This is a genomic window from Kitasatospora cystarginea (genome assembly GCF_039533515.1).
GTDB classification, from domain to species: Bacteria; Actinomycetota; Actinomycetes; order Streptomycetales; family Streptomycetaceae; genus Kitasatospora; species Kitasatospora cystarginea.
Genome location: NZ_BAAATR010000028.1, coordinates 1 through 115343, shown reverse-complemented (window position 1 = coordinate 115343; position 115343 = coordinate 1). Strand labels below are relative to the sequence as shown.

Here is a 115343-nt window from a genome sequence, read left to right as displayed (position 1 = left end):
GCGAAGTGACCGTGCAGGCCCTGGACCTGACCTCGCTCGACTCCGTCCGGGCCGCAGCCCAGGCCCTGCGATCCCGGTACGACCGGATCGACATGCTGATCAACAACGCCGGCGTCATGTACACCCCGAAGCAGACGACCACCGACGGTTTCGAGATGCAGTTCGGGACCAACCATCTGGGCCACCTCGCACTCACCGGCCTCCTTCTGGACCTGATGCTGCCGGTGCCCGGCTCGCGCGTCGTGACGGTCAGCAGCACCGGCCACCGCATCCGGGCCGCGATCCACTTCGACGACCTGCAATGGGAGCGGTCCTACAGCCGGGCCGGCGCCTACGGCCAGTCCAAGCTGGCCAACCTGATGTTCACCTACGAGCTGCAGCGCCGGCTCGCCTCGCACGGCACCACCGTTGCGGTGGCCGCACATCCCGGCCTGTCCAGCACCGAGCTGGTCCGTAACAGCCCTGCGGCCATCCGGCTTCCGCTCACTTGGCTCGCGCCGCTGGTCACCCAAACCCCGGCGATGGGCGCGCTGCCGACCCTACGCGCTGCCGCCGACCCCGCCGTGCTGGGCGGCCAGTACTACGGCCCCGGCGGACGCCTTGAGTTCAAGGGTCACCCTCAGCTGGCCACCTCCAGCGCGCAGTCGTACGAGACAGCCGTCCAGCAACGGCTGTGGGCCGTCTCCGAAGACCTCACCGGCGTGATGTTCCCCGTCGCCCAATCCCAGCAGAATTAGATCCAGCCCGGACCGGCCATCACCAGTTAGCCCGCGCGCCCTACACCTGGTCGTCCTCATCCAGGCCGAGCCCGGCCGCGTCCGGGTCACGCAGCGGGCGCAAGGCCGCAGCGGCCGGGGGGGGGGAGGCGGTGGCGCTGTAGCGGCCGAGCACGTTGCTCTGCGTGCACAGGCGTGAGGGTGCATGTGCAACCGGCGATGTCACGGCGGTGACGGGAACTCGGCCTGTAAACGGCTGCCCACCGGCTCGGGAGTGCGGCACGGCGCCCCGGAACCGAGGGCCGCGAGCATCCGGTCAGGGCAGTGGCACGGCGTGAAGGCAGGCATGGCGGCCGGGTCCCGGCAACGCGGTGAGCGGGCGGGCCACCTCTCCTTCGATCGCCACCCGGAATGCGCCCGTGTCATCCGCGTACACCGGTTCCCCGGCAGCGGTGTACGCACCGGTGAGGTGGACGACGACGATCTCGGGCGGCCCGTGCCGGCCGGGCGGGCCGGGCAGGGTGACCGCGTAGCGCTGGGGTCTGTCCATGGGTCGCCTCGCCTCATCCGGTGTGCGGTTGGGTGCTTGCCAGGGCGGCGCGGAGCGCTTCCGCGCTGGCGGGTCGGGGCCGCTGCTTCAGGCGACGGCGGCCAGGTCCGCGCGGCCGAACAGCAGGGCGTAGCCGCGGGGTAGGTGGGTGAGGAGGCGGTCGGTGAGGCTGTCGTCGGTGAGGGTGGTGAGGGCTGCCAGGACGGAGGAGGCGTCCCAGCGGGCTGCGGTGAGGCTGGTGCCCAGGGTGTGGGCGAGGCTTTCGACGAAGGCTGGGGCGGTGACGGGGCGGGGCAGGGGGATCTGGGCGGCGAAGACGGCGCGGGCCCGCTCGGGCAGGGCAGCGGCGAGGTCGCAGCGTTCGTCGCCGGTGAGCTGGGAGCCGAGGAGAGCCAGGACGGCGTCAAGGACGCGTTCGGCTTCCTCGTCGGTGGGGTAGCGGCCGAGGTGGCGGACCTGCTGGAGGAGGTGGCGGTAGCGGGTCATGACCGTGGGGCCTTCCAGGGCTGGCCGCTGGGCGGGCCGGCGGCGTGTGAGGGGGTGGTCAGGGCCGTGTCCCTGCGGTCGGGCGGCCGAACAGCAGGGCGTAGCCGGGCGGCAGCTGGAGCAAGACCTGGTCCATGAGGTCGTCGCCGGCAGCGTCGGCCACCGTGGACAGGACGGCGCCGATGTCCCACAGGGCCGTGGCCTCGGTGGCGCCCTCGATCCAGGCCGCGGTCGCGCGCACGAACCGCTCGGCGTTGAGGGGCTCGGCGGCCTGCAGCGGGTTGAGCAGGATCAGGGCCATGGTCTCGGGCAGTCGGGCGGCCAGTTCGGCCCGCACCTCGCCGACCAGATGGGCGCCGAGCAGGGCCAGGACCACCCGGGCGGCCCGCTCGGCCTCCTGCGGGCTGTCGTACTCACCGCGCTCCCGAACCTCCTCCAGGAACGCCTCCCATCGAAGCGTCATCGCGGTTCTCCCTCCGTTCCAAGGCCCGGCGCGCCCGGGCGACCTCAAGGCTCAACGGCCAGGCGCCGATGCAGACCGGTCAGCTTGAGCAGCCGCACCACGCAGCGGCCGGCCCCGCGCAGGACCAGGCGGGCACCGCACCGGTCGGCCTGGTTGCGGGCCCGCACCAGGGCGCCCAGGCCCGCGCAGTCCATGAACGTCACCTCTGACAGATCCAGCACCACCTCCCGGTGTGACTCGAGCGCGGTGGCCAGAGCACGGCGCAGCGAGGGGCGGTGCCGAGGTCGATCTCGCCGTGCGCTCGCACGAGGAAGGGCTGGTTGCTCTGGCCGTTCATGGCGTTTGTGCGTCGCTGCGGGTAGGCCGGTCCGGGCGAGGCCAGCCCGGCGGTCGGGGGGTGTTCCGGCCGCCCCTGTCGATCGAGGGGGGAGAGATCGGGGGCGGCCGGAACGGCATCGGGGAACGGGTCAGGCCTGGATCTGCTTGCGGCTTCCGCTGTGGCTGATCGCGACCTTGCGGGGCTTGGCCTTCTCGGCGACCGGGATCTTCAGGGTCAGCACGCCGGCGTCGTAGTCGGCGGTGATCCCGGCGGGGTCGAGGGTGTCGGAGAGCATGACCTGGCGGGAGAACACGCCGAGGGGGCGCTCGGACAGCTCCCACTTGATGCCCTCGCCTTCCTGGCGCGGGCGGCGTTCGGCCTTGACGGTGACCATGTTCCGCTCGACGTCGATGTCGATCGCCTCCGGGTCAACCCCCGGCAGGTCGAAGCAGATCACGTACTCGTCGCCGGCCCGGTAGGCGTCCAGCGGCATCGGCGTCGGACGCGACCAGGTGCCGGTCGTGTTGAGGAACTGCTGGGTCAGCCGGTCCAGCTCGCGGAACGGGTCAGTGCGCAGCAGCATTGCGAAACACCTCCACTGATCGAATGGGTGCCAGTGCGCTTCACCTGACTCCTTTCTAGCGCGTCATCCATCCGATGACAAGTTGCTATGTCGCCTATAGAGTGACTGCATGAGTGAGAAGTCCCGCAGAGCCGCCCCCGACGCCTCCCCGCCAGCCGGGCCCGCCTCGTTCCTGGCGGCCGCGGCGGCGCTGGCCGCCATCGACGACGCCGTCCGCACCGCCCAGAGCCCCGCGTCCCAGCCCCCGACCGCCCCTGACGAGCATGAAGGCCCCGAGCAGGCCCTGGCCGCACTCGTCCTGCTGCGCGAACTGCGCGGCCAGCTCGCCGGCTGGGAAGCCGGCCTGGTGGAGAGCGCCCGGGAGGCCGGCGCCACCTGGGCCGACCTCGCCCACCCGATGGGCGTCGCCAGCCGCCAGGCCGCCGAGAACCGCTACCTGCGCCTCAAGCCCGCCGCCGGCGACGCTTCGCGGTCCGGTACCGGCGCCGAACGGGTCAAGGCCGCCCGCGACCGGCGGGCCGCCGACCGATCGGTCACCGCCTGGGCCCGCGACAACGCCGCCGAGCTGCGGGTCCTCGCCGCCCAGATCACCACGGCCGCACTCGCTCCCGGCGCCCGTCCTGCCCAGGCCGCCCTGACCGCCGCCCTCGGCGCCACCGACCCCGCCGACCTCATAGAGCCCCTCGCCGCCATCCGCCCCCACCTCGGCACCGGCCAGAGCGACCTCGCCACCCGCCTCGACGCCCTCACCCACCACACCACCCAGCTCCGCGATGACAGCGACCGACGCCGCGCCTGACCCCGTCTCCGCCGCCGAAAGGCGCTGGCAGGACCTCCTGGACCGGATCCACGACCTCGAAGCCCGAGTGGCCGCCACCACGAGCAGCGTCAACGCCGCCCTCGACCACCACCTCGCCCGGCTCGACGCCCTGCGCCACCACCTCACCCACCCCAACTGGCCACTGCCCGACCCTGATCCGGGCAGTCCGCAAACCACTCCGGCGAACAACCGGCCTGCCTGACAGGGTCGGGAGCCACCGCAAAGGGAGTGTCATGAATCAGGTGGACACCCTGTTCAAGGGAGACACTGATGAGCTCGCTGACGGATCAGCAGATCGGGTCGGTTCCTGACGGGTCGGTTTCGTCGGAGCCGGAAACTGCCGATGCCTTGGGCATGGGTCCGAGGACGAGTACGGGTGCGTCGGATGTGGTGGCCTCGGTCGCCGGGCTGGCGACCGAGCAGGCCAGGGCCGGCGGGAGCAGCTGCTCGGTGATGGCGGGCTGCTGCAGCAGCTGACTCGGCACTTGCTCCAGGAAGCCCTGGAGGCCGAGATGGACGAACACCTGGCCTCGACCGCGGAGCCGGGCCGCTCGGTGCGCAACGGCGGCAACGCGCGCAACGGCCACCGGATGAAGACCGTGATGACCGAAGCCGGACCGGTCACACTCGAGGCGCCCAGGGACCGGGCCGGCACGTTCGACCCCAAGGTCGTGCCCCGGCACGCACGCCGCACCGAGGGCCTGGACAACCTTGTGGTCTCGCTGACCGCGAAAGGCCTGACCAGCGGCGAGATCGTCGCCCACGTGGCCGAGGTCTACGACATGACGACCAGCAGCGGCCCGGGGACCGCTTCGCCGACTTCACGGCCGCCTGGCAGGCGAACTACCCAGCCGTCGTGCGACTGTGGGAGAAGGCTTAGCCGCAGATGGTCCCTTCCTCGCCTTCGACGACGAGATCCGCAAGATCATATGCACCACCAACGCCATCGAGAGCCTGAACTCCCGCTACCGCAGGGCCGCCGGCGCCTGCGGCCACTTCCCCAACGGCCAGGCCGCCCTCAAACGGCTCTACCTGGCCACCCTCGCCCTCGACCCCACCGGACGCGGCCGCCAGCGCTCGCTGGAGCAGCCGCTGGATGGCCGCCCTCAACGCCTTCGACATCGCCTTCGACGGGCGCCTGTCAGCCGGACGGACGTAGGCCACCCGGCCCACACCCACCACGAAGATCAACACCTAGGCCAACCAGGTGCCGTACACCTAGATCGTGATAGTCCCGCCTGTGGCGGTCGCTGCGCCTGGAGCGGGACGCGCAGCGGGGTAGTAGATGTCGGGCATGGACTGGTCGCTGCCGGACCCGATGTTGACCGTAGCGGTGAACAGTCCCGAGCTGCGCGCGGGGCAGGCAGCTGAACCGAAGTGGGACGGCTATCGCTGGGGGCTGGAGGTGCACGCGCACCAGGTGGTGGTGCGTGCGTTCCCGCCTTGGCACCGGCCTGTCCGGTGCGTTCCCTGAGATCCGGGACACCGCGCTCGCCCAGCTGCCGGAGGGCATCGGGCTGGACGGGGAACTCGTGGTCTGGGAGGACTGGCGGCTCGCCTTCGATGCGCTCCAAGCCCGTGCCGGTGCGCGGGGCGCCCGGGCGGTGGCGGCGTCCTGGGAGCGGCCAGCGCACTTCGGGGCGTTCGACCTGTTGCACTGATGGGGATCTTTGAATCTCCTCACCCTGTGCTGAGGATGGCCCCGGAGTTGCTCGCCTTGATTCCTCAGGCGTGCACGTGCTGGTCTGCGGGTGGATGCCGAACTCGACGGCTGGCTCTTGATCGGATGGCTGGGTGGGCACATGGGAGCGGTCTCAGGGTTCGATGGAGAGGTGTTCGATGAGGTCGTCGCGCAGCGTGAACCGATAGCGGAGATCGATGGTGCCGCCGGGGAAGTTGCCTTCGAGGTGGTGTGTGGCGATGTAGTGGGCCGTGTCGGCCTCCTGAGCGTTCGTGAGGTGGATGGTGTAGGTGAATTCGGTGGCGGATCGGTCCAGCCACTGCTCAATCGCGGCGCTGCCCCGGTAGGTGTTGCCGTCGTCGATCACTGTGGCGTCGTCGGTGAACGTCGTGATCGCGGTGCCGGTGTCATGGGCGCGGTGCGCTGTGAGGTAGCGGGTGATCACCTCGGGCAGGTCGTCCGGGGTGATGGTCCGGGGCTGGTTGCCGTGCATGACGCTCCTGATGGTGGTGGCGGGTTCAGACGGTGGGGGTGGTGCCGCCGTCGATGACGTGTTCGGCGCCGACGATGGCCGAGGCGCGGTCGGAAACGAGGAAGGCGACGAGCTCGGCGACTTCCTCGGGCCGGTTGGGACGGCCGAGCGGGGTGCCGCCCAGGGAGTCCATGGGCCGGCCCAGCGCCGCTTCCTGACTGATGCCGGCGTCGTGGGCGATCCGGGCGACGAGGTTGTCGGCGGCCGAGGTCTGGACGAAGCCGGGTGAGACGGTGTTGACGCGGACGCCGTGCGGGGCGACCTGGTTGGCCAGGCCCTTGCTGTACGTGGTCAGGGCGGCCTTGGCAGCGGCGTAGGCCAGGGTGCCGTTCCACAGCGGCATGCGGCGCTGGATCGAGGTGACGTGCACGACCGCGCCCTTGCCCGTGGCGATCATGTGCGGCAGGAGGGCGCGGTCCAGTCGGACGGCGGCCAGCAGGTTCGTGTTCGGTTCCCTGGCCCAGTCGTCCTCGCCGAGCGCGGCGAATCCTCCTGCCGGTGCCTCGGAGCCGCCGAGGGTGTTGACCAGGATGTCGACGGCTCCCACGCGGGCTTCCACCTCGGAGGCGACCTGGGCGGCGCCCTGGGCGGTGGACAGGTGGGCGGTGATGAAGGTCTTCTCCTCGACGTCGTCGGGGCGGCTGCGGGCGGTGACCAGTACGGTCGCGCCGGCCTCGGCGAGCCGTCGGGCGATGGCGGCTCCGGTGCCCTTGGTGCCGCCGGTGACCAGAGCGCGTTGGCCTTCGAGGGATTCGCTGATGGATGTGGTCACGGTGTGCTCCGTTCCCGGGTGCGGGTAGTCATGGCGCCACCCCCCCCGCCCCTACTGCTAAAATAGAAGCTACTAACTTCGACTTTAGCAGTAACTGAGGGGATGGTCGCCTTGGCAAGCCGGATCAGGCTGGAGGACCGGGAGTGCCCACTGTCCACGACGGTGGAACACGTCGGCGAGTGGTGGACACTGCTGATCCTCCACGACGCCTTCGACGGCTACACCCGCTTCGACCAGTTCCAGGAGAGCCTGGGCATCTCCTCCAGCATGCTCACCACCCGGCTGAAGACCCTGGTCGCGGACGGTCTGCTGGAGCGCCGGCCATACCAGACCAGCCCCGTCCGGCACGAGTACGTACTCACCGAACTCGGGCGCTCGCTGCGCCCGGTGATCGTCGCCCTGGCCGCGTGGGGCAATGCCCGCCTCAGGCCGACGGAGCGCAGCATGATCCTCGTCGACGCGCGCAGCGGTGAGGAAGTCGAGCCCGTCGTCGTCGACGCCAAAACCGGCCGCCGACTCGACGACAGCACCGCCTACGTCTTCGCCGCGGGCCCCGCAGCCAGCGACGCGATGCGCAGCCGCTACGCGGCACGGCCGGCCGTTCCCGCGGAAGAGGCGTAAGCCCGCCCGGAAGAGCCTCGTACAGCCTTGAGCAGGGCCGCGAGCACGGGCTGCACCTGACCGCCTCGCAGCACCGGTTGTCGCTGGCGTGGTACCTGCCAACCCTCCCAAGTCGTTGAGAACTGAATCAAGTGAGGCGAGGAGCAACACCGGTCGTTTCCAAGAATCCCCAGCAGCACTCGGGCGAGGCCGACCGGCGGTATCGGTAAGTCAGGGCTATTGGTACTTGCGGGGGATGTCTTGCTGATCGTCTCCGGTACGCGCGGGGGACCGGCAGGGCCAGCGGAACCGCCGGTCTGGTGGATGCCCCGCTCAGATCAGCAGGTCGAAGAGTTCGAAGGCCTCATCCCACTGGTCCGTGGAGGGGCGGCGGGTGTCGCGGGCGATGGTTTTGAGGGCGCGGGCGAGGGTGACGCTGAGGCCGCCGGCCAGGACGGGCAGCCGCTGCTGGGTGTCCTCGGCGGCCTCCATGCCGAGGGCTGGGCGGGCGGCTAGCTGGTCGAGCAATGGGCGGAGTTCGATGCCCTCCTCCAGCTTGTTGAAGGCGTGGATGCTCTCCTGCAGGCCTTTGGTGACGGGGAGGTCCTGCGGCTCGATGATGTCCCGGTTGTTGGCCTTGGCATTGGCCGCGCCGATGAGAAAGAGGTCGTAGAGCTTGGCGTCCACAAAGTCGTTGTAGCGCTTGAGGTCGTTCTTGTGGACATCGAGGCCGGCGGCTGCGCGGAAGAAGCGTTCGAACTTGGGAACACCCATGACGGGCATGGCATTTTTCCTTTCTCGCTCGATGGATGAGCTGAGGTCATCGGGTGGCGGGTGGTCTCACCTCCTCGAGGTGCTCGTGGGCCAGGCGGACGGCCATGGCGCCCTCGCCTACTGCGGAGGCCACCCGCTTGACCGAGCCGCTGCGGACGTCGCCGACGGCGAAGACCCCGGGCAGGCCGGTCTCCAGGGCGAGTGGGGCGCGGCCCAGGGGATTCCAGAGGTCCGCTGCCACATGGGCCACGTCCTGCCCGGTCGGAATGAAGCCACGCGGGTCCAGAGTGACGGCGCCGACGAGCCAGGAGGTGGCAGGGCGCGCGCCGATGAAGACGAAGAGGGCACGGGCCTCCAGCACCTGCTGCTCGCGGGTGCGGTTGTCCCGGACGACGACGGCTTCGACCCGGTCCTCGCCGGTGACCTCTTGGACCTCGGTATGCAGCCGGACATGGATCCGCGGGTTCTGCTCGATCCGGTCGATCAGATAGCGGGACATGTTGTGGCCCAGGTCTTCGCCGCGGACCAGCAGATGCACGGCGGGCGACTCGCGTGCCAGGAACAGGGCTGCTTGGCCGGCAGAGTTGCCGCCGCCGACGACGGCCACCGTGTCAAGACGGCAGGTCCGTGCCTCCCAGAGGGTGGCGGCGTAGTGGACCCCAAGTCCCTCGAACCGCTCGATGCCGCGGGCGGTCAGCCGTCGGTAGCGAGCGCCGGTGGCCACCACCACGGTGTTGGCGGCGACTGGCAACCCGCAGGAGGGCGATGCTGCCCCACGTACTCCCGCCTGTTCGGCGATCCCTCCACCGGTCACGCCTGCGGCAGCGATCCTCGAGCGGCGCTGAAGCAGGCGCTTCACGTTGGCCTTCGCCCCCACGTCCTTTTGCGGGATCCGGGCCGGCGCCTGAGGCTGGCTCATCCGACTTCTACAAATCGAGTCGTTTCCTTGACCTGCGTCCGGCCTCTCCACACCACACGGTGAGACCTTCCACCGCGTGGTGTGCGGATGCTCTGACGGGCAGGCAAACGCTTTGTTTCGGCCCCGACCGGATGCGGTTTGACTGAGGGGGTCTCACCTGGCCGCTCTATCTTCCGCCAGTGCTAGTGGAGTTGGCCGAAGTCGAAAACTGCTGTGACGGGTGCGTGGTCGGACCAGCGCTCGGCGTGCGAGGCGGGCCGCTCGACGTAGGCCTCGATGCAGGTGGCCGCGAGTATCTGACTGACCATCAGATAATCAATCCTCCAGCCGCTGTCGTTGTCGAAGGCCCGGCCCCGGTAGGACCACCAGCTGTACGGGCCGTCCTGGTCGGGGTGCAGGCGGCGGACCACGTCGACGTAGCCGGCCTCGTCCAGGACCCGGGTCAGCCAGGCGCGTTCCTCCGGGAGGAAGCCGGCGTTCTTCTGGTTGGCCTTCCAGTTCTTCAGGTCGGCGGGCTGGTGGGCGATGTTCCAGTCGCCGCAGACCACGACCTCGCGGCCGTCCTCCGCGGCCCGCTCGCGCAGCTGGACCAGGTGGACGAGGAACTCCGCCATGAAGCGTTCCTTCTCCTCCTGGCGCTCGGTGCCGACCTCGCCGGACGGGAGGTAGAGGCTGGCCACCGTCAGCCCCGGCAGGTCGATCTCGGCGTAGCGGCCCGAGCTGTCGAACTCCGCCGAGCTGAAGCCGATCACCGTACGCTCCGGAGCCCGCCGGGAGAGCACGGCCACCCCGGCCCGGCCCTTGGCGGCGGCCGGTGCCCAGAGGGCGTGCCAGCCGGACAGGTCACGCAGTTCGGCGGGCAGCTGCTCCGGCTCGGAGCGCACCTCCTGCAGGCAGACCACATCCGCCTCGGTGGCCGCCAGCCACTCCAGGAAGCCCTTCTTGGCAGCAGCCCGGATGCCGTTCACATTCACACTCGTCACCACGATCACCGGGGAAGGGTATCCGTCCGGCCTCCGTCGCAGCGAGCGACCGCGCCCGGCCGCACCGGCCCGGATGGGGGTCCGATGAGAAGGACGTGTGCGGTTGCATTGGTCTTGACCATCTCTCCGGGCGCCCCTAGGGTCGCTTACTGCAAAGACCTTTAATAAAGAAGGACTGATAAAGCCTGCCCCTCCCACCTGCCACAACACCGGGCACGGGGTCGCTGTGAGGTCCTTCAGGGCGGAGGACACGGTGGGGCAAGGACAGCCGGCGGCAGCACCGGAGCCCAAGTACTGGCACCTGCGCACGGTGCTGCTCCGTACCATCGAGGCGGAGTTCTCCACCGGTCAGGTCATCCCGAACGAGCGTGAGCTGTCCGCCCGGTTCGGCGTGGCCCGCGCCACCCTCCGGCAGGCGCTTGACCAGCTGGAGCTGGAGGGCCGACTGGTCCGCCGGCGCGGCATCGGCACCCTGATCGCCGCGCCCCGTGTCGGCATCCCGGTCGGCAGTCCGGTCGGCGGCCCGGCCGAGAACGGTCCCGGATCCGCCGGTGGCTCGACCTGGCGCACCGTGGACTGTGTGAGCGCCCCCGCCTCCGCCCAGCTGGCCCTGGCGCTCGGCATCCCGGCGGGTGAGACGGTGCACACCGTGCGCCGGCTGCGGGTGGTGCAGGGGCGGACGATGGCCGCCGAGTCGCTGCACGTGCCGGAGTCGGCCGTTCCGCACCTGCCCGCCGTTCCGCGCGTGGTCGGCGGTACCGCCGAGCAGGACCGGGCGAAGTCGGTGCTCCGGCAGCTGGAGCGGCTCGGTGTGGACGGTGAGTCCCGCTCGGTCGAACTCGGCGTCGCCGAGGCCGAGGAGGCCGCCCTGCTGGAGCGCCCGCCCGGCACCCCGGTCCTGGTGGTCACCATCCAGTACGCGGTGGCGGGCCGGCTGGTCGCCCTCGCGCTCTCCACCTACCGGGCGGACACCTGCAAGCTCACCTTCGGCGAGATGGGCAAGGTCGAGGTCACCCCGGTCCAGGCGGGCGCGATCCGCACCGCCTCCTGAGCAGTGCCGAAGCACACGCGTCCCGGAGGCAGCCGGTGAACCCCCGGGGGTGCGGTGAACTACGCGAAGCGGCAGGGGACTTCGGCCGACCGGGCCTGACGGGTTCCCGGCCACGCGTGGCCCTGGCATGTCCGGCCCGGCGGCCGGGCAACGCCCCTACCGCGCACCGGCCCCCGGCGGGTCGACCGCGAAGAGCTGTTCCTCGACGTGGTCGAGCGCGACCCGCAGGGCCCCCATCGCGACCACCTCCTCGCCGAGTGCCGCCAGCGCCACCTCCGGCGCGCGCAGGCAGTAGAGCGCCAACTGCTCGCGCAGCGGCTCCAGTACGCCGTCCAGGCCGGCCGCCCAGCCGCCGACCACCACCAACTCCGGGTCCAGGGCCAGCACCAGGGCCGCGACGTCGTGCACCAGCCGCCGCAGGAACCGGTCCATCGCCACCCGGGCGACCTCGTCGCCCTCCCGTGCCAGTCGCAGCACCCGGGCCACCGCCGCCTCGTCCAGCGGGTCCAGCGGTTTGCCGGTGGTGGACAGCAGCCGCTCGGGCGCGGCCTCCTGGCCGAGCAGGTGCAGCGCGCCGATCTCGCCGGCCGCACCGCCGAAGCCCCGGTGCAGCTTGCCGTTGATCAGCGAACCCGCGCCCGGGCTGAGCCCGGCCATCACGAAGACCACGTCGCCCTTGCCGACGGCGGCGCCCTGCCAGTGTTCGGCGATGGCGGCCAGGTTGGCGTCGTTCTCGATGATCACCGGGCAGCGGAAGGAGCGGCGCAGCCGGGCGCCGAGGTCCAGGCCGGTCCATCCCGGCATCGCGGTGCCGAGTCGGATGGTGCCCTCGCGGTCCACGATGCCGGGGCTGCCGACGGCGACCGCCCAGAGGCTGTCGCGGGCGACGCCGGTGCCGCGCAGGATCTCGGCGACGATCGCGCGCACCGCGCCGAGCCGCTCGTCGGCGTCCAGGGCCTCGTCGACCCTTCTGGCCGCGGTGCCGAGCAGCTGGCCGGTCAGGTCGGCGACCACCACCCGGATGCCGTGCACGCCGATCTCGATGCCCAGCACATGTCCGGCTTCGGCGCGGAAGCGGAACCAGCGGGCCGGGCGGCCGCGTTGCCGGGTGCCCGGCGGCGCCTTGGCGGGGGTGTGGTCGACCTCGGCGACCAGGCCGGACTCGATCAGGCCCTCGACCACCCCCTCGACGGTCGGCCGGGACAGGCCGGTGTCGCCGACGAGTTGGGTGAGCGTGACCGGCCGGCCGCCTCGCAGCGTGCGCAGCGTGACCGCCGCGTTGATCCGTCGCAGCAGGGAGGAGTCCCCCACGGTGAGCCGACCTGCCAAGTCCCTGCCCTTCCGCGTACGCGCGACAGCTCTGGCGCGCGGTGCCGTGCGCGCAGACCCCCGACCGTCCCGCGAGCATCCGCCGACCGGACGGCGCGACACGGGGTTACGGCGCCGGAGGGCGTGAGCCGGATGCTACTCGCCGGTCACCGCTCTGGCGAGCATTTCCCCAGCTCATAGTGGCTTCGGTATCGAAACGGTACATACCGGGTGAGGGTCGGGTGTGCATCTTGGGCGAGCGGGTCGGGCCCGGCCGGGCCACCTGCCGCAGCGGTAAGGTCTGTTCACTTGCCGCTGTGAGCAGAGGGGAGCGCCATGTCCGGTGCCACCGCAACCACCGGGGCCGGTGAGGCCTTCGTGTTGGAGCAGACCAGCCTCGGCCCCGTCCCGTTCGTGCCGGAGATCCGGTTGCACCAGGCTGAGGAGGCCATCGAACTCTGGGAGCGGACCGAGGCGGCGAAGGGCGAGGCCGGACTGCCGCCCCCGTTCTGGGCGTTCGCGTGGGCCGGGGGAGTCGCGGTCGCCCGCTATGTGCTTGACCACCCGGAGGCGGTGGCGGGCACGCGGGTGCTGGATGTTGCCGCCGGTTCGGGCGTGGTCGCCATCGCGGCGGCCCTGAGCGGGGCAACCTCGGTGCGGGCCGCGGAGATCGACGACTACGCGGTGGCCGCCGTCGCGCTGAACGCCGAGGCGAACGGCGTCACGGTCACCGCCGAGTGTGCCGACCTGCTGGACGGTGACGGTGCGGGCGCCGACGTGGTGCTGGCCGGGGACGTGTTCTACGAGCGTGCGATGGCCGCCCGCTTCCTGCCGTTCCTGGAGCGCGCGCACGCCCGGGGAGCGCTGGTGCTGGTCGGCGACCCGGGCCGGGCGTATCTGCCCAGGGAACGGTTCCGGGCCCTCGCCGCCTACGAGGTGCCGGTGATGGCGGACCTGGAGGACCGGGCGGTGAAGAGGACCACGGTGTGGCGGCTCGACGGGGCGCCCGCGGTGCCCGCGCAGGACCACTGAACCCACCTGCCGGCAAAGGACGCACCTGATGTCGAAGAACTCATTCGACGGCAAAGGGAGTTCGGCTTTCCAGGAGGGTCGCGTCCGCTGGGTCGGCGGTATGGCCCGACGGCATCACGAGCTGCCGCGCCGCCCCGGGCGGGGGAGTGGCGACGGGGCCGGTTCCGCGCTGCGCCCGGGGCGGGCGGGTGTCCGGGGGCCTGCCGCCGGCGGCGCGGGAACCGTCCGCCTTCACAGCTGGTCGTAGATGGCGACGAGTCGGCGCAGTACGTCGGTGGTGGTGCCCAGGGCTTCGTCGTCGTGGTGGGCGAGTGCGGTGTGCAGGGCCTGGAGCAGGCCGTCCTGGCGTTCCCGGTGGCGGGCGCGGCCGGCGTCGGTGAGGGCGACCAGGGTTGACCGCTTGTCGTCCGGCCGGCGTTCGCGGGTGACGTAGCCGGCCGCGACGAGTCCGTTGACCAGTTGGGTGGTGGCGGCTCCGGTGGTCTCGGTGCCGGCGGCCAGTTGGTTGATCGAGAGCGGGCCGGTTTCGGCGAGCACCCGTAGTGCGCGGGCGTGGGTGAGTGAGAGCGCGCCGGGGGTGCGGGTGGCGCGTCCGCGCAGACGCGCATCGGCGGCGCTGAGGCTGTAGGCGGCGCGGGCGAGTTGGTCCAGGGCCTGCTCGCGGGCTGTGGCGGCCGAGGGTTGGGTCATCTGCGGCTCTCCCGTCGGATGGATCAGTGGTGGTGGGTCCGGTATCGGCGCGGGTTCGTGCGGGTTGACAACGAGCTTAGCCTAAGTACTTATTGATTAAGTACTTAGCGAACTGCTGAGTGCCGGAGTGCGTCGGACGTACTCCGCACACCCCATGAGAGGACGGCTGCCGTGACCGTTCGTTCGACCGGCCAGAGCTGGGCCCTGGACATCGCGCTCGCCCAGGGCGGCTTCGACGCGCTGCACCCCGAAGCCAAGGGCACCCTTGAGCAGCTCGGCCACGACCACACGGACTTCGACAAGGTCTTCGCCCTGGTCAAGAGCGGTGCCATGCTTCCCAAGGCGTGGGCCACCGTGGCCGGGCAGGCCGAGGAACGCGCCGCGCACCATGAGCGGGGAGGCTTCGCGCAGACGGCCGCCGACCTGTACGTCCGGGCCGCGGTGATGTGGGGCCGGGCCCAGTACTCGGTCTTCGACGCGTCCGACCCGCGCAAGGCCGCGATGCGCGAGCACGCCAACCACTGCGTCGAGCGGCTCGGCGCCCTGCGTGGCGGACGGGTCCGCCGAGTGGTCCTCGACTTCGAGGGCGGCCGCATCCACGGACTGCTGCACCTCCCGGCGGGGGAGGTCAAGGGCGCGCCGGCGGTCATTCTCGGCCCCGGGATGGACATGATCAAGGAGGACTACATCTACGCCGCGGAGCGCTACTACACCTCGCGCGGCATGGTCGCGCTCTCGATCGAGGGTCCGGGGCAGGGCGAGAGCCGAGCGAACGGCCTTGCTGTCGACCTGGCCAACTACGAGCGCGCGATCGGCCGTTACCTCGACCACCTGGTCGCCCTGCCTGAGGTCGATCCGGCCCGGATCGGCATGTTCGGCATCAGCATGAGCGGATACTGGGGTTCGCGGGCGGCCGCCACCGACCGGCGCCTGGCGGCACTGGCCGCCTTCGAGGCGGTGACCGGCGACTTTCGGACCATCTTCGAGGGGGCGCAGCCGACCTTCAAGAACAACTACATGTACATGGCCGGCTACACCGACGAGCAGGCCTTCGACCGCGACCTCGCTGAGCGGATGCCGCTCGGCGACCTGGTCGGGAGCATCGAGTGCCCGGTCCTGTACGGCATCGGTGAGTTCGATGAGCTCACCCCGCTGGAGCAGGCGATCGAGAGCTTCGAGCGGATCGCCGCCCCGAAGGAACTGCGGGTCTACGAGAACGAGTTCCACCCGCTGGGCGGGGTGGCCGCCGAGGTCTTCCGCTTCGGCGCGGAGTGGCTGGAGCGGGCGCTGAACGGCGAGTTCGCCGAGACGGGCCGGGACGTGCGTCACTACGTCCACCGCGACGGACGCACCACCGACCACACCGCCGACCCTGCCTGGTGGCTCGGCACGGTCCCCGCCCGGATCGCCGATGCCCGGAACGGACACGGCGGCGCCCGAGGGTGAGGCGCCGGGCCCGTGCGGGGCGTCCGGCCGGAGCGTTCCTGTGTGGCCGGCCGGCCGGGCGTGGCGGCAAGGGCGGGTCCGTCCTGCCGGGACCGGGCACCGTCCTGCCGGGACCGGGCATCGGGCTGCCGGCGGCGCCCTGTCAGGGGGCGAAGGGACCCTCCTCGACGAAGCGCTGGAGGAGGCGGGCGAACGTCCGTGCCTCCTCGGCCGGCCAGGCGTCGAGGGAGGCCTCGATCCGGGTGGCCAGCCGCTGCCGGGTGGTCCGTACGATGCGGTGGCCCTGCTCGGTCAGGACGAGCAGGGTGGCGCGACGGTCGGCGGGGTCGGGTTCGCGCCGCAGCAGACCGGCCTGTTCGAGGCGGTCGGCGCGCCGGGTCACGTTGGAGCGGTCGAGACCGGCTTCACGGGCGAGGTCGGCGGCACTGATGGGTCCGGTGCGGGCCAGGCCGCTGAGGACCGGGTAAGTGAGCTCGTCGACCGCCTCGCCCAGGCCCTCGGTCAGCTGGTGGTAGAGGCGGGCGCGCGTGGTCCGCCTCAGGAGTAGCCCCAGCGCGTCGGCGATCTCGTGTCCCGTGTCGTTCAGTCCTGCGTCATTGGTAGCCACGTCTCCAGAATAGCGTGCAACGCGCACGCACCCGAGTGATACGCTCCTCCAGAAGCGTGCATGAGGCACGCATCTCGCCGCATGAACGGAGAAACACCATGTCCCGTACCGACATCGCGACCGCGCTGACCGACCTGCTCTTCAACCCCGCGCTGGATCTGCACCAGGCCGCGGACCGGCACTTCGCCCCGGACTACCGTCAGCGCACCGATGGCCGCTGGGACGACCGCGCCGGGTTCCTCACCCACATCGACCACCTGCGCCAGGTGGTGGCCGGCGGCTCCATCACCGTGCACGAGGAGCTCGTCGACGGTGACCGGTACGCGGACCGGCACACCGTCGACGTGACGAAGACCGACGGGTCCACCGTGCGCATGGAGGTCTACCTCTTCGGGGAGTTCGCGCCCGACGGACGCTTCCGCCGGATCGAGGAGACCACGCTCATGCTCGCCGGTGCCGAGGCCGACCGGAACCTCGGCAGCGCCCGCTGACCCGTCCCCGCCGTCCGCCGTCCGCTCGGAACTCCGCTCGGAACTCCGGGCGGACGGCGGACGCGGAACTGCCGATGGCCCCGATGGCGTGAGTGCAAGGAGAAGTCCCTGTGACGTCACGGAGGAAGGTCTGATGCAGAAATCCTCACAAGTCCGACCCGTCCGGCGGAAGTTCCTCGCCGTTGGGGCCGCGGCGGCTCTCACCGCGGTCGTCTCCACGGGCGGCGGAGCGGAGGCGGCGCCGCGGGACGCGGACGGGATCGCGGGGCGCCTGCGCGAGCTCGAACTCGAACACGCCGCCCGGCTCGGGGTGTTCGCCCGCAACGAGGCCACCGGCGAGACCGTCGAGTACCGCGCGGACGAGCGCTTCCCGATCTGCTCGGTGTGGAAGCCGCTCGCCGCCGCGGCGCTGCTGCGGGACTTCGCCCAGAGCGGGGACCACCTCGCCAGGCGCATCCGGTACACCGAGAAGGACGTCACCGACTCGGGCTACGCGCCGGTCACCGGTCGGCCGGAGCACCTCGCTGACGGCATGACCGTCGCCGACCTGTGCGCCGCCGCGATCAGCTACAGCGACAACGCCGTGGGAAACCTGCTGCTGCGCGAACTCGGCGGTCCCACCGCGATCACCAGGTTCTGTCGGACCGTCGGCGACACGACGACCAGGCTCGACCGCTGGGAACCCGAGCTGGACTCGGCCGAGCCGTGGCGGGTCGAGGACACCACCAGCCCGCGCGCCATCGGTCGGACCTACGCGAGCCTGACGCTCGGCGACGCCCTCGCGGCCCGCTCCAGGGACCGACTGACCGGATGGCTGCTGGCCAACACGACCGGCGGGCAGCGCTTGCGGGCCGGTCTGCCCGCCGACTGGGCGCTGGCGGACAAGACCGGTGCCGGGAAGTACGGCACCAACAACGACGTGGGCATCGCCTGGCCGCAGGACCGGGCCCCGATCCTGCTCTGCGTACTGACGACCAGGCACGTGGCCGACGCACCGGCTGACGACCTGCTGGTCGCCAAGGCGGCGGAGCTGCTGGCGGGAGCACTGGTCTGACGCAGGCCGAGCCGGAAGCCGTTCGCCCTCCCGCGGTAAGAACGGCGGGAGGGCGAACGGCGCAGATCGGCGGGCCGTCAGAAATCGATCCGGTGCCCGGCGGTGAACGCCGCCGCGTCCCAGGTGCCGCCGAGGGCGGGCGCGAGCGAGATCCGGGCGGAGTGCTGGAAGGGGGTTTCGGGGCTGCCGGTGATGCCCTCGGGGAGTACGCCGAGCAGCGGCGCGCCGGCCGAGGCCGGCAGGTCGGCGAGGTTGCAGCAGGAGGCCAGGTCCGGCTCGGCGGGCCAGCACCCGACCACCACACCGGCCAGGTCCAGGCGGCGGGCGCGCAGTGCCTCGGCGCTGAGCGCGGTGACGTTCAGGGTGCCGAGTCCGGCCGCCGCGACCAGCAACACCGCGGGCCGCAGGCCGAGTTCGGCCGTGGCGAGGGCCATGTCGGCGAGTGTGTGGCCCTCCTCGTCGTAGCGGACGAGCAGGCCGCCCGCGCCCTCGACGAGCACCAGGTCGTACTGTTCGGCGAGTTCGACCACGGTCTCGGCCACCCGCTTGGGGCCGACCGTGGGCAGCCCGGACCGCCGGGCGGCGGTGTCGGGTGCCAACGGCTCGGGGTAACGGGCGAGTTCGACCCGGTGGACGGGGCCCGCCAGGCGGCAGACCTCGTCCACGTCGCCGGCCTCGTCCGGGCCGACCCCGGTCTGGCCCGGCTTGAGCACCGCCACGGTGCATCCGGCGGCCAGCGCCAGCGCCGCGACGGCCGCGGTGGCGACGGTCTTCCCGACCTCGGTGCCGGTGCCGGTGACGAACAGGACGCCGTCGATGCCGCTCATGCCGCTGCTCTCCGTGCTCTCCGTGCCGTTGGCCGCCTCGTCGCCGTTCATCCCGCCACCGCCGCGGCGGTCACTGCGGCGCCGATCCGCGCCAGGTCCTCGTCCCCGGTGATGTACGGGGGCATGGTGTAGATCAGGTCGCGGAACGGCCGCAGCCAGACGCCCTCGCGGACGGCGGCCTCGGTGGCCGCGGCCATGTCGACCGGGTGGTCCAGCTGCACCACGCCGATCGCGCCGAGCACCCGCACGTCGCGTACGCCGGGTACCCCGGCCGCGCCCGCGAGCGAGTCCCGCAGGCCGGTCTCGATCCGCTTGACCTCCTGCTGCCAGTCCTGACGCAGCAGCAGGTCGATCGAGGCGTTCGCGACGGCGGCGGCCAGCGGATTGCCCATGAAGGTAGGTCCGTGGGCCAGCACCGGCACCTCGCCCCTGCTGATGCCGTTCGCGACCTCGCCGGTGCACAGGGTGGCGGCCAGGGTCAGGTAGCCGCCGGTGATGGCCTTGCCCAGGCACATCACATCGGGGGAGATCCCGGCGTGCTCGGCGGCGAACAGCGCGCCGGTGCGGCCGAAGCCGGTGGCGATCTCGTCGAAGACCAGCAGAACGCCGTGCCGGTCGCACAGTTCGCGCAGCAGCCGCAAGTACTCGGGGGAGTGGAAGCGCATCCCGCCCGCGCCCTGGACCACCGGTTCCACGATCACCGCGGCCAGCTCGTCGGCCTCACGCTCGATCAGCTCGTCCAGCTCGGCCGCGTAGCCGGCGTCCAGCGGGGCGTCGAAGCCGGCCGGGGGCTCGCCGACGAACAGCTGGCGCGGCAGCACCCCGCCCCACAGCTGGTGCATCCCGCCCTCGGGGTCGCAGACCGACATGGGGTGGAAGGTGTCGCCGTGGTAGCCGCCGCGCCAGGTGAGCAGCCGCCGCTTCTCCGGACGGCCGATCGACTGCCAGTACTGCAGGCACATCTTCATCGCGACCTCGACGGACACCGAGCCCGAGTCGGCCAGGAAGACGTGCTGCAGCGGTTCGGGAGTGATCTCGACCAGCCTGGCGGCCAGCCGGACGGCGGGCTCGTGGGTGAGCCCGCCGAACATCACATGGCTCATCCGGCCGAGCTGGTCGCGGACGGCCTGGTCCAGCTCGGGGTGGCCGTAGCCGTGGATCGCGGCCCACCAGGAGGACATGCCGTCGACCAACTCGCGGTGCCCGCCCGCCGGTTCGGCGAGCCGCAGCCGTACCCCGGAGGCGGACTCGACGACGTACGGGGTGGCCTTGCCGGGCATCGGCGAGTACGGGTGCCAGACGTGCGCCCGATCCAGCGCGACGAGCCGGTCGACCGGGAGAGGGGTGCCGGGGGAGAAGGGTGCCATGGTCGTGCGGCCTCAGGCGTTCGGCGCCAGCTCGGTACCGGCACCGCGGCGCCGCACCCGGACCAGGTCGGTGCGGGCCTCGTCCGCCGCGCCGGCGGGGGCCTCGTCCGCGCTGCCGGCCACCGTGTCGGCCGCGGTGTCGGTGGCGACGTCGGCGGTGGCGTCGCCGCACGGGTGGCAACCGCCGCCCGAACCGCAGGAGCCCGCACCCGCCACGTCGGCCCGGTGCCGGGGCATGGTCGCCTCGTCGGCGCCCTCGACCACGAAGCCGGCGTCCTTGATCATGTCCAGGTCGGCCTGTCCGGCCTGCCCCTCGCTGGTCAGGTAGTCACCAAGGAAGATCGAGTTGGCGATGTGCAGACCGAGCGGCTGCAGCGTGCGCAGGTGCACCTCGCGGCCGCCGGCGATCCGGACCTCGACGTCCGGGCAGACGAAGCGGACCATGGCGAGGATCCGCAGGCAGCGCTGCGGGGTGAGGTTCCACGTCTTGGCCAGCGGGGTGCCCTCGAACGGGATCAGGAAGTTGACCGGCACCGAGTCCGAACCCAGCTCGCGCAGCGCGAAGACCACGTCCACCAGGTCCTCGTCGCTCTCGCCCATGCCCGCGATCAGACCGGAGCAGGCCGAGAGACCGGCGCCGTGCGCCTTCTGGACGGTGTCCACCCGGTCGGCATAGGTGTGGGTGGTGGCGATGTCGCCGTAGGTGCCCTCGGAGGTGTTCAGGTTGTGGTTGTACGCGTCCGCACCGGCCGCGCGCAGCCGTTCGGCCTGGTTGTCGGAGAGCAGCCCGAGGCAGACGCAGACCTCGACGTTCTCGTTGGCCTCCTTGACCGCGGAGATGGTGTCGGCGACCCGCTCGATGTCACGGTCCGTCGGACCGCGCCCGCTGGCCACCAGGCAGACCCGCTTCGCACCACCGGCCAGCCCGGCGGCGGCGGCCTCGGCGGCCTGCTCCGGCTTCAGCCAGGTGTACTTGAGGATCTCGGACTTGGAGCCGAGCCGCTGTGAACAGTAGCTGCAGTCCTCCGGGCAGAGCCCGCTCTTCATGTTCACCAGGTAGTTGAGCTTGACCCGGCGCCCGAACCACTGCCGGCGTACCCGGCCGGCTGCCGCGACCACGTCCAGCAGCTCGTCGTCGGTGGTGGAGAGAACTGCGAGCGCCTCGTCCCTGGTGGGGAGTTCCCGGCGCAGGCCCTTGGCGGTGAGGGTGTCGAGCAGATCCATGGTCTTGATCCTGCCCAAACAACCCGTGCTCGCGCTAGGGAGAACCCACCAAGATGGCCCATTGGGCGTGTGCGAGTTGTCACAATGCCGTGGTTCTTCGATCCCTGACGAAGAGGGCAGGTCGGTGGGGTCGGGGACGGTTGGTGTAGGTTGACGGGTGAAGTCAGCCGATTGAGGGTCCGTCTGCTTAGAATCTCCGCCATGACCACGCAGGGGGAGCGCGATCCGCATCCGGTAGGCCAGCAGGAGGGCAAGTCCGCCCACACCCATCGGGGCGCAGGGCGCCGTCCCGTACTGGTGTGGTGCGCGCTGGTGGTGGTGGCCGCCACGGGGGCGGGCTGGATCGCCACCAGTTCCAGCAAGGGCGACCTGATACCCGGCCTCGGCCGGACGAGTTCCGACGTCGGCAAGACGCTTCCGGTCGGCGGCGTGGCGTCCGGCGAGCCGTTGACGGAGGCCGAGGCCTTCACCGCGGACCACTACTTCCCGCCCCAGCGGCCGGTCGAGCAGGACGGCTACAAGGCCCGCCGGATCGCCGACCGGGAGGGCGACGACTGCGCCGAGACGCTCCAGGACCGCACCCACGACGTGCTCCGCGACACGGGCTGCCAGAGCTTCCTCGCGGTCGGCCTCAACGAGGCGGACCCGTCGGTGGTCACCAGCCTGACGGTGCTGCGGTTCGCCGACGAGGCGTCCGCCCGCAAGGCGCTGAACGCGTTGAAGGACACCCCGGACGCGATCACCTTCCTCACCCCGGAGACTGCGGACGGGCCCCCGCCCACGCCGTCCCTTTCGCCCTCGCCCAGTTCCTCGGCGGCCGGCCAGTCGCCGGGCCCGGGCGGGCAGCCGTCGCCGGCGCCGTCACAGAGCCAGCAGCCCACCGGGAGCCCGTCGAGCAATCCCGCCACCCCCAAGCCGCTGACGGACAGCCAGGTCGAGGTGGTCGGCCACTACCTGACCATCACCAGCTCCCGCTACGCCGACCTCCGCACCACCGGCAGCGCCACCCCGGACCCGGCCCTCGACCGGGCCACCCGGGCCGTCTCCTTCACGGCCGGCTCGACCTTCCTGTGGATGTGAGCCCCGCGCGGACGGGAGGACGCCGCCAGCCGGGCCGGTGCAACTGACGCGGGCCCCGCACGGTACCGCCGGTCGCGCGGCGTCCCGCGCGACCGGCCGCGCGGGTTCAGCCGCCCAGGCGGTCCACCGCGGTGACCCGCAGCACCGCCCGGCCCTCCTCGTCCGAGCCGTACAGGTCGACCTCGGCGCTGATGCCCCAGTCGTGGTCCCCGTTCGGGTCGTCGAAGATCTGCCGGACCCGCCAGGCGCCCTCGTCCTCGTCCTCCTCGATCAGGAGCATCTTGGGCCCGCGGGCGTTCGGCCCGGTACCGAGGTCGTCGTACTCCTCCCAGTACCCGTCCATCGCGTCCGCCCAGCGGTCCGCGTTCCAGCCGTACTCGCCGTCCAGCTCGCCGAGCCCCTCGTAGTGCTCCAGCGCGCAGAGCTCCACCCGGCGGAACATCTCGTTGCGCACCAGCACCCGGAAGGCGCGGGCGTTGGCGGTGACCGGGGCCGGCTTCTCGTCCAGCCTGACCTCGGCGGCCTCCGGCGTGGTCGGGTTGGCCAGCTGCTCCCACTCGTCCAGCAGGCTGGAGTCGACCTGGCGGACCAGCTCGCCGAGCCAGGCGATGACGTCCTTGAGGTCGTCGGTCTTGAGGTCGTCGGGGACGGTCTGCTCCAGCGCCTTGTAGGCCCCGGCCAGGTAGCGCAGCACGATGCCCTCGGTACGGGCGAGTTCGTAGAAGCCGACGTAGTCGGAGAAGGTCATCGCGCGCTCGTACAGGTCGCGGATCACCGACTTGGGCTGCAGCGGGTGGTCGCCGATCCACGGGTGCGCCCGGCGGTACACGTCGTAGGCGTGGCCGAGCAGCTCCTCCAGCGGCTTGGGGTAGGTGATCTCCTGCAGCCGCTCCATCCGCTCCTCGTACTCGATGCCGTCGCGCTTCATCTCGGCGACGGCCTCGCCGCGCGCCTTGTTCTCCTGCGAGGCGAGGATCTGGCGCGGGTCGTCGAGGGTCGCCTCCACCACCGAGACCACGTCCATCGCGTACGAGGGCGAGGCGGGGTCGAGGAGTTCGAAGGCGGCCAGGGCGAAGGTGGAGAGCGGCTGGTTGAGCGCGAAGTTCTCCTGCAGGTCCAGGGTGAGGCGGACGACCCGGCCCTCCGGGTCCGGCTCCGCCAGCCGCTCGACCACGCCGCCCTCCAGCAGGGAGCGGTAGATGGCGACGGCGCTGCGGATGTGCCGGCGCTGCGCCGCGCGGTCCTCGTGGTTGTCGGTGAGCAGCTTGCGCATCGCCTCGAAGGCGTTGCCCGGGCGGCCGATCACCGAGAGCAGCATGGCGTGGCTGACCTTGAACCGGGAGACCAGCGGCTCCGGATCGGCGGCGATCAGGCGCTCGAAGGTCTGCTCACTCCAGCCGACGAAACCTTCCGGCGCCTTCTTGCGCACCACCTTGCGGCGCTTCTTGGGGTCGTCGCCGGCCTTGGCGAGCAGCTTCTCGTTCTCCACCTCGTGCTCGGGCGCCTGGGCGACGACCTGGCCGACGGTGTCGAAGCCGGCCCGGCCGGCCCGGCCGGCGATCTGGTGGAACTCCCGGGCGCGCAGCACCCGGACCCGCTGGCCGTCGTACTTGGACAGCGCGGTGAACAGTACGGTGCGGATCGGCACGTTGACGCCGACGCCGAGGGTGTCGGTACCGCAGATGACCTTCAACAGGCCTGCCTGGGCGAGCCGTTCGACCAGGCGGCGGTACTTGGGCAGCATGCCCGCGTGGTGCACGCCGATACCGTGCCGGACGTAACGGGACAGATTGCGGCCGAACTTGGTGGTGAAGCGGAAGTTGCCGATCAGCGCGGCAATGGCGTCCTTCTCCGCCTTGGAGCACATGTTGATGCTCATCAGCGACTGCGCCCGCTCGACCGCCTCCTTCTGCGTGAAGTGCACCACGTAGACCGGCGCCTGACCGGTCTTCAGCAGTTCTTCCAGGGTGTCGTGCAGGGTGGTGCGGCGGTACTCGTAGAACAGCGGCACCGGGCGGGTGGCGGAGCGCACCACCGTGGTCGCGCGGCCGGTACGGCGGGCCAGGTCCTCCTCGAAGCGGCGCACGTCGCCGAGGGTCGCGGAGATCAGCAGGAACTGCGCCTGCGGGAGCTCCAGGATCGGGATCTGCCAGGCCCAGCCGCGGTCCGGCTCGGCGTAGAAGTGGAACTCGTCCATCACGACCTGGCCGATGTCGGCCCGCTCGCCGTCGCGCAACGCGATCTGCGCCAGCACCTCGGCGGTGCAGCAGATGATCGGCGCGGTCGGGTTGACGCTGGCGTCGCCGGTCATCATGCCGACCTGCTCGGTGCCGAACATCTTCACCAGGTCGAAGAACTTCTCCGACACCAGCGCCTTGATCGGCGCGGTGTAGAAGGTGCGCTTGCCCTCGGCCAGCGCGGCGAAGTGCGCGCCCGCCGCGACCAGGCTCTTGCCCGAGCCGGTCGGGGTCGCCAGGATCACGTTGTTCCCGGAGACCAGCTCGATCAGGGCCTCCTCCTGGGCCGGGTAGAGGGTGATGCCCCGCTCCTGCGCCCACTCGACGAAGGTCTCGTACAGGGCATCGGGGGTGGCAGGGCTCGGCATCAGGTCCAGGAGGGTCACGTCGCTATCTTGCCTGCTGGTGATCCTCCCGGGCAAAGCGCTGGGTGCAGCCGGCCAGCAGGAGCAGGGCGGCCCGGCTCGGGCTGTCCGGCTCCACGGTGTAGGCGATCAGTGCCTGGTCGGGGTCGTCGGGCAGTCGCAGCGTATCGTACGCCAGTTCGAGACGGCCGACCGCGGGGTGCCGGAACACGTATCCGCCACGGGTCTTGTCCCTGACCTCCTGCCCCGCCCAGAGCCGGGCGAAGTCCCGGCTGCCGATGCTCAGCTCGCCGATCAGCGCCGACAGGCCCGCATCGCCGGGGTGGCGGCCGGCGTCCAGGCGCAGGTAGGCGACCACGTCGCGGGCCTTGCCCTCCCAGTCCTCGTACAGCTCGCGGGCGGCCTCGTCCAGGAAGACCAGCCGGGCCAGCTCGCGGCGGTCCGGCTGCAGCGCGCCGAAGTCGGTGATCAGCGCCGCCGCCAGCCGGTTCCAGGCCAGCACCCGGGTGCCGAGCCCGACCACGTACGCCGGGACGTCGGCCATCGAGTCCAGCAGCCGCTGCAGCCCGGGCAGCACCCGCTGCGGCGGGCGCGGCACCCCGTCCGGCCGGTGCGGTCGGGCCAGGTTGCCCAGGTGCAGGCGCTCGTCCGGGTCCAACCGCAGCGCCCGGGCCACGGCGTCCAGCACCGCCTGCGAGACATGCTCGGTCCGGCCCTGCTCCAGGCGTACGTAGTAGTCCACGCTGACGCCCGCCACCTGTGCCAGCTCCTCTCGGCGCAGCCCCGGCACCCGGCGCCGCCCGCCGTACGGCGGCAGCCCGATCTCCTCGGGACGCAGCCTGGCCCGGCGCGACCGGAGGAACTCGCCCAGCTCTGCTCGTCGGTCCATGCGGACCATCATCGCGGACGGCGCCCCGCCCAGCCTGGTCCTGCCGGACCCAGGTAAAGCGCGGACCTGGAACGGCCGATCCGGCAGGAGCAGGCTCGTCGTCGTCAGCACAACGAACGTGAGAGAGCGACATGACCACAACCTCCCCCGTGCCTTTCGGCAGCACCGATATGACGATCAGTCGGATCGGCTTCGGTGCCTGGGCGCTCGGCGGCGCCGACTGGCGCTACAGCTGGGGCGCGCAGGATGACGGCGACTCGATCGCCGCCGTCCACCGCGCCGTCGACCTCGGGATCAACTGGATCGACACCGCCGCCGTCTACGGTCTCGGCCACTCCGAGGAGGTCGTCGGCCGGGCGCTGGCGAAGCTGCCGGAGAGCCGCCGCCCGTACGTGTTCACCAAGTGCGGCCTGGTCTGGGACGAGAGTGACCGGCTCGCCCCGCCGCGCAAGATCATGACCCCCGCGAGCGTCCGCCGCGAACTGGAGGACTCGCTGCGCCGGCTCGGCGTCGAACGGATCGACCTGTACCAGGTGCACTGGCCCGGTGACGGCCAAGTGCTGGAGTGGGGCAACGAGGGCGGCGCCGACCAGGGCGGCGGCACCCGGTTGGAGGAGTACTGGCAGCTGATGGCCGACCTGAAGGCCGAGGGCAAGGTCCGCGCCATCGGGCTGTCCAACCACGGCCCCGAGCAGCTCGCCGTCGCCGAGAAGATCGCCCACGTCGACTCGATCCAGCCGCAGTTCTCCCTGCTCAGCCGGGACGCGGCGGCCGAACTGCACTGGGCGGCCGACCACCGCACGGCCGGCATCGTCTACCAGCCGCTCGGCTCCGGACTGCTCACCGGCGCCTTCTCCGCCGAGCGCGTCGCCGCCCTGGACGCGGCCGACTGGCGGCGCACCCACCCCGACTTCACCACCCACCTGGACCGCAACCTCGCCCTGGTCGAGGCGCTGCGCCCGATCGCGCGGCGGCACGGCAGCACCGTCCCGGCCGTCGCCATCGCCTGGACACTGGCCTGGCCCGGCGTCACCGGCGCCATCGTCGGCGCCCGCCGCCCCGGACAGCTGGACGACTGGGTCTCGGCGGCCGCCCTGCACCTGACCGCTGACGACCTGTCGGAGATCGCGACTAGCCTTGATCACACCGGGGCCGGCACCGGCCCCGCCCACCCGAAGGAGAGCACCGAATGATCCTGATCGCCGAGCTGACCGCCGCACCCGGCCGGGAGGACCGCCTGCGCACCATGCTGGAAGGCATGATCGAGCCCTCCCTGGACGAGCCCGGCTGCCTCGGCTACCAGCTGCTGGTCGACCCGAACCGCCCCGAGCGGATGGTGGTCCTGGAGGAGTGGCGGGACGAGGAGGCGCTCCAGGAGCACTTCGCCACCCCGCACTTCCAGCACGCCAGCGAGGTGATGGACGAGGTCCTCGTCGAGCCGGCCGTGCTGCGCCGGGCGACCTGGCTGGAGAACTGAGGGCACCGGGTTCCGCGACGGAATGAAAGAGGCTTCCCGGCGTTACAGCGTGGCACTACACCTGGCGCCGGGAAGCTCCTAGTCTCAACGGTCTAGAGCACCTTCGTCGAAGGAGTGGACTGATGAGCCGAGTCGTTCGAGCAGCCCTCTTCCAGGCCGCCTGGACGGGTGACTCGGAGACGATGATCGCGGCCGCCGAGCGGGCCGCCCGGGACGCGGCCGCACAGGGCGCCCAGATCATCGGCTTCCAGGAGGTCTTCAACGCCCCGTACTTCTGCCAGGTGCAGGAGCCGGAGCACTACCGCTGGGCCGAGCCCGTCCCCGACGGCCCGACCGTACGGCGGATGCGGGAGATCGCCCGCGAGCTGGGGATGGTGATCGTCGTCCCGGTGTACGAGGTCGAGCAGGCCGGCTTCTACTACAACACCGCCGCCGTGATCGACGCCGACGGCTCCTACCTCGGCAAGTACCGCAAGCACCACATCCCGCAGGTCAAGGGCTTCTGGGAGAAGTACTACTTCAAGCCCGGCAACCTCGGCTGGCCGGTCTTCGAGACCGCCGTCGGCAAGGTCGGCGTCTACATCTGCTACGACCGGCACTTCCCCGAGGGCTGGCGGGCGCTCGGCCTCGGCGGCGCCGAGATCGTCTACAACCCCTCCGCGACCAGTCGGAGCCTGTCCGCCTACCTCTGGCAGCTGGAACAGCCCGCCGCCGCCGTCGCCAACGAGTACTACGTCGCGGCGATCAACCGGGTCGGCGTGGAGGAGTACGGGGACAACGACTTCTACGGCACCTCCTACTTCGTCGACCCGCGCGGCCAGTTCGTCGGCGAGATCGCCTCCGACAAGGACGAGGAACTCGTGGTCCGCGACCTCGACCTGGGCCTGATCGATCAAGTCCGCCAGCAGTGGGCGTTCTACCGTGACCGGCGCCCGGACGCCTACGGCCCGCTCACCCAGGCCTGAGAGGACGGACGTGAACCGCACCGTGATCCGCGGCGGCCTGGTGGTCACCGCCGCCGAGGAGATGCACGCCGACGTGCTGATCGAGGGCGAGAAGGTGGTCGCGCTGGCCGCCTACGGCAGCGCGGCCGCCGAGAGCTGGACGGCCGAGAAGGTGCTCGACGCCCGAGGGCTGTACGTCATCCCCGGCGGCGTGGACGCCCACACCCACATGGAGCTGCCGTTCGGCGGCACCTTCGCCTCCGACACCTTCGAGACCGGCACCCGGGCCGCCGCCTGGGGCGGCACCACCACCATCGTGGACTTCGCCGTCCAGTCGGTCGGCTCCTCGCTGCGCGAGGGCCTGGACGCCTGGCACGAGAAGGCCCAGGGCAACTGCGCGATCGACTACGGCTTCCACATGATCCTCGCCGATGTCACCGAGCACAGCCTCAAGGAGATGGACCTGCTGGTCGCCGAGGGCGTGACCTCGTTCAAGCTCTTCATGGCCTATCCCGGAGTGTTCTACAGCGACGACGGCAAGATCCTGCGCGCCATGCAGCGCGGCGCAGGCAACGGCGGCCTGATCATGATGCACGCCGAGAACGGCATCGCCATCGACGTACTGGTGGAACAGGCCCTCGCGGCGGGCAGGACCGACCCGCGCCACCACGGTGAGGTCCGGCGCGAGATCCTGGAGGCCGAGGCCACCCACCGCGCCGTCAAGCTGGCCCAGGTGGCAGGCGCCCCGCTCTACGTGGTGCACGTCTCCGCCGCCTCGGCCGTCGACGAACTCGCCGCCGCCCGCCGCCAGGGCCTCGACGTGTTCGGCGAGACCTGCCCGCAGTACCTCTTCCTGTCCACCGACAACCTGGCCGAACCCGGCTTCGAGGGCGCCAAGTACGTCTGCTCCACCCCGCTGCGCCCGCGCGAGCACCAGGACGCGCTGTGGCGGGCGCTGCGGACCGGTGACCTCCAGGTGGTCTCCACCGACCACTGCCCGTTCTGCTTCGCCGGCCAGAAGGAGCTCGGCCGCGGCGACTTCTCCAAGATCCCCAACGGTCTGCCGGGAGTGGAGAACCGGATGGACCTGCTGCACCAGGCCGTGGTGGAGGGCCGGATCTCCCGCCGCCGCTGGATCGAGATCGCCTGTGCCGCTCCCGCCCGGATGTTCGGGCTCTACCCGCGCAAGGGCACCATCGCCCCCGGCGCCGACGCCGACGTCGTCCTCTACGACCCCACGGTCCGGCAGACCCTCTCCGCCGCCACCCACCACATGAACGTCGACTACTCCGCGTACGAGGGGAAAGAGATCACCGGCAAGGTCCGCACCGTGCTCTCCCGGGGCACCGTCGTGATCGAGGCCGACGCCTACCTCGGCCGGGCCGGGCACGGACGGTTCCAGCCGCGCGCCACCTGTCAGTACCTCGCCTAAGGAGACCAGTGGACATCGGACTCGTGCTCCAGACCGACCCGCCCGCGCAACTGCTCATCGAGCGGATGAAGCGGGCCGAGGCGGCGGGCTTCACCCACGGCTGGACCTTCGACTCGGCGGTGCTCTGGCAGGAGCCCTTCGTCATCTACAGCCGGATCCTCGCCGAGACCAGCCGACTGATCGTCGGTCCGATGGTCACCAACCCCGCGACCCGCACCTGGGAGGTCACCGCCTCCCTGTTCGCCACCCTCAACGACATGTACGGCAACCGCACCGTCTGCGGCATCGGCCGCGGCGACTCCGCACAGCGGGTGGCAGGCCGCCGGCCCGCCACCCTGGAGCGGCTCTCGCAGGCCATGCACGCGATCAAGGAGCTCGCCGAGGGCCGCGAGGCCGAGGTGGACGGCACCGCGATCCAACTGCCGTGGGTCAGGCCCGGGGCCGAACTCCCCGTCTGGATGGGCGCATACGGCCCCAGGGCACTGGACCTGACCGGCCGTCAGGCGGACGGCTTCATCCTCCAGCTCGCCGACCCCTTCCTCACCGAGTGGATGGTCAAGGCCGTCCGGGACGCCGCCGCCGGGGTCGGCCGCGACCCCGCCTCGATCACCATCTGCGTCGCCGCCCCCGCCTACGTCACCGAGGACGACTCGCCCGCCGCGCTCGCCCACGCCCGTGAGCAGTGCCGCTGGTTCGGCGGCATGGTCGGCAACCACGTCGCCGACCTGGTCGCCCGCTACGGCGAGCACTCCGGCCTGGTCCCCGACGCCCTCACCGACTACATCAAGAACCGCCACGGCTACGACTACGCCCACCACGGCCGCGCCGGGAACCCCGACACCGCCTTCGTCCCCGACGAGATCGTCGACCGCTTCTGCCTGATCGGCCCGCCCGCCGCCCAAATCGACCGCCTCACCGAACTGCGCGCCCTCGGCGTCGACCAGTTCGCCGTCTACGCGATGCACGACGCGGTGGAGTCCACCATCGACGCGTACGGCACGAGCGTCATCCCCGAACTCGGCTGACACCCCTTCGTCGGGCGGCCCATCCGGTGCCGGGTGGGCCGCCCGACCGTCTGGACCCTCCCCTCCGCACGCGGTCGGCGCGACCCGGACGGCGTCCGCCCGAGCAGCCCGTTCCCGACGGCTCCCCACCGCCCGGACGGTGCCGCCGCAGTACCGCACTCCTTCGCAATCTCTCCGAGAGCCCGGTGTTCCGGCTCCCGGACGCCCCCGTACGAGACTCCGCGAACCGAGGTGGTCCCGATGTCCTCCGGCACCCCCGAAACCCCCGACTCCTCGACGGTCCAGCGCACTCATCCCGACGGCCGGGTCTCCCTCGCCGACCACGTCGTCCTGGACGACGCCCGCTTCGCCAACCACGACCTGCTGCCCGTGCCGATGGAGCGGCGCAGGTGGGGTGTCTACAACTACCTCAGCCTGTGGGTGGGAATGGCGCACAACATCCCGTCGTGGACCCTGGCCTCGGGCCTGGTCGCGCTCGGCATGGACTGGAAGCAGGCCGTCCTCACCATCGCGCTGGGCAACCTGATCGTGCTGGCGCCGATGCTGCTCACCGGCCACGCGGGGACGAAGTACGGCATCCCGTTCCCGGTGTTCGCCCGCGCGTCGTTCGGGTTGCGCGGCGCGAACCTGCCCGCGATGCTGCGGGCCGCGGTGGCCTGCGCCTGGTTCGGTATCCAGACATGGCTCGGTGGGGAGGCCATCTTCCTGTTGGCCGGGAAGCTCCTCGGCCACGGCTGGCAGACCGCGACCCCGGTAGGCGGCTACCCCTGGACGCAGTGGCTCTCCTTCCTGCTCTTCTGGGCGCTGCAACTGCTGATCATCGCCCGCGGCATGGACACCCTGCGCCGCTTCGAGAACTGGGCCGCACCCGTCGTCCTGCTCGGCGCGTTCGGCCTGCTCGGGTGGATCACCAACAAGGCCGGCGGCCTCGGCCCGCTCCTCCACCAACCCTCCAAGCTCGGGTGGGGACACGAGTTCTGGAAGGTCTTCTTCCCCGCGCTGATGGGCATGATCGGCTTCTGGTCGACCCTGTCGCTGAACATCCCCGACTTCACCCGCTTCGGCGGCAGCCAACGCGCCCAGATCCGCGGCCAGGCCCTCGGCCTGCCCACCACCATGACCCTCTTCGCCCTCCTCTCCGTCCTGGTCACCTCCGGCTCCCAAGCCGTCTACGGCACCCCCATCTGGGACCCCATCCAACTCGCCGCCAAACTCGACAACACCGCCGGCATCCTCATCGCCCTGCTCACCGTCCTGATCGCCACCATCTCGGTCAACATCGCCGCCAACGTCGTCTCCCCCGCCTACGACCTCGCCAACCTCTGGCCATGTCGCATCAACTTCCGCCGCGGCGCCCTCATCACCGGCCTGGTCGGCGTCCTCATCTTCCCGTGGAAGCTGATCTCCGACCCGCACGTCTACATCTACACCTGGCTCGGCGTGGTCGGCGGCCTGCTCGGCACCGTCGCCGGCATCCTCATCGCCGACTACTGGCTCCTGCGCCGCACCCACCTCGACCTCGCCGCCCTCTACCGGCAGGAAGGCCGCTACTGGTACCACGGCGGCTGGAACTGGCGCGCCGTCACCGCCCTCGTCACCGGCGGCATCCTCGCCATCGGCGGCTCCCACGGCGGCCCCTTCCCGGCCAACGGCCTCATCCCCGCCCTCAGACGCCTCGCCGACTACGGCTGGGCCGTCGGCCTGACCTCAGCACTCGTCCTCCACCTCCTGCTCGGCACCAGGATCCGCACCAACCACTGACACCACAACGTCGCGCGTCGCCGCTCGTCGTCCGGTTCATGGCGCCACCCCAGCATGGCGCGCCGGCCGCGCCGACGGGGCGGGTAGAGGCGAGGGGGAGCGGCGATGTTCAGCGGCGATGGTGATCTCCGCACCTCTGAGCGCCTTCGTCGTGCGGAGTTGTTCCTCGGCAGCGACCGTTTCGGGGTACTCCTCCACTGGCCCGTCCTTTGACAGCAGGGGGAGGGCCGCAGTGCGAAAGCTTCCAATAACGTCTGACGTAACGTCAAAGTTCCTGTTTTGCTGCGAACTTGTGTGAAGGCCCCTTAAGCTCCCATTAACAATGGCGGCTTTCCGCCAGTCGCGAACTCCCTTACGAGGTCGGGCGGCAGGCCCAACTGGACGATGAGAGCAGGGATGACAACGAGAAGTGAACGAACGTCCGGTGCCGCACGCGGCCCGGATCGGCGCCGACCGGGGGTGCTTGGTCGCCGCACCGTGGGCGGCGCCGTGGCACTGGTCGTCGGGATCGGTGCTTGCTCGCTGGCGGCGGCCCCGTCGGCGTTTCCGCAGACAGGCGATGGGACGGTGACGGTCCGCGTGGTACGGGCCGTGGACGCGTCCGGGGTGTGGACACCCGCGCTGGAGCCGGGCATCGCGGGCGTGAAGGTGACGCTCACGGACGATGCCGGGGCCGGCGTCGAGGGTGTCACCGCGGCGGACGGCACGGTGACACTGGCACCCGCCGCGAGCAGGGCGACCGGCGGCAAGTACCGGGTGCAGGTGATCAATCCGAAGCCGGGTGTGCTCTTCCCGGCCTTCGCCTCGCGCCAGGGGCTGGACGGCGCGCCGAGCCAGCTGAGCAGCAACGAGGAGTTCGTCGACCTCTCCGGTGGCAAGAACGTGGCGTACACCACGGGACTGTGGAACCCGGGGGACTACTGCCAGAAGAACGCGCCGCTGGTGGCGGCCTGTCAGCCCGCCAACACCGAGGGCGGGGCCAAGCGCACGCTGGTCTCCTTCCCGTACGGCGCGCGTGGCCAGGAGGGCCCCGACGGCAACATCACCGCGACGAACCTCGCCACCAACGCCGACACCGGCACGCTGTTCGGCGTCGCCTGGAACAAGGCCGACAAGCGGCTCTTCTCTTCGGCGGTGGCCAAGCGCGGCACCGACTACGGCCCGGGCGGCGCGGGCGCGGTCTACGTCACCGACCTCGCGCAGAAGAAGACGACGCTCTTCACCACCGTGCCGAACGCGGGCAGCACCGTGCACGGGCCGGGGACGGACGACGCCTTCCTCGACGTGCCCGGCAAGGAGAGCCTGGGCGGCATCAAGATCACCGATGACGGCAAGGACCTCTTCGTCGTCAACCTCAACGACCGCAAGCTGTACCGCTACGACGCCACCGCGGCGACGGCCTCGGCGCCGAAGGCCGTCTACGCGATCCCGGACCCGGGCTGCCCGGCGGAGGGGGATTGGCGGCCGTTCGGTCTCGGTCTCCAGGACGGGACCGGGTTCCTCGGCGGTGTCTGTTCCGGCCAGTCCACGGGCAAGCTCACCGACGTGCGCGCCGTGGTCCTGCCGTTCGACCTCGCCACCGGGGCGTTCCAGAAGGCGGTGCTGGACCAGCCGCTGGACTACCCGCGTCAGTCGACGGTCGGCTCGGGTCCGTGCGACGGCGCGGGCTGGTTCCCGTGGACCAGCACGTACCCGACCACGCAGAACGGCAAGGCGTGCGGCCACGCCACCATGGCCAACCCCGAGCCGGAGTTGGGCGAGATCCTCTTCGAGACCGACGGCTCGATGCTGCTCGCCTTCCGCGACCGCTTCGCCGACCGAGAGCCGGGCGCCCCCGCGCCGGGCTCCGTCTTCAACGTCATGTCCGGCGGTGACCTCAACAAGGCCTGCCCGGCGAACGGCATGTACGTGATGGACACCAACAACGGCTGTGGGATGTCCGCCCGGGGCGCCCGGTTCTTCAACACCGCTTGGGCTGCGGTGGGTCACAACAACACGGCGTTCGCCGGAATGGCGCTCTCCAAGGTCGAGAGCACCATCGCGGTCTCCGCCTTCGACCCCGACCACACCCCCGTCGGCTACGGCACGTCGTTCCTCGAGCGCAAGGACGGCAGGCAGGACCCGCAGTTCGGCCTGCGGCTGACCCCGAAGGGGACCACCGCCCCCTTCGGCAAGGGCGCCTCGATGGGTGACCTCGAGGTGCTCTGCGACCAGGCGCCGCTGCAGATCGGCAACCGGGTCTGGTACGACCCCGAGCGCAAGGGCATCCAGGGCCCCGGGCAGCGGCCGGTCCCGGGGGCGACCGTCCACCTGTACGACGAGTCGGGGAATATCGTCGGCACGACGAAGACGACGGAGCGCGGCGAGTACTACTTCGACGACTCCGACGTCAACGGCGGCCTGAAGCCCAGGACGAAGTACACCATCCGGATCGACAACCCGGCGGACTACGCCAAGGGCGGCCCGCTGTACCAGTGGGTTCCCACCGACCACGATGTCGGCGACAACCACTTCATCGACTCCAAGGGCGTCGTCCCGTCCGGCGCCGAGTTCCCCGAGCGGGCGCTGACCACCGGCGGACCCGGCGAGAACAACCACACCTACGACTTCGGCTTCCGCCAGCAGGAAGGCGCGCTGCGGGTCGTCAAACACGACCAGGACGGCAAGCCGCTGGCCGGCGCGAAGTTCCAGCTCTGGAAGGAGACGAACGGCACCGACGGGCTGCAGAGCACCGGTGCGAAGCCGGACACGCCCGTCGGCGAGCCCTGCACGACCGGCGCCGACGGCATCTGTCAGGGCAACGGCGCACCAGGGACGTACTACTGGCAGGAGACCAGCCCGCCCGCAGGCTACGAAGCCCCGGACGTCGCGGTGTTCGGCCCGCTGGTGTTGACCTCCGACAACCTCGACGCCGGAGTCTCGGTGACTGCAGTCAACCGGCTCATCCCGACACCGACACCGACACCGACACCGACACCGACGCCGGAACCGACCACACCGGCCACGCCGGGCACCCCGGCCGCACCGGGCACCACGCCCGGCTCGCACCTGGCCTACACCGGTGGGGGCCAAGAGCTTCCGGTGGTTCTGGCCGGCGGCGCGGTGCTCACCGCGCTCGGCACGGCGCTGCTCGTGCTGTTCCGCAGGCGCAGGGCCCAGCAGCGGTAACCCTCCCCCTCTCCGACGGTCGGCACACGGGCCGTCGGAGAGGGCCGGATCGGGCGGGTTCGCGGACCATCGGTCCGGGAACCCGCCCGTGTGTTGTGACCGACCGAGGAGAGAAGGCACCTGCATGGCCCGGAAGACGAAGACCGATGTCCGTACGCCGCGTCCGACGTTCTGGCTCAGGGCACTTGTCGCGATCGCGGTGTGCGGCACGGCGGCGGGCGGCCTGGCCGTCTACCGGACCGTATCCGAAGAGGCCGTGGAGAGGCCCGTGACAGGTGACGAAGCGTCACGACTGGCCGTGTCGCGGCTGAACCTGTACCAGGCCAGCCCGGTGACGGTGACCCTCACCGCCACCGAGGGAGGAGGTGTGGTGGTGCGGGTCAAGGGGATCGTGGACTACCGCACCCACCGGGCCGTGGGGAGCTACGAGGTCACCGGGGCGGCTGGGGACGCTCGGGCCGGCGCCGGACAACTCGACCACGGTCTGATCGTTTGGGACACCGGCGGACTCGGTCTGGCCCCCGCACCGAAGGGCGACACCGACCCGCCCTGGCAGCAGGCCGAGCACGTCCCCCGGGCGGGCTGGTCGCCGCGCTCGTACACGGCGGATCCGCTGGACGCCGGGCTCCAGTTGCTGATCCAGCTCGGCGCGGACCGGCCGGACAACCCGCTGCTGCTCGCCCAGTCCGGGGCGCGCTGGCTCGGCCGGGACCGCATCGACGACCAGAGCTACGACCGGTTCGCCGGACCGCGCGCCCAGGGCGCCGCGCCCGACGGCGGGCGGTCGCCGCTGACGTACTGGGTCGACGGCGACGGCACGCTACGGAGGGTCGCGATGCGGATGGCCGGCCTGGGCACGCCGACCACGGTGGACTTCTCCGGGCGGAACGGCGAAGCGAAGCTCCCCGAAGCACCGTGGGTCGCTGGCTGACGCCGGATCACCGACCCGGCCTCCCAATGGGAGAGTTGTCTCGTACTACTCAACTGTCCCGGTGGATCGGCACGTTGGCCGAAGCCGGTGAGCTCCGCAGTGTTGCCGCACTCAACTCCGCGGCTGCGGTACGGCGGCGGGGTCGGTCGGAAGCTGATAGGTGTTCGGGTCGACGGCCCCCGGCAGGTTGGTGGCCGGGCGGGCGGGGGCCGTCGGGTCCGGCAGTGACGGCTGGGTGGGCGGGGCCGGTACCTGGCTGAAGGGGATCCCGGGCGGCGCCTGGACCGGGGCCGGCCGGCCACCGGGCAGCGGGCCGCGGCCCTGGCCGCCGCACCCTGCCGGGTTCTCCAGGCCGTCCGGGCTCTGGACGGCGGGCTGGTTGCCGGTGAAGCAGTTGCCGGTGTCGGCCGAGGCCAGGACCAGGTCGGCGCCGTTGCCCTCCGTGCGGTTGTCCTCGACGCGGTTGCCGCTCGCCGGATGCCCCGGCGGATCGGTGATGATCACCCCGGCGGCGCTGTTGCCCCGGACGAGGTTGCGCAGCACCTGGTTCGCCGTACCGCCGCCGATCCCGATGCCGATGCCGAAGCCCCCGTCCGCCTGCTCCGGGGTCTGGGTGGCGTTGTTGTCGGCGACGACGTTGCCCGCGATCACCGCGCCGTGCTGCGGGGCGAGCGCCTCCAGGTCGTTGGAGTTCACCGTGACGCCGACCCGGTTGCCGACGACGCGGTTGCCCAGCACCGACAGCCCGTCCGAGGCATTGGTCAGCTCGATGCCGACCGCGTTGTGCTCCACCGTGTTGCCGCGCACCACCGTGTCGCAGGGCTTGCACTGGCCGACGTAGATGCCGGAGTCCGCCTGTCCGGAGGTGTAGGAGTCCTCGATCGCGCCGCCGCGCGCATCGAAGGCGTAGATGCCGTACAGGCCGTTGTCGTAGGCCGTCACCCGGGTCGCCCGGAATCCCTGAATGACCGGGAAGCGGGCCGTGTCCAGCGGGTTGTACGCCGAGCCGCCGGCGCCGTGCTGCTGCAGCCGCTCGTCGGTGACGCCGGTGAACAGGACGCCGTTGGCAAGGTAGCGGTGCACGGTGAGGTTCTCCACAACCGAGCCGGGCCCGGTGACGGTGACGCCGTTGACGAGCCGCAGCCCGCCGTCGAGGACCACGGTGTTGCGGTCCGTCCCGCGCAACACGACGCGGGGCTTGGTGACGTGCACACTCTCGCGGTACACACCTGGTCCGACCAGCACCGTCTCGCCTTCACGAGCGACGTCCACGGCCTTCTGGATGGTGGAGAAGTCCTCCGGCACCCGCAGCACGCTCCCGGCGGGGTGCTTGGCGTCGTTGGAGTTCGAACCCGTCGAGGAACACCCGGTGGCCGCCATCGCGACCGAGGCGACCAGCACCGGCAGGCACCGCAGCGCCGCCGCCCGGAACAGCGCCGGTCGGGGCTGCGTACGGGTCAACAGGCGATCAGGAGACAGGATTTGCATGACAGGTGTTCTATCGTCTCCAATAGCGCGCATGCCTACCGAACCGGGAAATGCGCACGAGTCGGCCCGATCTGCCGCGACCGGTTTAGGGAGGCGAAGGGCGCTGCTCGCGGCCGGGGCGGTGCTCGCCGCCGGGATCGGCGCGACGGCCGACGAGCTGGCAGGTGGCGATCGCACGTCCAGCCGCGGTGCCGCTTCCGACGCGCCGCCTCCCGCAGCCGCGATTCCCTTCCACGGCGCCCAACAGGCCGGTGTGACGTTTCCTCAGCAGCCTGCGACGCGGCTGCTCGCCTTCGACCTCCCGCAGACCTCCGCCGCAGCGGACCGGGAGACCCTGCGCAACGTCCTCGCCGCGCTGACCCGAACCCTCTTCGCCGCGACCTCCGACACTCCGCCCGACCCGCGTCTGGAGAGCGGTGGTACGACCCGGCTCACCTCGCTGGTCGGCGTGGGTCCCGCGCTCGCCGCCCGGCTTGGCCTCAACGTCCCCACCGCGCTGGCCGAGTTGCCGCCGTTCCCCGGCGACCGCCTCGACCCGGCGCGCGGCGGCGGCGACCTGCTGCTGCAGCTGTGCGCCGCGGACCAATGGACGTTGGCCGTCGTCGCCGAGATCGTCGGGACGGCCGTCCACGCCGGTGGCGCCGAGCCCCGCTGGTCGCAGTCCGGCTTCCTGCCCCGGACGGCCCCGGGCGTCACACCGCGGAACCTGTTCGGCTTCAAGGACGGCACGGCGAACCCGGATGACGCGGCCGCGCGGCAGTGGGTCTGGGGCCCGCCGGGACCGCACGAGAACGGCACCGTCCTGGTCTACCGGCGCATCCGCATGGACACCGCCGCCTTCGCCGCCCTCCCCGAAGGCCGGCGCGGTCTGGCGATGGGCCGCCGTGCTGGCGACGGCTCCCCCCTCACCGGCACCGTCGAACATGACGACCCGGACATCTACGCCAAGAACCCGGACGGCTCCTACGTGATCCCGGCCACCGCCCACGTCCGCCTCACCAGTCCCCGCCTCGACGGCGGCGCCCGGATGCTCCGGCGCGGCTACAGCTACGACGACGGCCCGGCCGACCGCGGGCTCCTCTTCTGCGCCTTCATGCGTGACCCCGCCCAGTTCACCCGCGTCCAGACCCGCCTCGCCGCCCGCGACGCCCTGAACCCCTTCCTGGAGCACACCGCCTCGGCCGTTTCCTACGTCCTCCCCGGCGTCCCGGAGGGTGCCGCTCTTGGTGAGCGCCTCTGGCGGTGAGTAGTAGCTGCGGCCGACGTGCAGCGGCCCGTCCCGGAGGCCCGGTGACCGCCACCGCGCAGCCGAGCTGCGCCCACGCCCGGGTGGTCGCAACCTGGAGTTGTGGCAGGCGCCACACCGGCGGCTGCCCAGCCAACGGAGGTTCCGCCATGCTCCCTAGGAAGAGAAGAGCAGCACTGACCGTCACCGCACTCATCGCCGCCGCCACCGCCGCGGTCGGCACGGTACCCGCAGCCCAGGCCGCACCCGCCACCCCCACCTGCCAGGCCGCCGGCTTAAGCCTCTCGGTCGGCCAGGAACAAGGCGCCGCAGGATCCATCCTCGTCCCCGTGAACTTCACCAACACCTCCACGCGCACCTGCGCCCTGCGTGGATTCCCCGGAGTGAGCGTGCTGGACGTCAACCACCACCAGATCGGCAGCCCGGCATCCCGCGACGGCAGCCCGGTGACCACGGTTGCCGTACGACCAGGCCGGACGGTGAGCGCGACGATACGCACCAATGACGCGGGTACCGGCCTGGCCTGTCAGCGGACCTCGGACTACCTCGGCATCTATCCGCCGGCCGGTTTCCAGCAGATGCTCATCCCCTACCGGCTGCAGGTATGCGGAGTGTTCGAGACGGGTCCTGTCCAGGCCGCCGGATGACCGAAGGCGACCGCAGGCGAGGCGGCGAACCGAAGCCGTCATCGCCGCCGCCGTGATCACTCATCGGTTTCGTCTCCGCCCTCGCCCGGTACGCCGTCCTCAGCCGCACCGCCCGCACCCGGCGCTGTGGCCCGCGGCGGGCAGGGGCGGAGCCGGGGCCTCGCGGGGTGCCCGGGGTGCTGCGGCCGGACGGGATGCGTGTCCGTAGCCGGAGCCGGGGTGTCCGGCTACGGAGGTCCGACCGGACGGCCCGGTCGGTGCGCCGGGGGTCAGCCGCTCGGGGTGTTCTCGCCTTCGGTGCACACGACGCGGATGGTGAGGTTCGCCGGCCTGGGCCGGCCCTCGACGCCCTCCGGAGGGCAGTCGTACTTGCGCACTGCGACGATCCAGCCGCTGCCGTTGTCGTTGGGGTGGTCCTCCAGAACGTCGGTCGGCTGCCGGTCAAGTCGGCGGCCAGCGCCTGGAGTTACGCTGAATCCGCCGCCGAACGCGTTCTCCTCGGGCGGGCAGAGCAGCAGGTGGGGCTTGCCGTCGGCGCCGCCCTCGATGACGTCCCCGGTCACGGTGTGCGGCTGGACTGTCGCTCGCGTGGTCGCCGCAGCGCCGCCGCTGGTGGCCGCGAGGAGCGCGGCTGTGGCCGCGGCGGCCATCGCGATCCCGGACTTGCTGAACACGTGTCACTCCTGTCGTGGGGAGGGGGGATTTCCGGCCATTTCAGCACGGCCGTGATGACCCGTCGGGGCGACACGCAAAGTGATGGCGTGTCGATGATCGATCATGAAACACCTGGGGTGTCTGCGTACGAACAACTGCGTGGAGTGCTGTACTGACCGCGCATTGCTGTCTCCCGGGTGGCTGCTTCGCGGCCCCGACCGACACCTCGTGAGGAGTTCCATGTCCCGCAGCAGACTGAGAGCGGTACTCGCGGCCAGTGCCGCCACGCTCGCCCTGTCGACCACCACCGTCCTGACCACACCCGTGTCGGCCTCCTCCGCCGCACTGGACGGCCTCGCGGGCACCAGCGCGCTGCGCATCACCGACGAGCAGGTGAAGGCGGAGGTGCGGCCCGCAGAGGTGGCCGCGCTCGGCCGGCCCGCCGCCGAGGCCGAGGCCCGCGATCGGATCGGCCTGCGGGCCGTCCAGACCGGCTACCCGCAGACCACCCGCACCCTGCGCCTGAAGGCACTGACCGACTCGCAGGCGAAGACCAACGCGGCCTTCGATCCTGCCCAGTTCGGGAGGTTCACCGATTACTTCTCCTCCCCGGAGTACGGCGACCACATCGCCCTGCTGCCGACCGGGAAGGTCCTGATCTTCTCCTTCGAAGCAGTCGAGGACAATCCGCAGAAGGAACCCGCCCCCACCGATGTGATCGGCAAGCAGAACGCCGGCCGCGCCTACCTCTGGGACCCGGCCAAGGGCACCGGTCTGGACTCCTTCACGGCCGTCCCGCCGCCCGTCGTCAACATGCCCGACGGTCTGGACGAACCGCGCCCCGCACCCTTCTTCTGCGCCGGCCACTCCTACCTGCCCAACGGCATGGTCGGCGTCTTCGGCGGCAACCTCGGCGGCAACGGCGGCACCGGCGCCAAGCTCGCCCTGGTCTTCGACCCCTGGACCGAGACCTGGCACCAGGAGCAGGACATGGCCGTGGGCCGCTGGTACCCCACTGCCGTCACCGGCGCCGACGGCCGCCAGCTCATCATGTCCGGCCAGTCCGAACTCGGCTGGGGCACCCCGACCCCGGTCATCGAACGCTTCCCGGCCAAGGGCACCGGCGTGTTCTTCGACAAGTCGAAGGCCCCCGACGGCGTCGCGCTGGACCAGTGGAAGGCGGACGCCCCGTACCGGATGGACTACCCGCACCTGTTCTCCCTCAACGACGGGAAGGTGTACGGCTTCGGGCGCGACGCCGACCAGCAGTTCGTCTTCGACCCCGCCAACGAGACCCGCGCCTCACTGCCCGACCGCCCAGACGGGGGCATGCGCAACTACGGCTCCGCAGTCGCCCTGCCCAACGGCACCAGCGGCCCCGACTCCGTGCTGGTGCTCGGCGGCAACCGCAACGACCCCAACACCTACCGGTTCTCCGGCGGCCAGTGGACCAAGGACACCCCGCGGGCTTTCGGCCGCACCCAGGACGACACCCTCGTCCTGCCCAACGGCAACCTGTTCACCGTCAATGGCGCCTACGACATCCGCGACTACGGCAACGGCCCGTACAACCCCAATGCCGACCCGAAGTACCGCCAGACCGAACTGCGGGACGCCGGCGGCAGGTGGACCCTCGGCCCGGTCCAGCGCCTGCCGCGCGGCTACCACTCCAACGCCGTCATCCTGCCGGACGGCCGGATCATGATCACCGGTGACGAACTCCAGCAGATCGCCAACAACCCGGACATCAAGTCGGGCCTGAACGGCACCATCGAGATCTACGAACCCCCGTACCTGCACCAGGGCGACCGGCCCAGCCTGCGGACCGCGCCGACCGACCCGCTGAACTACAACGCGACCTTCCGGGTCAACACCAACACCCCGACCCAGGCCACCCGTGCCGTCCTGGTCGCGCCGATCACCTCCACGCACTCGGTGGACACCAGCCAGCGCCGCCTGGAGCTGAGGATCACCGGCCGTGCGGGCAGCCAGCTCGTCCTGCAGACCCCGGCCTCGGCCAAGGACGCCCCTCCCGGCTTCTACATGCTCTTCCTGCTCAACGACGCCGGCGTGCCCAGCGAGGCCAAGTGGGTCCAGCTCAACCCCAACGCCTGAGCCCCTACCCGACTCCCCGGGTGGCCGGTTCGCGGCCGGCGGCCGCGAAGCGCCACCCGGGGTCTGCCCAACCCGGCGGAGTCAACGAACGGACCAATCGATGAACGATCTGAGCCTGCGTCAGGATACCGAGATCCAGGGCGACATCATCGCCGGCTTCAAGAAGGACTACGTCAGACTGCTGCTCCTCCAGTTCGGCAACGCCATGGCGGCCCGGAGCTGGCTGGAGCGGATCACCCCCAAGATCGCCACCACTCAGCAGGTCGCCGCCTTCAACCAGGAGTTCAGCAAGGCGCGCAAGTCCTCCGGCGGCGACGACCCCGCAACCCTGAAGGCCACCTGGCTGGGCCTCAGCTTCACCTACCAGGGCCTGCGGTTCCTCACCGGGCAGGCAGACCTGCTGCATGCCGAGGCCAAGACCGGCGACACCCTGGAGGCGTTCATCCAGGGGCCCGCCGACCCCGGCCGGGTGGAGGCCCTCGGCGACACCGACGACAGCGCCCCCGGGTTCTGGGTGTTCGGCGACACCAACCACCCCGCCGTGCACGCGGTGCTCACCGTCGCCTCCGACACCCAGAACGGGCTCAAGGCCGCCCTGGACGAGCAGCGCCTGGCCGCCGGCCAGGCCGGCGCGATGATCGTCTTCGAACAGGAGGGCGTGGCCCTGCCGGGTGCCAAGCGGGGCAAGGAGCACTTCGGCTTCAAGGACGGGGTCAGCGAGCCCGCCGTGGCGGGCTTCGACGAGGAGGATCCCAACCGCAGGGGCTTCGCCAAGGAGCACCCCGGCACCCGGCTCATCCCGGCCGGCGAGTTCGTCGTCGGCAAGCCGCTCGCCCCGGAGCACGACAAGGGCACCGCCGCCACGGCCACCATCCCGTCCTGGATGCACAACGGCTCCTTCCAGGTGGTGCGCCGGCTGGAGCAGGACGTCGCGGGCTGGTGGGCGCAGGTGGACGCCCAGCTCAGGCGGCTGAAGGACCTCAAGGCCGTACCGGAGGACACCAAGCGGGACTGGTTCGCCGCCCGCCTGGTGGGCCGCTGGCGCAACGGCGCGCCGGTCTGCAAGCACCCCGACAGGCAGCCCGACGACCCGGGCGCCGCCGCGGACAACGACTTCGACTTCCTGCACGGGACGGACGACCCGGACGGCCTCACCACCCCGCTCTTCTCCCACCTGCGCAAGACCAACCCGCGTGCAGGGCTGGCGGCCGGGGGGACGCCGGTGGACGAGAGGTTCATCGACGCCCGCCGGATCATGCGCCGCGGTGCCCCGTACGGACAGCCCTTCGACCCGACGAGCGACCTTCCGGACAACGGTCCCGACGCCCCCCGCGGTCTGATGTTCGTCTGCTACCAGGCCGACCTGGTGGGCCAGTTCGAGTTCATCCAGGTCGACTGGATCAACGACGCGGACTTCCCGCCCGGCCGCGAGAACAAGCCCGGTCCCGACCCGATGGTCAGCGGCCAGCTGGCCACCGTCAACGACGGCCGGGTCAGCTACGAGGGCACGGCCCCCTCGGGCGAACGGCAGACCACCACACTGGACTTCAAGCCGTTCGTCCGCACCCGTGGCGCGCTCTACGCCTTCACCCCGTCCATCAGCACCCTGCGCCTGCTCGCCCAGGGCCGGCTCACCGGCGCGGTCACCGAGACCGGGCCGGGCGTCACGACGCAGCCGCCCCAGTCGCAGAACCTGCCGATGGACGCCGTCATCCCGCTGCCGGACGTCGAGGGCGGCGCCTGGACCTTCCAGCAGGGCGCCATCCGGGTGATCGGTACCGGCGGCACCGAGATCAGACAGCTCACCACCGGCGACGTCGGCGACCGCACCGCACTGGTCGTCAAGAACGTCGGCCCGTACCCGACCTGGCCCGCCCTCAAGGGCGTCACCCAGCTCGACACCATCCTGCCCGTGCCCGACGAGCAGCGGGTGAACGGGAAGAGCAGCTACTGGGTCTTCCACACGGTGGGCGGACAGCAGGTCTACCGGTACGTCACGATCGCGGACACCGACCCGTACACCCCTCAAACGGCAGGCGAGGACCTGCCGTTGAGCAGGTGGGCGTCGTTCGGGGGCAGCAGCCCGGTCACCCACGTGGACGCCTTCCTGCCGTTCCCCGACGGGCAGCCCGGCAGCGACGGCACGTACTGGTACTGGATGTTCCACACCACGCCGGTGGGCCAGCGGCACCGGGTGATCTCCATCGGCCGCTCCGGGCAGGCCCACCCCGACAGGCTGCGGCGGGACGACCGCAAGCTCACCGCCTGGCAGTCGCTGGAGGGCGTCACCCGGGTCGACGCCTTCCACCCCGTCCCAGGCCGGCAGAACGCCGGCGGCCTGCACTGGTACTGGGTCTTCCACCAGGACCAGTACCGGGTCATCGCCATCACCCACGGCGGTGACCACACCGACGACGTGCTCCGGGACGACCGCCCGACCGCCGTCTGGTCCCGCCAGGCGTAGGCCTCGGCCCCGGCCCCGGCCCTGCGCAGCCCCGGCCGCGCGGGGCCGGGGCCTTGTGACGGGCGCCACCTGCGGCGGAGGTGACGGCGGTGTCGGAGCGGTGCCGACACCTGGTCGCGACCTCCGCTGGACGAACGTGTGACCGGGCTCGTCTATAGTCTGACCGGCTCCGCCTCGGGACGCCGCCAGGTTCTGGCCTGGCCGTGCCGGCGCGGGGTGCCGTTTTCACCGGAGCGGGGCCGGTGGGGTGCGGTCGACGCGACCTGTGTCCACCATGTCCCGAACCTGCGGCACATGCGTCGACCACCCGGGAGTTTTCGAAGATGACCGCCTTCACCAACCGCTGCTGCGGTGCCATCGCCGCTGTCGTCACCGGCGCCCTCCTGCTGAGCGCCTGCAGCTCGGGCAGCGGCGGCAGTGGCAGTGCCTCACTGCACGACCAGCTGCCCGAGGCGATCCGGAAGGCCGGGGTGATCGAGGTGGGTGCGTCGCTCACCGCCGCCCCGGTGATCTTCAAGAGCCCGGACGGACAGCCGAGCGGCCTCGACCCCGATCTCGCAGGCGCCCTGGAGAAGGTGCTCGGCGTCAAGCTCGAGTTCCAGGACGTCGGCCCCTTCGCGAACGTGCTCCCCGGGCTGCTGAGCAAGAAGTACGACGTCGCGATGTCCGGCATCACCGACACCCGGGAGCGCGAGCAGGGCGTCGACAAGGACAACAAGCCGGTCAACGACGGCGTCGACTTCGTCGACTACTTCATGGCCGGCTTCGGGATGGTGGTCCACAAGGGGAACCCCAAGAAGATCACCAAGCTGGACGACCTGTGCGGCCGGACGCTGGTGGTGAAGAAGGGCACCATCCACGACGACTTCGCGCTCAGCCAGCAGGGTGCGTGCGCGCGCCTCGACAAGCCGCTGAAGCTCACGGAGACGGACTCCGACGAGAAGGCGCTGAGCGCCCTGACCAGCGACGACGCAGACGTGTACCTCACCGACTACCCGAAGGCGCAGTACAGCGCCCAGAGTGTCGACGGCGGGCAGAGCCTGGAGGTCGCCGGTGCCCAGTTCCAGCCCCGGCCCTACGGGATAGCCCTCCGCAAGAGCGACAGCAAGCTGCGGGACGTCCTGACGAAGGCGATGAACACGCTTGTCCGGAACGGCACCTACGACAGCGTCCTCGCCAAGCGCCAGCTCTCCGTCGGCGCGGTCCAGAACGCCGTGGTCAACGGCAGCAGCTGAGCGGACCGACGCGTCCCGGATCCCCGGGTGGCCCCGGCCGCGGCACCCACCGGCCTGGGCCGCCCGGGCTCCCACGGGGCACCGAGCGGGCGGAGCCGCCCGACGGATGCGTCAAATTCCCCGCCGCATGGCCTGACCCGCCGCCTCAACCGCCTTGGCACACAACTGGATTGACAGTTCCAGATGCTCCGGGTGAGAGCAGGGCCCGGTCAGAACAGGGCGAGCGGATTGACCGGTGAGCCGGTGCCGTGGGGGATGTTCAGGGGCGCGGCCAGGAAGAGGAACTCCCAGCGGCCGGTGCGGGCGCAGGTCTCGGCCAGCGCCTCCAGGTCCATGTTGTCGATCAGCGGCAGCCCCATGGCGGTGACGGCCAGCACATGGATCGGTGAGTGCACACCCGGCACGGGACTCGGACGCACGTCACTGTCGCCGTCGCCGCCCAGCGCCGAGGCCCGCGACTCGTGCAGGACGTGCATCGCACCGGGGTGGAGCCCCGCACTGAGGCCGTCCGCATCCCACGCTCCCAGGCTGCGCCGCCGGGCGAGATGGCCCGTGCGGAGCAGCAGGATGTCGCCGGGCAGCAGCGGGCTGCCCTGCCGCTCGGCGCAGGCGAGCAGCTCCGGGCCCTCGACCGCCTCGCCCGGCTCCAGCCAGGCCCGGCCGCGCAGCCGGGCCACGTCCAGCAGTACCCCTCGTCCCACCAGCCCCGGCAGCAGGTCGGTCACCGCGCCGTAGCAGGCGCCCCGGGATGAGACGACCTCGCGCGCCGGTACGCCCGCGAAGAGCAGCCCCCGGTACGCGATGTGGCAGAGCGCGTCCAGGTGCGTCTGCGACTTGCCGTGGAAGTCGGACGCGAGGAAGTCCTTGTGCACGGTCGGTTCCGGGGGAGTGACGTCCGCCAGCTCGGTCATCAGGTGCAGCGCGGGCCTGCGGTTGTCGGGCCCCGGCACGCTGTCCCACGGCCGGCCCATGGCGACGACCTCGCCGGTGCGTACCAGACCGGCCGCCACCACGCGCTGCGTCCGTCCGGGGAGGCCGGGGAGGCGGTCGCGGCGCAGCCGCTCGAAGAGCGCGTCGAACTCGTCACGGGTCATCGCGACACCGCCTGCGGGAGGCGTGCGATCCCCGGCCGGCGGCCTCGGTGGGACGGCAGAACCGTTCATGGCGCTCCTCCGTCCCGTCTCCCCCGTACAGCCGATGATGCGGTGGCTGCCGGGCCGCTGCCACCGCGGCGTCCCGGCCCGGCCGGGCGCGGGGAATCCGCTGAGGAATCCGCTTCGTGGTCAAAGTCCTAATATTGCTTCGAAGGGGGCAGCTCCCGGAGTGTGAGTGCCGTGGCGATCGTGACAGGTGCCGGCGAGGCGGGCATAGGCCCCGCACGGGTCCGTGAGCGCTTCCTGCACGACGGGACGGTCGAGGGCCACGTGCGGAGCCTCATCCTCGACTCGTGGCAGCGCTCCCAGCTGCTGGGGCTCTCACCGGACCGGATCGAGCTGCCGTACCGGCCGGACTTCGAACCGGACGGCCGGCTCGTCCGTGCGGCCGTACCGGTGCTGGACCGGCTGGCGGCCAGGTTCGCGGGCAGCCGGATGAACGTGGCCCTCACCGACGAGACCGGTACGGTGCTGCAGCGCCGCTTCGGTGAGATCTCCATGGCCAAGACCCTGCCCGAGTTCCAGAGCCTTCCCGGCTTCGTGTTCGCCGAGCAGTACGGGGGGACCAACGGCATCGGTCTCGCCCTCGCCGAACGGCGACTCATCCACGTCTACGGTGCCGAACACTTCGCCGAGCGATCGCAGGTCAACGGCTGTTCGGCGATCCCCGTCCGCAACCCGCTCAGCGGACGCATCGAGGGGGTCCTCTGCCTCGGCTTCCCCCGCAGCTACGCCGACCCGGCGCTGGACACCGTGGTCCGAAAGGCGGCCGCCGTGATCGAACAGAGGCTCCTGACGCAGAGCTCGGCGCGGGAGCGCGCGCTGCTGCGGGCCTACCTCGACTCCGGCCGCCCGGTGCAAGCGGGTGAGACGGCCGGGGACGGGCGGCGTCTGCTCGGGGTGGACGAGCTGGCCCAGAGCGGACTGGACCGCAACGACCAGGTGCTCCTCGCGGAGCAGGCCACCGAGCTCATCTCCCGGGCCCAGCGGGCCGCCGTCGAGGTGACCCTGTCCCGCGGCCGGCGGGTCACCCTGATGAGCCACCCGGTGACCAGCAGCTCCGGGGTGGAGGGCGTCGTCATCGAGGTGGTCCTGCACAGCGGCTCGATCCGGCCGCAGCTCACCGTTCCGGGCCGCCTCGGCGACCAGCTCAGCCTCCCGATGACCATCGCCCCGCCCGCCCGCCCCGCCCCGCCGCCCGGCCCCGCCGAAGCCGCCCCGTCGTGCCCCATCGACGCCCGCCCGTCCGGCGGCACTTCGGACACCCGCGCCACCGGCGGTGCCACCGGGCGCCGCGTCTCCGCCGGACTGCTGCTCGTGGGCGAGCCCGGCGTCGGCAAGTACGCCGTCGCGGCCCGCCGCCGCCTGGAGCTGCTCTCCGAGGCCAGCACCCGGATCGGCACCACCCTGGACGTCACCCGCACCGCCTGGGAGCTCGCCGAGATGGCGGTCCCGCGGCTGGCCGACTACGTCACCATCGACCTGCCCGAGGCCGTCCTGCGCGGCGAGGAGTCCGCCGATCCGCGCAGCGACCTGCACCGCACCGTGGTCCACGGCGTCACCGATGACTGCCCCTTCTACCCGGTCGGCACACGGGTCGACCTGCGTCCCACCACACCGCACGTCCGCTGCCTGACCAGCGGCCAGGCGGTGCTGGAACCCGATCTGAGCACGGCCGCCGGCTGGCAGGCCCAGACCCCCAAGGGCGCCGAGTGCATCCTCGCCCTGGGCGTCCACTCCCTGATCACCGTCCCGCTGCTCGCCCGCGGCGTCGTCCTGGGCATCGCCAGCTTCTACCGTGCGCGGGACCTCGCCCCCTACGGCGACGACGACCGCTCGCTGGCCCAGGAGCTCGCCACCCGCGCCGCCATCTGCATCGACAACGCCCGCCGGTACACCCGCGAGCACAGCATGGTGCTGGCCCTGCAACGCAGCCTGCTCCCGCGCGGCCTGCCCGAGCAGAGCGCCGTCGAGGTCGCCCACCGCTACCTGCCCGCCGAGTCCGGTGTCGGCGGCGACTGGTTCGACGTCATCCCGCTCTCCGGCGCCCGGGTCGCCCTGGTCGTCGGCGACGTGGTCGGACACGGCCTGCACGCCGCGGCCACCATGGGTCGGCTGCGCACCGCCGTGCACAACTTCTCCGAGCTGGACCTCGCCCCCGACGAACTCCTCACCCACCTGGACAACCTCGTCGGCCGCCTCGACCGTGAGGAGGACGACGCGGAACCCGCCGCCGACCGCACCGGCATCATCGGCGCCACCTGCCTGTACGTCGTCTACGACCCGACCAACCAGCGCTGCACCCTGGCCCGCGCCGGCCACCCCCCGCCCGCGGTGGTCCGGCCCGACGGCACGGTGACGCTCCCCGAGCTGCCCGCCGGGCCACCGCTGGGCCTCGGTGGCCTGCCCTTCGAGACCGCCGAGTTCCACCTCCCCGAGGGCAGCCGACTGGTGCTCTACTCCGACGGGCTCATCGAGGACCGCCGGTGCGACGTCGACACCGTGCTCGACCGGCTGCGCGGCGCGCTGGCCCGCCCGGACAGCTCTCCGGAGGAAACCTGCCGCGCGATCGTGGACACCGTGGTCCCCCAACGGCTCGTCGACGACGTCACACTGCTCGTCGCCCGCACCCGGGCGCTGCCCTGCGACCGGATCGCCACCTGGGACGTGCCCGCCGATCCCGCCCGGGTCGCCGACATCCGCGCCGCCGTCACCCGCAGGCTGGGAGACTGGGGCCTGGACGAGGTCGCCTTCGTCACCGAACTGCTGCTCAGCGAGCTGGTCACCAATGCCATCCGCTACGGCAGCGAGCCCATCCAGGTACGACTGATCCACGACCGCACGCTGATCTTCGAGGTCTCCGACGCCAGCAGCACCGCGCCGCACCTGCGCCACGCCGCCACCACCGACGAAGGCGGCCGCGGCCTGTTCCTGGTCGCCCAGCTCGCCCAGGCCTGGGGCACCCGCTACACCGACCGGGGCAAGGTCATCTGGGCCGAGTGCGCCGTGGAGCCATCCGGAGACCTTCCGGACCTGTCCGCGAGCTACCTGGCTGACATACCCGCCATCTAGCGACGCGGCTCGGCGAAACCGTGTGTCGGCGGTGCGGCGGCCGGGCCTCAGCTGGTAGGAACGGTGCACCGCGAGAGAGACGGCGCGATCCGGTGGGGCAGCGGCAACGGCCCTTGGCGGCCGAGCCCTGGAGAGGTCCATGCATGACGCTCCCGACACCACGGTGGGCGACGCCTCGGCGGGCCCGCTCGTCCGCATCCGCGGTCTCGGCAAGCGGTTCGGCGGCACCCGCGCACTGGCCGGAGTCGACCTCGACATCCACCGCGGCAGCGTCCTGGCCCTGCTCGGTCCGAACGGTGCCGGGAAGACCACCCTTATCAAGATCCTCGCCGGGGTCGAGCGCGCCGACGAGGGGGAGGTGACGGTGGCCGGCCACCCGATCGGGAGCGAGGCCGCCACCCGGAGCATGTCCTTCATCCACCAGGACCTCGGGCTGGTCGAGTGGATGACGGTCGCCGAGAACATCGCGCTGGGCACCGGCTACCCGCGCTGCCACGGCCTGGTCTCCTGGCGGCAGACCCGGGAGCGCTGCGCCGAGGCCCTCGGGACCGTCGCCGGACACCTGGACCCCGACGTGCGGATCGCCGACCTGGCCCCGGCCGAGCGCTCGCTGGTCGCCGTCGCCCGCGCCCTGGCGAGGCGGGCGGAGCTGATCGTCCTGGACGAGCCGACCGCCAGCCTCCCCGCCGCCGACAGCGCCCGGCTCTTCCACGTGCTGCACGTCCTGCGTGAGAGGGGGCACGGCATCGTCTACGTCACCCACCGCCTCGACGAGGTGTACCGGGTCGCCGACACCTTCGCCGTGCTGCGCGACGGCCGCCTGATCAGCTCCGGCCCGCTCGCCGGCCACAGCCCCCGGCGCCTGGTGCACGACATCGTGGGCCGCGAGCCGACCGGCTACCGCCGCGCCACGACCCCCAGCGGCCCGGTCGTGCTGAGCCTGCACGGCGTACGGACCGAGCACGCCGGACCGGTGAGCCTCGAACTCCACGCCGGCGAGATCCTCGCGATGGTGGGGCTCACCGGCGCCGGCCACCTCGACCTGGGCCGCGCCCTCGCCGGCGCCCGGCCGATCCGCGCCGGGTACGCCCTGCTCGACGGCAGGCCCTACGCCCCGCGCACGGTCGCCGCGGCCGCCGCCGCCGGCGTCGGCTTCGTCACCGGCAACCGCCAGGAGGAAGGATGCGCACCGGAACTGACGGTCCGTGAGAACCTGCTGGCCAACCCCGGGGTGGGCGAGCGGCCGGCGCCGCACTGGATCAGCCCCAGGCGCGAGCGCACCGAGGCCGCCACCCTGATCGAACGCTTCTCGGTACGCCCCAGGGACGGCGAGGCCCCGATCGCCACGCTGTCCGGCGGGAACCAGCAGAAGGTGATGCTCGGCCGCTGGCTCCGGGTGCGCCGCCGCCTGCTGGTCCTCGAGGAGCCGACCGCCAGCGTGGACGTGGGCGCCAAGGCCGAGCTCTACCGCCTGCTGGACCAGGCACTGGCCGCCGGCCTCGCGGTGCTGCTCAGCTCCACCGACTTCGAGGAGGTCACCACCGTGTGCCACCGCGCCCTGGTGTTCGTCCGCGGGAGGGTGACCCGCGAACTGACCGGCGCGGCCCTCACCGTCGCCGGGCTGACCCGCGCCGCCTCGGCCATGCCCGCCGTCAGCGGCGGCGACGTCGACTGAAGCACCAGGACCGATGACCGCAAACCGCTCCCGCCGGTGGCCGCGCGGCCACCACCTCATCGGCACCTACGGTCTGCCGGCCCTCGCCGCCCTGTTGTTCCTGGTCTTCTCCGTGGTGCTGCCGGACACCTTCCCCACCCTGGACAACATCTCCTCCATCCTCTCCAACCAGTCGATCCCGGCGCTCCTGGCGCTCGGCGCCACGATCCCGGTGGTCACCGGCAAGTTCGACCTCTCCATCGGCTACGGCCTCGGGCTCGCCCACGTCCTGACACTGCAGCTCATCGTCGGCGGCTGGCCCTGGCCCCTCGCCTGCCTGGCGGTGATCACCGGCGGGGCGGCCTTCGGCGTCCTCAACGGCCTGGTCGTCGAGTACGGCCGCATCGACTCCTTCATCGCCACGCTCGGCACCGGCAGCATCCTGTACGCCTTCACCGGCTGGATCACCGGCGGCGCCCGGATCGTGCCCGGCCCGGGCGGCCTGCCCGCAGGCTTCACCGACCTCTATGACTCCAAGTTCCTCGGCCTGCCGGTGTCCGCCTCCTACGTGGTCGTGCTCACCGCCGCGCTGTGGCTGTTGCTGGAACGGCTGCCGCTGGGCCGGTACATGTACGTCATCGGCTCCAACACCCGTGCCGCCGAACTCGTCGGCATCCCGATCCGTCGGTACGGCGTGTACGCCTTCGCCGGATCGGGACTGGTCGTCGGCTGCGCGGGCGTCCTGCTCGCCGCCCAGCAGCAGATCGGCAACCCGAGCGTCGGCATCGACTACCTGCTGCCCGCCTTCGTCGGCGCGCTGCTCGGCTCGACCGCGATCAGGCCCGGCCGGGCCAACGCGCTGGGAACCGTGGTCGCCGTCGCCGTCCTCGCCATCGGGCTCGCCGGGATCGGCCAACTGGGCGCCGACTTCTGGACCGTCCCGCTGTTCAACGGCGCGGCCCTGCTGGTCGCGGTCGGCCTGGCGGGCTACTCCGCACGCCGCCGGCTGCGCGCCGACGCCGCCGGGAACGGGCACGCCCCGGCGGACGCCGCCGCGCCCCGGGACGCCCGGTGAACCGTAGGGCCGTCAGGGGTGCCGCCCTGCTGGCTGCGGCCGGTCTGCTGGCCTGCTGCCAGCGCGGCGTGTCGACCGGCACCGGCTCCGCCACCGCGGGGCCGACGAGAGCCGGCTGCCCGGCCGTCCTCGACCGGGCCAAGTCCGACGTCCAGCAGGCGGAGCGGATCGACCTCGCCTGGAGGGGCCCCACCAGCGGTCCTGCGGCGGTACCCGGCAAGACGATCGTCTTCGTGGCCCAGACCATGACCAACCCGGGCGTCGCCGGCGTGGCAAGGGGCGTGGCCGAGGCCGCGGCGGTCATCGGATGGAGTGTCCGGGTGATCGACGGGCAGGGCACGCCGGTCGGCATCCAGGCGGCGTTCAGCCAGGCGATCGACCTCAGACCCTCGGGCATCGTCATCGGCGGTTTCGATCCCGCCCTGACCGCGCAGCAGTTGGCACAGGCCGAAGCGGCGCACCTCCCGCTGGTCGGCTGGCACGCGGAGGCCACCCCCGGCCCGAGCCAGAACCCCAAACTCTTCAGCAACGTCACCACCAGCGTCACGGAGGTCGCCCGGATCACCGCGGACTGGGTCATCGCGGAGTCCAACGGCAACGCCGGGGTGGTGGTCTTCACCGATGACTCGATCCCGTTCGCCAGGAACAAGTCCGACCTGATCAAGAGCGGTCTCGCCGACTGTCCCAACGTCAGGCTGCTGGCCTCCGCGAACATTCCGATCGCCGACGCCAGCGGCCGTACGCCCCAGGAGGTCTCCTCGCTGCTCGCCCGCTTCCAGGGCCAGTGGACCTTCTCCGCCGCGATCAACGACCTCTACTTCGCCGATGCCGCACCCGCCCTGCGCGCGGCCGGCAAGCCGGGTGACGGCGCCCCGTTCAACATCGGCGCGGGCGACGGCGACCCCTCGGCCTTCCAGCGCATCCGGAGCAGGCAGTTCCAGGCCGCCACCGTCCCCGAGCCGCTCACCGAACAGGGCTGGCAGGTCGTCGACGAGTTCAACCGCGCCTTCGCCGGCGACCCAGCCAGCGGATACGTCGCACCGGTCCACGTCGCCACCGCCGCCAACAGCACCGGGGTCACCGCCTGGGACCCGCCGGGCTACCGCGAGGCCTACCGCAGGATCTGGGAACGGCCGGAAGTGGGCGGGGTGCGGTCGGGTGAATGACCGGGCCGGGACGCACTCCGCGGCGGCGGGGCGGGCACGGATGGGGCCCGAGTCCCAGCGAGGAAGGGTTGCAGCGTGCACCGTGCACTGATCGTCGTCGATGTGCAGAAGGACTTCTGCGAGGGTGGCAGCGTACCCGTCAAGGGCGGCGCGGAGCGGGCCGGCGCCATCGCCGGCCTGGTCCAGAACTCCACCGCGAGTGACTACGCGCACGTGGTCGCCACCCGGGACCACCACATCGATCCGGGCCGCCACTTCTCCGACCACCCCGACTACCGCGACTCCTTCCCGGTGCACTGCGTGGCCGGCAGCGAGGGAAGCGCCTTCCACCCCGACTTCGCGCCCGCCGTGGACTCCGGGGCCGTCGACGAAGTCTTCTACAAGGGGGCGCACTCCGCCTCGAAGAGCGGCTTCGAGGGCTCGGCCGAGGACGGTACACCGCTGGCCGACTGGCTCCGAGCGCGGAACGTCAGCGACGTCGACGTCGTGGGCATCGCCACCGACCACTGTGTGAGGGCCACCGCGCTGGACGGTGTCCGCGCGGGCTTCGCCGTCCGCGTCCTGCTGGACTACACCGCCGGTGTCGCCGCCGACAGCACCGACAGCGCCATCGGGGAGATGCGCCGGGCGGGCGTCGCACTGACCGGCGAACCCGTCGTCCTCGACTGAGCTCCCTCTGCTCGACCGGGTGCGTTCCGGGGGAGCCCGCAGCGCGCGGGGCACGGTGCACTCGGCGCGCCCTGTTGACTCACCGTCACCGCGGACGGTTACGTATGCGCGCGGCTACACACCGTGGCCGAATCGTCGACGGTGTGTCAGGTCCGCATGTGATCGGGGCGCACCGGCCCGTTCGAGGGAGCAGTGTGAAGGTTCCTCGCATCCTTACGACCCTGGCCGCCGCCGCGGTCCTGTTCGCCGGTTCACTGCCGGCCGCCGCCGAGGCGCAGACGTTCCGCGCCGATCACGGCGGGGGGCATGGCCCCGGCCAAGCCGCATTCGACAAGTCGCTGACCGAGTGCTCGACCGAGCTCCTCGACGGGGACCCGCGGCTCGGCCCGCTGCGCCTGCCCGTCCTCGGCCTGGTGGGCAAGGAGGTCACCGGCTACCGTCCCACCGATGACCTGGGCTCCGAGCGGTTCCTGGACCTCTACTGGCGCGACGGCGGCTTCATCTTCCCGAAGCAGGACGGATACGTCCTCAATCCGGACGGCACGCCGCAGAAGAGCGAGGTGACCCTGCAGGAGGACCAGGACATCGACCGCTTCGGCAGTGAGCGCGGCCAATTCCTCGCCCCCGAGGGGACGCCGTACGCGCAGCGGGCCATTCCGCCGCAGAACCTGGTCGGCGACCCGGCGGCCGGCTGCAACTACCACGACTACCGGGTGCTCAAGCCGTTCAAGGTCTTCACCGGACCCGTCGCGCCCTGGTTCGCCCAGCCGGGACTCGGCACCCAGTACCAGCTGGACTCGAGCCTCGTCCCCGGGGCCCCGCCCGGACGGGACTTCAACGTGGGCTGGCTGGTCGCCAATCACTTCCTGGAGCGCATCATCTGACGGTCGCTCGAAAGAGCGCGAGCGCAACGGCCCGGCCCGGACCGCCGGTCCGGGTCGTCGGGCTCGGTCCCCCGCGGCACCCCGGGTCGCCGTCGGGATTCAGGCGCGGGCGTCGGAGCGCGGCCGTTCCAGGGTGAAGGCGTCCACCGGGGTCAGGTCGCCGTGCGGGCCGTCGAAGGTGTAGTAGGTGACCCGCATCCGGGTGCGGCCGCTCCGGCGGTCGCCGGGGTCGACGTCGAACGCGGCGAAGCCGTGGGTGTGCCGGCGGTCCTGGACCGAGGCCCAGGGGGCGTCCTCGGTGACCCAGACCGGATCCCGGTGGCCCGCCAGGTAGTTGCCCACCTGGTCGCCGAGCGAGACGATGACCCGGCCGTACGGCTTGTCGAAGAGGTCGTTCTGGGAGGTGGCGAAGTTGCCGCCGGCACCGATGACCATGTGGACGGTGCCTCGGCCGGTGTCGATCACGTCGGTCCGGGTCGACACCGGGATCGGGGTCCGCGTCTCGTTGGGGAGGGCGCCGCGCACGGGGTGCGAGCGCTCGTAGTGGTGTTCGTGGCCGCTGACGACGAGGTCGACGCCGTAGCGGTCGAAGAGCGGGCCCCAGGAGCTGCGCACGCCCAGGTCGCTCCCGCTGCCGGACTTGGTGCTCGAGATCATCGGCTGGTGCATGCAGACCACGATCCAGTCGATCGACCGGTCCGCCCGCGTTGACCCCAACTCGGCTTCGAGCCAGTCCCGTTGGGCTCCGCCGGAGTAGCCGTGCACATAGCTGTCACCGGCGTCCTGGATGGCGACGTCGTCGTTGGCGAGCGAGATGAAGCGGACCGCGCCGACCGTGAAGGCGTACCACATGCCCCGGGTCTCCTGGTCGAAGGAGGCGGCGGAGTGGGGGAGTTCGAAGTAGGTCTGGTAGCCCGAGGCGCCGATCGGGCCGTTGCCCTGCTCGTTCTCGTGGTTGCCGGCGCAGGGCATCCAGGGGCGCAGCCGGGCGGAGCGGCTGTTGCTGATGAACCAGTCGGCCCAGGTCGCGGTGCGGCTCTGGCCGAAGCGGGGGCTGGCGGCCGCGTAGCAGAGGTCGCCGTTGACCAGGTTGAAGAGCGGGCCGACCCGTTCCACCGCCGCCACGATGTCCGCGGAGGCGGCCGAGCCCACCTGGCTGCTGGTGTAGAGGGGATAGCCCCCGGTGGGCGAGGGGACGCCGGGTGGGAGGTCGACCGTCCTGCGGAGGTTGGCGGTGGCCTGGTCGCCGAAGCTGGTGAAGGTGAAGGCGGCGCGGCCGCGCGGGGCGGTGGTGAACGATCCGGTCTCCGGAGCGGTGCCGTCGTGCCCGGCGGTGTACAGGTAGGTGGTCGCCGGGCGGAGCCCGGTGAGGCGGGCGTGGTGGACGTACACCTCTTCCCTGGTGGCGGCGTCGCGGTACGTCCTGGTCTCGGCGGCGACGGTCCGGCCGAAGCCGCCGTCGGGCGAGCCGAGCCGGACCTGCGGCTGGCGGACCGACTGCGGGGTGATCCAGGAGACGGTCATCTGGGTGGCGGGGTCGGTGCCGAACTGCAGGTGGAGTCCGTTCACGCTCGGCGCCCCGAGCCGGTGCGGGCGGGATTGGAGTAACGGGCCCGGCGGGGCGGCCGGTTCGGCGGCGGAGGCCTCCGTGGACCCGCCCACCACCAGGGCGGCGCCCGCCGCCGACGAGCCCTTGAGCACCGATCTGCGTGCGATCGCCATGGACGACCCCTCCCCGACGGGATGTTGGTGGCGAGCACAGTACCGGCAGGAGCACGCTCGGAGTAGATCTGTGACGACCTTTGTGGCACTGGACATGACATGCAGCTGGATGACGGCCGTGGGGTGCACCGGGCTCCGGGCTGGAGATCGTGCAGGAATCAACATTCCGGAAATCTTCGATTGTCCGGCCGGCCGAGTGCCTACTTGTTGTGACCTTTGCCACAGCTTGACCCGCCGGTGCAGTTTCATTGGGCGGGATCTTTATGGCCGAATCAATCCATAGTGACCGGATGTCATGTGACCATTCGTCAGAAGTCCAGATGTGATGGCAATATGTGTGTAGCCGTACCACCCTTCTGACCTGGTGCACACTGATCGTGTACACGATGACGAATGGCTGAACTGTGCGCATTCCCCGTTCGGATCGCAACGAAGCGACCACGCGGCCTCGCCTCCCAGGCAAAAAGCTCACCATCCAGGAGTTTTCCCAGCTCGCCGGCAACGTCGGGGGCTATCCCTATGTGAAAATCGTGCTCGACCGCGCCGAGTCGGTGCTCCACTTCATCGACAGTGCGGACGGCACCCTCCACGTCCGCTACATCGCGTGCGAGATACTCGGCATGTCGATCGACGAGTTGGCCGGCAGGCTCGATTCGTTCAACGACGACGTCTACCGGAATCCCGACCGCCGCTTCTATCTCGGTACCCTCGCCCTGCACACCCGGCAGGGCCCGGAGAGCGGCCAGGCGGCGGACGCCTTCCTGTCGTTGGAGACCGTCGACGTCGACACCATGTCCCAGGACATGCTGCGGCTCTTCTACCACCGGGTGCGCGACCACGTCGACCCGTCGCTGCCGCTGGTCCTCAAGCCGGCCAACCACCGGCAGGAGGGCTACGTCGCTCGGATCCCGGAGACCGAGATACCGCGCGTCCTGTCCCACGAGCTCTACTCCACGGCCTCCTTCGTGCCGCTGAACCCCGGGACGGCCCACGGGCGGCTGCGGGTGTTCCGCTCCGAGGAGGAGTACCGGGCCGACCCCGAGCCGCTGGAGTGGCACGACATCGTGGTGATGCCCAAGGTTCCCGAGGACATCCCCCGGGTGTCCGGCATCATCCACACCGAGCACACCACCCCGCTCTCCCACATCAACGTGATGGCCGCCGGGTGGCGGATCCCCAACGCCGTCGGCATCGGAGCCGTCGACCGGATCGACCGCGCCGTGCTGGCCGGCCGATGGGTCCACTACCGGGTCGACGCCGACGGCGCCGACCTCCTCCTCGAAGCCGCGCAGCCGCGCCGCGACGGCGTTCGGCCGACGCCGCCGACCGAACGCATCACCGTGGACCGGCCCGACCTCGCGCCCACCCCGATCACCCCGCTGTCCGAACTGCGCGCGGGTGACCGCGTCCGGTTCGGCACCAAGGCGGCCAACCTCGGTGAGCTCACCCATCTGCTGCAGCACGGCTCACCGCGCTGGCTCGGGTTCTACCGCGTCCCCCGGCCGCCCCGGGACAACCTGCTGCGCTACCTGGCCCGGCAGCTCGGCGTCCCGGAGACCGCGGGCGACGCCGAGCTGACCGCGGCCACACAGCGCTTGGTGAAGGAGCACGCCCAGGTGCCGCGCGGGATCGTGCTGCCGTTCTCGCTCCAGCAGCGCTTCCTCGACTCCTCGGCGGAGCTCCAGGTCGCCGTCGACCGGATCAACTCCGCACTTGCGAAGGGGGCTTCGCGGATCGAGGAACTCTGCCTCGAAGCGCAGCGGCTGATCCGCACCACCCCGCTGCCCGACCCGATCCGGACCGAGATCGACCGGGCGATCGACCGGCACCTGTACGGCGTGACCGTCCAGGTCGTCCGTAGCTCGTCCAACGCCGAGGACCTGCCCGGCTTCTCCGCCGCCGGACTCTACGAGTCGGTGGCAGACCGCACCGGCACGGACGCGGTCCTCGACGCGGTGCGGGAGGTCTGGGCCTCGCTGCTCTCGCCACGCGCCGTGCTGCTGCGGCACCAGGCGGGCATCCACCTGGACCACTGCCGCATGGGCGTGATCGTCCAGGAGCAGGTCGGTGCCACCACCGGCGGCGTCCTGGTCACCTGCAACCCACTGAGCCCGCAGGACTTCCGCAACGTCTACCTCAACATCTCGCCGCACTCGGTGACCGAGGTGGTCTCCGGTCAGGGCGCGCCGCTCCAGTACCTGTGCAACACCATGGAGGGCGGCAGCCGCACGGTCTCGCTGGGCTCCGCCACCGCCGACCTGGACGCCGCGACCAAGGATCTCCTGTGCCGACTGGCCCTGATCAGCCGGCTGCTGCAGTCGCACTTCTCGCCCGACGAGAGCTACGCCGCCCCGGTCGACATCGAGTGGGCGATCGAGGACGACCGGGTCAGCCTGCTGCAGCTGCGCCCCTTCCGCACCGGCGGATGACCCGGGCCGAGTGAACTTCCGTCAGGAGGAAGTACGTTGAACAGGATTCTGTACGTCTACGTCAAGGGCGGAGCACCGCTTGAGTACGCCTTCCCTCGCATCGCCGCCTGCGGGGAGCTGCACGTACTCGCGCTGGCGCCGCTGCCCACGACCGCGGAGGAGGTGTGGCGGCCCAGCTGTACCAGCATCGAGCTGCTGTCCGAGGCGCCGCGCGGCGACGAACTGGTCGAGCTGATCGTCGAGTACGCGAAGGCGATCGGAGCCGACGCGGTGCTGACGCTCTCGGAGTTCGCGGTGCTGGCCGTCGCGCACGCCGCGAGCCGCCTCGGCCTGGCCGGTGCCGGCGAGGGGATCATCCGTGCCAGGGACAAGCGGCTGATGCGGGAGGCGTGGGCCGCCGCCGGGGTGCCGATACCCCGGTTCCGCCGGGTCGACGGCCTCGCGGACCTGGACGCCGCGCTGGCCGAGCTCACACCGCCGCTGCTGCTCAAGCCGGCCTGGGGCGCCGGGTCGGTCGCCCAGATCGTGCTGGCCTCGGCCGCGGACGCCGCCCCGGCGTGGACCGAGATCGAGCGTGGACTCCAGGCCGGCAGCCGGGTCGGCATGAACGAGCTCTACGCCGCGGACACCGACCGGGACCGGCTGGTCGAGGAGATCGCCGAGGGCTCCACCGAGGGCTGGTACCGGGAGCCCGGCTACGGCGACTACGTGAGCGTGGAGGGAATCGTCGCGGACGGCGTCTACCGGCCGCTGGCCATCACCGCCAAACTGCCGACCGTGCCGTCCTTCGTCGAGGTGGCCAGCACCTCGCCCTCCGTCATGCCGGTGCCGCTGCAGCGCCGGATCGAGGAGGTCTCGCGGCAGGCCGTCGACGCGCTCGGGCTGGAGAACTGCGGTACCCACACCGAGCTCAAGCTGATGAAGAACGGCGAGCTGGTGGTCATCGAGACCGCGGCCCGGTTCGGCGGCCTGCTGACGACCAGGCAGGTCCACGAGGTGTTCGGGCTCGACCCGATCGGCATGCTGGTCCGGCAGCTGCTGGGCGAGCGGGTCGAGTTCCCCGGGGCCATGCTGACCGACGGGGTCCGGGCCGCCGCGTCGGTGGCCGTCGTCCCCGCCGACGCGGCCGGAGTGCCCTGGCGGACCAGGCCGGTCTGGAACCCGCAGGCGGTGGACTGGCAGAGCCTGCTCTCACCGGGCAGCACCATCGAGGCCGTACCCGCCCTCGCCATGCCGGCGGGACAGCGGGTACCCGCGTTCGACCCCTCCGCGGGGTCGCGCAACTGGCTCGGGGTCTACCTGCTGAGCGCGGTCGACGCCGCCACCCTGCACCGCGACTGCAACGCCGTGCTGAACGGTCTGGAAGCTGCCCTGCAGCGGGCCGCCGGCTGATCCCGCCCGTCGATTACCGAGGTTCTTTCATGCGTGTACTGTTCGCCGGCGCACCCGGCGTCGGCCATCTCTTCCCGCTGGTCCCGTTGGCCAGAGCGATGCGCGAGCTGGGCCACGAGGTCGCGGTGGCCTCGATGGACGGCGGCGAGCCGGTCGCCGCGTCCGGGCTGCCGTACCTGCCCCTCGCTCGGGGGGTGGACTGGCGCAAGGAGATCCGGGAGGCCGGCCGCACCCGGCGGCCCGACCTGATGCGGCAGGTGGTCGAGACCAATGCGGCCGACCGCGAGGCGTTCGTCCCGCTGGCCGCCCACGTCAACAGCGCGGTGGCCGACGCCACCGTCGAACTCGCCGCGCGGTGGCGCCCGGACCTGGTGGTGTACGAGTACCTGTTCCCGGTGGCCCTGCTCGCGGCGACCAGCCTGGGCGTGCCCGCGGTCCAGCACGACCTGGGGTTCGTCCGCACGCCCAGGCTACGCGCTTTGATGCTCGCGGAGATGGCGGAGACCTTCGCCCGGCACGGAGTCGACCGGCTGCCCGAGCCGGTGGACACCATCGACCTGGCACCGCCGAGCATGGCCGGGGGAGAGCGGTACGGCTGCTCGATGCGGCCCGTCGCCTACAACGGGGAAGGGGTGCTGCCCGAGCGCCTGGCCGCGCCCGCCCACCGCCCGCGCGTGGCGGTGACACTGGGCACCGTACCGCCCAAGACCGACGGCCTGACCAGGATCGAGCGGGTGATCGCTGCGGCCGCCGAGGTCGACGCGGACTTCGTGCTGGCGACCGGCGAGCTCGACCTCAGCACACTCGGCACGCTGCCCGACAACGTCCGCTCGTACGGGTGGGTGCCGTGGCGGGCGCTGCTGGACACCTGCGCGGCCGCGATCCACCACGGCGGCAGCGGTACCGCGCTCGCCGCGCTGGACGCGGGCATCCCGCAGCTCGCGCTGCCCGACGGGTCCGACCGCTTCATCAACGCGGACGCGGTGCGCGAGCGGGGAGCCGGGCTGAGCGCCGGCGCCGAGGAGATCGGGCCGGCGCTGCTGGACCGGCTGCTCACCGACGACGCTCTGGCCCGGACCGCGCGCGAGGTCAGCTCCGAGATCTCGGCGATGCCGAGCCCGGCGGCGGTGGCGGCGCGGCTCTCCGGCACGGTCGGCAGCGCCGGTGTCGCCGCTGGCCTTGGTGCCGTCGGCTGAGGTCGGGCGTCGGCCGCTCGCGGTCACGGCAGTCGCGCGCGCAGGGCCCGGGTCGCCCAGTCGAACTCCGGCGCCGGGCTCTGCGGGGCGGGCCAGCCGTTGACCACCGCGAGCAGCCGCAGGTACTTCTCCCGGCGGGGGTCGTTCGCGTTCTCCAGCCACTCCAACAGCCGCGGGTGGGGCGCCGAGCCGTCGAGGCGGCCGAAGGCCCGCGTGTAGTGGGTCGTGAGTGCTTCGACGATCGGGTCGGCCCGGGGCGACTCCGGCGCGACTTCGGCGGCCAGGGCCGGGGCGACCAGATCCCGGACGGTCGCGGCGAGGTCCCGGCGCACGGGCACGCCGTCCGGCCGGGTGGCCTGCTCGGCCGCCAGGTCCTCGGCCGCGCGCCGCACACCGGCGCGGAACCGGGGATCTTGGGACAGCTCGGCCAACTCCACCCAGGCCTGCACCTGTTCCGCCTCGGCGTTGTCGGGCAGCTCCGCGGTCAACGAGCGGGTGACTGCCGCGAAGCGCGGGTCGTCGGCCAGCGCACCGAACGCGGCGTCGAGGAACTCGCCGACCAGACGCCGGCGTCCGCCCTCGGAGAGTCTGGCCAGCTTGTGCATGAGTTCCATCTCCTCGGGGTCGGACCCGCGCCGGGCCACCGTCATCAGCACCGCGCGCCGCAGGTGCAGGGCGCGGATCTGCACCGCCAGCGCCTCGGCATGCGCCGCGGCGACCTCGGGGAGCGAGAGCTCACGGTCCACGACCCTCCGAACCGTGGCGAGGTCCATCCCCAGGTCGCGCAGGGTCCGTACGAGGTCCAGGCGTTCGACGGCGTCGATGCCGTAGAGGCGGTAGCCGGCCGGGCTGCGGTCCGTCGGTGCCACCAGCCCGCGATCGGAGTAGAACCTGATGGTCTTGACCGTCAGCCCGGTCCGCCGGGCCAGGTCACCGATCGAGTAGAGCGTGTCGCCGTCCATGCCCCCACCTTCGCGTCTCCCCTTACGGGAGACTCAAACCCGTTCGCCGTACGGTGGCAGAGCATTCCGCACTCCGGTGGACTCCGGCCTGGCGGACCGGGTTTCGGCACCATACGGCAGATTGTCCGGTCGGGGTGCGGCCTGCTACGGCAGCTGGGACCGGATCCCGTCGGCGAGCAGTCGCGCCGTGGTGTTCGCCGCGCCGCCGACCAGGCGGGTGCGGGTGCGGGTGAGGGCGAAGGCGGGGCCGCGCTCGCGGTCGGCGAAGGCGATGCTGCCGCCGCTGCCGTGGTGGCCGAACGCCGCGAGCTCACCGGCCATTTCGGGCAGCCCGAGGAAGTAGCCGAGCCCCTTGGCGCACCTGCCGAGGAGCATCCGGTCCGTTCCGTTCACGGCCGCGTCCGCGCAGGCGTCGACGATCAGCTCGCCGTCCAGATGGGCCGCTACCTGGAGACCGCTTTCCGCGCCCGACTCCACGAGTCCTTCGAGGAGCGCGCCGACCCGCGCCTGCACACCCGCACCCGTCTTGCGACTCATCCGTGCATCATGGCACCGCGTCACCCGCCTGTCGTGAGAACGACACCGGCCCCGACCTTGACAGCCCGACCCCGGGTCGGAATGTACGTGCAGCGGGCTGATGTCGATTCACATCGCTCTGAACCGCAGCCCGCTGACGCCGATCGAAGCCGTCCGGCTCGACGCGGTGCGGCTCAGCAGGCGGACCCTTCGCTTCGGGGTACGAGTCGGGCGCTATCGTCCGTACGGACACTGGAGGCTGAGGAGAGGCCGGCATGACCGAGGTATCGACGGTGGCGACGTGGGGCGCCGGACGGTCGGAACGCACGACCGGTTCATTGGGACGGCGTGGGATGCTCGGCGGACTGGTCGCCGCCGTCCCGCTGCTGCTGGCGGGCTGCTCCTCGCACAGTGGCAAGGACGGAAAGGCCTCGTCCGGCGCGAGTTCGTCCGGCAAGGGCGCGTCAGGAATGGCATCGGCGGCGGCCGCGCCGTCCGGTGGCGATGACGGTGACGTGTTCGTGATGATCATCAGACACGGTGAGAAGCCCGACGGCAGCCAGCCCGGGATCGACGAGAACGGCCACCAGGACAGCCACTCCCTCACCGAGCGCGGCTGGGCCCGCGCCAAGGCCCTGCCGCAGCTCTTCGACCCGCCACAGGGCCAGCCGCTCAAGCCGGGCCTGGCCCGTCCGACCAGGATCTTCGCCGCGACCGACCAGGGTCCCAAGGCCGGGGCGCACCGGATGCGGCAGACCGTCACCCCGCTGGCCAAGGCACTCGGTCTGCAACTGGACCTCAGCTACGCCGAGTCCCAGGAAGCCGACCTGGCCAAGGCCGTCCTGGGCATCTCCTCGCCCGTCCTGATCTGTTGGGAGCACTCCCGGATCCCGCACATCGTCAAGGGACTCGGCGCCGAGCACTCCGGCGCTCCGGGGACCTGGCCGGACCGCTTCGACCTGGTCTGGGTGCTCACCCGCACCTCGGGCAAGTGGACGTTCCGCGAGATCCAGCAGCACCTCCTGGACGGGGACGCCTGAGGCCCGGCCGCGATGGCCCGTCGCCCGGGAGTCGGCGCCGAACCCGTGGGCGTGCCGACGGGTACGGGCCGCTCAACTCCCGCTCTGCTGCTGGGCATCGTGTGCCAGCAACGCGACGTACAGGGACGTGAACTTCTCCAGATCGTCCAGGTCCGTACCGAGCAGCAGCTCGATGTTCCGCAGTCGGCGGTACAGAGCGGGCCTGCTGATGTGGTGCTCCTGGGCGGTCACTGACTTGTTCCGGCCGGTGCGGAGGTAGCCGCGCAGCACGTCCAGCAGCTCGGGGCGACCGAGGAGCGGGCCCAACTCCCGTTCGATGAAGGCCTGCAGCTCCGGCTCGTCACGCAGCAGGCGGACCAGTCCGCGCAGCCGTACGTCCCGCAGCCGGGCCACCGGGCCGGCCGGGGGAGCGGCCAGTGCGGCGTCCGCCACGTGTACCGCCTCCAGGAAGGAGCGGCGCACCTCGTCCAGGACGGGGCAGGTGAACCCGGCACCCGCGGCGGCCTCCGCGCCCAGTGCGCCGAGCCGGTCGTGGACCCGTTCGGCGAAGCGGGACACCTCGGCATCGACGTCCTGCCCGTCGGGAACACTCAGCAGCACCGCTGTCGCATCCGGGCCGATCCGGGCCGCGAGACCGGCCGGTACCCGCTCGGGAGCCCGGCGGCCGTCGGTCCGCCGGTTCGCGTACGCGGCGGGCCGGCCGTCCGCGAGCGCGTGCTCGACCGACTCGTGCACCGCCGCCGAGCCACCGGCCCGGCGCGGCCGGAACACCACCGGGACGAACCGCCGCCGATCGACCGGAAGCCCGGCCGCCCGGACGCGGGGCAGTAGTTGCTCAAGGCGGGCGGTCCCCGAGGCCAGGTCGGTCAGCAGCGCCTCGGCCGCCTGGTCCTCCCAACAGTGCGCCCGTCCGTCCCCGGCGGCACCGGGACGGTCGGAGAGCAGCCGGTGCACCGCCAGTGCCTCGGCCGCCCGCCGCGCCAGCATCCGGCCGGCCTCGGCCGGTCCCGGGTGGCCGAACAGCGCCAGTTGACCCCACTGCCGGCCGCGCGCCTCCAGACGGGCGACCACCCAGCCGTCCGGCCCGACTGTGACCGGGCCGCCGGCCTCCGGCACGTCGGGGGTTTCCGGGGCGGGACGAGGCCGGTGACTCCGGCCGGCCTCCGGGGGGCGGTCCGGGGGCGCGGGTGCGAGAAGGCCGGCGATCTGGCGTGAGACCCGTTCCCAGTCGCGCAACAGGTCGTCCAGCGCGCCCCGTTCACCCGCCGTCGCAAGCACCCGGTGCGCGAGGTTCGCCACCACCACGGGGCCACCGCTGTAACCCGCGATCTCGTCCAGCAACCGCTGCAGCGGGACCCCGGAGAGATTGAGCGCGGTCAACGAGCTGCGCATCCGCTCGGACAGGTCCAGTGCCGCGAACCGGCCGTGCACCAGCCGCGCGTGCACCTCCTCGGTCAGCCGGGTGAACGGCGCCGGCCGGTGCAGCACGATCAGCGGTATCCCGCACCGCTCGGCGGCTCGCCGCATCACCTCGGGAGTCGTGCGGAACGCCCGACCGAGACCGAGTACCACCGCTGCCGCGTCGGCCCGCCGCATCGACTCGACGTACTCCACCTGCGCACGCTCGTCACCGGCCAGCAGCAGACCGGTGGTCAGCACCATCTCGCCCCCGGCCAGCATCACCGCCACATCCGGCGCCTCCGCCACGTGCAGCCAGCGCACCGGCCGCTCAAGCCGATCCGGACAGGCCACCACCTCGGCGGCCCACTGCGTCACCAACTCCAGCCGCAGTACGTCCCGCACGGTCAGCCGCGCCGCCGGGGGCAGCTCCGCGTTCAACGGATCTCCGCTCGCAAGATCTCCCCTTTCGGTGGAGCGGGAGTCTAGAGCGTCCGGCGCGCGGAGGTGAGAGGTCGGGCGTGTCATTCGCGGGCGGGGGTGGGCTTTCGACGGCGGGAAGCGGTATTTCGGTTGTGGCTGGGGTCCGGCTTCGGGAATGATCGGGCGCATGTGCGACGTGAGCAGGAAGGGCGCCTACCGCCCCAGAGCATGAGGCGCGCGGCTGTGAAGCGCGCGGCCGTGGCGGGCGCACGCCGCCGGGTCGATGGTTGTCGTACGCGTCGTCGTGAAGTGTGTGGTCGTGAGGTTGGGACAAGAGGCGTCCGGCCGACACCTTCGAGACCGTACTGCTGCGCCCCAGTGATCCAAGGGCGGGCCCGCGAGCTCTGTCACCTGCCCGCCGAGGAGATCGCGGCGGAGATCTGCGCCGCTGACCCGACCCCGGACGCGGGGGACGGTGAGTCTCCGGAGGACTCGGACGAGGTCCTGGTGGCCTTCGCCACCGCTGTTCGGGAGCACTGGCTGGACGGACCGCGTGACCGCTCCCGCTTCCCCGGTCCGGTGCCCAGCTCCCGGTTCCTCTGATGCTTCTGGTGCTCGGCGTCGGACGTCCGGCGCCGAGCACCGGTGCCCGGCCACGGGGCAGTCGTCCGGTACGGCGCGTCCGGTACGGCGCGTTCGACGTAGTGCGTTCGGCCTGGCGCTGAGGGTGCGGGAGGCGTTTAGGGGACGTGCGGGGCGTGAGATTCGGGGTGCACGCGCCGGGGGTGTACCTGGTGCGTACGCCCCGGCCGTGCATCCTGGCACGGTTTTGCTTGCAGCTGCGCATCCGGCGCCGGTGCGGTACGGCACTCTGCCTTCGCCGTGGCCTTGCGGGCCGTGTGGGGGGTGGGTACGCCGCGCGGGGCCGCGCGCGCTCGCGGCCGGGCCTGCGGGTGTGCGTCGCCGGGTCCGCGTGTGTGCGTCGCCGGGTCCGCATGTGTGCTGCGACGCACGTTGCCCGCCCGCCACCGGGGATGACAGAGTGCGGGCCATGGTCACGTCCTCAGTTCCCGAGCAGCAGGTCCTCACCCCCGCAGCCGTCTTCGACTGGCTCGACGAGGCGGCCGAGCTCCGGGCCAGAGCCGGGCTGACCCGCACCCTGCGCAGCCGGCCGGCCGAGGACCCCGTACTGGACCTGGCGAACAACGACTACCTCGGACTCGTCCACCACCCGGCCGTCACCCGGGCCGCCGCCGATGCCGTGATGCGCTGGGGCGGCGGCTCGACCGGCTCCCGGCTGGTCACGGGTACCACCGAGCTGCACACCGAACTGGAGCGGGAACTGGCCGAGTTCTGCGGCTTCGAGGCGGCGCTGGTCTTCTCCTCCGGGTACGCGGCCAACCTCGCGGCCCTCACCGCGCTCACCGACCCCGACACGCTGATCGTCTCCGACGCGTACAACCACGCCTCCCTGATCGACGGCTGCCGCCTCTCCCGCAGCGACGTCCACCGTGCCCCGCACAGCGACCCGGCAGCCGTGGCCGAGGCGCTCGCCACCCGAACCCACCGCCGGGCTCTGGTGGTCAGCGACACCGTCTTCTCGGTGGACGGCAACGCAGCCCCGCTCGCCGGTCTGGCCTCCGCCGCCCGCGCGCACGGGGCCGCGCTGCTGTTGGACGACGCGCACGGGTTCGGCGTACTCGGTCCCGGCGGCACCGGCGCGCCGGCCGCGGCCGGGCTCTCGGGCCAGCCCGACGTGGTCGCCACGGTCACCCTCTCCAAGTCGCTCGGCTCCCAGGGCGGCGCCGTGCTCGGACCCCGGCGGGTGATCAGACACCTCACCGAGACCGCCCGCACCTTCATCTTCGACACCGGTCTCGCCCCCGCCGCGGTCGGTGCCGCGCTCGGCGCTCTGCGCCTGCTGCGTGCCGAACCGCAGCGCGCCGACCGTGCCCGCGAAGTCGCCCGGACCCTGGCGGACCGCCTCACCGCCGCCGGTCTGCGGGCGAGTACACCGGACGCCGCCGTGGTCTCGGTCCGCGCCCCGGGGCCGGAGGCCGCCGTCCAATGGGCCGCCGACTGCCGCACCGCCGGACTCGCCGTGGGCTGCTTCCGTCCCCCGTCGGTCCCGGACGGCATCTCCCGCCTGCGCCTGACGGCCCGCGGCGACCTGACCGATGACCAGATCTCCCAGGCCGTCGAGATCGTCAGGGCTATGGAGCCCGTGGAGGAGTAGCGGCTGCGGCGTCCCCGACCTGGTGCGGATGCCGCAGCCCGGTCGGGCGGTCGTTCTGCAGTGCTTCTCGGATCCAGGTCCCTGGACGCCCCTGTACCTGGGTGCAGGGGCGAGGGTGGTGCAGGCCGTACCAAGAAAAGTGGTGGCCGCACTATCGATCGGCAGACGGCTGGTCAACAGACTTGTGCCATGGTCCGAAAGCTGATCCTGCCCTCCGCTCTGATCCTCTCGCTGGCCGCTCCGGCGGCCCTCACCGCGGCGGCCGCCGCACCGGCAGTACCCGGCGCCCTCCAGACCGTCGAGCAACGCTCGTCCGGGCAGCTCTCGTCAGGGTTGCCCTCGCCAGGGCAGCTCTCGTCAGGGTTGCTCGCATCCGGGCAGCGCCCGGTAGAGCAGCGGTCGGTTCAGGCGCACCCGGCCGGGCCGCGCCCCGCCGGGCAGCAGGCGCGACTCACACTGCCCTCGCCCACCGGGCCGCACGAGCTCGGTACGGTCTCGCTGCACCTGGTCGACACCTCGCGGCCCGACCCCTGGGTGACCACGGTCCCGCACCGTGAACTGATGGTCAGCGTGGTCTATCCCGCAGTCCAGGCAGGTCGCTATCCCTTGGCTCCGCAGCTCGACCCCGGAACAGCCGTCGCCTTCGACACGTTCACGGGGAACCGGAACTACGGCATACCGGTCGGCACGGTGGACTGGGGCGCCACACTCACCCACGCACACCGGGGCGCACCGGCCGACACCCGCGGCGGGCCGCTGCCGGTGGTGCTCTACTCCCCGGGCGGCGGGGATCCGAGGTCCTGGGACACCACCCTGGTCGAGGATCTCGCAAGCCGGGGCTATGTGGTGGTGACCATCGACCACACCTACGAGTCCCCGGCCGTCCGCTTTCCGGACGACTCGGTGCGCACCACGGTCCTCACCGACGAGTTGATCCAGAAGACGATCCGGGACGGCGGGATGCAGGCGCTGGCACAGAAGACGATCGACACCCGGGTCGCCGACACCCGCTTCGTGCTCGACCGACTGGCCACCCCGGGTACGTTCCCGCCGGACTTGGCCAAGCTCGCCGATCTGAACCGGATCGGCATGTTCGGCCATTCGGCGGGTGGTTACACCGCGGCGGAGACCATGCATGACGACAAGCGGATCAAAGCCGGCGTCAACATGGACGGCCCGCTCGGCACCAACCTGGACGACGGCGGTCCCAACCTCGCCCCGGTCGCAGTGGACGGGTTGGATCGGCCTTTTCTGCTGATGGGCAGTCAGGCGAGCGATCACTACACCTTCCGCTCCTGGGAGGCATTTTGGGACAACACCCCGGGATGGCACCGCGATCTGCACCTGCGCGGCACCAAGCACGGCTCCTACACGGACGCCGAGCAACTGCTGCCGCAGATAGCCCAGCAGACCGGGCTGTCCGCCGACGCCCTTCAGGCGGAGATCGGCTGGTCATCGCCGGGTCCGGTGCTGACCGCCCAGCAGACCTACCTCGCCGGATTCTTCGACCGCTGGTTGAAGCACCGTGACGCCGGCCTGTTCGACCGGCCCGCCACCTCGCCCGGCAGCTTCATCCCGTAGGAGCGGCCCGAGGGCTGATCTCCAACTCGCGCTCCACACAGTCGAGTTCCGCGACAGGGATTCGTCGGTTCCGATCACCGGGCCCGTCTCCCCTCCGCTCCGCTCCGCCCCGTCGAGAGGTCTCGCAATGGCCAGTTCTGTACCGAAGCCCGGCAGTGCCGGGGGAGACGCGCGAGACCTCAACCCGTGCGGTGGACCAACAGGGCCTCGGAGCCGACCGGACGGTATCCGGCGGCCTGGAAGGTGCGGACGCTGGTCGCGTTGCCCGGCGCCTGCTGCGACCAGAGGTGCTCGCCTTCCGGTAGCAGGTGCCGGGCCGTCACCGCCAGCGCCCGGCCGAGTCCACGGCCCCGGGCCTCCGGATCGACCTCGATCGCCACCTCCCAGCGCCCGGCCACGCCACGCCCGAGCAGCAGCACTCCACCCGGCGTGGTCCAGACCCGGACATCGTCACGGAAGAGCAGCGCGCGGACTACGCGCGGATGCTCACGGTCCTCGATCGGCACGACGGGGAGCGGCGGTTCACCGGGAAGCCGGTCGGCCACGGTCAGCAGATCGATCGTGTTGATCACACGACCGGTCCGCGCGGAGAAGGCGTTCAGGAAGAACGGGGACATCGGCGCGGCCAGCGGATCCGCCGGGGAGGCGGCGATCGTCTCGCGTACCCAGTCCGGGTCCTCCCGCGTGAACACCACCGTATGGGCACTGAACGCGACTACACCCGCCTCGCGTTCGTCCGGCTGCGGAACCACCGTCACCGACCCGTCGGCGGGCGGGAACACGCCATCAGCGGCCTCGGCCAAGATCTTTCCTATCATGCCCACACCCTACGACCCGCCTCCCCCGACGCCGAGCCCGTACCCAGCTTCCCCGTCGACCCCTACTTCCTCGGCTGGAAGGGACCGGCCGCGGCGGGCCGGCAGCGACCGACGCCGGCACTCGGCCCGGACCAGGAGAGGCGGCGGCACGCACCGCTGCCGCGGCACGATGTTCGCCGGATCGAGATGGAGGTCACCCTGCGTACCGTGCTCCGGCACGTCGACCTGTGACCCGATCGGATGGCCGACGAACAGGCGACCATGCGCAACATCATCCTGGTGCCAAGAGGGGCACCCGGGTACGCGTCGTCCGCCGGACCGGGGCTGCCGCCAAGGCCTGATCCGGGGCGACGGACACCCGGGCTCCATGGCTTCGGCCTCGGGACCCGGGTGTCCGCCATGGCGGACACGGGCAGCGGGAGAGCGCGCGCCCGCCACTCGTCCCCTCCGGGACGGCGACGGGGACGGTTGTTCTGCTTGGGCGCGGTGGAGCTGCGGGAGAGCCGAGGCCGCGGTAGGCCTCTGCTGTGCCGGTACCGATCCTTGCGCGGGCGGCCCCCGGGAGTGCCGCCCGCCGAGCATCCTCCGGTCCGCGCTCCCCGTACGGCCCGGAGCCTTCCCGGACTGCGCCCGGACCGGGAGGCGGATCATGATGGTGCCGGGCCACCCGTACAGGCCGAAACAGCCACCCGCCGCCACCGGAGTGACACGATGACCGACGAGACCGCACCCCTGCGCATCCTGACGGTCTGTCTGGGCAACTACTGCCGATCACCGTTCGCCGCCACGGTGCTCGCCACGCGAGGAGGGCCGGCCCTGACCGTCCGCTCGGCCGGCCTGCTCGCCAGCTGGGAGGGCAAGCCCGCCCACCCTTTCATGATTGCCGCGGCCGCCCGGCGCGGCTACGACCTCACCGCCCACCGCGGCGTGCGGGTCAGTGCCGAACTGCTGGACTGGGCCGACCTGGTGCTCGCCATGGACACCGCCGTACTGGACGCGCTACGCGACCTCGCCGGCGCCGGCAACGCCCCCAAGCTCCGGCTCTACTTGGAGGGCGTGGACGTACCCGACCCGATGGGCCGGCCGGAGGGGGCGTTCACTGCCTGCGCCGCCGTCATCGAGTCGGGGGCCGACCGCTACCTGCCCCGGCCGCCCGACTGACCCGGGGCGGATGGCCACCGATCCGGGGACGCTTCTTCGGCCGGGAGCGGCGGGATTTAGGCCCAGCCGGCGCCGGGGATTCCGACGCCTCGTCAGTGACGCTCGGGTGTCTACCGTCCGGCCGAGCCGACCATTCGCGAGGCGCGGCGCGCTGAACTGGCCGATCGGATAAGGCAGTCAGACGCGTTCCTGCTCGCTCGTCTCCTCGATGGCTGCGGACCGGGCGCGACGGCGGCCCAGCAAGGTGCATCCCACAGCCACCAGGCCGATGGCGATGACCCTAGCGGCCTGGTAGTAGCCGGACGCCAGTTCCTCTGGGGTGCCGGGCAGCCTGAAAGAGACCCACGCTGCCACCGCTCCTCCGAAGGCGATCAGTGCGACGGCCCCCCACGTTCCGAGCTCCGCCCACCAGGGGGCCTGGACGTAACCCCGCTCGTCGGTCTGCTCAACGTCCTTGTCGGCCATGGTCTGTTCTCCTGGGCGTGTGGTGGCGGTCGTGAGGGAAGACGCGGGTCCGGTGCGGAAGGTTCACCGGGCCAAACGTTCCCTGCTGGAGCCGACATCCTGCCAGCCAGCGAAATCCCCCCCTCACCCGGCCCCATCGAGCGGGTGACGAACGACTCCCGCCGGAAACGTTGGCACACGACCACTGCACCACGTCAAGGGGTGCGACCTGACTCAGCGCCACCCACCGCGGAAGTCGAGCCCCGATCAACCACTGAGACCTCACGGAACCCGGGATCAACGAGGCTGCGTGGCGGGCGACATCGGTCCGCCTGGCTGACCCAGCATCATGAGCCACCATGGCCTCGGCGTGAGGTCACTGCCAACACGATCGCCGCCGTCCCGGTCACCACCGCCGCGCCGAGCATCGCGGATCCTGTGATCATTGCTACGTGTCACCAGCCGCAAACGCGGGCGATCTTGCGGCTCTACCAGGTGTCGCCGGTGAAGGTGAGCTTCACGACGCAACGCTGCAGGAGTCCGACGACGTTCACGGCGGTAGCAGGCGCGCTGTGCGCCGTGGCGGGGGAACAGTTCCTCGGCATCATCGCGCCGGAGCTCGCTCGCGGACTCAAGGCGCTGGGGTGGGCCGAGCAGAATCCCACCGCCGTCCGGCCGCTCCACCACACGAGGATCACTCCGCGGCGCGGTCCTTCACGGGGCAGCTTTGGAGGCCGAGTGGCGGTCCAGGATGGCGTCGACGAGCCTCATGAGCCGCTCGCCCGCGTGCTCGATGCTTCCGTTCTGGGTGCTCACCTGGGCTCCTTCGAGGACGAAGGTGATCTCCGCGGCCGCCTCGTCCGGATCGGACAGCCCGGCGCGGGCGCACAGGTCGGCGAGCCGGCGCACTTGGCCGGCCTTGTGGGCCTCGATCAGCCGGCGTGCCGGGTGGGTGCGGTCGGGCAGTTCCGCGATGGAGTTGATGAACGGGCAGCCCCGGTGGGAAATTTCGGGAAGCCCATCGGTGACGAACCGGGCCATCCCCAGGATCTGCGCCCGGGGATCACCGGGGTGCGCGGTCTCTAGCTGGTCGAACACGGCGGTGTAGTCGGCTGCGACGATCCGGAGCCATTCCTCGACCAGCGCGTCCTTCGTCGTGAAATGGCGGTACAGCGCCATCTTGGTGGTCTCGGCCCGGTTGGCGATCGCCTGAACGCCCACCGCCTTGATCCCCTCGCGTGAGAAGAGCTCCTCCGCCGCGTCGAGGATCCGCTCCCGGGGCGGCAGTTTGGCCACCCTGCTCTGCCTGCTGACTCTCTCCATGCTCGCCATACCGCCCTTCACCGGCCCGGTGGGCGTTGCATCGCCCCGACTCCAACGTTACGGTACCGAACAGTCCCATATGATACCGAGCGGTCTCCTGAGATACCGATCGGTATAGTGCAGGACTGGCCGGGACCAGCCCTTCTCCTGAAAGGACGAGAATGAAGCTCTCCGAGTACGTGGGCTACGACGGCGTCGGCCTGGCCGACCTGGTCGCTCGCGGCGAAGTGACTCCCGCGGAAATCGCCTCGACCGCCCAGTTGGCGTCCGACGTGGTGAATCCGCAGATCAACGCTGTCGTTGAGACCTGGCCCGCACAGGACACGCCGGCTCCGGGCAGTACGCCACTGGCGGGGGTGCCCTTCCTGATCAAGGACCTCGCCGTCGCGATGGCCGGCAAGCGGGTGGAGCTGGGCAGCCGTATCGCCGCGGGAAACGTCGCCAGGACCGATTCATCGCTCATGGCGCGTTTCCGTCGCGCCGGGCTGGTGACGCTCGGACGCACGGCGACTCCGGAGTTCGCCTACAGCACCACCACAGAAGGGGTCCTGTACGGTGCCACCCGCAATCCCTGGGACCCGACCCGCACTCCTGGCGGCTCCAGCGGCGGCTCGGGAGCCGCCGTCGCCGCGGGCATCGTCCCGATCGCGCATGCCACCGACGCAGCCGGCTCCATCCGTGTCCCCGCCGCCAGCAACGGCCTGTTCGGACTTAAGCCGACCCGCGGCCGGGTGTCCATGGGCCCCGACGCGGACGAGGTCTTCAACGGGCTCGCCGTCCACGGCGCCCTCAGTCGCTCGGTACGCGACAGCGCCGCGCTGCTGGACCTCGTCCAGGGCCCCGAGATCGGCGACCCCTATTTCGCCCAGCAGCCAGAGCGGCCCTACGCGCAGGAGGTCACCCGCTCCCCGGGCAGCCTCAGGATCGGCCTCCTCACGCGGCCGTGGGGCGATCGGGCGGTCGACGGCTGCGTGGTCGACGCCACACTCCGCTCGGCACGACTGGCCGAGTCCCTTGGGCACCGGGTCGAAGAGGTCCAGGTCGACCTCGGTGTCAGCTGGGAGGAATTCATCCTGGCCAATGCCCGCCTGTGGAGCACCAACCTGGCGACGTGGATCGACGGCTTCGCCGCGGCATTCGAGCGACCCATCGACTCCACCACCGTCGAACCCGAGATGCTGGCCAGTTACGCCTACGGACAAAAAGTCACCGGGGCCGAGTTCGTCCACGCGCTCGCGATGCGCAACAGCGTCGCGCGCGCGATCGGCCAGTACTTCGCCGACTACGACCTGCTACTCACCCCGACCCTGCCCGAACTGCCCGTCCCCCTGGGCACGTACGCCGAGGGCGCCGAAGGCGCCGATGGTCTCGGCTGGCTCAAGCAACTCTTCCACCGCTCGCCCTTCACCGCCGCGTTCAACGTCGCGGGCACCCCTGCCATGTCCGTCCCCCTGGAGACCGACCCCGCCACCGGACTCCCCATCGGCATCCAGTTCGCCGCCGGATACGGGCGCGAGGACGTCCTCTTCCGCCTCGCCGGACAGCTGGAACAGGCCGCTCCCTGGGCGCAGCGGATCCCCACCGTGTGGGCGGGCCGTCACGACAACGCCTGACAGCGGTCTCAGCCGGCTCGATGACGGTCTGGCGGGCCATGCCGTCGCCTCGCCGCGGTCAGAGCCGGTACATCGTCGACTCCGAGCACAGGTACACGCCCTCATCGAGCAAGGTCGCGTAGACCTCGGCCGGAGCCGTGTCCTGGAAACAAGTCGGGCGACCGCGCTCTTCAGCTCGGCGAGCTCCTCATCGTGGGGATCGGCCTTCGGCCTGCCTGCCGGCGCGGCCACGGCCGCCGCGGCACCCGCGTCCGAGGCACCGAAGGGGCACACTGATGCGTGCTCCTCGTGTAGAGACACCGTCATCTCGCGGGGGCTCGGTTCCTGCAGCATTCCCTCGATGCTCAAGAGATCGCCGTCGCTGACGATCACCGCGGTGGCGGTCGTGTACTGCCGCGTACTGCCGCCACCGCTCGATAGCGCCGTGGGCCTCGAGACCCTCCGAGACCAGGTCGCTGGTTCTCTCCTCCTCAGGAGGCCGGTGGCATGGCCAATGCGAAGCGCCTGCGTGGGCGCACGGATACCATTGGGAGGAAAGAACCAATCGGGAACCCCGCGTCCCTCTCCCACCACACCGGGGAGAACTGCCGCAGTCGGTTGGCAGCTCACAGGGCCCGGTCGGGGCCTCGCCGCCAAGAGGCCCTCCCAAACAGACTGGGACGAAATGTAGGTTGCGGCATCCCTTGCGATCCGTGGTCAGTGGCAGACGCCACTACGTGGTCGGGAGTCCCCTGCCAGCGGGCTGCGCGACGAGGGTGACGCTGCTCGGGCCAACGGCCAGAGATGGTCTTCGGGCCGGCGGAGAGCGAGTCGGCCCCAGCGTTCGCTCGCATGGAGCCGTTCCTCCGGGATACCCCGACGGTGGGCTGCGCCGCCAACCGGCGAGCAAACCGGAAGGGCTGTTCCCCTCGACCGCGGCGACAGTCCGAGGTGGTGAACCATGGCAGAGGCCGCCGATGCGGTGCGGACCGTGATCTTGACCGTGGACGACGATCCTGGAGTGTCTCGCGCCGTTGCCCGGGACCTACGCCGCCGCTACGGGGACGAGTACCGGGTGGTCCGCGCCGAGTCCGGCGAGTCGGCGCTGGAGGCACTGCGGGAGCTGAAGCTGCGGGGTACGCCGGTCGCGGTGATCCTCGCGGACTACCGGATGCCGCAGATGAACGGCATCGAGTTCCTCGAGGAGGCGCTCGATCTGCACCCGGGGGCGCGCAGAGTGCTGCTCACCGCCTACGCCGACACCAACGCCGCGATCGACGCCATCAACGTCGTCGACCTCGATCACTACCTGCTCAAGCCCTGGGAGCCGCCCGAGGAGAAGCTGTACCCGGTCGTGGACGACCTGCTGGCGACGTGGCGGGCAACCGACGGCCGGACCGTGGGCATAACCAAGGTCATCGGCCACCGCTGGTCGGCTCGCTCCTCGCAGATCCGGGAGTTCCTCGCACGCAACCAGGTGCCGTACCGGTGGTACTCCGTCGAGGAGCCGGAGGGCACGCGCCTGCTGGCCGCCGCGGGGCAGGATGCGCTGCGGCTGCCGCTGGTGGTGACCTCGGACGGCACCGCCCTCGCGGAACCAACGGAGCGGGACCTGGCCGCGCACGTGGGCCTGTCGACGACCCCGGCGGCCGACTTCTACGACCTGGTCATCGTCGGTGGCGGCCCGGCTGGCCTCGGCGCCGCAGTCTACGGGGCGTCGGAAGGGCTGCGCACCGTCGTCGTGGAACGCGAGGCGACCGGCGGCCAGGCCGGGCAGAGCTCGCGCATCGAGAACTACTTGGGCTTCCCCGACGGCGTCTCCGGGGCTCAGCTCACGGACCGGGCGCGTCGCCAGGCGACGAAATTCGGCGCGGAGCTGCTCACGGCGTGCAAGGTCAGCGGCCTGGAGGTGAGCGGTGCGGCTCGCACTGTGCGCTTCGCCGACGGTTCGGCCATCTCGGCCCAGGCCGTGATCCTGGCGACGGGTGTGTCGTACCGTCGGCTGGAGGTGCCGGGGGCCGCCGACCTGACCGGGCGTGGGGTCTACTACGGCTCGGCGCTGACCGAGGCGACCGCCTGCCAGGGTCAGGACGTGTACATCGTCGGTGGGGCGAACTCGGCTGGCCAGGCCGCGATGTTCCTGGCCCGCAGCGCCCGGAGCGTCACCCTGCTGGTGCGGGCGCCGCAGCTGTCCGCCTCGATGTCGTACTACCTGCTCCAGCGGGTCGAGGACGCCCCGACCATCGCGGTGCGCACGGAGACGGTCGTGGAGGCCGCCCACGGCCGGGAGCGCCTGGAGGGGCTGACGCTGCTCAACCGAGCGACCGGGCGGACCGAGACGGTCGATGCACATTGGATGTACGTCTTCATCGGCGCCGAGCCGCTGACCGATTGGCTGGACGGCACGGTGTTGAGGGACCCGCACGGCTTCGTGCTGACCGGCCCTGATCTGACCGTCGACGGGCGTCCCCCGGCCGGATGGGCACTGGACCGGCCTCCGTACCACCTGGAGACCAATGTGCCGGGGGTCTTCGCAGCTGGGGACGTGCGGGCCGAATCCGCCAAGCGGGTGGCCTCCGCGGTCGGTGAGGGCGCGATGGCCGTCATGCTCGCGCACCGCTACCTGGAGCAGTCGTGACCGGCGGCTGGGCTCTCTGTGACGAGCAGGAGCTGCGGAAGCTGTTCCTGTTCGAGAAGCTGACTCCCGACCAGCTCGCCCAGCTGTGCCGGGACGGCCATGTGGAATGGTTCGATCCCGGCCCGGTGTACCGGGAGCGGGATCCGGCAACCGACTTCTACGTGCTCTTCGAGGGAACCGTCGTGCTCTCGCGTCTCGTCGGCGGCCAGGAGGTCGACGTCAGCAGCACGTCGGTGCCCGGGGTCTACGCCGGGGCCTTCCAGGCGTACCTCGGTGACCAGGTACCGCAGGTGTACAACAACTCGCTGCGGGTGACCGAACGATCGAGGTTCTTCGTGCTGCCGGCGGAAGCCTTCGCGCAGATCGTGCGCGACTGGTTCCCGATGGCTGTCCACCTGCTGGAGGGCCTGTTCTTCGGATTCAAGAACACCCAGGAGGCCGTCGGCCAGCGCGAACGCCTGCTCGCTCTCGGCTCCGTGACGGCCGGGCTCACCCACGAGCTCAACAACCCTGCGGCCGCCGCCGTCCGGGCCACCGCAGCGTTGCGCGAGCGCATCGCACGGATTCGGCGCGAGTTCGGTGAACTCGCGGCCGATCCGCGCCGGAGCGAGGAACTGGCACACCTGAACGACCTTCAGGACATGACCATCGGCCAGATCGGGCAGGCCCCGCCGCTCGGCGCGCTGGAGGCCGCGGACCGCGAGGACGAGGTCGGCGACTGGCTGGAGGACCGCAGGATCGGCGACGGCTGGGAGCTAGCACCCGTCCTCGTCCAGGCGGGTCTCGGCACCGACTGGCTGGAGCAGATCGCCTCGGCGGTGCCCGAGGACATGCTCGGCCGGGCGCTGAACTGGATCGGCTGCACGGTCGAGGCCGAAACCCTGCTCAGCGAGATCGAGGACGCCACCCACCGCATCTCCTCGCTCGTGGGCGCGGCGAAGGAGTACTCGCAGCTGGACCGAGCTCCCTACCAGAAGGCCGACGTGCACGAGCTGCTGGACAGCACCCTGCTGCTCCTCTCCGGCAAGATCGGCCCTGACATCACCGTCGTCCGCGACTACGACCGAACCTTGCCCAGCATCCCCGGATACCCGGCCGAGCTGAACCAGGTCTGGACGAACCTGATCGACAACGCCGTCTGGGCGATGCGAAGCACCGGCGACGGCGGCACCCTCAGCGTTCGCACCGCACGGGACGGGGATCGCGTGCTGGTGGAGTTCCGGGACACCGGCCCGGGCGTGCCGGCCGATGTGCAGAGCCGGGTCTTCGACCCGTTCTTCACCACCAAACCGGTCGGCGAAGGTACTGGCCTGGGCCTGGACATCTCCTGGCGCATCATCGTGAACCGGCACGGCGGCGACCTGCGCCTGCAGTCCGCGCCCGGCGACACCCGCTTCCAGGTCCGCCTCCCGATCAGCCCCGCAGAGCCCGTCAACCGGTAGGAGCCGCTGCCATGAGCACCGAGAACCCGATCGACCCCACTGTGGCGCCGAGTGGCACCGGCTGCGTCGAGTGCGACGCGGCGGGCGGCTGGTGGGTGCACCTGCGGCGATGCGCCGCCTGCGGCCACATCGGCTGCTGTGACGACTCGCCCGCCAAGCACGCCACCGCGCACGCCAAGGCGAGCGGACATCCGGTGATCCGCACCTTCGAACCGGGCGAGGCCTGGTTCTGGAACTACGACACGTCGGAGTTCTACGAGTCAGGCCCGCAGCTGGCCCCGCCCGACAGCCACCCGCTGGACCAGCCCGTTCCCGGCCCGGCCGGCCGGGTGCCGGCCGACTGGGCCGATCGCATCGGCTAGCGCCAACCTGGCTGGGTTGGAGGGGCAGATGACCGAGATTCAGGCCACACCGGATTCGTCGGCTGCGGAAGCCGCGGACGGGCCTCAACTCGATGTGAGTTGCCCGGTCCCGGCCCGCCGTTGGCGATGGACCGAGTCGGACTCCGCAGCCGGCGAGGCACTGCGATTTGCGGTAGCTGCCCGATCTGAGGTGGGGCAGGTCGCGGACCGGCAGATGACGCCGTGGCTCTGGCGGCACGTCATAGTGCCGCCATATTCCTACGGACGGTGGGGCGGAGCCCCGGCCCGGTCGGCCGAGGACCCCGCCGGTGCGGATGGGCGTCAGTTCCCCGCGATGTCCAGCGTCACCGTGGCCAGGCCCTGGTTGGGGTCGGCGATGGTGCTGAACGCGCCGAGGGTGAGGTCGATGCATCGGCTGGTGTTGGTCGGCCGGTCGTTGATCCGAACCGTCACCGACTCCCCGGTGTCGGTGTCGGTCACCGTCACCTCCGTCCCGAAGGGCAGGTCGGGGCTGGCCGCGGTCATCGCCTGCGGGTCGAACACCTCACCGCTCGCGGTCGTCGAACCCGGTGGTATCTCGCCGGGCGCTCCGTACCAGGAGGCGGTGCAGGAGTCGGCGGCGTGCGCCGGGGCCGTTGCGACCACCGGCACGCCCACGGCGAGCAGCGCCGCGGCCACCGCTTGCCCGGCCAACCTGGTCAGCCTTGTTCCTGTCATCGTGGCAACTCCTTCTGTCTGTCTCGGCGGTGTGCTCAACCGAGCACGGCCGGGGCGTCGTCGGTGACGTTGTTGTTGGCGAGGTCGCTGAGGATCTGGTCCATGGCGGCCACGCTCTGGCTGCGGTCGTTCTCCTCCGAGCCGTCGTGCATGAGGATCACGCCACCACCGCTGAACTCCCGCTTGTAGTTCTGGAAGATGGTGTCGACGCCCGGGGTGCGCCAGTCCTCGGTGTCCACGGACCAGCCGATGGGCTGCATGCCCTGCTGGGCGGCGTACTGTGTGGCGTCGGAGGTCCAGCCGCCCTCCGGCGCGCGGAAGTACTCGATGTTGGCGCCGGGCGCGGCCGCGTGGATGGCGTCCGAGGCGGCCTGGATGTCGGCCCGCTGCTGGTCCGGGGTCTGGGTGGTGGGGTTGATGTGGTGCATCGTGTGGTTGCACAGGTGGTGGCCCTCGGCCACGATCCGCTGCACCAGGTCGGGATACGCCTGCGCGTGGTCGCCGATGAGGCAGAAGGTCGCGTGCACACCGTGGGCCTTGAGCAGGTCGAGCACCTGCGGCGTCCACGTCGGGCTCGGGCCGTCGTCGATGGTGAGGGCGAACGTCTGGCTGCCGGACCCGGTCGCGGTCTGGGTGACCACGTCGGGCGTGGCGGCCGAGGCGGTACCCGGCACGGTCAGCAGGACCACCCCGACGGCGGCGGTGGCGCAAAGGCGGGTCAGGGTACGGGTGATGCGCATGGGAGCTGTCCTGTTCGGTGAGTGAGTGGTGAGGTGAACGCCGGTCGCGAGGAGGACCGGCTCTGGAGCTGATGGATCGTCAGCCGGCGAAGTCCTGAGCCCACCAGTAGGTGCCGTTGTCGACGGTCAGGCCGACGCCGGTGTAGGTGAAGTCGCCGAGCATGTAGGCCCGGTGGGTGGGCTCGTCGATCCAGGCCTGCACCACCGACTGGGCGTCCGTCCAGAAGCCGGGCGCGCCGGCGGCGTTCTCTGCCACCGCACCCATCGGATGGCTGTAGCCGTAGGCCTGCAGCGAGTCGAAGATGTGGTCGAAGGTGTAGTGCCCCTCCTGCCCGTGCGCGGCTTCCGCATCGGCCTCGTCCTGCGCGGTGCGTGTCAGTGCCGGGTCCGGCTCTAGCGGCGGCTTGCCGTTCTGCGCGCGGTAGTTGTTCACCAGGTCGATGACCTGCTGCTGGAGCGTGGACGGGTCGGACGGTTCCTGCGGCGCCGTCCACACCTGGGCACCGGTGCGATTGCAGGTGTAGATCTGCACCTGGGTGCCGTTCGTGGTGGTCCCGCCGGGCACGTCCAGGCACTTGCCGCCGTTCCCTTGGATCTGGCCGCTCTGCCCTGCCGCGGCCTGAGCGCTGCCGGTCAGCCCGGCGCCCGCGGCGACCAGGACGGCCGCGACGGCCAGGGCTCTGCCCAGTACACGTACTGTCACTTGCTCGCTCCTCCCTGAGGCGTACCGTCGGACCGGACGGGCCGACGGTGCGTTAGGCAGGACCGTAGGAGGGGTTGATGGACGGTCGATTGACGGATCCGCTCATCGAATGTCGACCTGCTGTCGACGTACACGTGAATGTGGCTCCGGCAGGATTTTCGTAGCCGGAGATCATCCCGGGGCGGCCGTAGGCCAGTTCGCGCACCGGTGACGCAGGTGCGCGATCAGTACGACTCGGTGGCGTAGAAGTGGGACGCCGGCGCGGAGTTCGCCGGAACCACCATGCGGTCAACCACTGGACCATCGACCCGCGCACTGACCTGAGGTGACCTGACCTGACCTGACCTGACCGGATCCGGTCCGGCTAATGCTCCCGCTTGCGCGCCCGGCTCGGCTGGACCCGGGCGGGCTCGCCCGGCATCTTCGGATGGTCGGGCGGATAGGGCAGATCACCGAGACCCTCGTCGCGGGCCTGCCGGGCCGACAGTTCGAGCAGCGGCTCCAGTGAGAACGCGTGGTCATCCAACTCCGCGTGCAGATCGCCAAGTTCGGCGAACCGCTCGGGCAGGGTCCGCAGGTCGAAGTCGGTCGGCGCGACCTCGTCCAGCTCCTCCCAGCGCAGTGGGGCCGAGGCGGTGGCCTCCGGGTGGGCGCGCAGCGAGTACGGGGAGGCGATGGTGCGGTCGCGGGCCATCTGGTTGTAGTCGACGAAGATGCGCTCGCCGCGTTCCTCCTTCCACCAGGCGGTGGTGACCCTGCCCGGCATCCGCCGCTCCAGCTCCCGCCCGAGGGCGATCACCGCGTGCCGGCAGTCGGTGAAGGTCCAGCGCGGCTCCACCGGTACGTAGACATGCAGCCCGCGTCCGCCGGAGGTCTTGGGCCAGCCGCGCAGGCCGTGTTCGTCCAGCAGGCCGCGCAGTTCGTGGGCCGCCCGGACGGCGTCGCCGAAGCCGGTGCCGGGCTGCGGGTCGAGGTCGATCCGCAGCTCGTCCGGGTGCTCGGTGTCGGCACGGCGGACCGGCCACGGGTGGAAGGTCAGGCAGCCCAGGTTGGCGGCCCAGAGCACGGCGGCCGGTTCGGTGGGGCAGATCTCGTCCGCGGTGCGTCCGCTGGGGAAGGCGATCCGCGCGGTCGGCAGCCAGTCGGGCACGTTCTTCGGGGCGCGCTTCTGGTAGAAGGACTCGCCCTCGATGCCGTCCGGGAAGCGCTGCAGCGTGGTCGGCCGGTTCCGCAGGCCGCGCAGCACGCCCGGGGCGACCGCCAGGTAGTACCGGGCCACGTCCAGCTTGGTGAAGCCCCGTTGCGGGTAGTACACCTTGTCCGGGTTGGAGAGCCGTACCGCCCGGCCGTCCACCTCGAGTTCCACCGCTCGTGTCGTTGCCGCCATGGGCCCACGCTAGGCCGAGCGGGCTTCGCCCGACGTGTCCGGCACGCGGGCGGGCAACCGGCCCGCCACTATCGGAGCATGGACCTTCCCGTGATGCCGCCGGTCTCGCCGATGCTCGCGAAGGCGGTGGACGAGATCCCGCCCGGTATGCAGTACGAGGCCAAGTGGGACGGATTCCGGGCCGTGGTCTTCCGGGACGGCGACGAGGTCGAGATCGGCAGCCGCACCGCAAGGACGCTCACCCGCTACTTCCCCGAACTGGTCGCCGCGTTCCGCGCCGAACTGCCCGAACGTTGCGTGGTGGACGGCGAGATCGTGATCGCGCACGACGGCCGGCTGCACTTCGAGGAACTGCTGGAACGGATCCACCCGGCGGCCAGCCGGGTCCGCACCCTGGCCGAACGCACCCCCGCCTCCTTCGTCGCCTTCGACCTGCTCGCGCTCGGCACCGAGGCGCTGGCCGAACTCCCGCTCACCGAGCGGCGCGCGGCCCTGTGCACCGCGCTCGACCGGGCCCGGCCACCGGTCCACACCGCCCCCGCCACCACCGACCCCGGCCGAGCCCGCACCTGGTTCTCCCAGTTCGAGGGTGCCGGGCTGGACGGCATCGTGGCCAAGCCGCTGGACCAGCCGTACCGACCCGGCCAGCGCACCATGTTCAAGGTCAAGCACCAGCGCACCGCCGACTGCGTGCTGGCCGGCTACCGCGAGCACAAGAGCGGCCCGGTGGTCGGCTCCCTGCTGCTGGGGCTCTACGACGCCACCGGACAACTCCAGCACGTCGGCGTCAGCGCCGCGTTCTCGATGGCCCGACGAGCCCAACTCGCCGAGGAGCTGCAGTCGTTGCGGATGGCCGACATCACCGGGCACCCCTGGGCCGGCTGGGCCGACGAGTCCGCGCAGGCCTCCTCCCGCCTGCCCGGCGCGGTGAGCCGGTGGACCGGCACCAAGGACCTGTCCTGGGTGCCGCTCCGCCCCGAGCGCGTTTGCGAGGTCGCCTACGACCACATGGAAGGCACCCGGTTCCGCCACACCACCCAGTTCCGCCGCTGGCGCCCCGACCGCGAACCGGCCGACTGCACCTACGACCAGCTGGAGGAACCGGTCTCCTACAACCTCGCGGAACTGCTCCACCCCTGAGCCGGGCGGTCTTCCCCGGGCCGCCCCTCGGCGGCGGTGTCCGCCGGATCGACCCCGTAACGGCGGGCCAGCTCGGCCACCGTACGGGCGAGGGCCTCCCGTAGCTCGGGCGGGCCGAGGACCTCCGCCTCCGACCCGAACCTGAGCAGGTCGCAGACCGCGACCGGACTGCGACGGCACCCGCTGCACCTTCGAGGTGGTCCCCGGTTCCGGCACCGGGGAGTTGGCGGGCGCGGGACCGGCGGCTTCGTCTTCAGCCATGGCGAGCTGTCGGTCCCGTACACCTTCGAGTACGAGCTGGACTGACCGGTCGACGACCGGCCGGCACTCGGGGCCGCGTCAGCGGAAGCGTTCCGGCCGGGCGCCGGTGCCGGGGCTGCCGGCGGGCAGCCCGTGCAGTGGCCGGGAGCTGATCTGCCCCGTGACGTCCGGCAGTTGGCCGGCGCCGCCGACCAGCGGAAGCCGGAGGGAGGAGTGCGCCAGATCGACGGTGACGCTGGGCTTGGTGGAGGGAGGGTCGATCAGTCCGTTGTCGGTGCCGGCCACGATCAGGGCGAGCCGGTTGCCGGCGGGCACGACATGGTCGGTGCCGGCCAGGGCGAAGGTGATCGAGTACGTCTTCCCGGGGGTGAGCGGGACGCCGCGGGACAGGCTCGCGTAGTGCCCGACGTCGGCCCAGCCCCGGCTGAAGACCGTGTAGTCGACCTGGGCGGTGTCGGCGGCGGTGTCCAGGAAGCAGGCGCTGTCCCCCGGGGCGCTGTCGCCCCAGCAGGAGCGGGTGCCCAGGGTGGTGATGCCCTCGCCCGATCCCAGGTAGTTGCGGATGGCCGCCGGTCCGAGGTCCACCAGGACCGCGCTCAGGCGGGCGCTGGTGGTGGACGGCCGGACGGTCAGAGTGATCGAGCCGCCGCCCGACATCCGCAGGTCCCGGGTGAGGGCGCCGGTGGTGAAGGTCACCTTGTCGGGGGTGGTGGCATCGGCGGCGGCCGCCCAGTCGGCCTCGCCGTGCGACGGGTCGTCGGTGAAGCTCGCGGTGCCCTCGCCGGCCTTGGTGGTGAGGGCACCGGGCTGCAGGCCGAGCCGACTGGTCACCGTCCCCGGCGCGGGCCAGGCCTGGTCCTGGGTCCACCGGTCGGGCGCCCGCTCGACGTCGGCGACCGGGCCGCGCTGGATCCCGTTGTCCACGCCCAGCAGGTAGTGGTCGAACCAGGCGTGCAGGGTGTCCACCCACACCGGGCGCCGGTAGTCGAAGGGGTCGACGTGGCCGGTCTGCGACAGCCAGATCTTCCGCTCGACGCCGGTTCGGGCCAGCGCCGTCCACCACTGGGAGAAGTTGATGTCGCGGACGTTCAGGTCCTGCAGGCCGTGCACCACGAAGACGCTGGCCCGGACCCGGGAGGCGGCGGCGACGTAGTCGCGCTGCTGCCACATGGACGTCCAGTCGCCGTTGGCGGGCGACCCGGCGGCCAACTCGCGCTGGACGGCTGAGCACTTGGCGGCGGCCGCGGAGCTCTCCACCACGTTCGCCAGGTCGGCGGGGGTGCCGCTGTAGAGCGGGGCGCCGGCCGAGCGGAAGTAGTCGTACCAGGAGCTGATCGCGGAGATCGGGACGACGGTCTTCAGCCCGTTCACCCCGGTGGCGGCCACACCGTTGGCGATGGTGCCGTCCCAGGACTTCCCGATCATGCCGACCGATCCGTTCGCCCAGGTCGGTCGGACGGTGCTGCCGCCGGTCCGGGTGCTGTACCCCTTGGCCCGGCCGTTCAGCCAGTCGACCACCGCTCTGGCCGAGGCGACGTCGGACGGGCCGCCGACGTCCACGCAGCCGTCGGAGCGATTGGTCCCGGCCAGGTCGACCAGCACCACGGCATAGCCGCGCGGGACGAAGTAGTTGTCGTAGAAGAGCGGGAACTGGACCGGGTGGCCCTGCGGGTCGTACGTCTTGAGCTGGAGCTCGTTGCCGCGCCCGCAGCAGGAGTAGTAGGGGCTCGCGTCCATGATGGCCGGGATCCGCAGGCCGGCCGCGGCCGGTTCGCGGGGCCGGATGATGTCGGCGGCGACCCGGTCGGTGCGGCCGTCGCCGTCACCGTCCAGGCCGGTGTCGACCCAGACCGTCTCCCGGACGGCGTCGGCGTAGGAGTAGACGGGCTGGCTGGCGCCGTGGCGGACGGTGCCCGCGGAGCTCGCTCGCGCGTCCGCGGGGCCGAGCAGCGCCATGGTGAGGGCGGCGAGGAGCGTGGCGATGACGGTGAGCGGACGGAATCGACGGTCTGTCACAGACGACGAAGGTAGTTCGGCCGGACCGCACCCCAGAAGAGATCTGACAAGACACGGACAAGATTTTACGAGCCGGACCGCATCGACGGCCCCGGCAGGCGGGCCCGGCTCGGTCGCCACCTGCGCCGAACGAGTGGTGTGCGGCGGGCCGCCGGGAGGTGCGGGGCACGGCTCGGGCAGGATCGTGAAGCCCAGCTGTGGCGGCCCTTAAGAATTCCTCGATGGACCGCACCCGCTCTGACCAGGCAGATTTCACTCTGCCCGGCCCGGCAGGGGCCGTACGCCGGGTAGACCTCGGCCTGTCCCTCCCCGGCAGGTCCGTTCCACCGTGCGTCAGGAGCCCTCGCCGTGAAGGCACTCGTCAAGCAGAAGGCCGAGCCCGGACTCTGGCTGATGGACGTCCCCATGCCTGAGATCGGACCGTCCGATGTGCTGATCAAGGTGCTGCGCACCGGTGTCTGCGGCACCGATCTGCACATCCGCAAGTGGGACGGCTGGGCCCAGCAGACCATCGACACCCCGCTGACCCTGGGGCACGAGTTCGTCGGCGAGGTCGCCGAGATCGGCTCGGCGGTCACCGACGTCAACGTGGGCGACCTGGTCAGCGGCGAGGGCCACCTGGTCTGCGGCAAGTGCCGCAACTGCCTGGCCGGGCGCCGCCACCTGTGCCGCAACACGGTGGGCCTGGGCGTCGGCCGCGACGGCGCCTTCGCCGAGTACGTCGCGCTGCCCGCCTCCAACGTCTGGGTGCACCGGGTGCCGGTCGACCTGGACGTCGCCGCGATCTTCGACCCGTTCGGCAACGCCGTGCACACCGCCCTCTCCTTCCCGCTGGTCGGCGAGGACGTGCTGATCACCGGCGCGGGCCCGATCGGCATCATGGCCGCCGCCGTCGCCAAGCACGCGGGCGCCCGCCACGTGATGATCACGGATGTCTCCCCCTACCGCCTGGACCTGGCCCGCAAGGTCGGTGTCTCGCTGGCGCTGGACGTCTCGAAGCACACCATCGAGGAGGGCCAGCAGCAGCTCGGCCTGCGTGAGGGCTTCGACGTGGGCCTGGAGATGTCCGGCCGTCCCGAGGCGATGCAGTCGATGATCGCCAACATGACGCACGGCGGGAAGATCGCCATGCTCGGCCTGCCCGCCGACGACTTCGCGGTGGACTGGGCGCGGATCGTCACCTCGATGATCACCATCAAGGGCATCTACGGCCGCGAGATGTTCGAGACCTGGTACGCGATGTCCGTCCTGCTGGAGGGCGGCCTCGACCTCAGCCCGGTGATCACCGGCCGCTACGCCGCCGCGGACTTCGAGGCCGCCTTCGACGAGGCGGCAAGTGGCAACTGTGGCAAGGTCATTCTCGACTGGACCGTCTGAGACCCGATAACCGCTCCGGTCTGACACCACGTTAGGAGACATCGTGTTCGACAACGTCCGCGAGGACATCGCCGCCACCCTGGACGAGATCCGCGAGGCAGGCCTCTTCAAGCCCGAGCGCGTGATCGGCACCCCGCAGAGCGCCGCGGTCACCGTCACCGCCGGCGGACGCCCCGGAGAGGTGCTCAACTTCTGCGCCAACAACTACCTGGGCCTGGCCGACCACCCGGCGGTCGTCGCGGCGGCCAAGGACGCGCTGGACCGCTGGGGCTACGGCATGGCTTCGGTGCGCTTCATCTGCGGCACCCAGGACGTCCACAAGCAGCTGGAGGACCGGCTCTCGGCCTTCCTCGGCCAGGAGGACACCATCCTGTACTCCTCCTGCTTCGACGCCAACGGCGGTGTCTTCGAGACCCTGCTCGACGAGCGCGACGCCGTCATCTCCGACGCGCTCAACCACGCGAGCATCATCGACGGCATCCGGCTGTCCAAGGCCCGCCGCCACCGCTACGCCAACCGCGACATGGCCGACCTGGAGGCGCAGCTCAAGGCCGCCCAGGACGCCCGCCGCCGCCTGATCGTCACCGACGGCGTGTTCTCGATGGACGGCTACATCGCCCCGCTGCGGGAGATCTGCGACCTCGCCGACCGCTACGACGCCATGGTCATGGTCGACGACTCGCACGCGGTCGGCTTCGTCGGCCCCGGCGGGCGCGGCACCCCCGAACTGCACGGCGTGATGGACCGGGTGGACATCATCACCGGCACCCTCGGCAAGGCCCTCGGCGGCGCCTCCGGCGGCTACGTCGCCGCGCGCCGGGAGATCGTCGCACTGCTGCGCCAGCGCTCGCGCCCGTACCTGTTCTCCAACTCGCTCGCCCCGGTGATCGCCGCCGCTTCGCTCACCGTGCTCGACCTGCTGGAGCAGTCCGGCGACCTGCGCGAGCGGCTGGCCGAGAACACCAAGCTGTTCCGGACGAAGATGACCGAGGCGGGCTTTGAGATCCTGCCCGGTGAGCACGCCATCGCGCCGGTGATGATCGGTGACGCCGCCAAGGCGGGCCGACTGGCCGAACTGCTGCTGGAGCGCGGCGTGTACGTGATCGGGTTCTCCTACCCGGTCGTCCCGCACGGCCAGGCCCGGATCCGGGTCCAGCTCTCGGCAGCCCACTCCACCGCGGACGTCGAGCGCGCCGTGGCGGCCTTCATCGACGCCCGCGCGGCGCTCGGCGAGTAGTACCGGCCGCTCCGTTCGACCTGCCCCGCCGGCGCCGCAACGCCGCCGGCGGGGCGGCCCGGAGACGCTGTCGGTGCGGCCGTACCGGGACAGGACGGCCGCACCGGCAGTGCGACGGCGCCGCGCGCTCCCCCCGGCCGGGTGTTGCAGCACCGCTCTCGCCGGAGCGGACTCACACCGCGCCCCGAGGCGAGGGCGGTTCAGCAGTCGAATGCCTGGTCGTAGCGGTGCAGGACGAGGCGGGCGACGGCCTCGTGCGGGCCCAGCGGCGCGGAGGTCAGGCAGCCGCCGGCCTGCGTGGCGCGCCGGGCGAAGAAGCCGGGGGCCGACAGGTAGCCGGCGACGGCCACTTGGCGGTGTCTCCGGGCACGGAGGGCTGCCACGGCCTCGGCCGGGGTGGGCACGGCGGCGCTCAGATGGGAGGCGGTCACCGGACGCCCAGCCGCTCCTGCAGCAGCCGCGCCATGCGCGCCGTGTCGGCGTTGGCCGCCCGGTCGCTGGAGCCGGCCCCCGCGAGGACGACCGCCCGGGGATCCCGGGGGCCGGGCCGCCCGGCTCCGGCCGGCCGGTCGCAGCCCCAACCCGTCTCGGCGAGGCGGTCGCGGAGCGGGATGAGGCAGCCGTACCGTTGTCGCAGAGCGGTTCGACACCGCGGTCAAGGCCGCCTGCCTCACCTTCCTGGGACCGCTGCTCGGCTCGCTCGCCCGTCCGGTCGGCGGGCTGCTGGCCGACCGCTGGGGCGGGGCCCGAGTGCCCTTCTGGACCTTCGCCGCCATGGCAGCGGGCGCGGCGACCGTGCTCACCGCCTCCCGGCAGCACTCGCTGGTCCTGTTCCTGGCGGGCTTCGTCGCCCTCTTCGCGCTCAGCGGTGTCGGCAACGGTTCGACCTACAAGATGATCCCGGCGATCCACCGCGTCCGGGCCGACACGGCGATCCGCGCCGGTGCCGACCCCGTGGCGACCGAACGGGCCGCGCACCGGTCGATCTCCGCCCTGATCGGCCTCGCCGGAGCCGTCGGCGCCTTCGGCGGGGTCCTGGTCAACATCGCCTTCCGGCAGGCCTTCCTGACCGCGCACAACGGCGACGCCGCCTACCTGGTCTTCCTGAGCTACTACGCGCTGTGCCTGCTGCTGACCTGGTTCGCCTACCTGCGGCCCGCCGCGCCGCGACACTGAGCCCACCTACCGGAGAGGACGGGCGCGGCCGTACCCGCCCGGCCCCGCACCGGGCACCGGCAGTCCGCAGGGCACCGGCCGCGACCGCGCACCCGCTCCACACTGGCAGAATGTGTGAGTGATCGACGCAAGACGGCTGCGGACCCTGCGGGCCGTGGCTGACCACCGCACCGTGACGGCCGCCGCCGCCGCGCTCTACCTCACCCCGTCCGCCGTCTCCCAGCAGCTCGCCGCGCTGGAACAGGAGACCGGCCACGACCTGCTGGCCCGCGACGGCCGGGGCGTCCGCCTCACCGCCGCCGGGGAGATCCTGCTCGGCCACGCAGACGCGGTGCTCGCCCAGCTCGAACGGGCCGAGGCCGACCTCGCCGCGTACAGCGCGGGTGCGGCGGGCGAGGTCACGGTGGCGGCGTTCGCGACCGGGATCGCGCTGGTGCTCGCCCCGGCGATCACCGCCCTCGCGGGGGAGGCGCCCGGGGTGCGGATCAAGGTGTTGGACGCCGAAGGCGACGCCAGCCTGCCGATGCTGCTGGACGGGCTGGCGGACATCGCCGTCGCCGTCGAGTACCGGGGTGCGCCGCGCGCCGACGACCAGCGGCTCACCAGGGTCCCGCTCTACGCCGAGCCGTTCGAGGCGGTACTCCCGCTCGGCCACCCGCTCGCCTCCGCCGCGGGCCCGGTAGCCGTCTCCGAGCTCGCCGCCGAGCCGTGGATCGGCCCCTACCCCGGCAACCCCTGCCATGACGTGGTCCTGCTGGCCTGCGAATACGCGGGTTTCCAGCCCCGGCTGGTGCACTCCTCCGACGACTTCCGTGCGGTGGTGGCCCTCGCCTCGGCGGGGGCGGGCGTGGCGCTGGTCCCGCGCTCGGCCCTGAGCGGGGTCGACCTCTCCCGGGTCGCGGTACGCCAGGTGGACAGCGCACTCGCCACCCGCAAGGTCTTCGCCGCCGTACGCAGCGGCGCCGAGCGGCATCCGCTGATCCGGCCGGTCCTGGACGCCCTGACGGCGGCGGCCCGGGGGCTCTCGGTCGACTGACGCCCCGCGAACGTCAACCGGCCCGGCCCGTCGGCGACTTCGCCGCCCCGACCCCGCAACCGGCCCTACTCGCCGGTGACTTCGACGCCACGCCAGAACGCCACGTGCCCGGCGATCCGCGCGGCGGCCGGGCTCGGGTCGGCGTAGTACCAGGCCGCGTCCGGGTTCTCCGCGCCCGCCACCCGCAGCGTGTAGTAGGAGGCGGTGCCCTTCCAGGGGCAGATGGAGGTGGTCGCAGAGGGGACCAGGAACTCAGTCCGGACCGAGTCGACGGGGAAGTAGTGGTTGCCCTCGACGACCGTGGTCCGTGAGCTCTCGGCGATGATCTCGCCGTTCCAACGCGCAATGGCCATGGCCGCATTCTGCACCGGTCCGACATGCCGCGCGCGCCCCGGGGGTCAGCCGGAGATGCTGGGGCTTCCGGTCATCCAGGTGGCCGCTGAAGCGCTGAGACCAACCGCCGTCCGAGTCAACGGTGATGGTGAAGTCGTACCAGCCGTTGCAGTAGGCCACCTGGTTGAACCAGTCGCTGACGGACGCGCCCGGCCGGACGGTGTAGGTCCACGGGCCGTCGAGGCGGTAGTGGTTCGTGGTGATGGTGAAGGTCACCGGCGAGCCGCTGTTGTTGGCCAGCGCGAACCACACCGCGAGCTTGCCGGTGTCCGGTGCGGGCGCGTGGGAGGCGGTGACGCCGACGTTGCCACCCGCCTTGGTGGTGTCGCCGATGAAGCGCCGCAGGAAGCGGTTCGGGCCGACCACGCTCAGGTCGTAGGCGCCGTTTCCGTAGAACCAGCCACAGTTGAAGAAGTCGCTCACCGGGCTGCCGGGGTCGACGGTGTACTGCCACGGGCCGCCGTCACGGTGGGCGTTGGCGTAGGCGGCGAAGTGTGCGGCGCCGTGTCCGCCGTCGTTGGACATCTTCAGCCACACCTTCGTGGTGCTGGTGTTGTCGTACTCGATGCGGTCCAGGTTGGCGCCCGGCTGGTACGGCAGGGCGCGGGCCGGGCGGGTGCCGGGCTCCTGGGCGGGCCGGGAGTTGGTGCTCGGCGAGGGGTTGGGCAGCGGACCGCAGGTGGCCAGGCCGATCGTCTGCGAGGTGTCGGGCAGCGAGGGCATGCCGTACACCGGGTTGGCGAAGTCGAAGACGCCGGTGAGGTCGCCGCAGACCTTGCGGCGCCAGTCGCTGATGTTGACGCAGCCGGCGGGCTTGCCGAGGTCGGCCGTCCACACCTCGAGGAAGCGCAGCACCGAGGTGTGGTCGAAGACCTGGGAGTTGACCCAACCGCCGTGGCTCCAGGGCGAGATGGCTATCAGCGGGACGCGGAAGCCGAGGCCGATGTTGGTGCCGTTGTAGAACTCACCCGGGGTGCCGGAGGGTGCGGCCGGGGGCGGGACGTGGTCGAAGAAGCCGTCGTTCTCGTCGTAGTTGAGCAGCAGGACGGTGGAGTTGAACACGCCCGGGTCCGCGTTCAGGGCGTCCATCACCATGTGCACGAAGTGCGCGCCGTCCTCGGGGGTGGCGTAGGGGTGTTCGAAGGACTGCTGGTCGGCCACGACCCAGGACACCTGCGGCAGGGTGCCGTTCAGCACGTCGTTCTTGATGGCCAGCGCGATGTCGTCCGGAGTACGGCCGGTGACGGCGGGCACGGAGGCCATGCCGCGGTCGTGCAGCGGGGTGCCGGGGGCGGCGTTCGCGAACTGTGTGAAGTAGGCCAGGGCGTTGTCGCCGAAGTTGTCGTTGGCGTTCTGGTAGACCTTCCAGCTCACGCCGGCGTTCTGCAGCGCCTCGGCGTAGGTCTGCCAGCGCAGTCCTGACTCCCACCTTGTCGTTCCACCGGCCGCGCAGCATCCTGGCGCAAAGAGAGAAAACGATCTAGACCTTTCGGACAACCTTCCCATGGTGTTCAGCCGACAGCCAAGGCGTGTCCTGACGGTGTACCCGACGTGAAAAGGCTCGGTGGCCCGGAGTCAGACGCACGGCTGCCGGTACGGATGCTGCCCGGCGTACGCCGTCCACTGCCTGTCGGCCGGGATGCCGACATCGGCGCAGATCACCTGGTACATGCGATCTGGATCCAGCTCCCAGAGGCGGACGCCGTCACCGTACAGAGGGTCGGGCACATCGGTGGCCACGGTGCGGCCGTCGGGAGTGAACTCCAGGTCGGTGCCGCTCAGGGTGAGGGTGGAGCCGATGGACACGCTCGTCGGATCGGCCGCGTTCCACAACAGCACGTCTGAGCCGGTGAGTCCGCCGGTGGCCAGGCCGACGGTACGGCCGTCCCCGCTCACCGCCAGGTCGCCTACGGAGCCGTAGTTGGCCAGCGGGATCTTCGAGATCCAGGCGTCCGGTTTGTCGAGGTCCCAGAAGCTGACGGCCCTTTCGCTGTCGGACGCGGCCACGACGTACCGACCGCCGCCGAAGAACCGGATGGCGTCCGCCGCCACCTGAAGCGATCCCTTCCGTACGGGGTTCCTGATCTCGGCCACGTCGACCAGCTGGACGTCACGGTCCTTCTCCATGACCAGCATCCGGTGCTGTGGACTGCTGGCCACACCCCAGGCGTCGTGGAACTCCAGGGGCAGTGGATGCGGACCGTCAGGGTGGCTCGGATCCGCGAGGCTCCACAGCTGCACGTCCTGATTGGCGTCGATCGCCACCAGGGCACGCCCCTGCTGGTGAAGTCCGAGCCCGGTCAGCGTGCCCGGTACCGTCACGGCGGCGCTCTCCCGCGGATGGCGGCGGTCGGCGATGTCCCAGAGGTGGACCACGCCCTCCGAGGAGTTGTTCAGCGCGAGGAGGCCGGACTCGGTACTCGCCGCCACCTCGAGATGTCCGTCCGCCGGTCCGGTCCGTTCGAAGGTGGACTCCAGGACGGGACGATGAGCGTCCGTGACCTCCCACAGGCCGACGGACGAGTCGTCGTCCGGCTCGGTGAGAAGGGTGTGGCCATCCGCCAGGAATGCGGCCTTCGCCCACGGGCGGGGGAGCGTGGCGCCCTGGACGGGGTGGCGCCGGTCGGCGATGTCCCAGAGCTTGACGCCGACGTCCCGGTCGCCGGTCACCAGGATGCGGCCGTCCCCGCCGAAGGCCGTCCCCGGAGCGCCCCCGGTCTGGCCCACCATGTGCTGAGGGATCGACACCCCAGGGGTGGTCCACACCCGTACCCGGCCGTCGTCGCCTCCGGTCGCCATGGTGCCGTTCTGGGGGCTGAACGCCAGGGCGCGCAGCGGCCCCGAGCCGTGCAGGACGTTCCATCGGTTGAGGTCCACCGTTCCGGGGTCGGGCTTTCGGCCGAACTGGAACTGGTTCACGCTGCCGTCGCTGCTGGCGGCGGCGAACGCGTCACCGCCTCCGCTGAAGGCGACGGCCAGGAAGTCCCCCCGTGCGCTGAGGGGATCGGGAGTCATCTCCTTCGCCGCCGGTCGGCTCGGATCGGTGACGTCCCAGCAGTTGAGCTGCCCGTACGTGCCGCCGGCGACCAGCAGCCTGCCCGCCGGATGGAAGGCCAGGCTCCAGGCGCTCCCGACCGACATGGTGGCCAGGACGGTCGGCTCTTCGGATCCCACGTTCCACAGGCGGACGCTGCCGCCCGTGCTCGCGGTGGCCAGGATCCGCCCGTCGGGGTGGAAGGCCACGCCGGTGATCTCCTTGGAGTCCGCGGAGAGCGTGCGGACGGGTACGGGACGAGCGGGGTCGGCGATGTTCCAGAGCTGGGCGGCTCCCTTGTCGCTGCCGGTCGCGAGGGTGTGCCCGTCCGGGCTGAAGGCCAGGGAGTACGCGGTGTCCGTCCCGTCGGGAGTGCCGCTGAGCAGCTTGGGGTGGTGCGGATCGGCCACGTCCCACAGCTGCAGGGACCTGCGGCCGTGCGTCGCGAGCACGCGCCCGTTCGGGGCGAAGGCCACCGCGGCGGTGCCCTCGGTGTTCACGGCTGCGCCGAAGGCGGGCCGGGCCGGGTCGGTCACCTCCCAGAGCTTGACCGTGTGGCTGTTGTCGCCGCTTGCAAGGACCTGCCCGTCGGCACTGAACGCGAGGCCGAGGACCTTTCCGGTGTGGTTCTTGTCCGAGGGGTCTTCGAGGGTGACGGGGTAGCGGGTCGTGTAGGAGGCGTACATCTGGTCCCGGGCTTCCGGGGTGGGCGACGTACGATAGGCGGCCAGGCTCAGTTCCAGCGCCGCGGCGGGATCGGTGGAACGGACGGCCGCCGCATTCGCGGCGAGCTGGCGGGAGGCGATCACCGCCTCGCGGCGTGCGGACTGCCGGTGCTGCTGGACGGCGATCACGCTGGCCACGACCGCGAGGACGAGTGTGAGCACCCCGCCGATGCGAGCCGACCGCCGGAACCGGGCAGCGCGGACGCTGGTGGCGAGGAACTCCCGCTGCAGCTCGGAGAGTTCCGCTCCGCGGTCGGGACCCTTCACCAACTCGCGTATCCGGGCCAGTTGCTGGCCCCGCAGCAGGTCGCCCCGGCTCCGGCCGGCCCGCAGCCAGGCCTCGGCGGCGTCGGCGAGCCGCTGGTGGAGCACCTTGCCCGAGCGGTCCTCACCGAGCCAGCCGTGGAGCCGCGGCCAGGCTCGCAGCAGCGCCTCGTGCGTGATCTCGACGGTGTCCTCCCGCTGGGAGAGCAGCCGGCCGCTGATCATGGCGTCCAGCACGGCCGAGGTACTCGTCGGATCCGGGCCCTCGCGCAGCAGGCTCTCCCGGGTCGCCCGTCGCCGGATGTCGTCCGTCCCGTCACCGAGTTCCACCAGCCGAAGCAGCAGCGAGCGCGCCAACCGCCGCCCGTCCTCGTCGAAGCCTGCGAACACCCGCTCGGCGGTGGACGCGACGGAGTGGAGGATGCCTCCGGTGTCCCGGTACGCCTGGACGGTCATGACGTGGCCGTCCCGGAGCTGCCAGGTCGCCTGCAGGGCGTGGGCGAGCAGCGGGAGCCGGCCGGCCTCGTACTCCCCACCGCCGGTCGCGCCGAGGTCGTGCAACAGCAACTCCACCAGACCCGGTTCCACGTCCAGGCCCGAGGAGCGCGCCGGGAAGAGGATCGCCTCGCGCAGGCCCTGTTCCGACAGCGGTCCGAGAATCACCGGCCGGTCCTCCAGCGCCGTCCGCAGGAGCGGGTAGCCGCTGGCCCGGCCGTGAAAGTCGGACCGCATCCCGTACACGACCAGGGCGGCGGGCCCGTCGCCCTGGTCCGGCCCCGACAACCGCGCCATCAACTCCAGAAAGGCGCGCCGTTCGTCTTCGTCGGGGGCGAGGGTGAAGAGCTCCTCCAGTTGGTCGACCACGACGACCAGCCGGTCCAGGGCGGCCCCGCGCAACCCCGCGCGCACGGCGGCGGCCAGCCGGGCGGGGTCGGCCGCGGTCGGCCCGACCGCCTCCCGATCGAGGTCCAACGCCTCGCCCAGGGCGCGGGCGGCCTCGGCCAAGGGCCGGGCGGTAGGAGTGAACACCAGCCGCGGCCATCGGGCGGCCGCTGCCGGGGGCAACGCACCGCCGGCCAGAGCGGGCAGCAGTCCGGCACGCAGCAGAGAGGACTTGCCTACTCCCGACGCGCCGAGCACGAATTGCGTACCGCCCGAACCAAGGCGCTCGGTCAGCCGCAGAACGAGAGTTGCGGTCGCCTGGTTCCGTCCGAAGAACCGTCGCGATTCGTCCGGGCTGAAGGCCGTCAGACCCGGGTAGGGGCACTCCGTCCCGGAACCGCCGGACAGTAGCTGCCGCACCCCGTGGGTGCCGTCCTCCAGGTGGATGTGCAGGTCCCGGCCGGCCATGTGGACGTCGGCATCCCCGGACGCGTGCGCCTCCAGATGGATCCGAGGCTCCTCCGGTCGGCCGCCGGAGTCAGGGTCGGTCATCGCTCGACGATGTGCTGGTCCCGCCCGGCCTGGTAGATCCGGCCGCGATCGGAGGCCGTCGCGTGCATCCGGACGCCGCCGGACTCGGTGCGGTCGCTCTCGGGAGGGCGCGGACTCAACTCATCGATCGCCCGCCGCAGTTCGTCCACCAGCTCAGGTCCACCAGCCTGGATCAGCCGGCCGAGACGTCGGCGCCACTCGCCGATCAGCTCCTGTTCGGCCTGTGCGTCACCATCCTGGAGCGCCGTGAGGAGTTCTGCCCGAGAATCGTCCAGTTCCGCCGTGACGGCCTCGGCCCGCTCGGGATGGACCCGATGCCAGAGCCGGGCGACCGCATCTCTGGCCTGCTCCCAGCTCTCGGTCGCGAGAAGCCGCACCAACGTGGTCGCAGCGCCCGTTGCCAGTGCTGCCAGTTCCGGCTCCATGGTCGGCCCCCTGCCGTAGGCACCTCGGTCAGCCCTTCAATGACAGACGAGGGCACTCTGACTGTCCATCAGTCAATCTAGCCGATGAGTGTTCATCGCCCAAGTCGCCCGTCAGTGTGACAGGTTGAGACGATCGGGGTGCGGTTGGACTCGCCGCGATCACCACCGCCCGCCTCTGCGGCCGGGACCGGATCATTGCCATCAAGGCCGCCGGAGCCGCCCCTTGCCGGGCTTCGGTCACCCACTCGCCGGTCCCGGCGGAACCGGCTGGCCGGGTAGTTGGCGGGGATTGTGCCCTGAGCCGCCATGATGCCTGCATTGCTGCGCGTCAGGAGCCCGGGCTGACTCCTGGAACCCCACATGCCGGCCCGCCGCGTGCGACGGACCCGTTCCCCAGCCGAAAGGTTGGAGCGGATCTCCTGCTGTGTGAACATGTATGACGAGGCATCAACAAGTTTCTTTGTGGCCCGATATAAGTATCGTGGCCACCCCGACACGATGGGGTTGATGAGGCAGTGGATCTGGGTCCGGATCTGGCGGCGCTGGCGTCGAGCGCCGCTGGCCAGCTGATGAACGTGATCGCCACCGACAGCTGGGCCGCGGTGAAATCCGTCGTGCTGGCGTTATGGCGGCGCTCGCATCCGGAACGAGCCGAGGAGGATCTCGCCCAGGCCCGTGCGGACCTGCTCGCCGCCCAGCAGGCCGGCAACGCTGAGCAGTTGCAGCAGGTGCTGGTGGCCGAGTGGCAGGCGCGGCTGTCCAGACTGCTGCTCGCCCAGCCGGATCTGGCCGACGAACTGCGCGCGCTGCTCGAGGGCGCGCTCGCCGAGCCCGACGCCGACGGACGGCGGCCCGGCGCCGGCTCGACGACGATCAACGCCCAGGTGACCGGCGGGGGAGACGCGTACGTGGCGGGACGGGACCTCACGGTCAACCGCGAAGCCCGGGCCCCACGGAGCGAGTCGGCGTGACCGGGCAGCCGGACGCCCAGGCCTCCGGGGGCGCCGAGCGTGAGCCGCCCGCGCGCCTGGATGTCCGCGTCACCGGCGGGGGCGACGCCTACGTCGCGGGCGGGGACATCAGCATCATCCAGGCCTTCGGGCGCACCCGTCCTCGCCGACCGGCCGGGCGCGGTGCCGACGACCGGTGCCCCTACCCCGGCCTCGAACCGTTCACCGCGCCGTACGCCGAGTGGTTCTACGGCCGCGAGCAGGCCGTCGCGCTGGTGCGCGGGCGGTTGGACGCGCGGCTTCGGGAGGGCGGCCCGCTCGTCGTGCTCGGTCCGTCCGGGGCGGGAAAGTCGTCGCTGCTCGCGGCCGGGGTCCTGCCCGACATCGCCGACGGGAGCCTTCCGGTGGAGGGTTCGGCGCACTGGCGGCAGGTGCTGCTGACCCCGACCGCCGCCCCGGCGGTGGCGCTGTCGACGGCGGTCGGCCACGATGGCGCGGCGCAGGACTGGCGGTCGGACGCCGAGCGGTGCGTAGACGAGATCCTCCACGGCGCCGGTGCGGCCGGACTCGTGCTGGTGGTCGACCAGTTCGAGGAGATCTTCACGCTGTGCACCGACGAGGCGGAGCGGCGCTGGTTCATCGAGGTGCTCGACCGCCTCGCCCGGCCGCCGGCCGGGAACGCGCTGGTCGTGCTGGGTCTGCGCGCCGACTTCTACGCGCAGTGCGCGGCGTACGAGCAGCTGCGGGCGGCGCTGCGGGCCGACCCGGTGCTGCTGGACCCGATGAGCGAGGCCGAGATCGAGCAGGCGATCCGCCACCCGGCGGAGGATGTCGGGCTGGAGATCCAGGACGGCCTGGTCGAGCTCCTGCTGGCCGATCTCGGCGCCGTCGGGGACCCGGCACCGGGTGACGGGACGGCCGGCTCGTGGGCCGGCGGGCTGCCGATGCTCGCGCACACGCTGCGGCTGACCTGGCAGGAGCGCCGGGACGGCACCCTGACCGTCGACGGCTACCGGCTCACCGGCGGGATCAGAGGTGCCATCGCGAGGACGGCGGAGGATCTCTTCACCGCCCTCACCCCCGAGGGTCGCGAGGTCGCGCGCACCCTGTTCCTCCGGCTGGTCGCCGTCGGCCGGGACGCCGACGACGCCCGCCGGCACGTCGCCCACCTGGACCTCGTTCGCGATCTGCCCGGAGGCGGGCTGACCGCGGCGGTGGTCGACGGCTTCATCCAGCACCGACTGCTGACCAAGGACCGGCTGACGGTGACCATCGCCCACGAGGCGTTGATCGACGCCTGGCCGCGGCTGAAGGGCTGGATCGAGCAGGACCGCGCCGGGAACCTGATCCGCCAGGAGATGGAGGAGGCGGCCGCCGCCTGGCGCCGCGCCGACCGCGACAGTGCCCTGCTCTACCGCGGCAACCTCCTGGAATCCGCGCTCAGTTGGGCCGCCGGTCACCCGGGCGACCTGAGTGCCACCGCCGTCGCCTTCCTGCGCGCCGCGAGCCGCCAGGAGCAGCGGGCGCGACGCCGGCGCCACCGGGGGATCGCCGCCGTCACGGCCCTGGCCCTGATCGCCTTCACCGCCGCAGTGCTCGCCCTCCGGCAGAGCGCCGCGGCTCGGTCCGCAGCCACCACGGCCATCAACAACCAGATCTCCGCCGAAGCGCTGCAACTGGCCGGCACGGACCCGGCACTCGCCGCCCAACTCGCCCTGGTCGCCCACGACCGGGCCCCGAACCAGGACACCGCCTCCCGGCTGCTGAACCTGGAGAACACCTCGATCGCCACCGACCTGGCCGTGTCCCCGGGTGCTGTCGTCTGGTCGGTCGCCACCGGGCCGCACGGGCAGCTCCTCGCCACCGGCAGCGCGGACAACGGCGTACGGCTCTGGGACGTGAGCGACCCGCACCATGCCGTGCTGCTCGGCTACGCACAGCCGCCGACGGCCAGCCCGGTGGTCTCGGTGGCGTTCAGCCCCGACGGAAACCTCCTCGCCGCCGGAAACCTCGGCGCGTCCGGACACACCGGCGGGGTGGTGACCCTGTGGAACGTGACCGATCCGCGGCACCCGACCCGGCTCGGCCCACCGCTGACCGCGGCCGGAGACGTCACCGGCGTGGCGTTCAGTCCGGACGGGCACACCCTTGCCGAGGCGGGCAGCGCCGGCGGCGGGGGCTCGGGCATCGTGAACCTCTGGGACGTCACCGATCCCGGGCATCCGGCGCAGCCGAGCGGACCCGAGATCCGGCCGATCGGTGTCGTCTCCTCCCTGCTGTTCAGCCCGGACGGCAGGCTGCTGATCACCGACGACTCGGGCGGCGACGTCGAGCTGTGGGGCATGGGCGACACGTCGCACCCCGCACAGCACCTGTCGGAGTTCCACGCCGCGGGCACCCCGATGGCGGTCAGCCCGGACCGCGGCTTCCTGGTCGTCGGCGGGGAGCACGACACCCTGGAGATCTGGGACATCCAGAATCCGCGGCAGCCCGGCTCCAAGCTGCGCGGTCAGCCACTGGCCGGACTCACCAGCGACGTCCTCTCGGTGGCGTTCAGCCGCGATGGGAGGGTGCTCGCCGTGGCGAACGCCAACGGGATCATCAGCCTCTGGAACATGACGGACCCCTACTTCCCCAACACCCTCGGCCAGTTGCCGAGCGGATCGGAGCATGCCGCCGTGTCACTGGCGTTCAACCCGGACGGGCACACCCTGGCCGCGGCCGGCCGCGACGGTGCCGTCACCCTGTGGAGCCTGCCGCCGACCCTCCTCCCCGGCGGCGGCCCGGTGGCGTTCAGCCGGGACGGGCATCTGCTGGCGACCTCCAACGGCATCACGATGGCCCGCCTGTGGGAGGTGGCGGATCCGCACAGCCCCGTGCCCCTCGGCATGCCCGAGTCGGGCGCCTCGAGCCCGGTCGGCTCCCTGGCCTTCAGCCCGGACGGGCACACCCTGGCGCTCGGCACCGCAGGCGCGGGCGGCGGGACGGTCTGGCTGTCCGACATCACCGATCCGCGCAAGCCGGTGCCGCTGACGACGCTGATGGGCTTTGTCGGAGGGGTGAGTTCGGTGGCGTTCAGTCCGGACGGGCGGACGCTGGCAGCGGGTGGCAGCGACGGTACGGTCCGGCTGTGGAAGGTGACGGCCCCCAGGGCCGCGAGCCCGCTCAGCGAGCCGCTGCGGGGGTTCGCGGGTGGGGTGAGTTCGGTGGCGTTCAGTCCGGACGGGCGGACGCTGGCAGCGGGAGGTGGCGACGGCACGATCCGGCTGTGGAGCGTAGCGGACCCGCAGGCCGCGAGCCCGCTCGGCAGCCTGCCGACGGGGGCGTCGGGCGGGGTGGGTTCGGTGGTGTTCAGCCCGGACGGACGGACGCTGGCGGCCGGTGGTGGCGACGGTACGGTCCGGCTGTGGGACGCGACGGATCCCCGGGCTCCGAGCCCGCTCGGCGATCCGCTGAAGGGATCGTCGGGCGCGGTCGGCTCGGTGGCGTTCAGTCCGGACGGGCGGACGCTGGCGGCGGGTGGCAGCGACGGGACCGTCTGGCGGTGGACCGTCGGCGACGTCCGGGCTCCGGCCCGCTTAGGGCAGCCGCTGACCGGCCCGGTCGGCGCGGTGAACTCGGTGGCGTTCAGCTCGGACGGCCACACCCTCGCCATCGCCAGCACCGACGCCACCGTCCGCCTGCTGGACCTGAACGCGGCCGCGGCGATCCGGCGGCTCTGCGCCACCAGTGCGGGCGCCCTCACCCGCGACCGCTGGAGCCAGTACGTACCCCAACTCCCGTACTGGCAGCCCTGCGCGGCGTAGCCGACGCTCAGCCGTTCTGCACCACGCGCGGCCCGCTGGAGTCGAGCGTGAACTCCTCGGCGGGCGTGGGGGAGTCGGGCGCGTCCACGCGCATGGATCCGTAACTACCGCCGTTCAGGCCGCTGACGGTCACCGTGGCGGGGTACGGCAGGACGTTGCCGGTCGCGCAGTCCGGGACGCAGCTCTTGCGCCACACCTGCCCGGTCGCCGTGGCCGTCGACCCGCCCCAACCCGACCAGGTCATCCCCTCGAGACGCTCCCCGCCGTCACCGCAGAGCAGGATGAAGGAGTCGGGCCGAGCGGCCGGTTGCCCGTCGCACCCGTAGATCACAGCCGACGGTGTGGTCGGCGGCGGATCCGGCGCGGGCGTCGGCGTGGGAGGCGGTGTGGGCGTCGGCGTGTCCGGCAGCGTCGACTCGGGCACGGACGGCACCGACACCACTCGCTGCCCGGACGAGCCGCAGCCCGCCAACGTCACCACCGCGCACACCAGCACGCCTGCACGCCACCATCCACGAGCCCTGCGCGTCGTCCGCTGCGCCATCGTCCCCCCTTTGCGTCCGTTGACCCGGCGGGCGTGAAGCCATCCGATGATAGTGGCAACTCGCCTGTTCCGTAAGCGAATACGCACCACGGTGGTCCGCCGCCGACGTCGATGGTGTGCCCGCCCGCACGGGTGGCCGGACGGTGCTCGAACACTGATCGGGGACCGCGACGACCGGGTCCGGCTGAGCGGGGCGGCCGAGTTGGTCGGCGCGGACCGGACAGGTACGTCGAGTGGCTGAACCCTGACCGGGGCCGCCCATCAGGGCTCGACCATGGGTGGCGACCGACGCATAGGGTGGGGCTGGCGATGATCGTCCATCTGACAGGAGACCCCGTGAGCCAGCCCGCTGCCGTTGACGCCCCGCTTCCTGTCGGTGTGATCGGCCTGGGGGATATCGCGCAGAAGGCGTACTTGCCGGTCCTCACCGCGCTGCCCGGCCTTGATCCGAGGTTGATGACCCGCGACCGGGCCAAGCTCGACCGTCTCGGTGACACCTATCGGGTCGGCCCCGAGCACCGCTTCACCGATCTGGGTGAGCTGATCGACAGCGGTCTGCGCGCCGCGTTCGTGCACGCCTCCACCGACCAGCACGTCCCGATCGTCGAGCAGCTGCTCAAGGCGGGCGTGGACGTGTACGTGGACAAGCCGCTCGACTACCACCTGGACGGCGCCCGGCACCTGGTCGACCTCGCCGAGCGGACCGGCCGCTCACTGATGGTCGGCTTCAACCGGCGCCACGCGCCGGGCTGCCTGCTGGCCAAGGAGCGGCCGCGCGACCTGATACTGCTGCAGAAGAACCGTGAGGGCCTGGCGGAGGCCGCCCGCACCCTGGTCTACGACGACTTCATCCACGTCGTGGACACGCTCCGCTTCCTGATCCCCGGTGAGATCGAGCACTTCGACGTCCGCTCACGGACCCGGAACGGACTGGTCGAGCACCTGGTACTGACGCTCTCGGGGGACGGTTTCACTGCGCTCGGCTTGATGAACCGGGCCAGCGGCTCCGCGGAGGAGGTCCTGGAGGTCTCGGGCGGTGACTCCAAGCGCGTGGTGCTCAACCTCGCCGAGGTGATCGACCACAGGGGCCAGCCGACGGTCCGCCGACGCGGTGACTGGGTCTCGGTGGCCCGCCAGCGCGGCATCGAGCAGGCGGTCCTGGCCTTCCTGGAGGCCGTCCGCGCCGGCCGCACCGTCTCCGCCCGTGACGCACTGCGCACCCACGAGCTGTGCGAGCGGATCGTACTGGCGATCGAGGCCCAGCCGCGCTGAGGTCCGGGCAGGTGATGCCCGGAGACGGCGGGCCCCGGCTCGCCGAGGCCCGGAAACGGATGACGGGGACCGATGCCGCCTGCTGGGGCGGCACCGGTCCCCGTCGTCGGGTTGGGAGTGGGGTGATCAACCGGCGTTGGAGCAGGTGTTGCCGGAGGCCGGGTTGAGCAGGCCGACCAGGTTGATGGTGTTCCCGCAGAGGTTGACCGGGATGTCGATCGGGATCTGGATGACGTTGCCGGAGAGCACACCCGGCGAGTCGGTGGCGGTGCCCGTGGCGGTGGCCGAGGCGGAGGCTACTCCAGCCGACCCGAGTACGAGCGCACCGGCTGCCCCGGCAAGCACGAGGGCCCTGCGGATGTCCTTCACGGTCTTCTCCAATTCCTGGGGGGATGGTGCCTGGTCATGCGGGAACCTCCGCTGCCGGACGGTTCCGGGGGCGGTCCCGCAGAAAAGTGTCGGCACCTCCCGCTCCGGAGAACCGTCAGCACACCCGCCATTCACCCAGCCGAGCGAGCCTACGCCCGCGTAATCGGCCATCGGCACCATCCGCGACCGGCTGCGCCCGGCCGCCGGTACCAGGTACGGAGCCCCCGCCCGGCAGCGTGGGGCACGCGGCCGGGCGGGGACGGCGGCTCAGCCGTCGATCCGGTGCTGGGTCCAGAAGGAGCTCAGGTCGGTGCTGGTGGCGGCCTGGGCGGCGGCCTTGAACTCGGCGGTGGTCGAGACGCCGTACCAGTGGGCCTGCGCGTAGTCGTGCAGCAGCTTGGTCATCGCGCCATCGCCGATCAGGTTGCGGAGGTCGTGCAGGGCGCACTTGCCGTAGCCGTAGACGACGGTCGAGTACCGTGAGGAGTTGGCGTCCCAGTAAGCCATCGAGTTGGTGATCTTCTCGTTCGGCGAGGCCCAGGAGACGCTGTTCCAGCAGCCGGAGCCGGTCTTGCCGAGGGCGAGGTCGGTGGCGTAGTCGGTGAACGCCTCGTCCAGCCAGGGGCTGTTGTACTCGTCGTCGCCCACGATGCCGTACCACCACTGGTGGCCGAGCTCATGGGTCAGGGCGGTGCTGTTGACCAGGTCGAGCACGAAGCCGGGGTACTCCATCCCGCCGAACCAGAAGTTGTTGTCCAGCACGGCGTCCACCTCGCCGTACGGGTAGGCACCGAAGCGCTGGGCGTGCGCGTCGATCGCCGACTCGGCGGTGCTCAGCATCGACTGGGCGTCCGACGAGCCGATGCCGCTCACCGAGTAGACGTTGACCTTCACCCCGCTGGGAGAGCTGCCGGAGATCTCCGTGAACGGCCCGGCCGCCCAGGCGAAGTCGCGGACCTTGCCCGCCGTCGCGGTGGTGACGGTACGTCCGGCGGATCCGGGGGTGTCCACCGAGGTGCCGGTGGCGGGCACCAGCAGGTTCGACGGGTGGTCGAGGGTGACCTTGAAGTCGGAGGCAAGCGAGTAGAAGGACTCACCGTTGTTGGTGTAGGGGTCGAGATGCCAGCCGGAGGCGTCCCGGATCGCCAGCACCGGCAGGGCGTTGCCGATGAAGCTGAACGCCCCGTCCCGGCCGAACCGGTCGGCACCGCTCGGCACGCTGATGCCGAGCGAGAAGCCGATCGAGCCGCTCTGCCCCTGGCCCAGCGGCGCGGGCAGCGTCACCTTGAGAGCGGTGCAGCCCACCGACAGCGCAGACGCGGTACCGCCGGTCAGACCGGTCACGGTTATCGGCGTGCTGGGGCAGCTGCCGTGGTAGTTGTCCCAGAGCCGTAGGTAGACCTCGCTGAGCGGGGTGGCCGAGGCGTTGGTGAAGCTCACGCTCTCGTGGCCGGTCCAGTTGGCGCCCGAGGCGTCGCTGCTCAGGTTGACGGTGTAGGCGGCCGAGGACGGCGTGCGGGTGGCGTCGGCCGGGGGCGGCGGAGGGGTGCCGCCGCCGGAGACGTCGAGGGCGACGTCGTCCAGGACGAAGCTGGTCTGCAGCCCGGAGTCCTCCACGCCGGTGAAGGAGAGGGCGACGCTCTGGCCCGCGAAGGCGGACACGTCGAAGGACTGTTGCACGTACCCGGACTTGGCGTCCAGGTTGGAGTACGTCGCGAGCGTGCTGGTGCCGAGTTCGACGGTGAGCTTGTCGTACGCGACCGAGGTGCTCGTCTCAGCGGTGTCGACGTGCAGCCAGAACGCCAGCCTGGCCGTGCTGCAGCCGGCCGGCAGGGTGAGGGTCTGGCTGAGGGTGTCGGTGTGGGAGGACCCGTACCCGTCGAGCCAGGCGAAGGAACTGCCGGAGTGGGCGTTCTGGCCCCCGCCGCTGGTGATCACTCCGTTCGACGCGGACCAGGGCGAACTCCCCGATTCGAAGCCGCCGTTGGCGACCACTTGGGTGGAAGTGCAGTCGGCGGCGCTCGCCACAGAGGGGGTGGCGAGAGTCGCCGTACCGGCCGCCAGCAGCAGGGCGGCCGCGGTGACGAAGGGCAGAAGAAACTTTCTTCTCATCCGAGCCTCTCAGGAGACAGCGCCTCTCGGCCCGGCGGGAAGCGTCAGGACCGGTCGGCGGATGAGCGGTTCCACGCCGTGCCTCGACACACCACCCGGGCGGCCGCAGAGGGGCGCTCCAACCCCTGAGGCCGAATGGAAAGCGTGGCAGCAAATCCGCTCGGCTGAAAGGCTCATGTCACTGATCGCGGGGCGAATCCTCTGCCAGTTCCGGTGGCCGAACGGGCCCCCACCCGCCGGGGCCGTCCTCCCGTGGTCAAGGAGAACGGGCACGGACTGATCGCCGTGACCTCAGCCGAGCACACCGACCGGGTCGAGCCCGGGCACCCGTCCGGGCTGCGGCTGAGCGACCTTGCCGACGCGGTGCTGGACAACGGCGCGCCGTACGGGGACGCGGTCCTGCCGATGGACGGCGGCGGCCGGGCCTGTGCGATCTCCTCGATCACGGCCACCCTGCCCGCGCAGCAGATGGTCGCCGAGGTGATCTCGCTGATCGAGGAGGCGGGCGGCACCCCGCCGGTCCATCTGTCCGCCGACATCCCCGGCGGTGACGAGCACAACCGGATGCCGGAGGCGCGGTACGCGGGCCGGATCCGGCGCACGGCATGAGAACCGGGCGTGTCGCCGGGGGTCCGATCGAGTCTCGGTGCGATAGGACTAGGCCGTGAACACGCCATTCGCGCCGGAGGACTTGGTCCTGGGCCTGGACGTCGGGGGCACCACCACCCGGGTGGTGGTCGCGGAGACGAGCGGCCGCGTCGTCGGTACGGCACGCGGTGGTGGCGGGAACCCGGTCTCGCACGGCGCGGCCGAGGCCGCGCGGAGCATCGCCGACGCCCTCGGCTCGGCACTGAGCGGAGTGGATCCAGCCCGGGTAGCCGCCGGAGTGCTAGGGCTGGCCGGCGGGCTGGTGACCGCGGGCGGGCTGGCGGAGGTCTGGTCCCGGGTCGGGCTGACGGTCGAACCGCGGCCGGCCACCGACGTGGAGTTGGCGTTCGCGGCGGGGACCCGCCATCCTGCGGGCTCGGTCCTGATCAGCGGCACGGGCGCGGTCGCGGGGGAGTGCCGCGACTTCGCCCCGGTCCGGCTCGCGGACGGGCACGGCTGGCTGCTCGGCGACCGGGGCTCCGGCTACTGGCTGGGGCACTCAGCCGTCCGCTTGGCCCTCGGTCGGATCGACCGGCGGGAGGAGCTGACCGGCCTCCCGGGGGCGGTGGTCGAAGCCCTGCTGGGCGGCACGGAGGCAGCTGACCCCCGGTCGGCCCTGATCGGCGCGGTGCATGCGGAGCCACCCGTACGGCTGGCGCGCCTGGCGCCGCTGGTGCTGCGGGCCGCCGAGGCGGGCGAGCCGGCCGCACGGGGCCTGGTGAGCGAGGCGGCGGACCATCTGCTCGCGACGCTGGGCACCGTCCGCCCACCGGGCACGGACGGTCCGGTGGTGCTGGCGGGTGGGGTCATCTCGGTCGGCTCACCGCTGGCGGCCGTGGTCCGCGAGCGGATCGCGGAGCGATGGCCGGAAGCCGAGATCTCGCACGCGGGGAACGCGGCCGGCGCCGCCGCCTGGCTGGCGGCCCGTTCGCTCGGAGCGCCGGGCTTGGACCGGCTGCACCGGACGTTCGTCGGGGAGGTGGTCATGAGCCGGCCGGGCCCGGGAGCCTGACGCGCGCCTGGAGTGCCGGTTCCCTTGCACTGCGGAGGAGTTGCCTGCGTCGGCGACGCGTGCTGCGGTCGGCGGGGCTACCTGTGAACGCCGGCCAGCGGTGGACCGCGGTCGAGCGCGATGCCGAGCCCGAGCCCGGCGACTTCCTGCAGGAGCTGTGTTATTGACTGCCGCCCAGCTCAGGTCGCCCGGCGCATCGATCGGTCCGTCCTCGCCCGGGTGTCCGGCCCCGCGGCGGTGCGGGGTCGGACCAGGTGCCCTGCGGGGCACGACCTGCCCGGGGGCGGTCACATGCTCGTCGGCACGCCCGCGTTGGCGAGGATCTCGTGTGCCGGCAGGGCGATGCTCTGGGCAGCGGTCAGACCGGAGGTCGCCAGATGTGCGTCCACGATCCGCAGTCCGACCGCGTACCCGGCGAAGTCCGGCATCCCCACGGGCTGTTGTCCCATGCGCTGCGCGGTGGCATCGCCCAGCACGTACGCGGTCAGGTTCTGCATCCCCACCACATCGATCCGGGCGGTGATCCTCTCGTACACACTGTCCAGTTCGGTCCCGGTCAGCGCCTTCGACCACGGGCCCATGGCCTGCTCGCCGGCCAGCTCCCGGACGAACGCCTCGGCCAGCCCCTCGGCGACGACCTGTTCGCCGACCGTGACGGTCATCGGGTTCCACGCCACGTTCGCGTAGCGCACGTTGTGGTGGAGCTCGTGTGCGGCGCCGTGGCCGATCAACTCCAGGCTCGTGCCGGTCGGCCACACCAGCAGGTAGATCGCCCCCGGGAACCCGCCCATGCCGAGATAGCCGGAACTTCGGACGGTGAGATGCTCGTCGTCGGGGTCGCCGAGCGCCACCACCACGTGCACGGTCTCGGCGTGCCTGACGCCGGGCACCGCACCGCTGATCCGTTCCCACGCGCCGGCGAGAGACTCCTCGATCCGGTTCCACACCCCCGCGTCCTGTAGCTGACGCAGGGCGGGTAGGTACCGCGCGTCCTCACGGTCGACCCGGAAGCCACTGCCCACCTGGTGCATCCGAACCAGGTCTATGCCACTTGCCGCGGACATCACGCTCTGGAGCGGGCTGAGTATTTCTCGCAGCGCGTCGGGCCGCTCCTCCACCGGCCGCTGGAGGAGGTCGAGCATCGCGGAAGCCGTGTCGTGAACAACAATCCTCATGGCTCGGACCGTAGGGCCTCCCGTTGCGTGAGGGTCAAGTCGCACTGAAGGGACGGCGATTGCTGGGTACGGTGATGGCTGCCGGCTTCTCGTTCCACGCTGCCGCTGGGTCCACGATGGCGAGCAGACCGCACCGGACCGCCAACGCCCGGCGTCGGCCTTCAGCCGGAGGATCGGTCGGCGGCCTCGCCCGGCTGAGCGGCGACCTCGTTCGTCGTGAACGAACTGCCGATGTTCGTCCACATGAACGCCTCTCGCCACCCCGAGCGGCCGGCAGCCCAGGCCGTGAGTGCGACGATCACTTTCTCCTGGGAGACGGTGATGGTCTGGTAGTGCTCCGCCGCGATCCCGTCGCGGAACTCGAGTTGGTAGGTGTTGTTCTCCCGGAGCCGTACTTGCATGTACCAGTCGCCCTCGGGCTCGTCCTCGCCGAGTCGTTCGACGACCACGTGGGAATCGCCGCGTCCCAGGTTTGCCACCAGCCGACTCAGGGCTGTCTGGCCGGGCTTCTCCACGGTGAGTCCGCGCTCGGTTCTCGCACACAGCATGGATGGATCATGGCGCAGAGGTACGACAGCGGGAACCGGCGGTCCCTGGACTGCCCCGAGGCGAAGAGAACGAGCGGGGAGCGATGGACCTCAAGGATTCGCGCGATGATGCAGCGCTGACCGTGTCAGACCGAGCGGTCCGCCACCATGCCGCCACTCCGGCGGCGTCACGCCGCCACGCTGGCCCTGTGGCGATTGCGTGCGCCTCTGTTCGCGTTCGAGCTGGACGCGGAGTGGGGGCGACCTCTCAGTACTGGAGTCGTTGTTCCGGTCGGCAGCGTCGGCACCCGGCGAGCTCTACGGGTCTGGCGTTTGGTTAAGGGCGTCCCGTCGCGCTGTGCCTCGCTCCCACATGCTGCGCGCCACTGGTTCCAGCGCCCGGCCCTGGCTGGTCAGAATGTAGCGGACGCGCGGAGGCCAGCCCGGGGTGCGGTGACGCTCGATGACGCCCGCACTGGTCAACTGGGTCGGCCTGTCCGAGAGAGCGGGCAGGGCGGCGGACAGTTCGGAGTATGTGGTCTGACCGCGGCGTAGGAACTCGCGGACTACCAGCGGCGTCCACCGACCACCCAGCGCGGCGAGGGTGATGTCAACAGGGCACCGCGGTTCGTGGCCAGGCGGAACGAGGGCGCTGTCCGGGCAGTCCGCCAGCGGGCCGTCCTGATCACCCGTCGGTGCGTGTCCAACGGTTTGGTGCGTCACGAAAACCGTGAGCCGTCGGTCGGCCGATGGGCGGGGCGGATCAGTTGCGCGTGCCGGCCGGTGGGCCGACGACGGTGGTGAGCTGGAGTTTGGTCTCGTCCTCACTGCCCGGCGCGGCGGTCATGATGACAATCTTGAGCTCCGTGTCGCCGTCGGTCAGGACATCGCAGTCCACCGTGACCGGGCCCACCGACGGGTGATCGACCCTCTTGTGGACCTCGCGGTTCGCGGTCACCTCTCCCGTCGCCCACAGCTCGGCGAACCTCTCGTTGCCTGCGTTCAGGTCGCGGACCAGCGCGGCCAGGCGGCTGTCCCGGGGGAAGCGGCCGGTGGCGCGGCGCAGATCGGAGACGAGGGCGGCGTCGGCGGTGTCGGGGTCCGTCTCGGTGACCGGCCACAGCGCGAGGGGGGTGTGATCGACGTCCACCGGGAACCTGTCGCGGGCGAAGTTGCGCATCCGCGGCGGCGAGGCCAAGGGGTCTCCCAGCAGGGCGGCCCACCCGTGGTTCCACCACACCAGTTGCCAGTCCGCCGCGAACACGGCCACCGGTACGTCTCCGAGGCGGACGAGTACCCGTTGCATACCGGGCGGGAGATGGTCGCAGATCGTGCCGTCCGCCGGCGGCACGATCTGGGCCAGCCGGTAGAGGTGGTCCCGCTCGGCGGTGGACAGTTGGAGAGCGCGCGCCAGGGACGCCACCACCGACGCCGAGGGTGTCGTGGCCCGCCCCTGCTCCAGGCGCACGACGTAGTCGACCGACACTCCGGCCAGGTCGGCCAGTTCCTCGCGCCGCAGCCCGACAGCCCGTCGCTTGCGGACGACCGGCAGCCCAGCGGCTGACGGGGGCAGCCGGTTCCGCCACGTGCGGATCATCGCGCCCAGTCCAGCTCCGGGGGGTGTCGTCGTCATGCTCTCCATCCTCCCGCGTCCCCGATCACATGCGGGGGCGCGAGGGTGGTACTGGTCTTCCCACCGTCGAAGCGTCCCTGGTCCGGCTCCCTCGTCAAGGCAACTATCGAAGGCATGACGATCACTTTCATCACCGGAGCCAACAAGGGCATCGGCCGCGAGACCGCCCGCCGCCTCATCGCGTGCGGTCACACCGTTCTCCTGGGAGCCCGCGACCGTGAGCGGGGCGAGGAGGCAGCCGCCGCGCTGGGCGCACGCTTCGTCCCTGTCGACGTGACCGACGACGCGTCCGTGGCCGCCGCCGCCGCCGCGGACGTCGCCGAGCACGAGGGCAGGATCGATGTCCTGATCAACAACGCGGGGGTCCAGGGTCCCTTCGGTGATCCCGGCGACCTCACCGCCGCCGACGCCCGCGCCGTCCTCGACGTCAACGTCATCGGCGTGGTCCGCACCACCACCGCGTTCCTGCCGCTGCTGCGCCGTTCGGACGACCCCGTGATCATCAACGTCAGCAGCGGCATGGGCTCCCTCGCCTTCACCCACGACCCCGGCCGGTCCGAGTCGCACGTCGTCGTGCCGCTGTACGCCTCCTCGAAGGCGGCGCTGACGATGTTGACCACGCAGTACGCCAAAGGGCTCAAGGGCATTCGCGTCAACGCCGCCGACCCCGGCTACACCGCGACCGACATAAACGGTCACAGCGGCTCCCAGACCGTCACCGAGGGCACGGACGCGATCGTCGCCCTCGCCACCGAGGGGCCCGGTGCCGGCACCGGACGCTTCATCGACCGCCATGGCGAGATCGCCTGGTCCTGAGACCGGCGGTGCCGGGTCACCGGCCCTGAAGAACAGAACGGGCAGAACATCGAGACCGGTCCCGGACAGGAGAACCGCTGCCGCTACTGGCGTCGGCGGAACCTCCGGCCGAGGTGATCAGGACGTACGAGCCGGGGCCCGGCACGTCGAGACGGTAGCCGCCGTCGGGCCCGGTGACCGCGCGGTCCAGACGGCGTTCCACATCTCCGCCGCCTTCTTGGTGGTCGCCGCCCTCGTCGCCGCGTTTGTACTCAAGCAGAAGGGCTGGGAGAGCGTCGCCGAGGCAGATGCCGCCGTCGGGATGGCGGAAGGATGACGATGCTGCGGCAGCTCGGGTTCCTGACCGGAACTACTGCGCGACGCACTGGACTTGCGAGTGAGCACGGAGACCACCCGCGCCACCCACCTCCTGCGCGCCCTGCTCGTCCTGACGAATCTTGAAGCAATGCCGACAAGTTGGTCGAGGTGGTCGATTGTCAAGCATCCAACGGCGTGTCGGGGTGGTGGGACTGGAGAACGGAACGGGACCTCCGGCAGTTGAGTCGTCGACCAAGACAGACCAACACACCGGAGGTCCCGTTGCCGGACCAGTGTGGCACGATGACGCTGACTCAGACCCTCACGACAGCCTGCGGGGCGTTCGCTCCGGGGCATCTTGGCGCCCTGACTCGCTTCATCCCTTTCGAGCTTGTCGACGACATCCTGGACCGGCCGGGCCGCCGCGGTCGGACGCGTACGGTGCCGGGCCGGGTGGCGGTGTACTTCGTGCTGGCGCTGGCCCTGTTCGCCGACGCCTCCTACGGGCGGGTGTGGGACACACTGTGCGCCGCACTGCGGCAGGCGGGACGCCTGGTCGCGGCGGTGACCGAGGCCGGCCTGGCCGATGCGCGCCGGCGCCTGGGCCCGGACCCGCTACGGGAGTTGTTCGAGGTTGCGGCAGGTCCGCTGGGGCGCCCGTGCGCGAGGGGTGTGTCCTATCGGGGTCTGCGCACGGTCGCGTTCGACGGCTGCCGGTCCACCCGGGTCCCCGAGACCGGCGACAACGTGGCCTGGTTGGGCCGGTACAAGGTCGCGGCCGGGGTGGCCGCCTATCCGCTGCTGGCGGTGATGGCCTTGGCGGAGACCGGGACACGGGCCCTGCTCGGCGCGGTCGTAGGCCCGTATCGCGGTGAGGTGGAGGCCGCCTCGCAGCTGATGGGCCACCTGCGGCAGGACATGCTGGTGCTCGCCGACCGCGGCTTCGACGCGAACGCCTTCATCCGTGCCGTGCACGCCTCACGGGCTGCGCTGCTACTGCGAATCTGCTCCTCGCGCAGGCCCGCCGTGCTGCGGATCCCGGCCGACGGTTCCTTCCTGTCGGTCATCGCCGGGGTCCCGGTCCGTGTCATCACCGCGACCGTCACCGTCACCTGCGCGGACGGCAGCACCCATCGGGGCGAGTACCGGCTGGCGACCACGCTGACCGATGTGCGCCGCCACCCGGCCGAGGATCTGCTGGCCCTCTACCATGAGCGGTGGGGTGCGACACGAAGTCGCACGAGATTGAGTGAATTACCTGACAGGAGGATCGACTTGATGTCGACAGCGTAGTTCCGGGCCAGTGCTCAGGGCC

Annotated in this window: 101 protein-coding genes and 3 pseudogenes (1 of these 104 running past the window's edge); 57 read left to right on the top strand and 47 right to left on the bottom strand. The window is 71.5% G+C overall.

The genetic code is table 11. The features are described from left to right. Positions 1-737, top strand: partial view of an oxidoreductase gene (locus ABD369_RS27005; RefSeq protein WP_344639153.1) — the 3' portion only. Its footprint begins 331 nt before the window's first position; 737 of the gene's 1068 nt are visible here — the last part of the coding sequence; the start codon falls outside the window, past its left edge; it ends in the stop codon at positions 735-737. A gap of 295 nt (positions 738-1032) precedes the next feature. Here ABD369_RS27005 and ABD369_RS27000 read toward each other — a convergent pair whose 3' ends face one another. The 5 genes and pseudogenes from ABD369_RS27000 to ABD369_RS26980 form a co-directional block, all read right to left on the bottom strand. Then, on the bottom strand, positions 1033-1266 hold the full coding sequence (locus ABD369_RS27000; protein ID WP_344639152.1) for a DUF6296 family protein: 234 nt from the start codon (positions 1264-1266) through the stop codon (positions 1033-1035). Positions 1267-1353: 87 nt separating this feature from the next. After that, positions 1354-1752, bottom strand: coding sequence for a DUF2267 domain-containing protein (locus ABD369_RS26995; protein ID WP_344639151.1), 399 nt, complete (start codon positions 1750-1752; stop codon positions 1354-1356). Positions 1753-1810: 58 nt separating this feature from the next. Beyond that, positions 1811-2215 carry a DUF2267 domain-containing protein gene (locus ABD369_RS26990; protein ID WP_344639150.1) on the bottom strand — a complete coding sequence of 135 codons (405 nt, stop codon included), beginning with the start codon at positions 2213-2215 and terminating at the stop codon, positions 1811-1813. 44 nt (positions 2216-2259) lie between these two features. Beyond that, positions 2260-2487: pseudogene (locus tag ABD369_RS26985) on the bottom strand (STAS domain-containing protein); the annotation flags it as partial. A 195-nt stretch (positions 2488-2682) separates the two neighbouring features. Then, on the bottom strand, positions 2683-3117 hold the full coding sequence (locus ABD369_RS26980) for an Hsp20/alpha crystallin family protein (protein ID WP_344639149.1): 435 nt from the start codon (positions 3115-3117) through the stop codon (positions 2683-2685). Positions 3118-3226: 109 nt separating this feature from the next. Here ABD369_RS26980 and ABD369_RS26975 point away from each other — a divergent pair, with 109 nt between their 5' ends. Both ABD369_RS26975 and ABD369_RS26970 read left to right on the top strand, forming a co-directional pair. Further along, positions 3227-3916, top strand: coding sequence for a hypothetical protein (locus ABD369_RS26975; protein WP_344639148.1), 690 nt, complete (start codon positions 3227-3229; stop codon positions 3914-3916). Continuing rightward, complete coding sequence (locus ABD369_RS26970; protein ID WP_344639147.1) at positions 3891-4139, top strand: hypothetical protein; 249 nt, start codon at positions 3891-3893, stop codon at positions 4137-4139. Before ABD369_RS26975 ends, ABD369_RS26970 begins: the two co-directional genes overlap by 26 nt. An 85-nt stretch (positions 4140-4224) precedes the next feature. Here ABD369_RS26970 and ABD369_RS26965 read toward each other — a convergent pair whose 3' ends face one another. Beyond that, positions 4225-4461: a hypothetical protein gene (locus tag ABD369_RS26965; RefSeq protein ID WP_344639161.1), complete on the bottom strand. Its 237-nt coding sequence runs from the start codon at positions 4459-4461 to the stop codon at positions 4225-4227. Between ABD369_RS26965 and ABD369_RS26960 the strand changes: the two are divergent. From ABD369_RS26960 to ABD369_RS26950, 3 genes and pseudogenes are all read left to right on the top strand, one after another. After that, positions 4423-4671 (top strand): annotated as a pseudogene (locus ABD369_RS26960) (transposase); the annotation flags it as partial. The gene ABD369_RS26965 and the pseudogene ABD369_RS26960 sit on opposite strands and share 39 nt — an antisense overlap. Positions 4672-4769: 98 nt before the next feature. Continuing rightward, a pseudogene (locus tag ABD369_RS41260) lies at positions 4770-5096 on the top strand (transposase); the annotation flags it as partial. Positions 5097-5367: 271 nt separating this feature from the next. Further along, positions 5368-5598 carry a DNA ligase-like domain-containing protein gene (locus ABD369_RS26950; protein WP_344639146.1) on the top strand — a complete coding sequence of 77 codons (231 nt, stop codon included), beginning with the start codon at positions 5368-5370 and terminating at the stop codon, positions 5596-5598. Between the two features lie 153 nt (positions 5599-5751). On the opposite strand, the gene ABD369_RS26945 is transcribed toward ABD369_RS26950, so the two are convergent. After that, positions 5752-6111 (bottom strand): nuclear transport factor 2 family protein, encoded by a 360-nt coding sequence (locus ABD369_RS26945; protein ID WP_344639145.1) that lies wholly within the window; start codon positions 6109-6111, stop codon positions 5752-5754. 25 nt (positions 6112-6136) lie between these two features. Continuing rightward, entirely contained in the window at positions 6137-6922 is a 786-nt protein-coding gene (locus ABD369_RS26940) for an SDR family oxidoreductase (RefSeq protein WP_344639144.1), read from the bottom strand. Between the two features lie 102 nt (positions 6923-7024). Between ABD369_RS26940 and ABD369_RS26935 the strand changes: the two genes are divergently transcribed. After that, positions 7025-7543 (top strand): winged helix-turn-helix transcriptional regulator, encoded by a 519-nt coding sequence (locus tag ABD369_RS26935; protein WP_344639143.1) that lies wholly within the window; start codon positions 7025-7027, stop codon positions 7541-7543. 312 nt (positions 7544-7855) lie between these two features. Here the strand turns inward: ABD369_RS26935 and ABD369_RS26930 are convergent, their stop codons facing one another. The 3 genes from ABD369_RS26930 to ABD369_RS26920 form a co-directional block, all read right to left on the bottom strand. Further along, positions 7856-8296, bottom strand: coding sequence for a DUF1931 family protein (locus tag ABD369_RS26930; RefSeq protein ID WP_344639142.1), 441 nt, complete (start codon positions 8294-8296; stop codon positions 7856-7858). A 46-nt stretch (positions 8297-8342) separates the two neighbouring features. Further along, a complete protein-coding gene (locus tag ABD369_RS26925; protein ID WP_344639141.1) occupies positions 8343-9215 on the bottom strand; it encodes an NAD(P)/FAD-dependent oxidoreductase in 873 nt (290 codons plus the stop codon). A gap of 182 nt (positions 9216-9397) precedes the next feature. Beyond that, positions 9398-10207: an exodeoxyribonuclease III gene (locus ABD369_RS26920; RefSeq protein ID WP_344639140.1), complete on the bottom strand. Its 810-nt coding sequence runs from the start codon at positions 10205-10207 to the stop codon at positions 9398-9400. 244 nt (positions 10208-10451) lie between these two features. Here ABD369_RS26920 and ABD369_RS26915 point away from each other — a divergent pair, with 244 nt between their 5' ends. Beyond that, positions 10452-11249, top strand: coding sequence for a GntR family transcriptional regulator (locus ABD369_RS26915; protein WP_344639139.1), 798 nt, complete (start codon positions 10452-10454; stop codon positions 11247-11249). 156 nt (positions 11250-11405) lie between these two features. On the opposite strand, the gene ABD369_RS26910 is transcribed toward ABD369_RS26915, so the two are convergent. Then, positions 11406-12560, bottom strand: coding sequence for an ROK family protein (locus ABD369_RS26910; protein ID WP_425557787.1), 1155 nt, complete (start codon positions 12558-12560; stop codon positions 11406-11408). A 333-nt stretch (positions 12561-12893) separates the two neighbouring features. On the opposite strand from ABD369_RS26910, the gene ABD369_RS26905 reads away from it, so the two are divergent. Continuing rightward, positions 12894-13589, top strand: coding sequence for a class I SAM-dependent methyltransferase (locus ABD369_RS26905; RefSeq protein ID WP_344639137.1), 696 nt, complete (start codon positions 12894-12896; stop codon positions 13587-13589). 231 nt (positions 13590-13820) lie between these two features. Here the strand turns inward: ABD369_RS26905 and ABD369_RS26900 are convergent, their stop codons facing one another. Further along, the gene (locus tag ABD369_RS26900) at positions 13821-14279 is read right to left on the bottom strand and encodes a MarR family winged helix-turn-helix transcriptional regulator (protein ID WP_344639136.1); all 459 of its coding nucleotides are present in this window, start codon (positions 14277-14279) and stop codon (positions 13821-13823) included. A gap of 171 nt (positions 14280-14450) precedes the next feature. On the opposite strand from ABD369_RS26900, the gene ABD369_RS26895 reads away from it, so the two are divergent. Then, positions 14451-15725 (top strand): alpha/beta hydrolase, encoded by a 1275-nt coding sequence (locus ABD369_RS26895; RefSeq protein WP_344639135.1) that lies wholly within the window; start codon positions 14451-14453, stop codon positions 15723-15725. Between the two features lie 142 nt (positions 15726-15867). Here ABD369_RS26895 and ABD369_RS26890 read toward each other — a convergent pair whose 3' ends face one another. Continuing rightward, complete coding sequence (locus ABD369_RS26890; RefSeq protein ID WP_344639134.1) at positions 15868-16332, bottom strand: MarR family winged helix-turn-helix transcriptional regulator; 465 nt, start codon at positions 16330-16332, stop codon at positions 15868-15870. Positions 16333-16430: 98 nt separating this feature from the next. On the opposite strand from ABD369_RS26890, the gene ABD369_RS26885 reads away from it, so the two are divergent. Both ABD369_RS26885 and bla read left to right on the top strand, forming a co-directional pair. Continuing rightward, on the top strand, positions 16431-16823 hold the full coding sequence (locus ABD369_RS26885) for a nuclear transport factor 2 family protein (protein ID WP_344639133.1): 393 nt from the start codon (positions 16431-16433) through the stop codon (positions 16821-16823). Positions 16824-16956: 133 nt separating this feature from the next. Beyond that, on the top strand, positions 16957-17877 hold the full coding sequence (gene bla / locus ABD369_RS26880; protein WP_344639132.1) for a class A beta-lactamase: 921 nt from the start codon (positions 16957-16959) through the stop codon (positions 17875-17877). 77 nt (positions 17878-17954) lie between these two features. Here the strand turns inward: bla and bioD are convergent, their stop codons facing one another. From bioD to bioB, 3 genes are read right to left on the bottom strand one after another with little or no spacing between them, the layout of a single operon-like run. Then, positions 17955-18704, bottom strand: coding sequence for a dethiobiotin synthase (gene bioD / locus ABD369_RS26875; protein WP_344639157.1), 750 nt, complete (start codon positions 18702-18704; stop codon positions 17955-17957). A 47-nt stretch (positions 18705-18751) separates the two neighbouring features. Further along, positions 18752-20071, bottom strand: coding sequence for an adenosylmethionine--8-amino-7-oxononanoate transaminase (locus tag ABD369_RS26870; protein WP_344639131.1), 1320 nt, complete (start codon positions 20069-20071; stop codon positions 18752-18754). A 12-nt stretch (positions 20072-20083) separates the two neighbouring features. Beyond that, positions 20084-21295 (bottom strand): biotin synthase BioB, encoded by a 1212-nt coding sequence (gene bioB, locus ABD369_RS26865; RefSeq protein WP_344639130.1) that lies wholly within the window; start codon positions 21293-21295, stop codon positions 20084-20086. 201 nt (positions 21296-21496) lie between these two features. On the opposite strand from bioB, the gene ABD369_RS26860 reads away from it, so the two are divergent. Next, positions 21497-22375, top strand: coding sequence for a hypothetical protein (locus tag ABD369_RS26860; protein ID WP_344639129.1), 879 nt, complete (start codon positions 21497-21499; stop codon positions 22373-22375). Between the two features lie 106 nt (positions 22376-22481). Here ABD369_RS26860 and ABD369_RS26855 read toward each other — a convergent pair whose 3' ends face one another. Beyond that, entirely contained in the window at positions 22482-24980 is a 2499-nt protein-coding gene (locus ABD369_RS26855; RefSeq protein ID WP_425557790.1) for a DEAD/DEAH box helicase, read from the bottom strand. A 22-nt stretch (positions 24981-25002) separates the two neighbouring features. Next, positions 25003-25866 (bottom strand): helix-turn-helix domain-containing protein, encoded by an 864-nt coding sequence (locus ABD369_RS26850; RefSeq protein ID WP_344639127.1) that lies wholly within the window; start codon positions 25864-25866, stop codon positions 25003-25005. A gap of 131 nt (positions 25867-25997) precedes the next feature. Between ABD369_RS26850 and ABD369_RS26845 the strand changes: the two genes are divergently transcribed. The 8 genes from ABD369_RS26845 to ABD369_RS26810 all read left to right on the top strand — a co-directional run bounded on the left by ABD369_RS26845 (position 25998) and on the right by ABD369_RS26810 (position 36604). Further along, on the top strand, positions 25998-27059 hold the full coding sequence (locus ABD369_RS26845; protein WP_344639126.1) for an aldo/keto reductase: 1062 nt from the start codon (positions 25998-26000) through the stop codon (positions 27057-27059). Further along, a complete protein-coding gene (locus ABD369_RS26840; protein ID WP_344639125.1) occupies positions 27056-27343 on the top strand; it encodes a putative quinol monooxygenase in 288 nt (95 codons plus the stop codon). The genes ABD369_RS26845 and ABD369_RS26840 overlap by 4 nt, the downstream gene beginning before the upstream one ends. 122 nt (positions 27344-27465) lie before the next feature. Beyond that, positions 27466-28308: a nitrilase-related carbon-nitrogen hydrolase gene (locus ABD369_RS26835; RefSeq protein ID WP_344639124.1), complete on the top strand. Its 843-nt coding sequence runs from the start codon at positions 27466-27468 to the stop codon at positions 28306-28308. Positions 28309-28318: 10 nt separating this feature from the next. After that, complete coding sequence (hydA, locus tag ABD369_RS26830; protein ID WP_344639123.1) at positions 28319-29719, top strand: dihydropyrimidinase; 1401 nt, start codon at positions 28319-28321, stop codon at positions 29717-29719. A gap of 8 nt (positions 29720-29727) precedes the next feature. Further along, the gene (locus tag ABD369_RS26825) at positions 29728-30744 is read left to right on the top strand and encodes a TIGR03842 family LLM class F420-dependent oxidoreductase (protein WP_344639122.1); all 1017 of its coding nucleotides are present in this window, start codon (positions 29728-29730) and stop codon (positions 30742-30744) included. A 240-nt stretch (positions 30745-30984) separates the two neighbouring features. Then, complete coding sequence (locus ABD369_RS26820; RefSeq protein WP_344639121.1) at positions 30985-32505, top strand: NCS1 family nucleobase:cation symporter-1; 1521 nt, start codon at positions 30985-30987, stop codon at positions 32503-32505. A gap of 489 nt (positions 32506-32994) precedes the next feature. Beyond that, entirely contained in the window at positions 32995-35673 is a 2679-nt protein-coding gene (locus ABD369_RS26815; RefSeq protein ID WP_344639120.1) for an SdrD B-like domain-containing protein, read from the top strand. A 124-nt stretch (positions 35674-35797) separates the two neighbouring features. Continuing rightward, positions 35798-36604: a hypothetical protein gene (locus ABD369_RS26810; protein WP_344639119.1), complete on the top strand. Its 807-nt coding sequence runs from the start codon at positions 35798-35800 to the stop codon at positions 36602-36604. A 111-nt stretch (positions 36605-36715) separates the two neighbouring features. Here the strand turns inward: ABD369_RS26810 and ABD369_RS26805 are convergent, their stop codons facing one another. Continuing rightward, on the bottom strand, positions 36716-38065 hold the full coding sequence (locus ABD369_RS26805; protein WP_344639118.1) for a right-handed parallel beta-helix repeat-containing protein: 1350 nt from the start codon (positions 38063-38065) through the stop codon (positions 36716-36718). A gap of 58 nt (positions 38066-38123) precedes the next feature. Here ABD369_RS26805 and ABD369_RS26800 point away from each other — a divergent pair, with 58 nt between their 5' ends. Then, positions 38124-39338, top strand: a complete 1215-nt coding sequence (locus ABD369_RS26800) for a Dyp-type peroxidase (RefSeq protein ID WP_344639117.1) — start codon at positions 38124-38126, stop codon at positions 39336-39338. 149 nt (positions 39339-39487) lie between these two features. After that, positions 39488-39985: a DUF4232 domain-containing protein gene (locus tag ABD369_RS26795; protein WP_344639116.1), complete on the top strand. Its 498-nt coding sequence runs from the start codon at positions 39488-39490 to the stop codon at positions 39983-39985. Between the two features lie 269 nt (positions 39986-40254). On the opposite strand, the gene ABD369_RS26790 is transcribed toward ABD369_RS26795, so the two are convergent. Beyond that, positions 40255-40659, bottom strand: coding sequence for a hypothetical protein (locus ABD369_RS26790; protein WP_344639115.1), 405 nt, complete (start codon positions 40657-40659; stop codon positions 40255-40257). 220 nt (positions 40660-40879) lie between these two features. Between ABD369_RS26790 and ABD369_RS26785 the strand changes: the two genes are divergently transcribed. From ABD369_RS26785 to ABD369_RS26775, 3 genes are all read left to right on the top strand, one after another. Beyond that, the gene (locus tag ABD369_RS26785) at positions 40880-42754 is read left to right on the top strand and encodes a galactose oxidase early set domain-containing protein (RefSeq protein WP_344639114.1); all 1875 of its coding nucleotides are present in this window, start codon (positions 40880-40882) and stop codon (positions 42752-42754) included. 100 nt (positions 42755-42854) lie between these two features. Beyond that, the gene (locus ABD369_RS26780) at positions 42855-45218 is read left to right on the top strand and encodes a Dyp-type peroxidase (RefSeq protein WP_344639113.1); all 2364 of its coding nucleotides are present in this window, start codon (positions 42855-42857) and stop codon (positions 45216-45218) included. A gap of 323 nt (positions 45219-45541) precedes the next feature. Next, positions 45542-46453 (top strand): ABC transporter substrate-binding protein, encoded by a 912-nt coding sequence (locus ABD369_RS26775; RefSeq protein ID WP_344639112.1) that lies wholly within the window; start codon positions 45542-45544, stop codon positions 46451-46453. Between the two features lie 209 nt (positions 46454-46662). Here the strand turns inward: ABD369_RS26775 and ABD369_RS26770 are convergent, their stop codons facing one another. After that, positions 46663-47547: a cyclase family protein gene (locus ABD369_RS26770; RefSeq protein WP_344639111.1), complete on the bottom strand. Its 885-nt coding sequence runs from the start codon at positions 47545-47547 to the stop codon at positions 46663-46665. Positions 47548-47787: 240 nt separating this feature from the next. Here ABD369_RS26770 and ABD369_RS26765 point away from each other — a divergent pair, with 240 nt between their 5' ends. The 6 genes from ABD369_RS26765 to ABD369_RS26740 all read left to right on the top strand — a co-directional run bounded on the left by ABD369_RS26765 (position 47788) and on the right by ABD369_RS26740 (position 56127). Further along, positions 47788-50679: a SpoIIE family protein phosphatase gene (locus ABD369_RS26765; protein ID WP_344639110.1), complete on the top strand. Its 2892-nt coding sequence runs from the start codon at positions 47788-47790 to the stop codon at positions 50677-50679. Positions 50680-50818: 139 nt separating this feature from the next. After that, positions 50819-52354: a sugar ABC transporter ATP-binding protein gene (locus ABD369_RS26760; RefSeq protein WP_344639109.1), complete on the top strand. Its 1536-nt coding sequence runs from the start codon at positions 50819-50821 to the stop codon at positions 52352-52354. Positions 52355-52367: 13 nt separating this feature from the next. Next, complete coding sequence (locus ABD369_RS26755; protein WP_344639108.1) at positions 52368-53408, top strand: ABC transporter permease; 1041 nt, start codon at positions 52368-52370, stop codon at positions 53406-53408. Beyond that, on the top strand, positions 53405-54574 hold the full coding sequence (locus ABD369_RS26750) for a substrate-binding domain-containing protein (protein ID WP_344639107.1): 1170 nt from the start codon (positions 53405-53407) through the stop codon (positions 54572-54574). The genes ABD369_RS26755 and ABD369_RS26750 overlap by 4 nt, the downstream gene beginning before the upstream one ends. A gap of 75 nt (positions 54575-54649) precedes the next feature. Continuing rightward, complete coding sequence (locus tag ABD369_RS26745; RefSeq protein WP_344639106.1) at positions 54650-55243, top strand: isochorismatase family protein; 594 nt, start codon at positions 54650-54652, stop codon at positions 55241-55243. 194 nt (positions 55244-55437) lie between these two features. Then, positions 55438-56127, top strand: a complete 690-nt coding sequence (locus ABD369_RS26740; RefSeq protein WP_344639105.1) for a TNT domain-containing protein — start codon at positions 55438-55440, stop codon at positions 56125-56127. Between the two features lie 99 nt (positions 56128-56226). On the opposite strand, the gene ABD369_RS26735 is transcribed toward ABD369_RS26740, so the two are convergent. Then, complete coding sequence (locus ABD369_RS26735; protein ID WP_344639104.1) at positions 56227-57849, bottom strand: purple acid phosphatase family protein; 1623 nt, start codon at positions 57847-57849, stop codon at positions 56227-56229. 521 nt (positions 57850-58370) lie between these two features. On the opposite strand from ABD369_RS26735, the gene ABD369_RS26730 reads away from it, so the two are divergent. From ABD369_RS26730 to ABD369_RS26720, 3 genes are read left to right on the top strand one after another with little or no spacing between them, the layout of a single operon-like run. Beyond that, positions 58371-60278: a PEP/pyruvate-binding domain-containing protein gene (locus ABD369_RS26730; RefSeq protein ID WP_344639103.1), complete on the top strand. Its 1908-nt coding sequence runs from the start codon at positions 58371-58373 to the stop codon at positions 60276-60278. Positions 60279-60314: 36 nt separating this feature from the next. Next, the gene (locus tag ABD369_RS26725) at positions 60315-61670 is read left to right on the top strand and encodes an ATP-grasp domain-containing protein (protein WP_344639102.1); all 1356 of its coding nucleotides are present in this window, start codon (positions 60315-60317) and stop codon (positions 61668-61670) included. 29 nt (positions 61671-61699) lie between these two features. Further along, complete coding sequence (locus tag ABD369_RS26720) at positions 61700-62866, top strand: nucleotide disphospho-sugar-binding domain-containing protein (protein WP_344639101.1); 1167 nt, start codon at positions 61700-61702, stop codon at positions 62864-62866. 23 nt (positions 62867-62889) lie between these two features. Here the strand turns inward: ABD369_RS26720 and ABD369_RS26715 are convergent, their stop codons facing one another. Beyond that, complete coding sequence (locus ABD369_RS26715) at positions 62890-63828, bottom strand: MerR family transcriptional regulator (protein ID WP_344639100.1); 939 nt, start codon at positions 63826-63828, stop codon at positions 62890-62892. 144 nt (positions 63829-63972) lie between these two features. Next, positions 63973-64365, bottom strand: a complete 393-nt coding sequence (locus tag ABD369_RS26710) for a hypothetical protein (protein WP_344639099.1) — start codon at positions 64363-64365, stop codon at positions 63973-63975. A gap of 254 nt (positions 64366-64619) precedes the next feature. On the opposite strand from ABD369_RS26710, the gene ABD369_RS26705 reads away from it, so the two are divergent. Then, positions 64620-65384, top strand: coding sequence for a histidine phosphatase family protein (locus tag ABD369_RS26705; protein WP_344639098.1), 765 nt, complete (start codon positions 64620-64622; stop codon positions 65382-65384). A 72-nt stretch (positions 65385-65456) separates the two neighbouring features. Here the strand turns inward: ABD369_RS26705 and ABD369_RS26700 are convergent, their stop codons facing one another. Further along, positions 65457-67223, bottom strand: a complete 1767-nt coding sequence (locus ABD369_RS26700; protein WP_344639097.1) for a PucR family transcriptional regulator — start codon at positions 67221-67223, stop codon at positions 65457-65459. A gap of 360 nt (positions 67224-67583) precedes the next feature. Between ABD369_RS26700 and ABD369_RS26695 the strand changes: the two genes are divergently transcribed. The 3 genes from ABD369_RS26695 to ABD369_RS26685 all read left to right on the top strand — a co-directional run bounded on the left by ABD369_RS26695 (position 67584) and on the right by ABD369_RS26685 (position 71022). After that, the gene (locus ABD369_RS26695; protein WP_344639096.1) at positions 67584-67808 is read left to right on the top strand and encodes a hypothetical protein; all 225 of its coding nucleotides are present in this window, start codon (positions 67584-67586) and stop codon (positions 67806-67808) included. 448 nt (positions 67809-68256) lie between these two features. Beyond that, positions 68257-69441, top strand: a complete 1185-nt coding sequence (locus ABD369_RS26690; RefSeq protein WP_344639095.1) for an 8-amino-7-oxononanoate synthase — start codon at positions 68257-68259, stop codon at positions 69439-69441. A 189-nt stretch (positions 69442-69630) separates the two neighbouring features. After that, positions 69631-71022 (top strand): alpha/beta hydrolase family protein, encoded by a 1392-nt coding sequence (locus tag ABD369_RS26685; RefSeq protein WP_344639094.1) that lies wholly within the window; start codon positions 69631-69633, stop codon positions 71020-71022. A gap of 179 nt (positions 71023-71201) precedes the next feature. Here ABD369_RS26685 and ABD369_RS26680 read toward each other — a convergent pair whose 3' ends face one another. After that, a complete protein-coding gene (locus ABD369_RS26680; RefSeq protein WP_344639093.1) occupies positions 71202-71840 on the bottom strand; it encodes a GNAT family N-acetyltransferase in 639 nt (212 codons plus the stop codon). On the opposite strand from ABD369_RS26680, the gene ABD369_RS26675 reads away from it, so the two are divergent. Then, positions 71721-72071, top strand: coding sequence for a hypothetical protein (locus tag ABD369_RS26675; protein WP_344639159.1), 351 nt, complete (start codon positions 71721-71723; stop codon positions 72069-72071). The two genes, ABD369_RS26680 and ABD369_RS26675, sit on opposite strands and share 120 nt — an antisense overlap. A 480-nt stretch (positions 72072-72551) precedes the next feature. After that, entirely contained in the window at positions 72552-73001 is a 450-nt protein-coding gene (locus tag ABD369_RS26670) for a low molecular weight protein-tyrosine-phosphatase (protein WP_344639092.1), read from the top strand. Between the two features lie 177 nt (positions 73002-73178). On the opposite strand, the gene ABD369_RS26665 is transcribed toward ABD369_RS26670, so the two are convergent. Both ABD369_RS26665 and ABD369_RS26660 read right to left on the bottom strand, forming a co-directional pair. After that, positions 73179-73466, bottom strand: a complete 288-nt coding sequence (locus tag ABD369_RS26665; RefSeq protein WP_344639091.1) for a hypothetical protein — start codon at positions 73464-73466, stop codon at positions 73179-73181. Positions 73467-74159: 693 nt separating this feature from the next. Next, a complete protein-coding gene (locus ABD369_RS26660) occupies positions 74160-74768 on the bottom strand; it encodes a TetR/AcrR family transcriptional regulator (RefSeq protein WP_344639090.1) in 609 nt (202 codons plus the stop codon). A gap of 161 nt (positions 74769-74929) precedes the next feature. Between ABD369_RS26660 and ABD369_RS26655 the strand changes: the two genes are divergently transcribed. The 4 genes from ABD369_RS26655 to ABD369_RS26640 all read left to right on the top strand — a co-directional run bounded on the left by ABD369_RS26655 (position 74930) and on the right by ABD369_RS26640 (position 80802). Continuing rightward, positions 74930-76381, top strand: coding sequence for an amidase (locus ABD369_RS26655; protein ID WP_344639089.1), 1452 nt, complete (start codon positions 74930-74932; stop codon positions 76379-76381). 940 nt (positions 76382-77321) lie between these two features. Further along, the gene (locus ABD369_RS26650) at positions 77322-78998 is read left to right on the top strand and encodes an NAD(P)/FAD-dependent oxidoreductase (protein ID WP_344639088.1); all 1677 of its coding nucleotides are present in this window, start codon (positions 77322-77324) and stop codon (positions 78996-78998) included. Then, the gene (locus ABD369_RS26645) at positions 78995-80440 is read left to right on the top strand and encodes an ATP-binding protein (RefSeq protein ID WP_344639087.1); all 1446 of its coding nucleotides are present in this window, start codon (positions 78995-78997) and stop codon (positions 80438-80440) included. Before ABD369_RS26650 ends, ABD369_RS26645 begins: the two co-directional genes overlap by 4 nt. Positions 80441-80451: 11 nt before the next feature. Next, positions 80452-80802, top strand: a complete 351-nt coding sequence (locus ABD369_RS26640; protein ID WP_344639086.1) for a UBP-type zinc finger domain-containing protein — start codon at positions 80452-80454, stop codon at positions 80800-80802. A 321-nt stretch (positions 80803-81123) separates the two neighbouring features. Here ABD369_RS26640 and ABD369_RS26635 read toward each other — a convergent pair whose 3' ends face one another. The 4 genes from ABD369_RS26635 to ligD form a co-directional block, all read right to left on the bottom strand. Beyond that, positions 81124-81519 carry a septal ring lytic transglycosylase RlpA family protein gene (locus ABD369_RS26635; protein ID WP_344639085.1) on the bottom strand — a complete coding sequence of 132 codons (396 nt, stop codon included), beginning with the start codon at positions 81517-81519 and terminating at the stop codon, positions 81124-81126. A 35-nt stretch (positions 81520-81554) separates the two neighbouring features. Next, positions 81555-82259 (bottom strand): polysaccharide deacetylase family protein, encoded by a 705-nt coding sequence (locus ABD369_RS26630; RefSeq protein ID WP_344639084.1) that lies wholly within the window; start codon positions 82257-82259, stop codon positions 81555-81557. 79 nt (positions 82260-82338) lie between these two features. After that, on the bottom strand, positions 82339-82962 hold the full coding sequence (locus ABD369_RS26625; RefSeq protein WP_344639083.1) for a CAP domain-containing protein: 624 nt from the start codon (positions 82960-82962) through the stop codon (positions 82339-82341). Positions 82963-83326: 364 nt separating this feature from the next. Continuing rightward, positions 83327-84328, bottom strand: coding sequence for a non-homologous end-joining DNA ligase (gene ligD / locus ABD369_RS26620; RefSeq protein ID WP_425557789.1), 1002 nt, complete (start codon positions 84326-84328; stop codon positions 83327-83329). Positions 84329-84427: 99 nt separating this feature from the next. Between ligD and ABD369_RS26615 the strand changes: the two genes are divergently transcribed. Continuing rightward, entirely contained in the window at positions 84428-85489 is a 1062-nt protein-coding gene (locus tag ABD369_RS26615) for an ATP-dependent DNA ligase (protein WP_344639081.1), read from the top strand. Here ABD369_RS26615 and ABD369_RS41565 read toward each other — a convergent pair. Both ABD369_RS41565 and ABD369_RS26605 read right to left on the bottom strand, forming a co-directional pair. Next, positions 85459-85773, bottom strand: coding sequence for a WCX domain-containing protein (locus ABD369_RS41565; protein WP_449806445.1), 315 nt, complete (start codon positions 85771-85773; stop codon positions 85459-85461). The genes ABD369_RS26615 and ABD369_RS41565 overlap by 31 nt on opposite strands. A gap of 55 nt (positions 85774-85828) precedes the next feature. Beyond that, positions 85829-87706, bottom strand: a complete 1878-nt coding sequence (locus tag ABD369_RS26605) for a Xaa-Pro dipeptidyl-peptidase (RefSeq protein WP_344639156.1) — start codon at positions 87704-87706, stop codon at positions 85829-85831. 408 nt (positions 87707-88114) lie between these two features. Here ABD369_RS26605 and tdh point away from each other — a divergent pair, with 408 nt between their 5' ends. Together tdh and ABD369_RS26595 are read left to right on the top strand one after the other, a co-directional pair. Then, positions 88115-89143: an L-threonine 3-dehydrogenase gene (tdh, locus tag ABD369_RS26600; RefSeq protein ID WP_344639080.1), complete on the top strand. Its 1029-nt coding sequence runs from the start codon at positions 88115-88117 to the stop codon at positions 89141-89143. Between the two features lie 43 nt (positions 89144-89186). After that, entirely contained in the window at positions 89187-90380 is a 1194-nt protein-coding gene (locus ABD369_RS26595; RefSeq protein ID WP_344639079.1) for a glycine C-acetyltransferase, read from the top strand. Between the two features lie 200 nt (positions 90381-90580). On the opposite strand, the gene ABD369_RS26590 is transcribed toward ABD369_RS26595, so the two are convergent. Then, the gene (locus ABD369_RS26590; protein ID WP_344639078.1) at positions 90581-90811 is read right to left on the bottom strand and encodes a hypothetical protein; all 231 of its coding nucleotides are present in this window, start codon (positions 90809-90811) and stop codon (positions 90581-90583) included. 319 nt (positions 90812-91130) lie between these two features. On the opposite strand from ABD369_RS26590, the gene ABD369_RS26585 reads away from it, so the two are divergent. Next, positions 91131-91556 carry an MFS transporter gene (locus ABD369_RS26585; RefSeq protein ID WP_344639077.1) on the top strand — a complete coding sequence of 142 codons (426 nt, stop codon included), beginning with the start codon at positions 91131-91133 and terminating at the stop codon, positions 91554-91556. 118 nt (positions 91557-91674) lie between these two features. Then, entirely contained in the window at positions 91675-92592 is a 918-nt protein-coding gene (locus ABD369_RS26580; protein ID WP_344639076.1) for a LysR family transcriptional regulator, read from the top strand. 65 nt (positions 92593-92657) lie between these two features. Here the strand turns inward: ABD369_RS26580 and ABD369_RS26575 are convergent, their stop codons facing one another. The 4 genes from ABD369_RS26575 to ABD369_RS26560 form a co-directional block, all read right to left on the bottom strand. After that, the gene (locus ABD369_RS26575) at positions 92658-92945 is read right to left on the bottom strand and encodes a DUF427 domain-containing protein (RefSeq protein ID WP_344639075.1); all 288 of its coding nucleotides are present in this window, start codon (positions 92943-92945) and stop codon (positions 92658-92660) included. Then, positions 92845-94359, bottom strand: coding sequence for an alkaline phosphatase family protein (locus ABD369_RS26570; RefSeq protein ID WP_425557785.1), 1515 nt, complete (start codon positions 94357-94359; stop codon positions 92845-92847). The genes ABD369_RS26575 and ABD369_RS26570 overlap by 101 nt, the downstream gene beginning before the upstream one ends. A 201-nt stretch (positions 94360-94560) precedes the next feature. Further along, on the bottom strand, positions 94561-98442 hold the full coding sequence (locus tag ABD369_RS26565; RefSeq protein WP_344639074.1) for an nSTAND1 domain-containing NTPase: 3882 nt from the start codon (positions 98440-98442) through the stop codon (positions 94561-94563). Continuing rightward, entirely contained in the window at positions 98439-98867 is a 429-nt protein-coding gene (locus ABD369_RS26560) for a hypothetical protein (RefSeq protein ID WP_344639073.1), read from the bottom strand. The genes ABD369_RS26565 and ABD369_RS26560 overlap by 4 nt, the downstream gene beginning before the upstream one ends. Before the next feature lie 515 nt (positions 98868-99382). Between ABD369_RS26560 and ABD369_RS26555 the strand changes: the two genes are divergently transcribed. Next, positions 99383-99838, top strand: a complete 456-nt coding sequence (locus ABD369_RS26555; protein WP_344639072.1) for a hypothetical protein — start codon at positions 99383-99385, stop codon at positions 99836-99838. Further along, positions 99835-103623, top strand: a complete 3789-nt coding sequence (locus ABD369_RS26550; RefSeq protein WP_344639071.1) for an nSTAND1 domain-containing NTPase — start codon at positions 99835-99837, stop codon at positions 103621-103623. The genes ABD369_RS26555 and ABD369_RS26550 overlap by 4 nt, the downstream gene beginning before the upstream one ends. Before the next feature lie 7 nt (positions 103624-103630). On the opposite strand, the gene ABD369_RS26545 is transcribed toward ABD369_RS26550, so the two are convergent. After that, a complete protein-coding gene (locus ABD369_RS26545) occupies positions 103631-104047 on the bottom strand; it encodes a hypothetical protein (RefSeq protein WP_344639070.1) in 417 nt (138 codons plus the stop codon). A 456-nt stretch (positions 104048-104503) separates the two neighbouring features. On the opposite strand from ABD369_RS26545, the gene ABD369_RS26540 reads away from it, so the two are divergent. Continuing rightward, complete coding sequence (locus ABD369_RS26540; protein ID WP_344639069.1) at positions 104504-105439, top strand: Gfo/Idh/MocA family protein; 936 nt, start codon at positions 104504-104506, stop codon at positions 105437-105439. Between the two features lie 126 nt (positions 105440-105565). Here ABD369_RS26540 and ABD369_RS26535 read toward each other — a convergent pair whose 3' ends face one another. Continuing rightward, positions 105566-105820 carry a chaplin gene (locus ABD369_RS26535; RefSeq protein WP_344639068.1) on the bottom strand — a complete coding sequence of 85 codons (255 nt, stop codon included), beginning with the start codon at positions 105818-105820 and terminating at the stop codon, positions 105566-105568. A gap of 255 nt (positions 105821-106075) precedes the next feature. Next, positions 106076-107920: a M1 family aminopeptidase gene (locus tag ABD369_RS26530; RefSeq protein WP_344639067.1), complete on the bottom strand. Its 1845-nt coding sequence runs from the start codon at positions 107918-107920 to the stop codon at positions 106076-106078. Between the two features lie 252 nt (positions 107921-108172). Between ABD369_RS26530 and ABD369_RS26525 the strand changes: the two genes are divergently transcribed. Continuing rightward, entirely contained in the window at positions 108173-108529 is a 357-nt protein-coding gene (locus tag ABD369_RS26525; protein WP_344639066.1) for a hypothetical protein, read from the top strand. 55 nt (positions 108530-108584) lie between these two features. Next, positions 108585-109580 carry an N-acetylglucosamine kinase gene (locus tag ABD369_RS26520; protein WP_344639065.1) on the top strand — a complete coding sequence of 332 codons (996 nt, stop codon included), beginning with the start codon at positions 108585-108587 and terminating at the stop codon, positions 109578-109580. A gap of 287 nt (positions 109581-109867) precedes the next feature. On the opposite strand, the gene ABD369_RS26515 is transcribed toward ABD369_RS26520, so the two are convergent. The 4 genes from ABD369_RS26515 to ABD369_RS26500 all read right to left on the bottom strand — a co-directional run bounded on the left by ABD369_RS26515 (position 109868) and on the right by ABD369_RS26500 (position 112924). Further along, the gene (locus ABD369_RS26515; RefSeq protein WP_344639064.1) at positions 109868-110755 is read right to left on the bottom strand and encodes a DUF2268 domain-containing putative Zn-dependent protease; all 888 of its coding nucleotides are present in this window, start codon (positions 110753-110755) and stop codon (positions 109868-109870) included. A 161-nt stretch (positions 110756-110916) separates the two neighbouring features. Continuing rightward, complete coding sequence (locus tag ABD369_RS26510) at positions 110917-111303, bottom strand: hypothetical protein (protein WP_344639063.1); 387 nt, start codon at positions 111301-111303, stop codon at positions 110917-110919. A 297-nt stretch (positions 111304-111600) separates the two neighbouring features. Beyond that, positions 111601-112005 carry a winged helix-turn-helix transcriptional regulator gene (locus tag ABD369_RS26505; RefSeq protein ID WP_344639062.1) on the bottom strand — a complete coding sequence of 135 codons (405 nt, stop codon included), beginning with the start codon at positions 112003-112005 and terminating at the stop codon, positions 111601-111603. A gap of 40 nt (positions 112006-112045) precedes the next feature. After that, positions 112046-112924 (bottom strand): helix-turn-helix transcriptional regulator, encoded by an 879-nt coding sequence (locus tag ABD369_RS26500; RefSeq protein ID WP_067136177.1) that lies wholly within the window; start codon positions 112922-112924, stop codon positions 112046-112048. 105 nt (positions 112925-113029) lie between these two features. Here ABD369_RS26500 and ABD369_RS26495 point away from each other — a divergent pair, with 105 nt between their 5' ends. Together ABD369_RS26495 and ABD369_RS26490 are read left to right on the top strand one after the other, a co-directional pair. Then, a complete protein-coding gene (locus ABD369_RS26495; RefSeq protein WP_344639061.1) occupies positions 113030-113731 on the top strand; it encodes an SDR family NAD(P)-dependent oxidoreductase in 702 nt (233 codons plus the stop codon). A gap of 600 nt (positions 113732-114331) precedes the next feature. Beyond that, on the top strand, positions 114332-115321 hold the full coding sequence (locus tag ABD369_RS26490; protein ID WP_344639060.1) for a transposase domain-containing protein: 990 nt from the start codon (positions 114332-114334) through the stop codon (positions 115319-115321). Positions 115322-115343: the final 22 nt, after the last annotated feature.

Excerpts from the sequence above, each read along its gene's own strand:
- bioD (WP_344639157.1), bottom strand. The coding sequence starts at position 18,704 with ATGAGCGGCATCGACGGCGTCCTGTTCGTCACCGGCACCGGCACCGAG.
- ABD369_RS26860 (WP_344639129.1), top strand. The coding sequence starts at position 21,497 with ATGACCACGCAGGGGGAGCGCGATCCGCATCCGGTAGGCCAGCAGGAG.
- ABD369_RS27000 (WP_344639152.1), bottom strand. The coding sequence starts at position 1,266 with ATGGACAGACCCCAGCGCTACGCGGTCACCCTGCCCGGCCCGCCCGGC.
- ABD369_RS26755 (WP_344639108.1), top strand. The coding sequence starts at position 52,368 with ATGACCGCAAACCGCTCCCGCCGGTGGCCGCGCGGCCACCACCTCATC.
- ABD369_RS26635 (WP_344639085.1), bottom strand. The coding sequence starts at position 81,519 with ATGACAGGAACAAGGCTGACCAGGTTGGCCGGGCAAGCGGTGGCCGCG.
- ABD369_RS26775 (WP_344639112.1), top strand. The coding sequence starts at position 45,542 with ATGACCGCCTTCACCAACCGCTGCTGCGGTGCCATCGCCGCTGTCGTC.
- ABD369_RS26720 (WP_344639101.1), top strand. The coding sequence starts at position 61,700 with ATGCGTGTACTGTTCGCCGGCGCACCCGGCGTCGGCCATCTCTTCCCG.
- ABD369_RS26780 (WP_344639113.1), top strand. The coding sequence starts at position 42,855 with ATGAACGATCTGAGCCTGCGTCAGGATACCGAGATCCAGGGCGACATC.
- ABD369_RS26665 (WP_344639091.1), bottom strand. The coding sequence starts at position 73,466 with ATGGCCGACAAGGACGTTGAGCAGACCGACGAGCGGGGTTACGTCCAG.
- ABD369_RS26655 (WP_344639089.1), top strand. The coding sequence starts at position 74,930 with ATGAAGCTCTCCGAGTACGTGGGCTACGACGGCGTCGGCCTGGCCGAC.
- ABD369_RS26615 (WP_344639081.1), top strand. The coding sequence starts at position 84,428 with ATGGACCTTCCCGTGATGCCGCCGGTCTCGCCGATGCTCGCGAAGGCG.
- ABD369_RS26935 (WP_344639143.1), top strand. The coding sequence starts at position 7,025 with ATGGTCGCCTTGGCAAGCCGGATCAGGCTGGAGGACCGGGAGTGCCCA.
- ABD369_RS26605 (WP_344639156.1), bottom strand. The coding sequence starts at position 87,706 with ATGGCGCTGCTCGGCCCCGCGGACGCGCGAGCGAGCTCCGCGGGCACC.
- ABD369_RS26515 (WP_344639064.1), bottom strand. The coding sequence starts at position 110,755 with ATGAGGATTGTTGTTCACGACACGGCTTCCGCGATGCTCGACCTCCTC.
- ABD369_RS26500 (WP_067136177.1), bottom strand. The coding sequence starts at position 112,924 with ATGGAGAGCATGACGACGACACCCCCCGGAGCTGGACTGGGCGCGATG.
- ABD369_RS26820 (WP_344639121.1), top strand. The coding sequence starts at position 30,985 with ATGTCCTCCGGCACCCCCGAAACCCCCGACTCCTCGACGGTCCAGCGC.
- ABD369_RS26990 (WP_344639150.1), bottom strand. The coding sequence starts at position 2,215 with ATGACGCTTCGATGGGAGGCGTTCCTGGAGGAGGTTCGGGAGCGCGGT.
- ABD369_RS26855 (WP_425557790.1), bottom strand. The coding sequence starts at position 24,980 with ATGCCGAGCCCTGCCACCCCCGATGCCCTGTACGAGACCTTCGTCGAG.
- ABD369_RS26705 (WP_344639098.1), top strand. The coding sequence starts at position 64,620 with ATGACCGAGGTATCGACGGTGGCGACGTGGGGCGCCGGACGGTCGGAA.
- ABD369_RS26760 (WP_344639109.1), top strand. The coding sequence starts at position 50,819 with ATGCATGACGCTCCCGACACCACGGTGGGCGACGCCTCGGCGGGCCCG.
- ABD369_RS26800 (WP_344639117.1), top strand. The coding sequence starts at position 38,124 with ATGCCTACCGAACCGGGAAATGCGCACGAGTCGGCCCGATCTGCCGCG.
- ABD369_RS26840 (WP_344639125.1), top strand. The coding sequence starts at position 27,056 with ATGATCCTGATCGCCGAGCTGACCGCCGCACCCGGCCGGGAGGACCGC.
- ABD369_RS26575 (WP_344639075.1), bottom strand. The coding sequence starts at position 92,945 with ATGGCCATTGCGCGTTGGAACGGCGAGATCATCGCCGAGAGCTCACGG.
- ABD369_RS26930 (WP_344639142.1), bottom strand. The coding sequence starts at position 8,296 with ATGGGTGTTCCCAAGTTCGAACGCTTCTTCCGCGCAGCCGCCGGCCTC.
- ABD369_RS26810 (WP_344639119.1), top strand. The coding sequence starts at position 35,798 with ATGGCCCGGAAGACGAAGACCGATGTCCGTACGCCGCGTCCGACGTTC.
- ABD369_RS26735 (WP_344639104.1), bottom strand. The coding sequence starts at position 57,849 with ATGGCGATCGCACGCAGATCGGTGCTCAAGGGCTCGTCGGCGGCGGGC.
- ABD369_RS26835 (WP_344639124.1), top strand. The coding sequence starts at position 27,466 with ATGAGCCGAGTCGTTCGAGCAGCCCTCTTCCAGGCCGCCTGGACGGGT.
- ABD369_RS26770 (WP_344639111.1), bottom strand. The coding sequence starts at position 47,547 with ATGACCCGTGACGAGTTCGACGCGCTCTTCGAGCGGCTGCGCCGCGAC.
- bioB (WP_344639130.1), bottom strand. The coding sequence starts at position 21,295 with ATGGATCTGCTCGACACCCTCACCGCCAAGGGCCTGCGCCGGGAACTC.
- ABD369_RS26870 (WP_344639131.1), bottom strand. The coding sequence starts at position 20,071 with ATGGCACCCTTCTCCCCCGGCACCCCTCTCCCGGTCGACCGGCTCGTC.
- ABD369_RS26975 (WP_344639148.1), top strand. The coding sequence starts at position 3,227 with ATGAGTGAGAAGTCCCGCAGAGCCGCCCCCGACGCCTCCCCGCCAGCC.
- ABD369_RS26670 (WP_344639092.1), top strand. The coding sequence starts at position 72,552 with ATGACCGACGAGACCGCACCCCTGCGCATCCTGACGGTCTGTCTGGGC.
- ABD369_RS26565 (WP_344639074.1), bottom strand. The coding sequence starts at position 98,442 with ATGACCGACCCTGACTCCGGCGGCCGACCGGAGGAGCCTCGGATCCAT.
- ABD369_RS26650 (WP_344639088.1), top strand. The coding sequence starts at position 77,322 with ATGGCAGAGGCCGCCGATGCGGTGCGGACCGTGATCTTGACCGTGGAC.
- ABD369_RS26680 (WP_344639093.1), bottom strand. The coding sequence starts at position 71,840 with ATGATAGGAAAGATCTTGGCCGAGGCCGCTGATGGCGTGTTCCCGCCC.
- ABD369_RS26710 (WP_344639099.1), bottom strand. The coding sequence starts at position 64,365 with ATGAGTCGCAAGACGGGTGCGGGTGTGCAGGCGCGGGTCGGCGCGCTC.
- ABD369_RS26530 (WP_344639067.1), bottom strand. The coding sequence starts at position 107,920 with ATGAGAAGAAAGTTTCTTCTGCCCTTCGTCACCGCGGCCGCCCTGCTG.
- ABD369_RS26675 (WP_344639159.1), top strand. The coding sequence starts at position 71,721 with ATGGGCACTGAACGCGACTACACCCGCCTCGCGTTCGTCCGGCTGCGG.
- ABD369_RS26685 (WP_344639094.1), top strand. The coding sequence starts at position 69,631 with ATGGTCCGAAAGCTGATCCTGCCCTCCGCTCTGATCCTCTCGCTGGCC.
- ABD369_RS26785 (WP_344639114.1), top strand. The coding sequence starts at position 40,880 with ATGTCCCGCAGCAGACTGAGAGCGGTACTCGCGGCCAGTGCCGCCACG.
- ABD369_RS26510 (WP_344639063.1), bottom strand. The coding sequence starts at position 111,303 with ATGCTGTGTGCGAGAACCGAGCGCGGACTCACCGTGGAGAAGCCCGGC.
- ABD369_RS26690 (WP_344639095.1), top strand. The coding sequence starts at position 68,257 with ATGGTCACGTCCTCAGTTCCCGAGCAGCAGGTCCTCACCCCCGCAGCC.
- ABD369_RS26970 (WP_344639147.1), top strand. The coding sequence starts at position 3,891 with ATGACAGCGACCGACGCCGCGCCTGACCCCGTCTCCGCCGCCGAAAGG.
- ABD369_RS26945 (WP_344639145.1), bottom strand. The coding sequence starts at position 6,111 with ATGCACGGCAACCAGCCCCGGACCATCACCCCGGACGACCTGCCCGAG.
- ABD369_RS26900 (WP_344639136.1), bottom strand. The coding sequence starts at position 14,279 with ATGACCCAACCCTCGGCCGCCACAGCCCGCGAGCAGGCCCTGGACCAA.
- ABD369_RS26560 (WP_344639073.1), bottom strand. The coding sequence starts at position 98,867 with ATGGAGCCGGAACTGGCAGCACTGGCAACGGGCGCTGCGACCACGTTG.
- ABD369_RS26715 (WP_344639100.1), bottom strand. The coding sequence starts at position 63,828 with ATGGACGGCGACACGCTCTACTCGATCGGTGACCTGGCCCGGCGGACC.
- ABD369_RS26490 (WP_344639060.1), top strand. The coding sequence starts at position 114,332 with ATGACGCTGACTCAGACCCTCACGACAGCCTGCGGGGCGTTCGCTCCG.
- ABD369_RS26885 (WP_344639133.1), top strand. The coding sequence starts at position 16,431 with ATGTCCCGTACCGACATCGCGACCGCGCTGACCGACCTGCTCTTCAAC.
- ABD369_RS26795 (WP_344639116.1), top strand. The coding sequence starts at position 39,488 with ATGCTCCCTAGGAAGAGAAGAGCAGCACTGACCGTCACCGCACTCATC.
- ABD369_RS26905 (WP_344639137.1), top strand. The coding sequence starts at position 12,894 with ATGTCCGGTGCCACCGCAACCACCGGGGCCGGTGAGGCCTTCGTGTTG.
- bla (WP_344639132.1), top strand. The coding sequence starts at position 16,957 with ATGCAGAAATCCTCACAAGTCCGACCCGTCCGGCGGAAGTTCCTCGCC.
- ABD369_RS26980 (WP_344639149.1), bottom strand. The coding sequence starts at position 3,117 with ATGCTGCTGCGCACTGACCCGTTCCGCGAGCTGGACCGGCTGACCCAG.
- ABD369_RS26495 (WP_344639061.1), top strand. The coding sequence starts at position 113,030 with ATGACGATCACTTTCATCACCGGAGCCAACAAGGGCATCGGCCGCGAG.
- ABD369_RS26660 (WP_344639090.1), bottom strand. The coding sequence starts at position 74,768 with ATGGAGAGAGTCAGCAGGCAGAGCAGGGTGGCCAAACTGCCGCCCCGG.
- ABD369_RS26995 (WP_344639151.1), bottom strand. The coding sequence starts at position 1,752 with ATGACCCGCTACCGCCACCTCCTCCAGCAGGTCCGCCACCTCGGCCGC.
- ABD369_RS26640 (WP_344639086.1), top strand. The coding sequence starts at position 80,452 with ATGAGCACCGAGAACCCGATCGACCCCACTGTGGCGCCGAGTGGCACC.
- ABD369_RS26925 (WP_344639141.1), bottom strand. The coding sequence starts at position 9,215 with ATGAGCCAGCCTCAGGCGCCGGCCCGGATCCCGCAAAAGGACGTGGGG.
- ABD369_RS26850 (WP_344639127.1), bottom strand. The coding sequence starts at position 25,866 with ATGGACCGACGAGCAGAGCTGGGCGAGTTCCTCCGGTCGCGCCGGGCC.
- ABD369_RS26630 (WP_344639084.1), bottom strand. The coding sequence starts at position 82,259 with ATGCGCATCACCCGTACCCTGACCCGCCTTTGCGCCACCGCCGCCGTC.
- ABD369_RS26845 (WP_344639126.1), top strand. The coding sequence starts at position 25,998 with ATGACCACAACCTCCCCCGTGCCTTTCGGCAGCACCGATATGACGATC.